The 114,023-nt window shown below is 60.7% G+C and carries 96 protein-coding genes, 6 tRNA genes, 3 rRNA genes and 1 pseudogene (2 of these 106 running past the window's edge); 52 read left to right on the forward strand and 54 right to left on the reverse strand.

The genetic code is table 11. The annotated features are described in order from the left end of the window. Positions 1-605, forward strand: the 3' end of a protein-coding gene (locus PSH94_RS09235) for an alkaline phosphatase (protein WP_305437193.1). 970 nt of this gene lie to the left of the window's left edge; the window shows 605 of its 1,575 coding nt (coding positions 971-1,575); its start codon lies beyond the left edge, outside the window; its stop codon occupies positions 603-605. 49 nt (positions 606-654) lie between these two features. On the opposite strand, the gene PSH94_RS09240 is transcribed toward PSH94_RS09235, so the two are convergent. Next, on the reverse strand, positions 655-1,281 hold the full coding sequence (locus PSH94_RS09240; RefSeq protein ID WP_285429006.1) for an alanyl-tRNA editing protein: 627 nt from the start codon (positions 1,279-1,281) through the stop codon (positions 655-657). An 89-nt stretch (positions 1,282-1,370) separates the two neighbouring features. On the opposite strand from PSH94_RS09240, the gene PSH94_RS09245 reads away from it, so the two are divergent. Beyond that, a complete protein-coding gene (locus PSH94_RS09245) occupies positions 1,371-2,303 on the forward strand; it encodes a LysR family transcriptional regulator (RefSeq protein ID WP_181079931.1) in 933 nt (310 codons plus the stop codon). A 27-nt stretch (positions 2,304-2,330) separates the two neighbouring features. Here PSH94_RS09245 and PSH94_RS09250 read toward each other — a convergent pair whose 3' ends face one another. Both PSH94_RS09250 and PSH94_RS09255 read right to left on the reverse strand, forming a co-directional pair. After that, the gene (locus PSH94_RS09250) at positions 2,331-2,738 is read right to left on the reverse strand and encodes a PA2817 family protein (RefSeq protein WP_266248683.1); all 408 of its coding nucleotides are present in this window, start codon (positions 2,736-2,738) and stop codon (positions 2,331-2,333) included. A gap of 74 nt (positions 2,739-2,812) precedes the next feature. After that, entirely contained in the window at positions 2,813-5,260 is a 2,448-nt protein-coding gene (locus PSH94_RS09255; protein WP_253511711.1) for an acyl-CoA dehydrogenase, read from the reverse strand. Positions 5,261-5,451: 191 nt separating this feature from the next. Between PSH94_RS09255 and PSH94_RS09260 the strand changes: the two genes are divergently transcribed. From PSH94_RS09260 to PSH94_RS09275, 4 genes are all read left to right on the forward strand, one after another. Beyond that, positions 5,452-6,111, forward strand: coding sequence for a transglutaminase family protein (locus PSH94_RS09260; RefSeq protein ID WP_305437196.1), 660 nt, complete (start codon positions 5,452-5,454; stop codon positions 6,109-6,111). A gap of 44 nt (positions 6,112-6,155) precedes the next feature. Beyond that, positions 6,156-6,773, forward strand: a complete 618-nt coding sequence (locus tag PSH94_RS09265) for a glutathione S-transferase family protein (RefSeq protein WP_305437197.1) — start codon at positions 6,156-6,158, stop codon at positions 6,771-6,773. 134 nt (positions 6,774-6,907) lie between these two features. Then, positions 6,908-7,840 carry an ABC transporter ATP-binding protein gene (locus tag PSH94_RS09270; RefSeq protein ID WP_181079926.1) on the forward strand — a complete coding sequence of 311 codons (933 nt, stop codon included), beginning with the start codon at positions 6,908-6,910 and terminating at the stop codon, positions 7,838-7,840. Further along, complete coding sequence (locus tag PSH94_RS09275; protein WP_181079925.1) at positions 7,837-8,616, forward strand: ABC transporter permease; 780 nt, start codon at positions 7,837-7,839, stop codon at positions 8,614-8,616. Before PSH94_RS09270 ends, PSH94_RS09275 begins: the two co-directional genes overlap by 4 nt. Before the next feature lie 45 nt (positions 8,617-8,661). Here PSH94_RS09275 and PSH94_RS09280 read toward each other — a convergent pair whose 3' ends face one another. Beyond that, positions 8,662-9,201 carry a TetR/AcrR family transcriptional regulator gene (locus PSH94_RS09280; protein ID WP_181079924.1) on the reverse strand — a complete coding sequence of 180 codons (540 nt, stop codon included), beginning with the start codon at positions 9,199-9,201 and terminating at the stop codon, positions 8,662-8,664. 91 nt (positions 9,202-9,292) lie between these two features. On the opposite strand from PSH94_RS09280, the gene PSH94_RS09285 reads away from it, so the two are divergent. The 3 genes from PSH94_RS09285 to PSH94_RS09295 all read left to right on the forward strand — a co-directional run bounded on the left by PSH94_RS09285 (position 9,293) and on the right by PSH94_RS09295 (position 13,716). Then, positions 9,293-10,501, forward strand: coding sequence for an MFS transporter (locus PSH94_RS09285; RefSeq protein ID WP_305437200.1), 1,209 nt, complete (start codon positions 9,293-9,295; stop codon positions 10,499-10,501). A gap of 123 nt (positions 10,502-10,624) precedes the next feature. Then, positions 10,625-11,773 (forward strand): TDT family transporter, encoded by a 1,149-nt coding sequence (locus PSH94_RS09290; protein ID WP_305437201.1) that lies wholly within the window; start codon positions 10,625-10,627, stop codon positions 11,771-11,773. Between the two features lie 68 nt (positions 11,774-11,841). Next, the gene (locus PSH94_RS09295) at positions 11,842-13,716 is read left to right on the forward strand and encodes an MFS transporter (RefSeq protein WP_305437203.1); all 1,875 of its coding nucleotides are present in this window, start codon (positions 11,842-11,844) and stop codon (positions 13,714-13,716) included. A gap of 59 nt (positions 13,717-13,775) precedes the next feature. On the opposite strand, the gene sugE is transcribed toward PSH94_RS09295, so the two are convergent. The 3 genes from sugE to rdgC all read right to left on the reverse strand — a co-directional run bounded on the left by sugE (position 13,776) and on the right by rdgC (position 16,237). After that, the gene (gene sugE / locus PSH94_RS09300) at positions 13,776-14,090 is read right to left on the reverse strand and encodes a quaternary ammonium compound efflux SMR transporter SugE (RefSeq protein ID WP_253511729.1); all 315 of its coding nucleotides are present in this window, start codon (positions 14,088-14,090) and stop codon (positions 13,776-13,778) included. A gap of 104 nt (positions 14,091-14,194) precedes the next feature. After that, positions 14,195-15,160 (reverse strand): bile acid:sodium symporter family protein, encoded by a 966-nt coding sequence (locus PSH94_RS09305; RefSeq protein ID WP_266248697.1) that lies wholly within the window; start codon positions 15,158-15,160, stop codon positions 14,195-14,197. 156 nt (positions 15,161-15,316) lie between these two features. Further along, complete coding sequence (gene rdgC, locus PSH94_RS09310; protein ID WP_181079918.1) at positions 15,317-16,237, reverse strand: recombination-associated protein RdgC; 921 nt, start codon at positions 16,235-16,237, stop codon at positions 15,317-15,319. Between the two features lie 158 nt (positions 16,238-16,395). Here rdgC and PSH94_RS09315 point away from each other — a divergent pair. From PSH94_RS09315 to PSH94_RS09330, 4 genes are all read left to right on the forward strand, one after another. Further along, positions 16,396-16,471: transfer RNA gene (locus PSH94_RS09315), tRNA-Val, on the forward strand. Positions 16,472-16,490: 19 nt separating this feature from the next. After that, positions 16,491-16,567, forward strand: a tRNA-Asp gene (locus PSH94_RS09320). Positions 16,568-16,743: 176 nt separating this feature from the next. Beyond that, positions 16,744-16,819, forward strand: a tRNA-Val gene (locus tag PSH94_RS09325). A gap of 19 nt (positions 16,820-16,838) precedes the next feature. Then, a tRNA-Asp gene (locus tag PSH94_RS09330) sits at positions 16,839-16,915 on the forward strand. A gap of 308 nt (positions 16,916-17,223) precedes the next feature. On the opposite strand, the gene PSH94_RS09335 is transcribed toward PSH94_RS09330, so the two are convergent. Beyond that, positions 17,224-18,390 carry a catalase family protein gene (locus tag PSH94_RS09335; RefSeq protein ID WP_305437206.1) on the reverse strand — a complete coding sequence of 389 codons (1,167 nt, stop codon included), beginning with the start codon at positions 18,388-18,390 and terminating at the stop codon, positions 17,224-17,226. Further along, positions 18,387-20,195: a di-heme-cytochrome C peroxidase gene (locus PSH94_RS09340; protein ID WP_305437208.1), complete on the reverse strand. Its 1,809-nt coding sequence runs from the start codon at positions 20,193-20,195 to the stop codon at positions 18,387-18,389. Before PSH94_RS09340 ends, PSH94_RS09335 begins: the two co-directional genes overlap by 4 nt. A gap of 247 nt (positions 20,196-20,442) precedes the next feature. Between PSH94_RS09340 and PSH94_RS09345 the strand changes: the two genes are divergently transcribed. From PSH94_RS09345 to PSH94_RS09360, 4 genes are all read left to right on the forward strand, one after another. Beyond that, complete coding sequence (locus tag PSH94_RS09345) at positions 20,443-21,174, forward strand: FKBP-type peptidyl-prolyl cis-trans isomerase (RefSeq protein ID WP_181079915.1); 732 nt, start codon at positions 20,443-20,445, stop codon at positions 21,172-21,174. Positions 21,175-21,472: 298 nt separating this feature from the next. Beyond that, positions 21,473-21,928 carry a YkvA family protein gene (locus tag PSH94_RS09350; RefSeq protein ID WP_181079914.1) on the forward strand — a complete coding sequence of 152 codons (456 nt, stop codon included), beginning with the start codon at positions 21,473-21,475 and terminating at the stop codon, positions 21,926-21,928. A gap of 96 nt (positions 21,929-22,024) precedes the next feature. Beyond that, positions 22,025-22,363 carry a helix-turn-helix domain-containing protein gene (locus PSH94_RS09355; RefSeq protein WP_305437211.1) on the forward strand — a complete coding sequence of 113 codons (339 nt, stop codon included), beginning with the start codon at positions 22,025-22,027 and terminating at the stop codon, positions 22,361-22,363. Continuing rightward, entirely contained in the window at positions 22,360-22,731 is a 372-nt protein-coding gene (locus PSH94_RS09360) for a hypothetical protein (protein WP_071484740.1), read from the forward strand. The genes PSH94_RS09355 and PSH94_RS09360 overlap by 4 nt, the downstream gene beginning before the upstream one ends. On the opposite strand, the gene PSH94_RS09365 is transcribed toward PSH94_RS09360, so the two are convergent. The 8 genes from PSH94_RS09365 to PSH94_RS09400 form a co-directional block, all read right to left on the reverse strand. Continuing rightward, on the reverse strand, positions 22,728-24,497 hold the full coding sequence (locus PSH94_RS09365) for a bifunctional diguanylate cyclase/phosphodiesterase (protein ID WP_305437214.1): 1,770 nt from the start codon (positions 24,495-24,497) through the stop codon (positions 22,728-22,730). The genes PSH94_RS09360 and PSH94_RS09365 overlap by 4 nt on opposite strands. Before the next feature lie 117 nt (positions 24,498-24,614). Next, a complete protein-coding gene (locus PSH94_RS09370) occupies positions 24,615-26,696 on the reverse strand; it encodes a carboxy terminal-processing peptidase (RefSeq protein ID WP_253511749.1) in 2,082 nt (693 codons plus the stop codon). 324 nt (positions 26,697-27,020) lie between these two features. Beyond that, complete coding sequence (locus PSH94_RS09375) at positions 27,021-27,674, reverse strand: HAD family phosphatase (RefSeq protein WP_305437217.1); 654 nt, start codon at positions 27,672-27,674, stop codon at positions 27,021-27,023. 28 nt (positions 27,675-27,702) lie between these two features. Beyond that, positions 27,703-28,692 (reverse strand): ABC transporter ATP-binding protein, encoded by a 990-nt coding sequence (locus PSH94_RS09380; protein ID WP_181079909.1) that lies wholly within the window; start codon positions 28,690-28,692, stop codon positions 27,703-27,705. Then, entirely contained in the window at positions 28,689-29,489 is an 801-nt protein-coding gene (locus PSH94_RS09385) for an ABC transporter permease (protein ID WP_181079908.1), read from the reverse strand. Before PSH94_RS09385 ends, PSH94_RS09380 begins: the two co-directional genes overlap by 4 nt. Continuing rightward, positions 29,476-30,312, reverse strand: a complete 837-nt coding sequence (locus PSH94_RS09390; protein WP_219855326.1) for an ABC transporter permease subunit — start codon at positions 30,310-30,312, stop codon at positions 29,476-29,478. Before PSH94_RS09390 ends, PSH94_RS09385 begins: the two co-directional genes overlap by 14 nt. A gap of 5 nt (positions 30,313-30,317) precedes the next feature. Beyond that, entirely contained in the window at positions 30,318-31,124 is an 807-nt protein-coding gene (locus tag PSH94_RS09395) for an alkaline phosphatase family protein (protein ID WP_181079906.1), read from the reverse strand. A gap of 164 nt (positions 31,125-31,288) precedes the next feature. Then, positions 31,289-32,365, reverse strand: a complete 1,077-nt coding sequence (locus tag PSH94_RS09400) for an ABC transporter substrate-binding protein (protein ID WP_034096737.1) — start codon at positions 32,363-32,365, stop codon at positions 31,289-31,291. A 349-nt stretch (positions 32,366-32,714) separates the two neighbouring features. On the opposite strand from PSH94_RS09400, the gene PSH94_RS09405 reads away from it, so the two are divergent. After that, a complete protein-coding gene (locus tag PSH94_RS09405) occupies positions 32,715-33,428 on the forward strand; it encodes a UTRA domain-containing protein (protein ID WP_181079904.1) in 714 nt (237 codons plus the stop codon). 41 nt (positions 33,429-33,469) lie between these two features. Here the strand turns inward: PSH94_RS09405 and PSH94_RS09410 are convergent, their stop codons facing one another. The 8 genes from PSH94_RS09410 to PSH94_RS09445 are packed head-to-tail and all read right to left on the reverse strand — an operon-like array spanning position 33,470 to position 39,575. Continuing rightward, on the reverse strand, positions 33,470-34,390 hold the full coding sequence (locus PSH94_RS09410; protein WP_305437219.1) for a metal ABC transporter solute-binding protein, Zn/Mn family: 921 nt from the start codon (positions 34,388-34,390) through the stop codon (positions 33,470-33,472). Then, a complete protein-coding gene (locus PSH94_RS09415) occupies positions 34,390-35,289 on the reverse strand; it encodes a metal ABC transporter permease (protein ID WP_181079902.1) in 900 nt (299 codons plus the stop codon). The genes PSH94_RS09410 and PSH94_RS09415 overlap by 1 nt, the downstream gene beginning before the upstream one ends. Beyond that, on the reverse strand, positions 35,286-36,032 hold the full coding sequence (locus PSH94_RS09420) for a metal ABC transporter ATP-binding protein (protein ID WP_305437221.1): 747 nt from the start codon (positions 36,030-36,032) through the stop codon (positions 35,286-35,288). The genes PSH94_RS09415 and PSH94_RS09420 overlap by 4 nt, the downstream gene beginning before the upstream one ends. After that, positions 36,029-36,949, reverse strand: a complete 921-nt coding sequence (locus PSH94_RS09425; protein ID WP_266248715.1) for a metal ABC transporter substrate-binding protein — start codon at positions 36,947-36,949, stop codon at positions 36,029-36,031. Before PSH94_RS09425 ends, PSH94_RS09420 begins: the two co-directional genes overlap by 4 nt. Positions 36,950-36,968: 19 nt before the next feature. Continuing rightward, positions 36,969-37,529, reverse strand: coding sequence for a DUF6162 family protein (locus tag PSH94_RS09430; protein WP_253511772.1), 561 nt, complete (start codon positions 37,527-37,529; stop codon positions 36,969-36,971). Beyond that, positions 37,526-37,846 carry a hypothetical protein gene (locus tag PSH94_RS09435; RefSeq protein WP_181079898.1) on the reverse strand — a complete coding sequence of 107 codons (321 nt, stop codon included), beginning with the start codon at positions 37,844-37,846 and terminating at the stop codon, positions 37,526-37,528. The genes PSH94_RS09430 and PSH94_RS09435 overlap by 4 nt, the downstream gene beginning before the upstream one ends. Beyond that, positions 37,843-38,376, reverse strand: coding sequence for a thiamine pyrophosphate-binding protein (locus PSH94_RS09440; RefSeq protein ID WP_181079897.1), 534 nt, complete (start codon positions 38,374-38,376; stop codon positions 37,843-37,845). The genes PSH94_RS09435 and PSH94_RS09440 overlap by 4 nt, the downstream gene beginning before the upstream one ends. Next, on the reverse strand, positions 38,373-39,575 hold the full coding sequence (locus PSH94_RS09445) for a PepSY domain-containing protein (RefSeq protein WP_305437225.1): 1,203 nt from the start codon (positions 39,573-39,575) through the stop codon (positions 38,373-38,375). The genes PSH94_RS09440 and PSH94_RS09445 overlap by 4 nt, the downstream gene beginning before the upstream one ends. Before the next feature lie 510 nt (positions 39,576-40,085). Here PSH94_RS09445 and PSH94_RS09450 point away from each other — a divergent pair. The 4 genes from PSH94_RS09450 to PSH94_RS09465 are packed head-to-tail and all read left to right on the forward strand — an operon-like array spanning position 40,086 to position 44,596. Next, positions 40,086-41,240, forward strand: coding sequence for a KamA family radical SAM protein (locus PSH94_RS09450; protein ID WP_253511778.1), 1,155 nt, complete (start codon positions 40,086-40,088; stop codon positions 41,238-41,240). A 29-nt stretch (positions 41,241-41,269) separates the two neighbouring features. Next, a complete protein-coding gene (locus tag PSH94_RS09455; RefSeq protein WP_305437226.1) occupies positions 41,270-42,637 on the forward strand; it encodes an acetyl-CoA carboxylase biotin carboxylase subunit family protein in 1,368 nt (455 codons plus the stop codon). 4 nt (positions 42,638-42,641) lie between these two features. Further along, the gene (locus PSH94_RS09460) at positions 42,642-43,367 is read left to right on the forward strand and encodes a 2OG-Fe dioxygenase family protein (RefSeq protein ID WP_253511781.1); all 726 of its coding nucleotides are present in this window, start codon (positions 42,642-42,644) and stop codon (positions 43,365-43,367) included. Further along, positions 43,364-44,596 (forward strand): MFS transporter, encoded by a 1,233-nt coding sequence (locus tag PSH94_RS09465; RefSeq protein ID WP_305437227.1) that lies wholly within the window; start codon positions 43,364-43,366, stop codon positions 44,594-44,596. The genes PSH94_RS09460 and PSH94_RS09465 overlap by 4 nt, the downstream gene beginning before the upstream one ends. A gap of 31 nt (positions 44,597-44,627) precedes the next feature. On the opposite strand, the gene PSH94_RS09470 is transcribed toward PSH94_RS09465, so the two are convergent. The 5 genes from PSH94_RS09470 to msuE all read right to left on the reverse strand — a co-directional run bounded on the left by PSH94_RS09470 (position 44,628) and on the right by msuE (position 49,297). Continuing rightward, a complete protein-coding gene (locus PSH94_RS09470; protein WP_305437228.1) occupies positions 44,628-45,086 on the reverse strand; it encodes a VOC family protein in 459 nt (152 codons plus the stop codon). A 136-nt stretch (positions 45,087-45,222) separates the two neighbouring features. Continuing rightward, positions 45,223-46,326: a sigma-54-dependent Fis family transcriptional regulator gene (locus PSH94_RS09475; RefSeq protein WP_181079890.1), complete on the reverse strand. Its 1,104-nt coding sequence runs from the start codon at positions 46,324-46,326 to the stop codon at positions 45,223-45,225. A 10-nt stretch (positions 46,327-46,336) separates the two neighbouring features. Further along, positions 46,337-47,524: an acyl-CoA dehydrogenase family protein gene (locus PSH94_RS09480; protein ID WP_181079889.1), complete on the reverse strand. Its 1,188-nt coding sequence runs from the start codon at positions 47,522-47,524 to the stop codon at positions 46,337-46,339. Positions 47,525-47,581: 57 nt separating this feature from the next. Beyond that, the gene (gene ssuD / locus PSH94_RS09485; protein WP_181079888.1) at positions 47,582-48,721 is read right to left on the reverse strand and encodes an FMNH2-dependent alkanesulfonate monooxygenase; all 1,140 of its coding nucleotides are present in this window, start codon (positions 48,719-48,721) and stop codon (positions 47,582-47,584) included. Positions 48,722-48,733: 12 nt separating this feature from the next. Next, positions 48,734-49,297 (reverse strand): FMN reductase, encoded by a 564-nt coding sequence (gene msuE / locus PSH94_RS09490; RefSeq protein ID WP_181079887.1) that lies wholly within the window; start codon positions 49,295-49,297, stop codon positions 48,734-48,736. A gap of 391 nt (positions 49,298-49,688) precedes the next feature. Between msuE and PSH94_RS09495 the strand changes: the two genes are divergently transcribed. The 3 genes from PSH94_RS09495 (at position 49,689) to PSH94_RS09505 (ending at position 53,212) form a co-directional block, all read left to right on the forward strand. Then, the gene (locus PSH94_RS09495; protein WP_253511798.1) at positions 49,689-49,958 is read left to right on the forward strand and encodes a hypothetical protein; all 270 of its coding nucleotides are present in this window, start codon (positions 49,689-49,691) and stop codon (positions 49,956-49,958) included. A 235-nt stretch (positions 49,959-50,193) separates the two neighbouring features. Beyond that, complete coding sequence (locus PSH94_RS09500) at positions 50,194-51,354, forward strand: cysteine desulfurase family protein (RefSeq protein WP_253511801.1); 1,161 nt, start codon at positions 50,194-50,196, stop codon at positions 51,352-51,354. 49 nt (positions 51,355-51,403) lie between these two features. Beyond that, complete coding sequence (locus tag PSH94_RS09505) at positions 51,404-53,212, forward strand: aminopeptidase P family protein (RefSeq protein WP_305437234.1); 1,809 nt, start codon at positions 51,404-51,406, stop codon at positions 53,210-53,212. 56 nt (positions 53,213-53,268) lie between these two features. Here PSH94_RS09505 and PSH94_RS09510 read toward each other — a convergent pair whose 3' ends face one another. Together PSH94_RS09510 and rhtA are read right to left on the reverse strand one after the other, a co-directional pair. Beyond that, complete coding sequence (locus tag PSH94_RS09510) at positions 53,269-53,550, reverse strand: hypothetical protein (protein WP_181079883.1); 282 nt, start codon at positions 53,548-53,550, stop codon at positions 53,269-53,271. Positions 53,551-53,715: 165 nt separating this feature from the next. After that, complete coding sequence (gene rhtA / locus PSH94_RS09515) at positions 53,716-54,603, reverse strand: threonine/homoserine exporter RhtA (RefSeq protein WP_305437236.1); 888 nt, start codon at positions 54,601-54,603, stop codon at positions 53,716-53,718. A gap of 695 nt (positions 54,604-55,298) precedes the next feature. Here rhtA and PSH94_RS09520 point away from each other — a divergent pair. The 10 genes from PSH94_RS09520 (at position 55,299) to PSH94_RS09565 (ending at position 67,489) form a co-directional block, all read left to right on the forward strand. After that, a 16S ribosomal RNA gene (locus PSH94_RS09520) occupies positions 55,299-56,835 on the forward strand. Positions 56,836-56,917: 82 nt separating this feature from the next. Next, positions 56,918-56,994 (forward strand) — tRNA-Ile (locus PSH94_RS09525). A 30-nt stretch (positions 56,995-57,024) separates the two neighbouring features. Next, positions 57,025-57,100: transfer RNA gene (locus PSH94_RS09530), tRNA-Ala, on the forward strand. Between the two features lie 246 nt (positions 57,101-57,346). Further along, positions 57,347-60,238: ribosomal RNA gene (locus PSH94_RS09535) — 23S ribosomal RNA — on the forward strand. A 151-nt stretch (positions 60,239-60,389) separates the two neighbouring features. Further along, positions 60,390-60,505, forward strand: a 5S ribosomal RNA gene (rrf, locus tag PSH94_RS09540). The 16S, 23S and 5S rRNA genes sit together here with 2 tRNA genes alongside, the layout of an rRNA operon. A gap of 332 nt (positions 60,506-60,837) precedes the next feature. Continuing rightward, positions 60,838-62,730 carry a penicillin-binding protein 2 gene (gene mrdA, locus PSH94_RS09545; protein WP_266249707.1) on the forward strand — a complete coding sequence of 631 codons (1,893 nt, stop codon included), beginning with the start codon at positions 60,838-60,840 and terminating at the stop codon, positions 62,728-62,730. A gap of 270 nt (positions 62,731-63,000) precedes the next feature. Next, entirely contained in the window at positions 63,001-63,456 is a 456-nt protein-coding gene (locus tag PSH94_RS09550) for an SRPBCC family protein (protein WP_305437239.1), read from the forward strand. Between the two features lie 225 nt (positions 63,457-63,681). Further along, positions 63,682-66,039 carry a DNA polymerase II gene (locus PSH94_RS09555; RefSeq protein WP_305437241.1) on the forward strand — a complete coding sequence of 786 codons (2,358 nt, stop codon included), beginning with the start codon at positions 63,682-63,684 and terminating at the stop codon, positions 66,037-66,039. 71 nt (positions 66,040-66,110) lie between these two features. Next, on the forward strand, positions 66,111-66,743 hold the full coding sequence (locus tag PSH94_RS09560) for a glutathione S-transferase (RefSeq protein WP_285429088.1): 633 nt from the start codon (positions 66,111-66,113) through the stop codon (positions 66,741-66,743). Between the two features lie 164 nt (positions 66,744-66,907). Then, positions 66,908-67,489, forward strand: coding sequence for a DUF4174 domain-containing protein (locus PSH94_RS09565; RefSeq protein WP_181081351.1), 582 nt, complete (start codon positions 66,908-66,910; stop codon positions 67,487-67,489). 40 nt (positions 67,490-67,529) lie between these two features. Here the strand turns inward: PSH94_RS09565 and PSH94_RS09570 are convergent, their stop codons facing one another. From PSH94_RS09570 to inhA, 13 genes are all read right to left on the reverse strand, one after another. Further along, positions 67,530-68,558 carry an acyltransferase family protein gene (locus PSH94_RS09570; RefSeq protein ID WP_305437243.1) on the reverse strand — a complete coding sequence of 343 codons (1,029 nt, stop codon included), beginning with the start codon at positions 68,556-68,558 and terminating at the stop codon, positions 67,530-67,532. A 28-nt stretch (positions 68,559-68,586) separates the two neighbouring features. Beyond that, on the reverse strand, positions 68,587-69,996 hold the full coding sequence (locus PSH94_RS09575) for a lipid II flippase MurJ (protein WP_305437245.1): 1,410 nt from the start codon (positions 69,994-69,996) through the stop codon (positions 68,587-68,589). Next, a complete protein-coding gene (locus PSH94_RS09580; RefSeq protein ID WP_305437726.1) occupies positions 69,996-71,423 on the reverse strand; it encodes an O-antigen ligase in 1,428 nt (475 codons plus the stop codon). The genes PSH94_RS09575 and PSH94_RS09580 overlap by 1 nt, the downstream gene beginning before the upstream one ends. A gap of 2 nt (positions 71,424-71,425) precedes the next feature. Then, complete coding sequence (locus PSH94_RS09585) at positions 71,426-72,529, reverse strand: glycosyltransferase family 1 protein (RefSeq protein WP_305437246.1); 1,104 nt, start codon at positions 72,527-72,529, stop codon at positions 71,426-71,428. Next, the gene (locus PSH94_RS09590) at positions 72,520-73,737 is read right to left on the reverse strand and encodes a glycosyltransferase family 4 protein (protein WP_305437248.1); all 1,218 of its coding nucleotides are present in this window, start codon (positions 73,735-73,737) and stop codon (positions 72,520-72,522) included. The genes PSH94_RS09585 and PSH94_RS09590 overlap by 10 nt, the downstream gene beginning before the upstream one ends. 8 nt (positions 73,738-73,745) lie before the next feature. Beyond that, positions 73,746-75,074 carry a beta-galactosidase gene (locus tag PSH94_RS09595; RefSeq protein ID WP_181081355.1) on the reverse strand — a complete coding sequence of 443 codons (1,329 nt, stop codon included), beginning with the start codon at positions 75,072-75,074 and terminating at the stop codon, positions 73,746-73,748. Continuing rightward, the gene (locus PSH94_RS09600; protein ID WP_305437250.1) at positions 75,064-76,254 is read right to left on the reverse strand and encodes a glycosyltransferase; all 1,191 of its coding nucleotides are present in this window, start codon (positions 76,252-76,254) and stop codon (positions 75,064-75,066) included. Before PSH94_RS09600 ends, PSH94_RS09595 begins: the two co-directional genes overlap by 11 nt. Continuing rightward, a complete protein-coding gene (locus PSH94_RS09605; RefSeq protein WP_253506331.1) occupies positions 76,254-78,245 on the reverse strand; it encodes an exopolysaccharide transport family protein in 1,992 nt (663 codons plus the stop codon). Before PSH94_RS09605 ends, PSH94_RS09600 begins: the two co-directional genes overlap by 1 nt. A gap of 15 nt (positions 78,246-78,260) precedes the next feature. Beyond that, complete coding sequence (locus tag PSH94_RS09610; protein ID WP_181081410.1) at positions 78,261-79,037, reverse strand: polysaccharide biosynthesis/export family protein; 777 nt, start codon at positions 79,035-79,037, stop codon at positions 78,261-78,263. A gap of 29 nt (positions 79,038-79,066) precedes the next feature. Further along, the gene (locus PSH94_RS09615) at positions 79,067-79,978 is read right to left on the reverse strand and encodes a glycosyltransferase family 2 protein (protein ID WP_305437254.1); all 912 of its coding nucleotides are present in this window, start codon (positions 79,976-79,978) and stop codon (positions 79,067-79,069) included. 1 nt (position 79,979) lies between these two features. Next, positions 79,980-81,440: a mannose-1-phosphate guanylyltransferase/mannose-6-phosphate isomerase gene (locus PSH94_RS09620; RefSeq protein WP_305437256.1), complete on the reverse strand. Its 1,461-nt coding sequence runs from the start codon at positions 81,438-81,440 to the stop codon at positions 79,980-79,982. Beyond that, on the reverse strand, positions 81,440-82,879 hold the full coding sequence (locus PSH94_RS09625) for an undecaprenyl-phosphate glucose phosphotransferase (RefSeq protein WP_181081360.1): 1,440 nt from the start codon (positions 82,877-82,879) through the stop codon (positions 81,440-81,442). The genes PSH94_RS09620 and PSH94_RS09625 overlap by 1 nt, the downstream gene beginning before the upstream one ends. Positions 82,880-83,427: 548 nt before the next feature. Further along, positions 83,428-84,108 (reverse strand): isonitrile hydratase, encoded by a 681-nt coding sequence (gene inhA, locus PSH94_RS09630; RefSeq protein WP_181081361.1) that lies wholly within the window; start codon positions 84,106-84,108, stop codon positions 83,428-83,430. A 90-nt stretch (positions 84,109-84,198) separates the two neighbouring features. Here inhA and PSH94_RS09635 point away from each other — a divergent pair, with 90 nt between their 5' ends. Further along, positions 84,199-85,185: a GlxA family transcriptional regulator gene (locus PSH94_RS09635; protein ID WP_305437259.1), complete on the forward strand. Its 987-nt coding sequence runs from the start codon at positions 84,199-84,201 to the stop codon at positions 85,183-85,185. A 224-nt stretch (positions 85,186-85,409) separates the two neighbouring features. Here the strand turns inward: PSH94_RS09635 and PSH94_RS09640 are convergent, their stop codons facing one another. Beyond that, entirely contained in the window at positions 85,410-87,236 is a 1,827-nt protein-coding gene (locus PSH94_RS09640; RefSeq protein ID WP_286800449.1) for a glycoside hydrolase family 15 protein, read from the reverse strand. Beyond that, positions 87,229-88,029 carry a glucose 1-dehydrogenase gene (locus PSH94_RS09645; RefSeq protein WP_181081364.1) on the reverse strand — a complete coding sequence of 267 codons (801 nt, stop codon included), beginning with the start codon at positions 88,027-88,029 and terminating at the stop codon, positions 87,229-87,231. Before PSH94_RS09645 ends, PSH94_RS09640 begins: the two co-directional genes overlap by 8 nt. A gap of 167 nt (positions 88,030-88,196) precedes the next feature. Between PSH94_RS09645 and PSH94_RS09650 the strand changes: the two genes are divergently transcribed. The 6 genes from PSH94_RS09650 to PSH94_RS09675 all read left to right on the forward strand — a co-directional run bounded on the left by PSH94_RS09650 (position 88,197) and on the right by PSH94_RS09675 (position 94,911). Further along, complete coding sequence (locus PSH94_RS09650) at positions 88,197-88,697, forward strand: sigma-70 family RNA polymerase sigma factor (RefSeq protein WP_181081365.1); 501 nt, start codon at positions 88,197-88,199, stop codon at positions 88,695-88,697. A gap of 26 nt (positions 88,698-88,723) precedes the next feature. Further along, positions 88,724-89,674, forward strand: coding sequence for a FecR family protein (locus tag PSH94_RS09655; protein WP_305437264.1), 951 nt, complete (start codon positions 88,724-88,726; stop codon positions 89,672-89,674). 97 nt (positions 89,675-89,771) lie between these two features. Next, on the forward strand, positions 89,772-92,168 hold the full coding sequence (locus PSH94_RS09660; protein WP_305437266.1) for a TonB-dependent receptor: 2,397 nt from the start codon (positions 89,772-89,774) through the stop codon (positions 92,166-92,168). A gap of 201 nt (positions 92,169-92,369) precedes the next feature. Continuing rightward, positions 92,370-93,359: a type III secretion effector protein gene (locus PSH94_RS09665; RefSeq protein WP_305437268.1), complete on the forward strand. Its 990-nt coding sequence runs from the start codon at positions 92,370-92,372 to the stop codon at positions 93,357-93,359. Between the two features lie 138 nt (positions 93,360-93,497). Then, complete coding sequence (locus PSH94_RS09670; RefSeq protein ID WP_253506358.1) at positions 93,498-93,812, forward strand: type III secretion protein; 315 nt, start codon at positions 93,498-93,500, stop codon at positions 93,810-93,812. 190 nt (positions 93,813-94,002) lie between these two features. Continuing rightward, positions 94,003-94,911 carry a hypothetical protein gene (locus PSH94_RS09675; RefSeq protein WP_253506363.1) on the forward strand — a complete coding sequence of 303 codons (909 nt, stop codon included), beginning with the start codon at positions 94,003-94,005 and terminating at the stop codon, positions 94,909-94,911. 58 nt (positions 94,912-94,969) lie between these two features. Here PSH94_RS09675 and PSH94_RS09680 read toward each other — a convergent pair whose 3' ends face one another. After that, positions 94,970-96,121 carry an MFS transporter gene (locus PSH94_RS09680; RefSeq protein WP_181081369.1) on the reverse strand — a complete coding sequence of 384 codons (1,152 nt, stop codon included), beginning with the start codon at positions 96,119-96,121 and terminating at the stop codon, positions 94,970-94,972. Between the two features lie 351 nt (positions 96,122-96,472). Between PSH94_RS09680 and PSH94_RS09685 the strand changes: the two genes are divergently transcribed. From PSH94_RS09685 to PSH94_RS09705, 5 genes are all read left to right on the forward strand, one after another. Next, positions 96,473-97,459, forward strand: a complete 987-nt coding sequence (locus PSH94_RS09685; protein WP_305437271.1) for a diaminopimelate epimerase — start codon at positions 96,473-96,475, stop codon at positions 97,457-97,459. A gap of 317 nt (positions 97,460-97,776) precedes the next feature. Continuing rightward, a complete protein-coding gene (gene tssI, locus PSH94_RS09690; protein ID WP_305437273.1) occupies positions 97,777-99,825 on the forward strand; it encodes a type VI secretion system tip protein TssI/VgrG in 2,049 nt (682 codons plus the stop codon). Beyond that, complete coding sequence (locus tag PSH94_RS09695) at positions 99,825-100,658, forward strand: DUF4123 domain-containing protein (protein WP_305437275.1); 834 nt, start codon at positions 99,825-99,827, stop codon at positions 100,656-100,658. The genes tssI and PSH94_RS09695 overlap by 1 nt, the downstream gene beginning before the upstream one ends. Continuing rightward, positions 100,651-101,430: a hypothetical protein gene (locus PSH94_RS09700; RefSeq protein WP_305437276.1), complete on the forward strand. Its 780-nt coding sequence runs from the start codon at positions 100,651-100,653 to the stop codon at positions 101,428-101,430. The genes PSH94_RS09695 and PSH94_RS09700 overlap by 8 nt, the downstream gene beginning before the upstream one ends. 15 nt (positions 101,431-101,445) lie before the next feature. Beyond that, a complete protein-coding gene (locus tag PSH94_RS09705; protein WP_305437278.1) occupies positions 101,446-103,605 on the forward strand; it encodes a lipase family protein in 2,160 nt (719 codons plus the stop codon). A 9-nt stretch (positions 103,606-103,614) separates the two neighbouring features. On the opposite strand, the gene codA is transcribed toward PSH94_RS09705, so the two are convergent. From codA to PSH94_RS09725, 4 genes are all read right to left on the reverse strand, one after another. Next, positions 103,615-104,850: a cytosine deaminase gene (gene codA / locus PSH94_RS09710; protein WP_253506388.1), complete on the reverse strand. Its 1,236-nt coding sequence runs from the start codon at positions 104,848-104,850 to the stop codon at positions 103,615-103,617. Positions 104,851-105,011: 161 nt separating this feature from the next. After that, positions 105,012-106,280 (reverse strand): cytosine permease, encoded by a 1,269-nt coding sequence (gene codB, locus PSH94_RS09715; RefSeq protein ID WP_181081376.1) that lies wholly within the window; start codon positions 106,278-106,280, stop codon positions 105,012-105,014. A gap of 214 nt (positions 106,281-106,494) precedes the next feature. Continuing rightward, positions 106,495-106,851, reverse strand: a complete 357-nt coding sequence (gene queD, locus PSH94_RS09720; protein ID WP_017736453.1) for a 6-carboxytetrahydropterin synthase QueD — start codon at positions 106,849-106,851, stop codon at positions 106,495-106,497. Between the two features lie 76 nt (positions 106,852-106,927). Continuing rightward, complete coding sequence (locus PSH94_RS09725) at positions 106,928-108,007, reverse strand: patatin-like phospholipase family protein (RefSeq protein WP_266248759.1); 1,080 nt, start codon at positions 108,005-108,007, stop codon at positions 106,928-106,930. Positions 108,008-108,200: 193 nt separating this feature from the next. Between PSH94_RS09725 and PSH94_RS09730 the strand changes: the two genes are divergently transcribed. The 4 genes from PSH94_RS09730 to PSH94_RS09745 are packed head-to-tail and all read left to right on the forward strand — an operon-like array spanning position 108,201 to position 110,798. Beyond that, positions 108,201-108,503 (forward strand): PepSY domain-containing protein, encoded by a 303-nt coding sequence (locus PSH94_RS09730; protein WP_181081379.1) that lies wholly within the window; start codon positions 108,201-108,203, stop codon positions 108,501-108,503. After that, positions 108,503-108,814, forward strand: coding sequence for a PepSY domain-containing protein (locus PSH94_RS09735; RefSeq protein ID WP_181081380.1), 312 nt, complete (start codon positions 108,503-108,505; stop codon positions 108,812-108,814). The genes PSH94_RS09730 and PSH94_RS09735 overlap by 1 nt, the downstream gene beginning before the upstream one ends. Then, positions 108,814-109,482: a response regulator transcription factor gene (locus PSH94_RS09740; protein WP_181081381.1), complete on the forward strand. Its 669-nt coding sequence runs from the start codon at positions 108,814-108,816 to the stop codon at positions 109,480-109,482. The genes PSH94_RS09735 and PSH94_RS09740 overlap by 1 nt, the downstream gene beginning before the upstream one ends. Beyond that, on the forward strand, positions 109,479-110,798 hold the full coding sequence (locus PSH94_RS09745) for a sensor histidine kinase (RefSeq protein ID WP_305437283.1): 1,320 nt from the start codon (positions 109,479-109,481) through the stop codon (positions 110,796-110,798). Before PSH94_RS09740 ends, PSH94_RS09745 begins: the two co-directional genes overlap by 4 nt. 44 nt (positions 110,799-110,842) lie before the next feature. Here PSH94_RS09745 and PSH94_RS26050 read toward each other — a convergent pair whose 3' ends face one another. Together PSH94_RS26050 and PSH94_RS26055 are read right to left on the reverse strand one after the other, a co-directional pair. Beyond that, complete coding sequence (locus PSH94_RS26050; RefSeq protein ID WP_370694768.1) at positions 110,843-111,598, reverse strand: methyl-accepting chemotaxis protein; 756 nt, start codon at positions 111,596-111,598, stop codon at positions 110,843-110,845. A gap of 150 nt (positions 111,599-111,748) precedes the next feature. Next, positions 111,749-112,990 (reverse strand): annotated as a pseudogene (locus PSH94_RS26055) (chemotaxis protein); the annotation flags it as partial. Positions 112,991-113,242: 252 nt separating this feature from the next. On the opposite strand from PSH94_RS26055, the gene PSH94_RS09755 reads away from it, so the two are divergent. Further along, positions 113,243-114,023, forward strand: partial view of a Na+/H+ antiporter family protein gene (locus tag PSH94_RS09755; RefSeq protein ID WP_305437727.1) — the 5' portion only. Its footprint extends 539 nt past the window's final position; 781 of the gene's 1,320 nt are visible here — the first part of the coding sequence; the start codon lies at positions 113,243-113,245; its stop codon lies beyond the right edge, outside the window.

Consider the following 114,023-nt stretch of genomic DNA (forward strand, 5'->3'; position numbering starts at 1 on the left):
AGGGCCGGGTAGTGACCAATCCGTGCAGCGACTTGCGCGATCCCGGTCGCACAATGCTGGGTTGGCAGCAAGAGGCGTGGCTGGATCAGGGCTTTGCCCAATCCCGGGCGCAGTGGAACGTGATTGCCCAGGATCTGCTGGTGGCCCCCTTGATCCAGCGCGACCTGACTAACCACAAGCCGGGGCGCTGGACCGATGGTTGGGACGGTTACATGGCCAACCGCTCAAGGATGCTGGCGTCTATCCAGCGCCACCGCGTGAACAATCCGGTGTTTTGGGGTGGTGATATCCATTCGTTCTGGGCCAACGACCTGCACGTCGATGGCAACGACCCGGATTCGCCGGTGGTTGCCACCGAATTCGTCGGCACCTCGGTGACGTCCGATGGCCCGCCGTACGAGGCGTTCAGCAAGATCCTGCCTATGAACCCTCATGTGAAATTTTTCGACAGTCGCCAGCGCGGCTACGTTTCGGTGGAGGTCCAGGAGCGGCAGATGCTCACGCACCTGCGCGTGATCAGCGACCCGCGCGATCCGGCGGCAACGGTGTCGACCCTCAAATCGTTCGCGGTGGAACCGGGGCGGGCAGGGGCGATCGCGGTTTGAAGGGTGTCACGCAAGAGCGCCGCTTGAGGCGGCATGTGCAGCACGCGCGTTAATCCAGGGTGTAACGTACTGACAGCGCGCCCTTTTTCTCGGACAGGGCGAGGATCTTCACTTGGCCCAATTCGCTCAATGTCTGCACATGCGTGCCGCCGCAGGCGTAGGCGGGCAGTTCGCCGAAGCCGACTTCGCGGGTGCCGTTGTCCACGACCATATGACGGGGATAGTCGGCGGCGATCCACTCGCTGAGTTGCTGTTGAATCGCTTCGGCCTGCATGGCTTGCGCCGCTTCGCCCCGGATAAACGTCACTTTGCCTTCGCCCGGCCAGTGGTGGGCTTTGATCGGCATCCAACCCAGGGTTTCGCCGACGTTGCCGATCAGGTGACCGGCCGAATGCAGACGCGTGTGCAGGGCGCGGCGCTGTTCATCGACCTTTGCGGTGATTGGACCCGTCTCCACAGGGCGGTCGACATAATGCACCACGCGCCCGGCCTCCTGGGTGACACGCAGCACGTGGCTTTCGCCGAGCCAGCCGGTGTCGAACGGCTGTCCGCCGCCTTGGGGATGGAAGAGGGTCGATTGCAGGATCACCGCGAAGTGATTTTCGTGGGGCGTGCAGCTCAACACTTCAAGCTCGGCGCTCAGGTGGTCGTGGGTAAAAAACAGGCGTTCGGTCATCATCTGCATCCGCATCAAGGTTCTGCTGACAGTATAAATACCGCAGGAATGGGTGATAATCCGTTCAATTATCAATGGACCTGTGCGTCATGAGCATTAATCTTCCGTTGCCCCTGTTGGGTGAAATGGCGATGTTCGTCAAAGTGGTAGAGGCCGGCAGCTTTTCCGAAGCGGCACGCCAACTGAGCGTTTCGCCCTCGGCGGTGAGCCGAAGTATTTCGCGCCTTGAACAGGCACTGGCGACCCGCCTGCTGCAACGCACTACGCGCAAGCTGCGCCTGAGCGAAGGCGGTGAAGAAGTATTCAAGCGCTGCCAGGAGATGGTCAACGCGGCGCGCTCGGTGATGGAGATCAGTGGCCAGTTCACCCATGAGGCCGAAGGGCTGGTGCGGGTCAGCGTACCCAAGGCGGTGGGTCGGTTTGTCGTGCATCCGCACATGCCGGAATTTTTGCGACGCTATCCCCAGGTAGATGTGCAACTGATCCTTGAGGATCGGCATGTGGACCTGATCGATGACAACGTCGACCTGAGTATCCGCATTACCGACAGCCCGCCGCCGGGGCTGGTGGGCCGGCAGTTGTTGCCGATAGAACATTTGCTCTGTGCGACACCGCAGTATCTGGCCGAGCACGGTACGCCGGGCCACCCCCATGATCTGGCGGCGCATAGCTGCATTTATCTGGGGGAAACCCCTGCTGACTCACGCTGGAAATTTCGCCGGGGCACCAAGGCCGTGACCGTTGCGGTGCGCGGGCGCTATGCGGCGAACCACACCGGCGTGCGTCTGGATGCGGTGTTGCAGCATGTGGGTATTGGCAGCCTGCCGTATTTCACGGCGCGCCATGCCTTGGAGGAGGGGCATCTGGTGCAGGTGTTGCCAGGGTGGGATTTTATTGCGTCGTACCACGGCGAGGCGTGGCTGCTGCATTCGCCGACGCGCTATTTGCCACCCAAACTGCGTGTATTTATTGATTATCTGGTGGCGTGCATGGCCAAGGAGCCGACCCTGAAAAAACGTTAGGAGCGAGCGGGCTCGCTCCTGGAAAGGTCAGTGCTTGCTTTGGTCTTCCGGCATGGCCAGCAGTTGTTTTTCCTGGTTCCAATCGAACGGCTCATCGTTCTGCTCGGCTTCGTAGCGACGTTCTTCCAGCGCTTGGTAGAGGTCCAGTTCTTCGTCGGGCATGAAGTGCAGGCAATCGCCGCCGAAGAACCACAGCAGGTCGCGCGGTACGAGGTGGGCAATTTGCGGGTAACGCAGGATGACCTGACTCATCAGGTCCTGGCCCAGGTACTGGCTTTCGATCGGGTCGATGGGCAGCAGGGCGCGCAATTCGTCGAAGCGCTCCAGGAACAGGGCGTGACTTTCCTCGGGCACTTGTTCGGCTTCGCCGACAGCAACCAGGATGCTGCGCAGGTGGTCGAGCAAGACAAGATGATCGGCAACGACGTTGGACACGAGATAAGTCCTCAAAGCAAAAACGGGCGCGAGAGTATATAGCTCATGCGCCCGTAATTATATGACCGCTCGTATCAGCGGACTTTGCCCTCGGCCTGGGCCAGTTCTTCCTTGCTGAAATCATCCACATCGATCACCTTGCGGCGTGCCGCTTCGGCGTCGCGCAGTGTTTGCGCTTCAGCCGCTTGCAACACGCCGGCATTGAGTGCCGCGTCGATGGCGTGCTCGCCGGCAGCCGGCTTGAGCTGGCCGCTTTTGAGCGCGGTGTGCAGTTTCTTTTGCAACGGGTGGCTGGCGCTCAGCAGGTCGTAGGCGTGTTGCAGGGCGCCCACCGGATCTTCCGCCGATTGCGGGCGATAGCAGCCGGCCAGCAATTCTTCCAGGGTCGGGTCGCCTTTGGCGCGGCCGATCACTGCGGCCACCTCGGCATCCAGTGCATCCGATGGGCCGGTATGGCGGCGCCCGAACGGGAATACAATCACCCGCAGCAGGCCGCCCAGTACCTTGTTCGGGAAATTGCTGAGCAATTCATCCAGGGCGCGCTCCGACTCACCGAGGCTTTCTTCCATGGCCCACGCGAACAGCGGTTGCAGGTGGTCCGGCGAGTCCAGGTCGTGGTAACGCTTGAGCGCAGCCGATGCCAGGTACATGTGACTCAGCACATCCCCCAGACGCGCCGACAAGCGTTCGCGACGTTTCAATTCACCCCCCAGCAGCATCATGCTCAGGTCGGCGAGCAGGGCGAAGGCGGCAGCCTGGCGGTTCAAGGCACGGAAGTAGCCCTGGCTCAGACGGTTACCCGGCGCTTTTTCGAAATGGCCGATACCCAGGTTCAGCACCAGCGTACTGGCGGCGTTGCTGACGGCGAAGCCGATGTGCTGCATCAGCAGGCTGTCGAACTCCTTGAGTGCCTGGTCTTTGTCTTCACGTCCGGCCAGCGCCATTTCCTTGAGCACGAACGGGTGGCAGCGGATGGCGCCCTGACCGAAGATCATCAGGTTGCGCGACAGGATGTTTGCGCCCTCAACGGTGATGAAGATCGGCGCGCCTTGCCAACTGCGGCCCAGGTAGTTGTTCGGGCCCATGATGATGCCCTTGCCGCCGTGCACATCCATGGCGTGGCCGATGCATTCACGACCACGTTCGGTGAGGTGATACTTGAGGATGGCTGACAGCACCGAGGGTTTCTCGCCCAGGTCGACCGCGTTGGCGGTCAGCATCCGCGCGCTGTCCATCAGCCAGGCATTGCCGCCGATGCGGGCCAGGGCTTCCTGGATGCCCTCGAAGGCCGACAGCGGCACGTTGAACTGTTCGCGCACCTGAGCATACTGGCCGGTCACCAGGCTGGTGAACTTCGCCGCGCCTGTACCCACCGCCGGCAGCGAAATCGAACGGCCTACCGACAGGCAGTTCATCAGCATCATCCAACCCTTGCCGAGCATTTCCTGACCGCCGATGAGGTAGCTCAGGGGGATAAACACGTCCTTGCCGGAGTTGGGGCCGTTCATGAACGCTGCACCCAAAGGCAAATGGCGACGACCGATTTCAACACCGGGAGTGTCGGTGGGAATCAGGGCCAGGCTGATGCCCAGGTCTTCTTCCGCGCCCAACAGGTGGTCGGGGTCGTACGCCTTGAACGCCAGCCCCAGCAGGGTCGCGACCGGGCCAAGGGTGATGTAGCGTTTTTCCCAGTTCAGACGCAGACCGATGGTTTCCTGGCCTTCCCATTCACCTTTGCAGATCACGCCGGTATCGGGCATGGCGCCGGCGTCGGAACCGGCCAGCGGTCCGGTCAGGGCGAAGCACGGGATATCGTCGCCTCGCGCCAGGCGCGGCAGGTAGTGGTTGCGTTGTTCATCGGTGCCGTAATGCAGCAGCAATTCGGCGGGGCCGAGGGAGTTGGGCACCATCACGGTGGACGCCAGATCGCCACTGCGGGTGGCGAGCTTCATCGCGACCTGGGAATGGGCGTAGGCCGAAAAACCCTTGCCGCCGTATTCCTTGGGAATGATCAGGGCAAAGAAACCGTGAGTCTTGATGTGCTCCCAGGCGGCGGGCGGCAGGTCCATGGCCTGGCCGATTTCCCAGTCGCTGACCATTGCACAGAGTTCTTCGGTGGGACCGTCGATAAAGGCCTGCTCTTCTTCGGTCAACTGCACCTTGGGGTAGGCCAGCAATTTGTCCCAGTCGGGACGCCCGCTGAACAGCTCGCCGTCCCACCATACGGTGCCTGCGTCGATCGCGTCGCGCTCGGTTTCGGACATCGGCGGCAGCACTTTCTGGAACCAGCTGAACAGCGGCTTGGTGAAATATTGGCGACGCAGGTCGGGTAGCAGCAGCGGCGCCGCGACCACGGCCAGCAGCACCCAAAGGATCACCAGCAACCAGCCTGGTGCGTGGCTCCAGGCGCCCATCGCCAGCAGGTAAACGGCGACCACGCCCAGAGCGGGCAGGGGCGCGGTGCGGCGGTGTGCCAGGTAGGCGATGCCGACCACCAGAACCAGTATCCACAACAACAGCATATTCAATCCTCCGTGAAACCAGGGCGAAACCACCAGGGAGCTTAGTCGGCATCCGAGAAAGCGCGGTGGTCAGGGTGTAACGAGTTGTGCTGAAAGCACCCTGCGGCGGGCGCCGACATTTGGCCGAATCGTCGTTATCCGTGGGCTGGGCCTGTGGTTAAACTCCAGGCTTGCCTCGGAGATCAAACATCATGAATGCGTACTTGAGTCCCAGCCGCTTCATCGATAGTGACCACCCTGCCGTGGTGGAGTTCGCGGTAAAACATCGCGGAACCAGCGCGGATTTAAATGACCAGGCGGTCAGCCTTTACTACGCGGTGCGTGAGCAGATTCGCTACAACCCTTATACCTTCAGCCGCGATCCGCGCACCCTCAGTGCCAGCTTCGCCCTGGCCAGCCGTGAGAGTTACTGCGTGCCCAAGGCCACTTTGCTCGCCGCCTGCGCCCGGCATTGCGGCATCCCCGCACGCATCGGCCTGGCGGACGTGCGCAATCACCTGTCGACCCCACGTCTGATCGCGTTGCTCAAGAGTGACGTGTTCGCCATGCACGGGTACACCGAGTTGTACCTGCACGGTCGCTGGGTCAAGGCGACGCCGGCGTTCAACGCCCAGTTGTGCGAACTGTTCGATGTGCCGCCGCTGGCGTTCGACGGCATCAATGACAGCGTTTTCCAGGCCTACAATCGCCAGGGCCAGCGGTCGATGGAGTATCTGGTCGACCATGGGCAGTTTGTGGATGTGCCCGAGGAATTTTTCTTCGCCCACCTGCAGAAATGTTACCCGCACCTGTTTGACGATGCGCCGCCTCCCTTGCTGGGCGACCTGCGGACGGATTTAAGCCGCCTGTGAACCGGCGTATGCTGCTGCGTCCACCCATCCACGAAGGCGCGGTCATGCTGAAAATCTGGGGTCGTAAAAATTCATCGAATGTCAGGAAGGCACTGTGGTGCGCCGAGGAGCTCGGCCTGGAGTATGAAGCCATTGATGCAGGCGGGGCTTTCGGCGTGGTCGACACGCCGCAGTATCGGGCGCTGAACCCCAACGGCCGAGTGCCGATGATCGAAGACGGTGACTTCGTGCTGTGGGAGTCCAACACCATCGTGCGCTACCTGTGCGCCAAGCACGGGGCGAGCTGGTATCCGACCGATCTTCAGGCCCGCGCCAACGCGGAAAAGTGGATGGACTGGACCACCTCAACCCTCGCCGAGCCATTCAAAGCAGTGTTCTGGGGCATCGTGCGCACGCCGGCGGAGCAACGGAACTGGGACGCCATCAATGCCGGGCGCAACGCCTGCATCGACGCGCTCGGTATGGTGGACAAGGCCGTGGCCGAACAACCCTACCTGTCCGGCAACGCCATCGGCATGGGCGACATTCCCTTGGGCAGCTTTATCTACGCGTGGTTTGAAATGCCCATCGAACGGCCTGCCATGCCCCATCTGGAGGCGTGGTACCAGCGTTTGCAGCAACGCCCGGCCTACCGAAAAGCGGTTATGACCGCGTTGACTTAATACCCACTATTAATACGGGTGACTGTACTTGTACGGCGCGGCCAAGCACCATGCCTGTCCTGCGCCGTCGTTGAACTAAGGGCGGCGTGCCCTCATCTACTCTTTCTATTCCCTTCTCTGGTGCGTAATCCGATATGAGTTCCGCTCTGTCCATCCGGCAGCTAACCAAAACCTACGGCAACGGTTTCCAGGCCCTGAGTGGTATCGATCTGGACGTTGCCGAAGGTGATTTCTTCGCCTTGCTCGGCCCCAACGGTGCCGGCAAATCCACCACCATCGGTATCCTGTCCACCCTGGTTAACAAGACCAGCGGCACGGTAAATATCTTCGGCCATGACCTGGACAAATCCCCGGCGGCGCTCAAGCGTTCCATCGGCGTGGTGCCCCAGGAATTCAACTTCAACCAGTTCGAAAAGACCTTCGATATTGTCGTGACCCAGGCGGGCTACTACGGTATTCCAGCGAAAATCGCCAAGGAACGCGCCGAGCAGTACCTCACGCAATTGGGCCTGTGGGACAAGCGCGACGTGCCTTCGCGCTCGTTGTCAGGCGGCATGAAGCGGCGCCTGATGATCGCCCGCGCACTGGTGCACGAGCCGCGCCTGCTCATTCTCGACGAGCCTACCGCCGGCGTGGACATCGAGCTGCGACGTTCGATGTGGACCTTTCTCACCGAGCTGAACGAGAAGGGCATCACCATCATTCTCACCACGCATTACCTGGAAGAGGCCGAGCAGTTGTGCCGCAACATCGGCATCATCGACCACGGCACCATTGTTGAGAACACCAGCATGCGCAACCTGCTTGGCCAGTTGCATGTGGAAACGTTTCTGCTGGACCTGAAGAACACACTGACGACCGCGCCGCAGTTGCTAGGCTACCCCAGCCGCCTGGTAGACAGCCGCACCCTGGAAGTCCAGGTGGATAAAGCCATGGGTATCACCGCGCTGTTCGGCCAATTGGCCACCCAGAACATCGAGGTGCTGAGCCTGCGTAATAAAACCAATCGCCTCGAGGAGTTGTTCGTGTCCCTGGTGGAGAAAAATCTGGCGAAGGTGGCGGTATGAGTTCCGAACTGCAACCCAACCTCGTCGCGCTGCAGACCATCGTCTATCGCGAAGTGAAGCGCTTTACCCGGATCTGGCCGCAGACGTTGCTGCCGCCGGCGATCACCATGGTCTTGTACTTTGTGATCTTCGGGAACCTGATCGGCCGCCAGATTGGCGACATGGGTGGCTTTACCTACATGGAGTACATCGTGCCTGGCCTGATCATGATGTCGGTGATCACCAACTCCTACGGCAACGTGGTCTCGAGTTTCTTCGGCAGCAAATTCCAGCGCTCCATCGAGGAGCTGATGGTGTCGCCAGTGTCGCCGCACACCATCCTGATCGGCTACACCCTCGGTGGTGTGCTGCGCGGCTTGATGGTCGGGGTGATCGTAACGCTACTGTCGCTGTTCTTCACTCACTTGCAGGTCCATCACCTCGGGGTGACGATTCTGGTGGTGGTGCTGACGGCGACTATCTTCTCGCTGCTAGGCTTTATCAACGCCGTGTTTGCACGCAACTTCGATGACATCTCGATCATCCCGACCTTCGTGCTGACGCCACTGACCTACTTGGGCGGAGTGTTCTACTCCATCAGCCTGCTGCCGCCGTTCTGGCAGACCGTGTCGCTGGCCAACCCGGTGCTGCATATGGTCAATGCCTTCCGCTACGGCATCCTCGGCGTGTCGGATATCAAGATCAGCGTGGCGATTACCTTCATGGTCGTGGCCACCGTGGTCCTGTATATCGGTTGTGCGCGGCTGCTGGTGAGTGGGCGCGGGATGCGCACCTGAGCCCCTGTGGGGGGGGGTAAGCTCCCTCCCACCTTTAGTTTTGCGTCACGCCTTCAGTGCCAGCTCGATCAACGCGTGCAGCTCTGCAACTGTCAAAGGCGTGTTCGAAAACAGAATGCGAAACACCGTGGGCGCGGCCAGAAGGTTGATCAAGCGGTCCACGCTTGGCGCCGTGTCGGCAGGGTAGCGGTCAACAATCGCCTGCAGCTGCGCGCTCAGAATGCTCACGCAATAGCCTGGGGTCTGGCTGCACTGCACATCGCGCATCATCATGCGCCCCGGCTCCGAATTCATTTCATCCAGATATTGCTCGGCCCAGGCCCGCAGGTCACCGCGCAGGCTGCCGGTGTCGGCCGGCTCGCTGTCCGGTCGCATGCGCGCCAGGGCCACGTCGGCGAGCAGGGCGCCGAGGTCTCCCCAGCGTCGGTAGATGGTCGACGGGGTTACCCCGGCGCGCGCAGCAATCATCGGCACTGTCACGCTGGAACGCGCATGCTCTTCCAGCAGTTCACGCACCGCGCTATGTACCGACGCTTGTACCCGGGCACTGCGGCCTCCCGGGCGTAGGCCTTCTTTAATCACCATGGGCGTGACCTTAACACAAAGAATTTGCTTTAAGCGCCAACGGATAGCACACTCCACAAAAGCAAAATATTAGCTTTAACGGAGCGTGCGCATGTCCAGCCTTACTTCCCATCGTCCCAGCCTGGTGTTTCTGGCGATCACCTTGCTGACGTTTCTTGCCGCGTCCAGCGCGCCGACGCCGTTGTACCACCTGTATCAGCAACAATTGGATTTCTCCCCGGGCATGCTCACGCTGATCTTCGGCGTGTACGCCCTGAGCTTGTTGGCGGCGCTGCTGACGGTGGGCTCACTGTCGGACTACCTGGGGCGCAAGCCGATTATTTTCGCTGCGCTGATTCTGGAAATGCTGGCGATGCTGCTGTTTATCAATGAAAGCAGCGTGGCCTGGCTGATCGCTGCGCGCACGTTGCAAGGCTTTGCCACCGGCATGGCCACCGCCGTGCTCGGTGCGGCGCTGCTGGATACCGATCGCGAGCACGGCCCACTGATCAACAGCCTTGCGCCTTTGCTGGGTATGGCCTGTGGTGCGATGGGCTGCAGCCTGCTGGTGGAGTACGCGCCGTCCCCGACCCGGTTGATTTACTGGGTGCTGTTCGGCGGCCTGCTGTTGCAGGCCTTGGCGGTATGGCGCCTGCCGGAAACGGTCAGTCGTATTCCAGGAGCACTGGCGTCGTTGTGGCCAACCTTGCATGTGCCTGCCCAGGCCCGCCGCGCGCTGTGGATCGCGTTGCCGGTGGATATCGCGGTATGGGCCATGGGCGGTTTTTATTTGTCCCTGGCGCCGTCATTAGTGCGCGCGACGACCGGCTCGACATCGAACCTGATCGGGGGAGCGCTGGTGGCGGTGCTGACCGTCAGCGGAGCGTTGATGATTTATGGTCTGCGCTATCGCGCCGCGCATAAGGTTCTGCGCCTGGGCGCAATGCTGTTGGCCATGGGCGTGGCGCTGATCCTCGGGGCCGTGCACACCGCCAGCCTGGCGCTGTTCTTCATCGCCACCCTGATCGCCGGCAGCGGGTTCGGCGCCGGGTTCCTGGGCGCTGTGCGCAGCGTGGTGCCACTGGCGTTGCCCCATGAACGGGCCGGCCTGATGTCGGCATTTTACGTGCTCAGTTATTTGGCTTTCTGCATACCCGCGCTGTTGGCCGGCACACTGACGCGCACGTTCGGTCTGATTGCCACCACGGATGGGTATGGCGCCTTATTGATCGTGCTGGCCCTGAGCGCCTTGCTGGCGCTGCTGCTGCAAGGTCGCGCCATGACCAGAGCAATGTCCAGCCCCACCAAGTGCGTGCGATGAATTGAACACAGTCTGCCGTCGTTATCTGCAAAACAGATAACAGTTAGAGATATTACCCGTTATATAGATATTCGATCAGGTTCTACCATGGTCTCACCCTCATACGAGGAAGAGGATTTCACCATGACCTGTTCCGCTGTTCCCAGTTACAAACCCTTCAGTCACCTGACCCGGCCTCGGGAAGTGATTCGCCAGTTCACGCCCAACTGGTTCGCCGCAACCATGGGCACCGGCGTGCTCGCCCTGGCCCTGGCCCAATTGCCGGTGGCACTGCCGGGCATGCATGCCCTGGCCGAAACGCTGTGGTTGTTCACCATCGTCTTGTTCATAGTGTTCAGCGGCTTGTACGCCGCGCGCTGGGTGATGTTTTTTCACGAGGCGCGGCGGATCTTCGGGCACTCCACGGTTTCGATGTTCTTCGGCACCATTCCGATGGGCCTGGCCACGATCATCAACGGTCTGCTGCTGTTCGGTCTGCCGCGTTGGGGCAATGCCGTGGTGCCGTGGGCCGAGGTGCTGTGGTGGTTGGATGTGGCCATGGCCCTGGCCTGCGGCGTGCTGATCCCGTTCATGATGTTCACGCGCCAAGAGCACAGCATCGACCAGATGACCGCCGTGTGGCTGCTGCCCGTTGTCGCCGCCGAGGTCGCCGCCGCCAGTGGTGGGCTGTTGGCGCCGCACCTGGTCGACGCCCATGGGCAACTGGTGATGCTGGTGACCAGCTATGTGTTATGGGCATTTTCCCTGCCGGTGGCGTTCAGCATTCTGACCATCCTGATGCTGCGCATGGCCTTGCACAAACTGCCCCACGCCAATATGGCCGCGTCAAGTTGGCTGGCCCTTGGCCCCATCGGCACCGGTGCTCTCGGCATGTTGCTGCTGGGAGGCGATGCACCGGCTATCTTCGCCGCCAACGGCGTGCCTGGCATCGGCGACATTGCCAACGGCCTGGGCCTGGTGGGCGGTGTCACGCTGTGGGGTTTCGGCTTGTGGTGGATGCTGATTGCGGTGTTGATCACACTGCGCTACCTGCGCGCAGGAATCCCCTTCAACCTGGGCTGGTGGGGCTTTACCTTTCCCCTGGGCGTGTACGCGTTGACCACGCTCAAACTGGCAAGCGTGTTGCACCTGGCGTTCTTCAACGTGGTGGGCAGCGTGTTGGTGGCGGCGCTGGCGTTGATGTGGTTGATCGTGGCCAGACGCACCGTTGCCGGCGCCTATAGAGGTGAGCTTTTTGTTTCACCGTGCATTGCAGGATTAGGGAATAAGTAAGCAGGATTAGGTAAAGTCGTAGCCTGATAATCGATAAGCCTTCAGGCCACGCAGGAACACGGACGACGATGAGCCATCCTTCTCAATTCACCTTGCTGCGCACGCGGCGCTTTCTGCCGTTTTTCATCACCCAGTTGCTGGGTGCCTTCAACGACAACATCTTCAAGCAATCGCTGATCCTGGCGATTCTCTACAAACTCACCATCGACGGTGATCGCGCCATTTGGGTCAACCTGTGCGCGCTGCTGTTCATTCTGCCGTTCTTTCTGTTTTCGGCGCTGGCCGGGCAGTTCGGCGAGAAATTCAACAAGGACGCCCTGATACGCGCGATCAAGATCGGCGAAATCGTGATCATGGCCGTGGGTGCCACCGGGTTTCTGTTCAATCATTTGGAATTGATGCTGCTGGCGCTGTTCGCCATGGGCACGCACTCGGCGCTGTTCGGCCCGGTCAAATATTCGATCATGCCCCAGGCGTTGCGCGACGACGAATTGGTCGGCGGTAATGGCCTGGTGGAAATGGGCACATTCCTGGCGATCCTGGCCGGCACTATCGGCGCCGGGATCATGATGTCGTCCACTCATTACGCACCGGTGGTGTCGGTGGCGATCGTCGGCGTGGCGGTCCTGGGTTATCTGGCCAGCCGCAGCATTCCGCGTGCGGCGGCCTCCACGCCGCAACTGCGTTTGAACTGGAATATCTTCAGTCAATCCTGGGCCACCCTGCGCATGGGCCTGGGGCAGACGCCGGCAGTGTCGCGCTCGATTGTCGGCAACTCGTGGTTCTGGTTTGTCGGCGCGATCTACCTGACGCAGATCCCGGCCTACGCCAAGGAGTGGCTGTACGGCGATGAAACCGTGGTCACTCTGATTCTCACGGTGTTCTCGGTGGGCATCGCGCTGGGTTCGATGCTGTGCGAAAAGCTGTCCGGGCGTAAGGTTGAAATCGGCCTGGTGCCGTTCGGTTCATTCGGCCTGACGGTATTCGGCCTGCTGCTGTGGTGGCACTCGGGTGGCTTCGCGCAGAACGTCCAGGCCAACGATTGGCTGGCGGTGCTCAGCTACGGCCAAGCGTGGTGGGTACTGGGCGATATCCTCGGCCTGGGTGTGTTCGGCGGTTTCTATATCGTGCCGTTGTACGCGTTGATCCAGTCACGCACGGCTGAACACGAGCGCACGCGGGTAATCGCCGCCAACAACATCCTCAACGCGTTGTTCATGGTGGTGTCGGCGATGGTGTCGATCCTGCTGCTGAGCGTGGCCAAGCTGTCGATTCCGCAGCTGTTCCTGGTGGTGTCGCTGCTCAATATCGCGGTCAACGCCTACATCTTCCGGATCGTCCCGGAGTTCACCATGCGCTTCATGATCTGGCTGCTCAGCCATTCCATGTACCGCGTGGAGCACCGCAACCTGCAGGCCATCCCCGATGAAGGCGCCGCGTTGCTGGTGTGCAATCACGTGTCGTTTGTCGATGCGCTGCTGATTGGCGGCGCGGTGCGTCGGCCGATTCGCTTTGTCATGTACTACAAGATCTACCGTTTGCCGGTGCTCAACTTTATCTTTCGCACCGCCGGGGCGATTCCAATTGCCGGGCGCAACGAAGATATTCAGATTTATGAGCAAGCCTTCAAGCGCATAGCTCAATACCTTAAGGACGGGGAGCTGGTCTGTATCTTCCCGGAGGGCAAGCTGACGGCCGATGGTGAGATGAATGAGTTTCGGGGTGGCGTGACGCGCATCCTGGAAGAGACGGCGGTGCCGGTGATCCCCATGGCGTTGCAGGGGCTGTGGGGCAGTTTCTTCAGCCGGGACCCGAACAAAGGCTTCCTGCGCCGGATCTGGTCGCGGGTGGTGCTGGTGGCCGGCGCGCCGGTTGCAGTGGAGGCGGCTACGCCTGCCCGGTTGCAGGAAGCGGTGGCGGGGTTGCGTGGGACGGTTCGCTAGATTGGTACGAGTAGTCAGCCCTTATCGCGCTCAAGCCGCCCGCGATAAGGGCTGGCGGCCTAGGTGCTGAGCTTGAGGCCAATGAGCCCGCATATGATCAGCGCGACACTGGCCAGCCTGAACAACGCCATGGATTCGCCGAACAGGATTATCCCGGCAATGACTGTTCCGACGGCGCCCACGCCCGTCCATACGGCATAGGCAGTGCCCAGCGGCAGCTCTTTGACGGCCAGGCCCAGCAGGCCGAGGCTGACGGCCATGGCGGCAAGCGTCAGGACGGTGGGCAGCGGCTTACTGAAACCGTCGGTGTACTTCAAGCCGACGGCCCAGCCGACCTCGAACAACCCGGCAAAAAACAGAATGATCCAGGACATGGGTAACCCTTCTGCAGATGGGGTCGTCCCCGGAATTGGCGCTTGAAAGCGTCGCGGGGTCGTCCCCGCGAAGTCCGTCAGAGTGCCGAACATCGAGCCGGCGATCAAGTTGGTGGGGTGTGTTCCACTGCGCGGCGGTCTTGCTCTTCGCTCATGCGGCGGAAGTAAGTCGACAGCAACGCCCCCGAAATATTGTGCCAGACGCTGAATAGCGCGCTCGGCACCGCCGCCAATGGCGAGAAGTGCGCGCTGGCCAGCGCGGCGCCCAACCCGGAGTTTTGCATGCCCACCTCCAGCGCCAGGGATTTGCGTTGCGCCAGAGGCAGCTTGAACAGGCGACCGGTGAAGTAGCCCAGCAAGTAGCCGAAGCTGTTATGCAGCATCACCACCGCCATGATCAACAGGCCCGACTCGGCAATCTTTGCCTGGCTCGCCGCAACTACCGCGGCGACGATCATCACGATGCTGATCACCGATACCAGCGGCAATACCTCCACCGCATGGCGCACGCGCTCACCGAGCACGCGTTGCGCCACCACGCCGAGGACGATCGGCAGCAGCACCACTTGCAGGATCGACCAGAACAGCTCCATGAACGACACCGGCAACCAGGCTGACGCGAGCAGCCAGATCAGTGCCGGCGTCAGCAGCGGGGCGAGGAGGGTGGTGACAGCGGCGATGGCCACCGACAACGCCAGATCGCCACGGGCCAGCCAGGTCATGACGTTGGACGAGGTGCCGCTTGGGCAGCAGCCCACCAGTATCACACCGACGGCAATTTCCGGCGGTAGATGAAACGCCTGGCACAACAACCAGGCCACGCCGGGCATGATCACGAAGTGCGCCACCACGCCCAGTGCCACGCGCCATGGATGGCGCGCGACTTCGGCGAAGTCATCCAGTTTCAGGGTCAGCCCCATACCGAACATCACCAGGCCCAGCAACGGCACGATGGCGCTTTTGAGGCCGATGAACCAGGTCGGTTCGAAGAACGCCACAACGGCGAAAATCAACACCCAGTAGGCGAAGGTATTGCCGACGAAGCGGCTCAAGCTGGCGAGGGCGCGCATGGGGATGTCCTTTTTTGTTGGTCTTTTTTGAAAGGTTGATGCGGTCAAATGTGGGAGGGGGCTTGCCCCTATCGCACTGTGCCGGCCAATGAATAAGTTGACCGACACCGCGCAATCCAGAGCTCGCCCCCTGCCACATCCCGATCCTCACACGGCTTAGATGCCCTGCGGGGTCTCTTCGCCGCCCAGTGCTTCGATCAACGCCGGCAGGAAGTCGCCGAATGTCAGCATCATCAGGGTAAAGCTGGCATCCAACTGGCCCAGGGCTTCGTCGCCGCCGTCCTGTTCGGCCTGGTCCTGCAGCAGGTCTTCGAACTTCAGGCGCTTGACGGTCATTTTGTCGTCGAGCATGAAGGACAGCTTGTCCTGCCAGGCCAGGGCCAACTGCGTTACCACTTTGCCGGTGGTCAGGTGCAGTTGGATTTCTTCGCTGGTCAGGTCCTGACGCTTGCAACGGACGATGCCGCCGTCTTCGTGAGTGTCGCGCAGTTCGCATTCGTCGAGAACGAAGAAATCATCGGCCGGTTTCTGGGTGGTGACCCAGTCGGTCATGATGGCGGTCGGTGCGGTTTTAACCGTCAATGGGCGTACCGGCAGGGTGCCGATGACTTCACGCAGGGTCGAGAGCAAGTCTTCGGCGCGCTTGGGGCTGGCTGAGTTCACCAGGATCAGGCCTTGTTTCGGCGCGATGGCGGCGAAGGTCGACGAGCGACGAATGAACGCGCGGGGCAGGAAGGCCTGAATGATCTCATCCTTGATCTGGTCGCGCTCCTTCTTATAGACCTTGCGCATCTGCTCGGCTTCGATTTCTTCGACCTTCTCTTTGACTGCGTCGCGCACCACGCTGCCCGGCAGGATACGTTCTTCCTTGCGCGCTGCGATCAGCAGGAAGTCACCGCTGACGTGAACCAGGGGGGCATCTTCGCCTTTGCCGAACGGTGCGACGAAACCGTAAGTGGTCAACTCCTGGCTCGCACACGGGCGTGCCAGTTTGGTGGCCATGGCCGCTTCCAACGCCTCGGCATCAACAGGCAGATCTTGGGTCAGGCGATAGATAAGCAGGTTCTTGAACCACATGGGGTGAGTCTCTCCTTTATACAAAGGGGGCATTATTCTCTTCATATTGGCGCAGGCCAACCCTGCCTAAGCCATTGGAAGGCATGAAAAAAAAGATTTAAGAAAGTGCTTGCCAGACCTGAGGGCGCTCCGTAGAATGCGCGCCACACCGAAACGAAGGGTGATTAGCTCAGCTGGGAGAGCATCTGCCTTACAAGCAGAGGGTCGGCGGTTCGATCCCGTCATCACCCACCATTCGCTTCACGTGTTACGCGCAGCGGTAGTTCAGTCGGTTAGAATACCGGCCTGTCACGCCGGGGGTCGCGGGTTCGAGTCCCGTCCGCTGCGCCATATTCGGTTACCTGGAACACTGAATGCCAGGTCGCCACAGAAAGCCCGCTTAATCGCGGGCTTTTTGCTGTTCGACATACGGCAAAAAATCGCGCACTGAATTTTTTTAAAATAAAGTGCATTTAAATCAAGACATTACGATTTTTTGGTGTATGATGCGCCCACACCGAAACGAAGGGTGATTAGCTCAGCTGGGAGAGCATCTGCCTTACAAGCAGAGGGTCGGCGGTTCGATCCCGTCATCACCCACCATTCGCTTTACGTGTTACGCGCAGCGGTAGTTCAGTCGGTTAGAATACCGGCCTGTCACGCCGGGGGTCGCGGGTTCGAGTCCCGTCCGCTGCGCCATATTCGGTTATCTGGAACGCTGAACGCCAGGTCGCCACAAGAAGCCCGCTCATTGAGCGGGTTTTTTTTCGCCCGGGATTTGCCTACTCGACTTTTTTCTTGTGTGTCTGACGCGTAGCCAGGTGTTCAAAGCAAAACGAGGCAGTGCCGAACACCGCGATCAAGGTGAGTACGATCATGCCGAGGGTTGAGCTTTCCACGTTGATTTCCTACGTGATGGGGTAGGCGCTCAAGGTAGATTCGCGGCAAACATGTCTCAATAGACCCGACGCAATCCTTACGGCACCGGGCCCGTTGTTATGCACTCTTTACGGTGCGTTGCGGCTATGACGGTAATCGCTGACCGCTTCGTACACCGCCTTGCGCAGACGGTTGATACCGCCGATGGGGCGGTGCTCCGCGACGCCGAACCAGGGATTGAACGACTGGTTGTCACAGGCCAGGTTCTGCGCCGGCGTATCGAAGTCCTGAGCAGGAATCCGTACGGTGGCCACGGTTTCATAGGGCGCATCGCTCTCCTTCCACTCGATGCTGGTGTCTTCGATAGGCATGAATTTCTGCGGGTTCTGCCGCTGGATCTGCAATTCGAAGCACGCCGGCACCCGGTCCGTGGACAACTGCTGGCTCAAGGCGCTGCGCAAGAAATTCGGCAAGTCCTGGTTCTGTTTGGGCAGCACGTACTCCGGGCAACTCTGAGGGGCGGGCGCCACGCGGAACTTGGCATTGGCCGTACCGAACTTGTAGGGCGATACCGAAAAGTAGGTGGTCTGCGTCGGGCTGGCGGGCGCCGGCGCCAGGGTTGCGAGGGCGATAAACAGGTGACGCACTTGCCAACTGCGTGGGTCGATACCGGGAAAGAATGCCAGGACTTTCTTACCGTCCGCCTGGGCGCGGATGTTCTGTGCGTACTCCGCTACGTCGCTGACGAAAAAGTTGGGATGACTGAACATCACAAAGTCTTGCTCGGTACGGGCTTGTTGGTCCGCCAGCAGCTGTTTGCCGGGCACGTCGAGCAGCTTGAGGGCCATGCCCCGCGCGTCGCGGATACTGTCGAACTGGGGGTAAGCGTTGCCATTGGACAGTCGCATCAGCGCCTGCCAGGTCTTGCCCGGTTCGGCGAATACACCCTGGCGCAGCGCAGGATCCAGATCGGACAGCACGCTGACTTCGGCCTTCACGCAGCCGTGCGCCTTGGCGTGGGCGTCGCGCAGGTAGCGTGTACCTTCGCGATGCTGATCGACGATGCGCACCGCCGTTTGAATGATGCCTTGGGTCATCGCCGCTTCGCCCGGCGGCACCTGCTCATCCGCCGGCACCGGGCCGCTGTGTTGCCAGGCGTACCAGACGCTACTCGCCAGCCAGCCAATCAGGCCCAGCGCCACCAGCCAGAGCAGGGTCTTGCCGACAAAGCGGCCAAGGCGCAGCCAGAGGCGTGCGAGCAGGGAGGGGCGATCGTATTGAGATCGAATCATCATGGCAGTTGTTGCTCCAGAGGGCCGCCCAGTACTTTGAGGTATTCCAGCAGTGCCCAGCGCTCCTGCGGCAGCAAGCTGCGGCCAATCACGCCATTGCCTCGCTGACCGGCTCGGAATTCGTGGCCACTGTTATGGTTGCCGGTCACTCGGGTATCGAACAGGAAGGCATTGTTGAATGCCGCGGTTTCAAAGCCCAAGTGGCGCGGGTCGTAGTTGAAGGTGCCTTTATAGAAAGTGGTGCTGCGCTCATCCTGAGGCGAGAGCAACTGGTAAATGGTCGGCACCGAGCCGTTATGCAGGAATGGCGGCGTAGCCCATACGCCGGCCAGCGGGCGCGCCTTGTAAGCGCGCAATTCGCGCACGCCGATCGGCAGGCCGTATCCATCCAGGCGCGGGCGCTCGGCCGGGGTCACGCCGGCGGCGCGGTAGGCGTGGTCTTCGACGAGGGCGGTGACGTAGGCCAGGCCTTTGGCCACGGACATATTCTTCAGATCCAGCGGCTCGGTAGGGCTGGGGTGCAGTTCGACATTCAGTCTGGCCAGCTCGGTCGGGTCCCATTGCAGGGCGCTGAGATCGTAACGTCGATCGGCAATGTTGGCGGCGGTGCCGGGGTCGGTGCCGATGTACTCAACCGGCAGCATTTTCAAGTGCTGCACCGGACGGCCGTTTTCCTCGGTGACATTCGGTACGTGGCAGCCTGCGCAATTTTCCGCGAACAGTGCGCGACCCTGCGCCGCCAGCGGCTTGTCGATGGCACCGAACAGGTCTTCGGGCCAGGTGGGTGGCTTGAGGCGCTGCAGGGTTTCTTCAATCAGGTTGAGGTCGCGCACCCTTACGCTGGAAGGGTAGCGCGCATCGCCTTGCAGGGGCTGACCGGCGCTGTCGAAAAAGGCCAGGGTCGCGCCCACGCCCAATGCTTCGCCGATATTGCGTGCCATGGGCTGTTGGGCCGAGCCGTTCCATTGCACCCAATCGAAGGTCCAGATATCCCACAGTTGTGGGTAGTCCACCGGCGCGTTGGCCACGCGGTAGTTGTCCGGCGAAATGGCATCGCCAAAACTGGCGTTGGCGATACGGCCAAAGGCGTCTGTACGGCCGGGGCCTTCTTCGGTGGGGTAGAGGCCCCGGTGGGTGTCGTTCCAGGCGACTTTGAAAAACTGATTCAGCGACTGCTTGAAGTCCTCGCGCAGTTGGCTGTGTTCGGCGTCATAGCGATCTTTGAGCACCTGGCGGGCGAACCGTTCGAATTTCCAGGGGTTGTAATAAGTGGTGGCCAGGCTGGCGACCAGGGCCTGGCCGAAGCTGCCACCGCGCAATGTCGGTACGCTGGAGGGCAATACGTGCTGGGCCGAGCCGCCATCGATACGCAGCGCCTGGCCTTTGAAGTGCAATTCGCCGGTGTGGCACGCCGCGCAGGTGATATCCAGGTATTCGACGTTGCTGTCGGCATTCTTGTGGCGGGCGAACCCTACGGGCAGGTTGCCGGGATTTTGCGCGGAGGGTACTTGCCTGGGGTCGACCAGGAAACCGAAGCGCGCCAGGTACTCAGGCGTGGCAAAGCGTTGCTCGGAGAACGGCAGTTCAAGGGCGGTGAACCACTCATAATGCAGCCCCTTTACCTGGGTACCTTGGGGCGTGAAATAGTAGATCTGGCGGTCGGCGGCGCTCCATTGGTCCTGGTAGTGCACGTGCTTGACGGGCACGTAGGCCGGCAACCTGGGGTTGATGGTGTAATAGATCACCACGGCCACCGCCAAGCCCAGCAGCAGCCCGAGCAGCAGCAAAATACGGGAAAATAGGCGCAAGATAACTATCCTTGTCTAGGGGTTGCGTTGTTATGCCACTACGCCAGGAGTGCGGCAAGTGGCCATGAGCCTGGATGAAGGCGGTCCCGCGGTCCGTCGCGGGCCCTCATGATGAATGAAAATGCTTTTAAACACGTGAACTTATCGGAAGTTTCCTGCTCACATGCCGGTAGCCATTGGTCGTGGCCGCCTGATAAGCTCGCGACTTTATTCAAATGCCCTATTGGCGCATGAACAAGGAAATAGCATGAAACAGCATCGGTTGGCGGCGGCGGTGGCCCTGGTTAGCCTGGTACTTGCGGGTTGTGATTCGCAGACCAGCGTAGAGCTGAAAACCCCGGCGCAAAAAGCTTCCTATGGCATCGGCCTGAACATGGGCAAGAGCCTTGCCCAGGAAGGCATGGATGACCTGGATTCCAAAGCGGTAGCCCAAGGCATTGAAGATGCCGTCGGCAAGAAAGAGCAGAAGCTCAAAGACGACGAACTGGTTGAAGCGTTCGCCGCACTGCAAAAGCGTGCTGAAGAACGCATGACCAAGATGAGCGAAGAGTCGGCAGCCGCCGGCAAGAAATTCCTCGAAGAAAATGCCAAGAAAGACGGCGTCGTGACCACGGCTTCCGGTCTGCAGTACAAGATCACCAAGAAAGCCGATGGCCCGCAGCCTAAGCCTACCGACGTGGTGACTGTTCACTACACCGGCAAGCTCACCAACGGCACTACCTTTGACAGCTCCGTGGATCGCGGTAGCCCGATTGACCTGCCGGTCAGCGGCGTGATTCCGGGTTGGGTCGAAGGCCTGCAATTGATGCACGTTGGCGAGAAGGTCGAGCTGTACATCCCATCCGACCTGGCCTACGGCGCGCAAAGCCCGAGCCCGGCGATCCCAGCCAACTCCGTGCTGGTATTCGACCTGGAGCTGCTGGCCATCAAGGATCCGGCCAAGGCTGACGCACCTGCCGCACCTGCCGCCAAGAAGTAATCGGCGCCTGAACACACAACGCCCCGTCTCGACGGGGCGTTGTTGTTTCTGCGGCCTGCACACATTCAACCGAACGTCCAAAGCCTGTAACAGTCTGATATAACACTCGAGCACGGGTAACCGCACGGCAACGCCAAGTCAATGAATTCTTGGGTTTTTTTGATGTGCGCAAAAAACGCCCGATCTGACTGCAAGCCTTGTAGTTCGTGGCTTTCAGCCCGCAAAACAGGCTCTGTTCACAAGGTTATCCACAATTTGTGTGGATAACCTTGTGTGTCGACTGGAACTGGAGTGACCCATGAAACCACCTTTCAATTTCACCCGATTCCTGCCCATGGCGGCTCGCTTGCTGGGACGTGGACGCTTGCCGACGTTGCTGTTCGCGGTGGCGGCCAAGGGCTCCAGCCAGGGCAACCGCCTGGGCAAACTCAAGGATGATCTCAAGTTGCTTCAGGCCCTGTGCCTGGCCTACTGGCGTGGTGAGTACCGCGCCATCAGCCCCAAGGCGCTGATTTCGATAGTGGCCGGTCTGATGTATTTCCTGAGCCCGATTGATGCGATCCCGGACTTCATCCCGATGTTCGGCATGTTCGATGATATCGCCGTACTGGCGTGGGTGATGAAGACGTTGGAAGGCGAATTGAGCGCCTTTCGCGCCTGGCGTAATGCCCAGCGCCCGGAGAAGCTGGCGGTGGTGGAGCGTCTGCCTGCAACGCCGGCGCTGCTGGCTGAGGAAAACCCGCAAAAAAACTGAACCCATGGCTATCCCCCTGCGACCTTTGTGGCTGTTAGGATTACACTCCTAAGGAAAGTGCTTACGCTGTAAGTGTTGTTATCCTACGGGGCGGTCATGGATATTCAGATAATTTCACGCAATGGCGAACCCGAATATGCGGTGTTGCCATGGGATCAATACCAGGCGCTGCTCATCGCGGTCGGTCAGCAACAGCCTCCGTCACCTTCTTCCCCTGTTGCCCGAGCGGTTGCCGAGCAGGACCTTCGGCCGCTCGCCGACTTGCGTGGGCTGCGTGAAGCCAAGGGCCTGGCTATTGAAGGACTGGCCCGCACCGTGGGCATCAGCCCCTCGTATCTTGAATTGATCGAAAAGGGTGAGCGCCAGCCGGATGCCGCGATCCGCCGCAGCCTGGCCTGGGAATTGGGCGTTGCAGGGTGGAGGGATGAATCTTGAGTTTACGTATCAGCCGCCAACACTGGGATGGGTTGCTCAACGAGCTGGACCAGGCGCGCCGCCAGCGCCATTTGCTGACCTACCGCGCGCTGCTTGAGCGCCTGCAATTCCCCTCGCCAGCCATGCAGACCCTGGCCGCGGCCCTCGAGCACTTGGCGGCGCTGGATGCCAAAGCCGAGCAGCCATTGCGCAGTTCCCTGGTGATCAGCCAGGGCGCCAGCCGCCTGCCGCGTACCGGTTTCTTCGAATGCGTGGAGCGCCTGGGGCGTTTCAGCGGGCCGTCCGATGGCGTGGCCGCGGCTTCCTGGCATGCGTCCGAGGTGGTGCGGGTGTTCGAGTACGAGTACCCGGAATCCGCCGAGGCCTAAAGTGGCTGGGGCAGCATGTCCATGCTGTCGATGACATGGATGCTGTAGCCGGACACATCTTTTGCGTGGTGCTTGGCCTGCGACGCCAGCTCTGCCAACTGACTGGCATCCAGGTGCCCGCAGGCCTGTGGGTATAAATGGACCACGCCGATCGACAACGACAGCAATGCGAATTCCTGACGTATGCCCTGGCGGTTCAACGCCACGAAGCAGCCGGCATCCAAGTGTTCGGCGCGGTAGAAGCGTCGGCACTGGGTGTGGAAATCATCCAGCAACTGATTTAGCCGCCTGCGCCAGTCCTGCGGCCCCAGCACCAGTAGAAAATCATCCCCACCGATATGCCCGACGAAGTCGCGGCTGGGGTCGACCCGGTCGTTCAGGCACTGCGCCAGGCACAGCAACACCTCGTCCCCACGTCCATAGCCGTAGATATCGTTGAAGGGCTTGAAACTGTCGATGTCCACGTAGCAGATCACCGATTCACGCTGTTGCTGCAACAGCCGTGCGAGGCACTGCTGAATCGGCACGTTGCCCGGCAGCAGGGTCAGTGGGTTGGCGTAGCGCGCCTGTTGGATTTTCAGTTCGGTAATCAATTTCAGCACATCGATCACCCGCCCCAGGCCCAAGTAATCACCATTGAGCGTGATGATGAAGTCTTCCTCGATTCGTTGCCGTGCGCGGCTGGTCAGCAAGCGGCTGACCTGTTGCAGCGACTGGCTCAGTTCCACCGCCAGGAAGTCGTTGCTCATCAGGCGGCTGATGGGCTTGCGCGCGAACAGGTCGGTGGCGAACGGCTTGAGCAGCGCGTCGGACAGCGAATGCCGATGCACGATACCCACCGGGTGGCCGCGCCCATCGAGTACCGCCAGGGAATTGAGATTGGCCTGGCGGCGAAACGCCTCCAGCACCTGGGCGGTGGCAGTATCCTGGTCCACGGCCGGTTGTTCGTTGAGCAGGGCGCTGAGGTCACTGCCTTCATCGTTGAGGGTCACGCTGGCGCTGTCAGGCTTGGGCAGCATCAGGCGTGCTTCCTGCGGCGGCTGTTCCTGCGGGCGGCAGAGCAGGTACCCCTGGACCAGGTCGACGCCCATCTCGGTCAACACCGCCAGCTCCTCCGGCAATTCGATCCCTTCGGCGATGACCTGCGCGCGCGACGCCCGAGCGATCTGCAGGATCGAGCCGACAAACTCGCGCTTGAGCGCATCCTGATGGATGCCATCGATAAAATGACGATCGATCTTCACATAGTCCGGGCGCAGCTCCGACCATAGCCGCAGGCTCGAATAGCCGGCCCCCAAATCGTCCAGAGCAATCGAAAAACCCATGTTGCGATAGTGATGCAACGCGGTCTGCAAGAGGTTGAAATCGTCGGTGGGCGTCTGCTCGGTGAGCTCGATCACCACCTGGCTCGGCGGGATGCCAAAGTCGTGCAGCAGTTGCAGGGTGCGCCCGGGTTGGTGTGCGGTTTCCATCAGCGATTCGGGTGAGATGTTCAGAAACAGCTTACCCGGCAGCTTTTGCTCGCTGAACCGGCGGCAGGCGCTCTCGCGGCAGGCAATTTCCAATTCGCTGAGGCGGCCGGTTTGGCCCGCGATGGCGAACAAGGCGACGGGCGAGTGCAGGGGGCTGTTGGATGGCCCGCGACTGAGGGCTTCATAACCAAGAATCCGCCGCTCGGACAAGCAGATGATCGGCTGGAACAGACTGTGCAAACTGCCTTGAGCCAGGATTGAGCTCAGTGCATTCAGCTGTTCGGTCGTGGTCATGGCGGTCTCGGTCAAAAAAAAGGACCCCAGGCCTGAAGCCTGGGGTCCCTCATTTCACGACAGAATGATGTCTATTTGATGACACTCCGGGGAGCGTTTACATTAAATTGCCATCAGTTACTGCTTGGCTACCTGCTTGCTGATCTTCAGGTAATCCAGCAGGATCCGCCCGGTTTCAGCCAGGTAGGCATCGTCTTCCGGCTTGGTTTTATCCGCCTCGGTCGGCAATGCATCTTCGTCTTCTTTCTTCAACTCTTTGAGCGGATCCTCGCCCTTGGCCTTGCGACGGATGTTTTCCAGGGCCAGTTGCTTGTTTTCGATATCGCTGTGCTGTGCGCGACGGTCCACTTCATTAAGGCTGACGGTTTTTTCTTCCATCAGTTTTTTGGCCAGGGCCAGTTTGTCGCGGATGAAGACGAACTCGGCATCTTTGGCAGAGCGAGCGTCATGGTCAGCTTTCAACTGTACGAGGAATGGTTTGAACGGGTCGGAGGCCGGCTTGATCGCGGGACGAATGGTGTCCCACGGCATGGCTTCCGGCAGGGCGCTTTCGCCGATTTCCTTGGTGTCGATGACCGACGGGAAATCAATGTCAGGCAATACGCCCTGATGCTGTGTGCTTTGCCCGGACACTCGGTAGAACTTCGCCAGTGTCAGCTTGAGCTCGCCATGGTTGAGCGGCTGGATGGTCTGCACCGTGCCTTTGCCGAAGGTCTGGCCGCCGATAATCAATGCACGGTGATAATCCTGCATGGCACCGGCGAAAATCTCCGACGCCGACGCCGAGAGACGATTGACCAGCAGTGCCATCGGCCCTTTGTAGAATGCGCCTGGATTCTCGTCTTCCAGCACGTCGACACGGCCGTCGGCGTTGCGTACCAACACGGTCGGGCCCTTGTCGATAAACAGGCTGGTCAGTTCGGTGGCTTCCTGCAGCGAGCCGCCGCCGTTATTGCGCAGGTCGATGACCACGCCGTCGACTTTTTCCTTCTGCAGTTCTGTCAGGATTTTCTTAACGTCGCGGGTGGTGCTCTTGTAGTCCGGATCACCGGCACGGAACGCCTTGAAGTCAAGGTAGAACGCTGGGATCTCAATCACCCCCAGTTTGTAGTCCTTGCCATCCTGCTTGAGGTTCAGGACTTTCTTCTGCACCGCCTGGTCTTCGAGTTTCACCGCTTCGCGGGTGATGGACACGATCTTGCTGGTCTGGTCGTTGGGCGCGTTGGTGTGCGGGATTACTTCCAGGCGCACCACGCTGCCTTTCGGCCCACGGATCAACTTGACCACTTCGTCCAAGCGCCAGCCGACCACATCGACCATCTCTTTGTCGGCCTGGGCCACGCCGATGATCTTGTCGGCCGGGGCGACCTGCTTGGTCTTGTCCGCCGGACCGGCCGGCACCAGACGCACGATCTTGACCTGGTCATTATCGCTTTGCAGGACGGCACCGATGCCTTCCAGCGACAGACTCATATTGATATCGAAATTTTCCGCATTATCTGGCGACAGATAATTGGTGTGCGGGTCGTAGGACATCGCGAAGGTGTTGATGTACGCCTGGAAGATATCTTCCGCGCGGGTCTGGTCCAGACGCGCCAGCTGATTCTTGTAGCGCTTGGTCAACAGCTCCTGGATGGCCTTGGGTTCCTTGCCGGCGATCTTCAGGCGCAGCACTTCGTCCTTGACGCGTTTGCGCCACAGGTCGTCGAGGGCGGCGGTGCTGGTCAGCCAAGGGGCGTCCTTGCGGTCCACCAGAAGGGTTTCCTTCTGGGTGAAGTCAAGTTTGTCGACGCCTTTGTCCAGTTCAGCCAATGCGAAGTCCAGACGCGCTTTGACGCGGTCCAGGTAGCGCTTGTAGATGGTGAAGCCGGGTTGCAGGTCGCCGCTCTTGAGGAAGTCGTCGAACTGGGTCTTCCACTTGTCGAACTCAGCGATATCGCTGGCCAGAAAGTAGCTGCGCGACGGGTCCAGCAGCTTGAGGTAGCTGTCGTAGATGATCACCGAGCGCGCGTCGTCCAGCGGCGGCTTGCTGTAGTGATGACGCTTGAGCAACTCGACGACGTTAAGGCTGGCAATCACCTCATCGCGATCCGGCTGAAGGTTGTCCCAGCTGTTGGCTGCGAACGTATTGGTCGACATCGACGCAAAGCCGAGACCAATGAAAAGAGCGAGGGCGGTGCTGGGGAACAGATGCTTCATGCTGGTTCGACGCGGGGGCAATTGATAACGCATATTAGGCCGTCTTTGAAGTCGCCGGTTCCGTGTGGGCCGGTCGCATAATGCAAAAAGCCCGGCGCTACTGCTACGGGCTCAGTCCAGAGTCACTATGGAGGCACTGTGAAAGCATTGCAAGGCGTTGAAGGTCATGTGATGTGCTTGGCGCTCGGAGTCCTACACACGATGTAGGCTCGTTTCGCATTCCAATGACGACTTCCGGCCTTGATCGCGCCGATTTATGGCATCCCGCAGGGCTCTATTCACCATCCGCTGACAGCGTGCGCCCTGGCGCGGAGTTCACGCGCATCAAACCCAGTGATGAATCGGCCAGTTCGCCTGCTCGGCATGTGCCCGCAACACCGGGTCCGGGTTTACCACCTGCGGATGATCGACCTTCAACAGCAATGGCAAATCATTGCGCGAATCCGAATAGAAGTACGCGCCGTCCAAGGTTTCATTTTCCTGCGCCAACCAGTCCTGCAAACGCGTAATCTTGCCTTCACGGTAGGTGAGTACGCCCACGATCTTGCCGCTGTAAACGCCATGGCTGACCTCCAGCTCAATCCCCAGTACCTCATCGATACCGATGCGCGCCGCAATCGGCTTGACCAGATGCGTGCCCGAGGCCGAGATCACCAGAATCCGGTCGCCCTGAGCGCGGTGGCGGGCAATGGTTTTGGTGGCGTCGCTGTAGATCAGCGGTTCGATCACGTCTTCGACCCACGGCTCCACCAAGTGCTCGATTTCTTCCGGCGTGCGGCCGATCATCGGCTCAAGGCTGAAGTCCATAAAGTCTTCCATGGCCAGTTTGCCCTGGCTGTAGGCGTCCATCAGTTCGTTGTTTCTGCGCATGAACGACTCGGGGTCGACCCAGCCCAGACGGCCCATCTGCTCGCTCCATAAGGTGGCGCAGTCGCCGTGGATCAGGGTGTCGTCCAAATCAAAAATTACCAGTGCCATCCGTTACGCTCTCTCAATAAATCGCTGCTCAGGCTACTTCACATAGCGCGCTGGGGTCGATGGAAAGTGCCAGGCGCTGGCCATCGGGGTGCAGATCGTCCGCCGAGCGGTTGAGTACATCCACCACCAGTTCCACGCCCCGGGCCTCGATGCGGTAGCGGATCACGTTGCCCAGCAGGCTGTGGCTGCGTACCTGCGCGTCGAGTTCGCCGTTGCGGCTCAGTTCGATGGCTTCCGGGCGGATCGCAATGCGCCCGCTGATCGGGCGTTGCAGCAAGCGGCTGGCCTTGTCGGCGTCCAGCAGGTTGTAGTTACCGATAAAACCGGCGGCGAAAACATCCACCGGCGCTGTATAGAGCGTCTCCGCATCGCCGCTCTGTACGATCTTGCCCTGGTTCATCAGGAAGATGCGGTCGGACATGGTCAGCGCTTCTTCCTGGTCATGGGTCACGAAAATCGTGGTGAGCCCCAATTCGCGCTGGATTTCGCGGATCTGTTCGCGCAGATGCTTGCGAATCCGCGCGTCGAGCGCCGACAGCGGTTCGTCAAGCAGCAGCAGGCGCGGCCGGGTGACCAGGGAGCGGGCCAGGGCCACGCGCTGGCACTGGCCGCCGGACATCTGGTGCGGGTAACGGCCGGCCAGCTCAGTGAGTTCGACCAGTTGCAGCACTTCCTGCACGCGCCTGCGGCTGTCATCGGCGTTGACCTTTTGCATGCGCAGGCCGAAGGCGACGTTCTGTTCCACGGTCATGTTGGGGAACAGCGCGTAACTCTGGAACACCATGCCGATGTTGCGTCTTTGTGGGCTCAGCGGAACGATGTCCTGGCCGTCCAGCAGGATCTTGCCGCTGTCCACCGCGGTCAGCCCGGCGATGCAGCGCAGCAGGGTTGATTTGCCGCAACCGGACGGTCCGAGCAGGGTGACGAATTCGCCCTGGGCGATGTCGCAGTTGATATCGCTGAACACCGGCGTGCCGGCGTAGCTTTTCTGCAAGTGTTGCACGCTGACGAAGCTCATTGGCTTTTGTCCTTGTTCAAGAAGGTGGCGGCCCAGGTCAGTACCAGCACAAAGAAGAAGTAGGAAATGACCACGGCGCTGGTGAAATGGCCGCTGCTGTTGCGCATGTTGTTGAGGTAAACCTGCAGGGTTTCGTAGCGGGTGCCCACCAGGATGTTGGCGAACACGAACTCGCCGAACAGGAACGAGAACGACAGCAGCAGCGCCACCATCAGGCCTTTGCGCAGGTTGGGCAGTACGACCAGGATCGCGGCCTGCCAGGTGCTGGCACCGAGCAGTTGGGCGGCGTCCATCAGGTCACGCAGGTTGATGGCCTGCAGGTTGTTGGTAATGGCCCGGTACATGAATGGCAGCGCCACGGTGAAGTAGCAGCCGATCAGGATCCACGGCGTGCCCACCATCGCCATCGGCCCGGAGCCGTAGAGCTGCAGCAAGCCGACCGACGACACCACCGGCGGCACCGCAAAGGGCAGCAGGATCAAGATATTCATCAGCGCGTCGAGCTTGGGGAAGTGGTAATGCACCACAAACAGCAGCGGCAGGATCAGCACCACCGACAGGATCAACGCGCCCACACACACCAGCAGCGACTGACCGAAGGCCATCAGGAAGCGCGGGTCGCTCCACAGCTGCACATACCATTTCACGGTAAAACCGGCCGGCAGAATGGTCGCCGACCAACTGCTCGCAATCGAATAGATAAACGTGCCGACCAACGGCAGTACCAGAATGGCAAATAGCAGGTACACCACCACGCGATGGTAGAGCGAGGCCGGGCCGGCTTCAGCGCGAGACATGGTAGCTCCTCTTGAGCAGCAATTGATGGGCCACGGTGATCACGGTCATCAGCGCCACCAGTACCACAGCGAGTGCGCTGGCCATGTTCGGGTCCAGGGAGATATCCCCTGACACCATCGCCGCGATACGGATCGGCAAGACATTGAAATTGCCGGTGGTCAGCGCGTACACCGTGGCATAGGCGCCCAGGGCATTGGCCAGCAGGATCACGAACGTGCCGAGCAGCGCCGGTGTCAGTACCGGCAGGCCGATGTGCCGCCAGAATTGCCAGCTGCTGGCGCCCAGCAGCGACGCCGACTCGCGCCAGTCTTCGCGCAGGGCGTCGAAGGCGGGGTAGAGCAGCAGCACGCCGAGGGGAATCTGGAAATAGGTGTAGAGGATGATCAACCCGGTTTTCGAGTAAAGGTTGAAGTCTTCGATGATGCCTGCCTGCTTGAGCATGATCGTGATACTGCCGTTGAACCCCAGCAGGATGATGAAGGCGAAGGCCAGGGGTACGCCGGCGAAGTTGCTGGTCATGTTGGCGAAGGCGGTGACGAAGTTGCGCAGGGGCGAATCCACCCGGCGCAGCGAGTAGCTGCCCAGCACGGAAATGATGATCCCGAACACGCTGGAGTAAAAGCTGATTTCCAGGCTGTATTGGATGGCCTGCAGGTAGAACTTGGAGCTGAAGATCCGCGTGAAGTTGTCCACGCCCCAGCCGGAGTCTTCGGTCTGCAGGCTGTTGATCAGCACCCACACCAGCGGTGCGATTTCGAACACGATAAAGAACAGCGTGAAAGGCACCAGGCATAGCAGCGCCAGCCATTTGCCGCGAGTCATGGCATTCACTTCAATAGCTCCCGGCACACAGGTTTGTCGTGGGGCACGCCCAACAGTTCGCAGACGGTACCGCACAGGTCGGTTTGTTTCGGTGCGGCCTTGGCATCCAGGCTGAAGGCATCGCCGAGGACAAACAGCGGCACTTCGCGCTCCTCCGGCAACAGGCCGTTGTGGGAGCGGTCGTTGTTCATGCCGTGGTCGGCGGTCACCAGCACTTGGTAGCCGGCGTCGAGCCAGCCTTGCAGGTAGTCGGCCAGGATGATGTCGGCCGAGCGTGCGCTGTTGCGGTATTGCGCGGTGTCGAGGCCGTGCTTGTGACCGGCATCGTCGATGTTCATCGGGTGCACCACCAGGAAGTCCGGCGCGTGCTTGAGGCGCAGGCTTTCGGCGTCGGCAAACAGGTGGGAGTCCGGGTAGTGGTCATTCCAGTAGAAATGCCCGTGCTGGATCGCCAGCGTCTTGTCGTCGGTATGACGATCGCGGGCGGCGAGAAAGGGTGTGCGGTTGTATAGCTCGCTGACCCAATGGTAAGCCGCTGCCGCCGTGGTAAGACCGGCGTCGCGGGCGTAGTGGAAAATGCTGCGCTGGTTGGACAGGCGCGAGACGTTGTTGTGCACGATGCCGCTCTGGATCGGTGGCACGCCGGTGAGGATGCATTCATACAGCGGGCGGGACAGTGAGGGCAGTTCACATTCCAGTGTGTAGAGGGCTGCGCTTCCTGCGCCGACATAGGCCTGCAAATGCCCCATGGCGTGCCTTGCAACCTCGAAGTTAAGGCCGTCGAGCACGACAAGGATGACGGGGTGCTTCATGGGGGCTGGCGCTCCGCAACAGGTTATTTCCGGTAAAAACGCGGTTCAGGTGTGGGAGCGGGCTTGCTCGCGAAAGCGGCGTATCAGAACAAGTGTATTGGCTGACATACCGCATTCGCGAGCAAGCCCGCTTCCACATTGGATCTCCAATGCGGAATAAACCCTTATTTCATCTCTACGATGACCTGCTCATTCCACAGCTGAGGCAGTTTCTTGGAGGTTTTTTCCCAGGCATCGGCATCCTTGATCGGCTGTGGATTGGCCTTGGTGTACTGCTCGCCCGGGATCAGGTTCTTGGCGATATCGGCCGGCAGTTTCAGGTCGGTTTCGGCACGGATGGGGCGCGCATTGCCACGGGCCAGGTTGAGTTGGCCGGCATCGCTGAAGATGTATTCGCGGGTCAGCTTGGCCGCGTTCGGGTGCTTGGCGTATTTGTTGATGATGGTGGTGTAGCCGGATTTCACCGAGCCGTCCGATGGGATCAACACCACGTAGTCATCCGGATTGGCCATCTTGGCTTTGTAGCTCAGGCCGTTGAAGTCCCAGACGATGCCCACTTCGACTTCGCCTTTTTCCATGGTGGCGATGGTCGGGTTGGACAGCGAGAGGCGACCTTGCTGGGCAATTTTGGTAAAAAACTGCAGCCCGGGGGCAATGTTCTTCTCGTCGCCTTTATTGGCGATGGCCGCTGCCAGTACGCCGTTGGCCGCCTGTGCCGCCGTGCTGACGTCGCCCACGGAGACCTTGTACTTGCCGGTTTGCAGGTCGGCCCAGCTGTGGGGCACTTCAGATCCATGCAGCAACTTCTTGTTGACGATAAACGCAATCGTCCCGGTGTATGCCAGGGCCCAGTGGCCGTCCTTGTCTTTTGCCCAATCCGGCACCTGGGCCCAGGTGGACGGTTTGTAAGGCTGGGTCACTTCCTGTTTCACCGCAATCGGGCCGAAGGCTGCGCCGACGTCGCCGATATCGGCGCTGGCGTTGTCTTTTTCGGCCTTGAACTTGGCGATTTCCTGCGCCGAACTCATGTCGGTGTCGATGTGCTTGAGGCCATAGGTCTTGGCCAGATCGTCCCAGGTGCCTTTCCAGTTGGCCCAGTCATCGGGCATGCCGACGCTGTTGACGGCGCCTTCGGCCTTCGCGGCGGCTTCCAGCGTTTTTAGATCGGTATCGGCAGCCATGGCGGCGGTGCACATGGCAATGGTCGAGCCTAACAGTGATGCCAGGAAAAGCTGTTTCATCCGAAGCTCCTATGGGCGTTAACAACGCTGCGTTTTTATGAACGATTGCGGTGGTGTGGTCTAGGTCAGCAATACCTGAGCCAATCTAGGCCCGATGGATGACAGTTTCATGTCGATGTCGTTTTCAACGCGTCGATGTCGCTCCGCGCAGACTCAGCGTAGACCACGCCAAAGGGCCCGCATTGGCGGGACTTGGCCGATGTATTGCAGGGTGTGGTAGGCCGCATCCAGGGGGCTGTCATCTCTCGGTCATTTGTCCTGCCTACGCTTGCACGCAATAGCAAGGGCCCGTTTACCCAGCGCTTTGTGCACCTGAACGGTGCTGGTCTAGTCCAGAAAGGTAACGTTGATGCGTGATGAAGCAATCAAGGCGGTGACCTCCATCGGCCTGGCGCTGCAGGAGCAGATCGACCACGGTCTGTTGCCGCCCGGTCGCAAGTTGCCTGCCGAACGTAAGCTCAGCGAGTTGTTTGGTACCACTCGCATTACCGTGCGGGAAGCCTTGTTACAACTGGAGGCGCAAGGGCAGATCTATCGTGAAGAGCGCCGTGGCTGGTTTGTGTCGCCGCCGCGCCTGGCCTACAACCTGATGCAACGCAGCCACTTTCACGCGATGGTCAGTGACCAGGGCCGGGTGGCGTCCACCGAAGTGCTCAGCGCGCGCTTGCAACCGGCCTCGGCGGCGGTATGCGCCTGGTTGCAGTTACCGGCGTTGTCCAGCGTGATCCAGATCTGCCGGGGGCGGCGCATTGATGGGCGGTTGGTGCTGTATGTGGAGCACTACCTGAACCCGCAGTATTTTCCGGGGATCCTGGCGTGTGATTTGACCCAGTCGATGACCGAGCTGTACGCGCGCAAGTACGACGTGCACTACGGACGGGTGCGTTTCGAGATCGTCCCGACCTCATTGCCGGTGGAGGCTGCCGCCGCGTTGCGCGTCTCGGTGGGCAGCCCCGGCCTGCGCATTGCCCGGGTCAACTATGACCAGCACCAGCGCCTGATCGATTGCGATCTGGAATTCTGGCGGCATGATGCGATTCATGTGGGAGTAGATGTCGTCTGAGTGACAGGGGCCAATTCGGGTCTCACTAAGGCCGTTGGCATTCAGCCACTTGGCGTCAGGCTTTTGATCACCTGATCCACGTTGCTTTCCAGCTCCGCCACCGGGTCTGCGCCGTCGACGTTGAGTACCAGAAGCTGTGCACCACCTGCCGCCACCGCGGCTTTTACCGCCTCACTTGGCTGACGATGATGCAGCACCACGGCGACGTCATTGTCCTTCAGCTCGGCGGTGAGTTTGCCCAGTGCATCGGGCGTCCACTCGGCATCGGGGCGGGCGTCGGTGCTGAGCGCTTCGAGGTTCAGGCTGCTGATCAGATACGCGAAATGATCACTCAAGCTCACCACGCTCAGGTTATCGGCCTTGGCCAGGCGTGCCTCGCTGTCGGCGTTGAGTTTGAGCAGGCGTTGTTTGAGGGCTGCGAGGTTGCCGTCGATCCTGGTTTTGGCATCCGGTGCCAGGCGGCTCAAGTCGGCGGCCATGACATCGGCCATGCGCCCCAGGTTGTTGCTCGATTGCCAGGGCTGGCTATTCAAACCGTCGATCGCGCCGGGTTGCACGGCGATCCCCGGCAAACCGCCGTCGACCGGGCGTGCGGCGTCCACTTCGACGATGCGGATATTACTGCGGCGCGCCACCGGATAGAGCGGGTCATCCGGCCACAGCGAGCGCAGGCCGATGGCTGCGTCGGCGCCCTGGGCCAAGGCGCTGAGCGCCGGCGCGCCACGCCCCGTGAAATACGCCACCTGCCGCGAGCCGGGCAGGTTGGCCGGCGCGGCGCGTTCCAGTTGCACGTCGGTGCCTTTGAGCAACACGTCCGCCAAGCCATAGGTGATGGGCAGCGAGGCCAGCACTTTCACGGGTTTGGCGGCATGCACCGCAGGTTTTACCAATTCGACCGCCATCAGCGGTGCGGCGATCAGGCAGGCAAAGGCCAGGGTCAGAGGGCGTAGAGCGAAGCGCATTATCCAAGATTCCCTTTCAGACTGGGGACGACGCCACGTGCAATGGCGGCGCAGGCGAAGGCGATACCGGCGACGAGGATGATCGCGGCACCGGAGGGGATGGGCAGGTCGAATAGAATCGGCAGCAGAATCCCGCAGAGTGTGCTGACCGTGGCGATCACCACCGAGACCCAGAAGAACCCTTTGAGCGACTGGCTCAGCAGGCGCGCCGCCGCCGCCGGAATCACCAGCAGCGCCCCCACGAGGATCGCGCCGATGACCTTGACCGCGGCCACTGTGATCAATGTCACCAGGATCACGAACAGATAATCCAGGGTCTTTACCGCTACGCCGCGCACCGCCGCCAGCTGCGGGTTGAAACTGGCGAGCATGATGCGGTTGTACAGCGGCAGCGCCAGGGCCATCACCAGCGTGCCGACAATCGCCAGCACCAGCAGGTCGTTGCCGTTGACCGTCAGCACCGAGCCGAACAGTACGTTTTCCAGAATGTGCACGTTGATCTTGCCCGCCAGGATCAATAACAGGCTCGCGCCCAGCGCCAGGGACACCGAGAGAAACACGCCGATCAAGGTGTCGGGTGCCAGCCCGGTGCGGTTGCGCAGGTAGTTGAGCAGGATGCCGAACAGCAGGCAGTAGCCGAACAGGCTGCCGTACGGTCCGGTATAGGGCTCGCCGAGCAGGATGCCCACCGCTACGCCGGTCAGCGCGGCGTGGCCGACCGCTTCAGAAAAAAACGCAAAGCGCTTGACCACCACTAGCGTACCCAGCCCACCCAGTACCGGACCGATCAACAGACCCGCGAGCAGCGCATTGACCACAAACCCGTAGGCCAAGGCTTCCGGCAGGTACCCGGAAGAGGCCCAGCCCTGGACCATCAGGCGAAAGGCTTCATAACTCATGGTGCCGTGCTCCGAGGATGAGTAGAAAACAGGGTCAGCAGGCGGTCCGGAGTCAGTGCTTCCTTGGGCGTGGCATCGAACAGTACGCGGCGGTTAAGGCCGGTCACTCGATCGGCCAGGCGGCCGACCGCTTCCAGATCGTGTTCGATCCACAGTACGGTAATGCCGGCCAGGCGCCAGTCATTGAGAAGGCGCTCGAAGACCTGGATGCCGGCTTCATCAAGGGCCGACATCGGTTCGTCCAGCACCAGCAGGTGCGGGGCCGGAATCAGGCCTTGGGCCAGCAGCACGCGCTGGCGCTCGCCGCCGGACAGCGCGCCCATGCGGCGCTTGCGCTTGTCCTGCATGCCGACCCGCTCCAGCGCTTCGCCGATGGCGGCCGTGTAGTGCCGGGACAGGCCCAGAAACGCCGGACGCCGCTGACACATCGCAGCCATGAAATCATCCACGGTCATCGGCAAGCCTCGGTCGAACTCCAGCGCCTGCGGTACATAGCCGACGGCGCCGGGCGAAGCCGGCCACGCCAGGCTCAAGCGCCCCTGATGTGGGGTCTGCCCCAGGAGGGTCTTGATCAGCGAGCTTTTACCGCCGCCGTTGGGGCCGACCAGGGCGTGGATGCTGCCCGGCTGTACCTGGAAACTCACGTCGACCAGGATTGCGGTGCGGCCCAGGGTCAGCGACACCTTGTCGAAGTCCAGGGTCGGCCCGATGCTGGCGACTTTCAGCTGTTCTGCGGCGGTCATGCCCCCGACTCCTGGATGGCCCGGACGACAGTGTTGAGGTTGCCGGTCATTTCCACTTCGTACTTCTCAGCGCTGTATTCGCCGTAGGAAATATGCGACAGCGGGTACAGCTTGACCCCTGATTCGCGCTGGATGGTATCGACATAAGTGGACGGGAAATCCATCTCCGAAAAAATCACCTTCACATCCAGGGCGCGCAGTTCATCGATGGTTTTCTTCAACTGGCTGGGGCTGGGTTCGATGCCGTGGGCCGGCTCGACCACTGCGGTGACCTCCAGGCCGAATTCACGCAGCAGGTAGTCGTAGGCCGCGTGCACGGTGGCGACGCGCAGGTCGGGGTTGGGCGCGCGGGTGAGCTTGGCCAGGGCGTCGGCGCGCATCTGGCGCAGGCGCTTGCCGTAGGCGCGGGCGTTCTGGGTGTAGGTCCTGGCGTTGTCGGGGTCGAGCTTGCCCAGCTCGCGGGCAATGTTGTTGACCTGGGCAATCGACGCGCTGATCGACAAGAACGTATGCGGGTTGACCACTTTGCCCGCACCGCGCGCGGCATTGCCGGTGGCGGCCAGCAGCGGCACGTTGGCGTTGGCCTCGATCACCGGGATGTCCGGGCGTTCGCTGGTGGCGATCATGCGGTCGGCGAAATCGTCATGGCCGACGCCATTGAGCACGATCACATCAAGGGTGCCGATGCGCTTGATGTCTTCGGCGCGGGGCTCGTAGGCGTGCGGGTTGAAGCCGGCCGGAATCAGCGGCACTACTTCGGCCTTGTCGCCGACAATATTGGCTACGTAGCTGTAGTAAGGATGCAGCGTGATGCCGATGCGCAGACGCTTTGCCGCATCGGCGTGGGCGAAGGGGGCGAGTACCAGGCTGAGCAGTCCAACCAGCAACAAACGCAACAGGGGAGGTGAAATAGGCATGGGCAATCGGTCTTCTCGTTCAGTGACGGTGCTGGCGGGTCACGCCGGCATCGAATTGCGCGACCACCTGCTGCCAGCCGGCTGCGATCAGCGCCTGGTCAGTGAGGTCGGAAGGGGCGCCAAGGTCTTGGGTGCGGTTGAGCCAGATATCCGGCTCGCTGCCTTGCACGCGCATCAGCAATGAGCCGCTCACGCTTGGCACTTGGCTCAACCCCAGGTAAGCGGCTGGTGCCAGCAACTGCCAGCGGTGATCGCCGCGGCTGACCGAGCTGGCATCCTGAGCGAACGGCGCGAAGCCTTCCTCGGCCAGTTGCTCGGGCGTCGGCAGGGCGCTCTGCTCCTGTTGCAGCAGGTGGATTTCATCCAGGGTCACGCGCAGGTCGGCGTAGATGCCTTGCTCGGCGGCGCTCAGGTCGCGTCGCGCATCCAATTGATGGCTGGGCAGGACCGCAACCTGCTGGGGTTCGCCGTGCAGTGCCACCACTGTCCCGGCGACCGCCAGGATGATCAGGCACAACAGCAGCACATACAGAGTTTCGTGTCCGGCACCGGCGGGGCGTACAACCTGTGTCGTACTCATTGGGGCTGGATATCCGCTTGGTCGATTTCCACCACATGGCCGGGGCCGGCATCGAACAACACGTAGAACTCGGCCGAAGGCTTCTTGAAGGTCAGGGTCGAATCGGCGCCGAGCTTGCCGGGCATCAGGACAGTCTCGTCGTAGCCGATCACGTCCAGGGTCACGCCGGGAGCGCCGCTGCCATCGGAGAAGCCGCCTTTGCACTGAATTTGCTCGCCGGGTATTTCCTTGCATTCGCACATCGGGTTATGGGCCAGCGCGGTGGCACTGAAGCCCACGCATAGCAGCGCGGTAAAGGCGCGCAGGATCGAGGTCATGGTTTGACTCCTTGCTTGTTCAGCCAGGCAATGGTGGCGGGCGACGCCTGGCTGAGCGGGATGGAACCCTGGTGCATCGTGCCGTCCCAGCCTTCCATGGTGATCCACAGTTCGGCGTCGGGCGGCGTGCGCGCAGGCACCGGCAGGCCGGCACCCATGCGATAGGGGGTACCAAAGAAGATCACCCCGGCGGCGCGCAGGCTGCGGGGTTTGCCGATGCGCAGGTAAGTGGCCTTGACCTGGTCGGCACAGGCGGCGCACAGGGCGGCGTTGAAGAATTTCATCGGCCCGGCGGGATCGGGGCTCGGGCCCTCGTTGCGGAATTCGGCGAGGGTCAGGCTCCAGGGGCCGACCTGTACGTCGCCGGCCACCCGTTCGCCGATGCCGGTGTCTCCACGAAACAGTGCGGCGTCGGCGAAATACCTGGGCATGAAGCCCAGAGGCACCAGGACCAGCAGGAGGTTGAGGTGAAAACGCCATTTCAGCCAGAACGTCCGCAGCGGCGACGGTGCGGCAGCGACCTTGCTCATGGATTGGCCTCCTGGGTTTCAGTCTGCATAACGGGAATCGATGCAGCCTGACGCTGTACTTTGTGGCTGCGCTTGAGGGCATTGGCGGTGGCCAGGGCGGTGCGTTTGGTCCAGATCAGCAGGCCGCTCAGCACCATCATGCTCAGTACGAGGCCGAAAAACGCCCAGATCAACTTGATCCATAGGCCACCGAAGTCACCGGTGTGCAGCGGGCGCATGGATTCGGTGAAGAACTCCAGGGGCGTGCGGTCGGAGAGCAGGTGCGAGACCGCGATATCTCCGTCATAGGGGTTCAGTTGCGCGGTCTGGAACATCAGCGGGTACCAGCCCCGGCCACCGATCTGCAGGTGGCTGTAGGCGTTGAGCGGCAGGAACACGAAGCTGGCCTCCAGCCCCGGAATGCGCTGGGTGGCGATCTTGATGGCGTCGTCCAGGGGGATCATCGGTGCCGGAACGCCGGCGGCCGAGGTCGGCACTTTATCGCGGGCAATCACCGGCACGATGGGCTCGCTGGAGATGGAGATCTGGTTGTCCCCCAGGAATGCCTGAATCAGGAACCAGGTGCCGGTGATGGAGATGACCGCGATGAACCAGATCGACCAGATACCGCTCAGCCTGTGGAAGTCGCCCCAGAAGATTCGCGCCCCATGGCGAATACGCAGGGTAGGGCGCAGGAAGCCTTTCCAGAAGCGCTTGTACACCACCAGGCCGGTGACCAGCGATGCCAGCAGCGGCAAGCCGAGGAATGAAACCAGATACCAGCCCCAGCTGTAGCCATTGGTAAACGGCACCAGCCACCAACCGTGCAACGCACGGGTAAATTGCTGGAAATCGAATGCCGGGCTGATGCCCTGGATTGCGCCGGTATAAGGGTTGGCATAGGCCTCTACCGAGCGACCGTCGGGGTAGCTGAGGCCGACGCTCAAGGCGAAGTGCGATTCATCGGGGCGGATGATGGAGCGCACGATCACTTGGGGATCGTCGCGCTTGATGGCGGCAATTACCTGGTCGAAGCTCAGCGGTTCAGCGTCATCGGACGGTTTGCTCGCGCGGATCTCGGGGTTGGCCAGCCAGACGATTTCCTGGCTGACCACCGCCAGGGTGCCGGTGACGCAGACGATCAGTACGAAGAACCAGATGGGCAAGGCCAGCCAGCTGTGTACGAGAAACCAGAGTTTGGAGCGTGACTTCTTCGACATGTGAATGAGGGTCTTGATCGGAAGGGCGATGGGCGCCCGGAAAAGGCCGGTCGTAGCTTTTGCTGACGCGACAGGCTGTATCTAAATTAAGACGGATGAGAATGAGAAATCCCTAAGGCGCAAATGAAAGAAAATGTTTCAGGGCTGCGCTTTGCCTTGGATCAACCGTACGTTGGGGGTCGGCAGGCTGGCCTGAGCGATGGAGGCCTTACGGCCGCCAGGGGTTAATCCCTGAAAAAAAGATGGGTATTTTTTTGACATCGGCCAAACCATCGTCTTAAGTGTAGGCGGACTTGGAAGTCAAACGCTTATTAAAAGGATGTAATGAGATGGTTAAGTCCCCAACCTATCTGCTGGAAAGCAGCCCGCGCGCATCACTTCTTTGTTATTGATAAACACGTTAATAAGTTGATCTCATGTCGCCGTTGCCTGGCGCCGGTATTGTCATGAGTCAACGAATTACTATTCAAGAACGGCGCGCACTCAAGTTAAAACAGAGAGACAGCACGGATGTCTATTTTCGATCGCTCAATCAATAGTTCGGTGCAGTGGCAAGACTGGCGCTGGCAGCAAAAGAACGCCATTCGCGATGAATATTCGCTTCGTGTTGCGTGCGGTGGCTGGAGTGAAGAAACCTCTGCGCACATCGAGCATAACTTGCAAGATCGCAAGATGCAGATCACGCCTTATTACGTTGATCTGATCAATCGTTCACTGACCGGCGGCGAGGTCATGGACCATCCCTTGTGGCGGCAAGTCGTGCCGTATTGGAGTGAGCAGGTCAGCGGCGATTATGACGGTACTTCCGAGAACTGGGAGTTGAGTCACGAGATGAAGACGCCTATTTGCCAGCACAAGTACGATAATCGCGTCATCCTGCGCATGACGAACACCTGCAATGCCTATTGCCAGTTTTGCTTCGAAGCGCTGCGCACGCTGCAGGTGGATACCGCCAAAGCCAACGCCAGCACGGACTCCTTCAAGGAATCCCTGGCCTATATCCGCGCGAACCCGGCGATTGAAGAAGTGATCCTCAGCGGTGGCGACCCCCTGATGCTGGCTGATCGAAAGCTTGAAGAGAATTTGGCGGCGCTGCGTGGCATCAGCGACGAACTGCTGATACGCATACACTCGCGCGCCTTGAGTTTTAATCCGTTCCGGGTCACTGATGCCTTGGTGGCGATGCTGGAAAAGTACAACGTCAATGCATTCGGCGTGCATGTTTGCCATCCCTTGGAACTCAGTACTGAATTTGCCGCCGCGGTCAAGCGTATTCAAAGTGCAGTGCCGATTGTCTTTTCCAATATGCCGCTATTACGCGGTGTAAATGATGACGAGGCGACGCTGCATAAACTGTTTATCGATCTTTATCGCCTGGGTGTGAAACCTTATTACCTATATCATTTCATGCCGTTTTCGCCGGGGGCTTCGCAATATAAAGCTTCAATCCCTCACGCTATCGATATTATGAATCGACTCAAGCGCCGCGTATCCAATATTGCCCTGCCCGAATATGTGCTGCCGCACGCTCAAGGCAAGTTCACGGTGCCTTTGTTGGACCTGGAAAAACCTGAAGACCTGCCATACTTCGACGTGGTTGGCGGGCAGCGTTATTACTGTTTTCGCAACTGGGAGGGCCATTGGTGCCGTTGGCAGGATGCCTGATTAACTTACGGAACAAGGTCGCACCCATCATGAACCAAGACGCTATTTTATTTATTGATGTCGATGACAGCGCTTCTGTTCGCTATCACTACCGTGAGCCGCACTTCGCCGTTGCTCGCGCCCGAGGGCTGCGGTGTCTGACCGCCGGCGTGGCGGGGCGCAGACACCTGCAGCGGCTGCTGGATGACAGCGACGAAGTGTTCCTGCTGGACGCACTGAGCGAGCTGAGCATTCTGGAACTGGTCGGCGAACTGGATGGGCGTTATCGCATTCTGGCGATTTTCTGCCAGGCCGGTCATCCGTCCGCCCAAGGCGAAGTAGGTCGTATCGTCGCGCAGGCGTGTCGGCGGCTCGGGCTGGTGCATAGCCAGCCGGATGCCATCAGCGCGTGTAATAACAAGTTCCTGATGCGCCGAATGCTGAAAAAGCAAGGGCTTCGCTCCGTGCCGTTCGCCCTGTGCCAGGACGAGCGAGAACTTCGCGAAGGTGCCGAGCGGGTCGGGTATCCGCTCATTGCCAAACCGCCCTTCGGCGGTGCGTCGGCGTTTATCAGGAAATGTTCGAATTGGACTGAGCTGCAGGACCATTACCGGCATTTCGTCGAGCAACACGGCGCGGCTGCCTACGCGGATTTCTATGGTTGTGCCCACGCGTTGCCGGAAGAGGACGGTCAGAGGCATGAGTATCATCCGGGTCGCAGTGTTCTTTTAGAAGGCTATATACCCGGCATCGAAGGCAGTGTGGAATGTGTGATGCTCGGCGAGCGCGCCCACGCGGTGCTGATCAACGAGAAACTGCTGCTCACCGAGCGCAGTGGCACTGTGCTTGAGAACCTGTTGATTTCGCCGCCGACGTCGTTCACCCAAGCCCAATGCGAGCAGATCCGTGCTTATGCGGTGGATTGCCTGAAGGTGGTCGGCCTGACCAACGCCGTGGTGCATTTCGAATTCCGAATGACCGCCGAGGGCCCGGTGGTGATAGAGATCAACCCCCGCGTGGGAGGCCTGTATGTGAGCGCGGCGTTCCGTGACCTGGCTGCGATCAACCCCTTTGAACTGTATCTTTCGTTGCTGCTGGGCGACCAAACGCTTGACGCAAAACTGGAGGCAGGCGCGCGCGAGGTCCTCGAGGCCCGGCAACACTACGCAATGCTGGCGATTTATCCGCAGCACAGCGGCCAATTCAGGGGCATCGAAGGTTCGGCGTATCTGGATCGACACCCCTCGGTGCTGGAGTACGCGCAGCAGGACCCCGGCAATACCATTGACGCGGATATCGAAGAGCACTATCTGCTCAAGTGCTGGGCCCAGGTCGACGATGCCGCCCATGCCTATGCCCTGCACGAAGCCCTCGTGCACAACCTGCGCGTGATCATTGATCGCCCTGCTGAAGGATAGAAGCGTGAATACCCAGCAGATTTCAGCGCGCTTGCTTGAGCAGCGGTATTGTCATTACCGCGACTTTGCCGCGTTGGTTGCGGCTGGGCCAGGCGAAGTGCAGAGCTTTTGTGCTTACTGGGCAAACCTGGTCCGGGACGAGGCGTTCAAGGAATACACGCATCGCGAACGTCGCATCCTGCGCTATCGTTTATCGCCTGGGCGTCAATTGCAGATCGACCGGAACGCCGCGTACACGTCCACCGTCACTTACGCCGTCAACTACCGCCAGGGCGTGAACCATTTGAGCTATTGCGAGGATGGCTTTATCGAGCATCCGCTGATGCGTAAAGTGTTGGCCACCGACCTTGCGATCATTGGCCCGTGCCTGGATGAGCAGGCGTACACCATCGATATCCACCAGTTCCGGATCAGGGCGGAGGCGTACTCAAGCAGCCCCACGACGTCAGGCATTCATCAGGACGGCCTGGACTGGGTGTTCATGCACTTCATCGGCGAATGCAACACGGTGCCTGTGGTCTCGGAGATTTTTACCCATGAGACAGAACAGAGCCGGGTGTTCAGCCTGCCAATGGCGCATTTCCTGGAAACTATCGTGATCAATGACCGTGGTCTCTACCACCGCGCTGCTGAGGTTCGACCGCAGACGCAATCCGCGCCAGCCTGGCGCGATGTGTTATTGGTCAGCCTGCGTCGCCAGAGCGTTGATGATGAGGCCGCGTCTTCATGAGCCAGGATGTTCAGCAGGGCCTGTCGACCCGAAACGCGCGGCTGATTGTCTTTGCCCGCGGCGTTTCGGACTTCGGTGCGTTTCTCAACATGGTGGCGTTATCCACCTATGTTTATTGGCTTAGCCAAAGCGTGGTGTTTGTCAGTGTTTTTCTGGCGTGCCGGGTGACCGGCGGGATTGTCGCCAGTCTGTTCGGTATCCCGTTTTTTCGGCGCTTTGCCGGGCGCGGCACGCTGGCCGGGCTGGACCTGGCGCGGGCACTGCTGTTGGTGCCGCTGCTGGTGCTGATACCCGCGCATCAGTTGAGCGTCCTGCCCTTCATCGCGTTTGGCATCGGCTTGTGCAATTCGCTGTTTGCCATCGGCCTCAACAGTCAACTGCCCACGTGGGTGGCGCTTGAGCAGCGGGTGGACACCAACGCGTGGATCACGTCTGCGGCCGCCACGGGGGCGGTCTTCGGCAGTTTGCTTTCAGGGTTGCTGATCGCCACCGGCGGTTTCGAAGCGGTGTTCGCGGTCAACATCGGCACCTACGGGGTGGCCGCGTGCCTGATCCTGCCATTACGCGCCTTGTATTCGGTTGCCATGGCCGAGCATCGCAGCTTCGCTGCCGAGTGGCACGCATTGACCAAAGGGCTGCGAGGCGCGCCTGTGCTGGCGGCCATGTTGCTGATCAGCATGCTCGACACCCTGGGCAGCGCCGCGCATAACGTGGGCTGGCCGGTACTGTCTCAATACATTTCGCCGGATACTGCGAAAACCGTCATGGGTTATCTGCTGGCGGTCTGGGCCTGCGGTAAGTTCGTCGGCGCACGGCTGGCCAGCGCGGTGTTGAAAGGTCGCGGTCTGCACGCCATGGAGCGCCTGTTCATGCTGGGTGTGGCGCTGATGTCCAGCGGCTTTATCCTGACGTTTCAGCAGACCCAGTTGTGGCTGGCGCTGCTGCTGGTGGTGTGGGCCGGGCTCGGGGACGGGATATCGGAGGTGGCCCTGGTGTCCCGTGCACAAAGTGAACCCGATCGGCTGCGCCTGCCGCTCTTCAGTTTATTGACGCTGATTCAAATGGCCGGTTTCGGCGTGGGGATGCTGGTGGTGGGGCCGTTCTACCTGACGTGGACACCCGCCCAAGTGATTATTCTGTTCCATGGGCTGCCGCTGAGCGCGCTGCTGATCATGACTGTGTGGATAGGCGCCCGCGCAGCACGGCAGGTCGAGTCGACCCCCCGATGAACTGCGCGGGTATAAAACCGATAGCCGACCTTCATCCCTGCCTGAACAGCTCTTCGGCGCGCTGGTGGATTTGTTCAGGAGTCAGGTCTTCCTTGCGGGTCGCCAGGAACCAGAGGTGGCCATACGGATCTTTCACGGTTGCGCTGCGATCGCCATAGAACTGGTCCTGCGGCTCGGACACGACCTTCGCGCCGGCGGTAACGGCTTGCTTGAATTGCTCGTCCACGTTTTGGACATAGAGATGCAGGCCGACACTGGCGTGTTCGCCTGGATTGCGCAGGGCCGCTTCATCGCAGGGCGAGCCCAGCATGATCGCTGAACCACCCATGCGCAGTTCCGCATGGCCGACCCGGCCGTCGGGCATATCCAGGCGCATGATCTGTGTGGCGTTGAACGCTTTCTTGTAGAACTCGATGGCTTCGGCGGCCTTGTCGATGCCCAGATAGGGCGTGATGCTCTGGTAGCCCTCGGGTATTGGGTTGACGCTCATAGCGTTCTCCTTGATTGGCGAGTGGATAAAACCGGAATGACCGGTTTTTTCACTATAGGCGACGTCAATCAAGGCTATGGCGCTTCCGACGAGGGGGATTGGGTGTCGAGCCAGTCACTGCGCGTGGCGCTGTCGACTAAATGGATAGATGCAGCATTCGCTCGCCTTGAAGGGTTTCCCCAGGCCGGCGTTTGTTAACCGCCAGTTCGCCGATCTTGATCAGGCGGGTGCGTGTCACATTACGGCTCAGCCCCAACAGATTGGCGGTGTGCACCTGGTTGTAATGACTGAACCGGTACGCGGCGCGCAGCAGGGTGTCTTCGACTTTTTCATGCAGGGCGCCGGCCTGTTCTTCGAACAGCTTCTGGAAGGCTCGCTCCAGCAGGGCTTCGGCACTGTTATCGGCAACGTGCCCCGGGTCGTCCTGGCGCTCGATACGCAGGTTTGAGAGGCGCAGGTCATCGCGCTCGATCACGCCGTCGCGGCAGATCAGCAGGGTGTGGTGGATCACGTTTTCCAGCTCGCGAATATTGCCCGGCCAGCTGTAGCTTTTGAGCTTGAGTTCCGCTTCACGGCTGATGGCGATCGGGCCGTAGCCCAGGCGTTGGCTGTAGGCTTCGATAAAGTGGCGAACCAGCGGGAGGATATCGCCTGGGCGTTCGCGCAGCGGGCTGAGTTCGAGGCTGACCACGTCGAGGCGATAGTAGAGATCTTCGCGAAAATGCCCGGCGTTGATGGCCTTTTCCAATTGCACATTGGTCGCCGCCAGCACGCGCACATCAATCGCAATACTTTTGCGAGAGCCCAGGCGCACCACTTCACGCTCCTGCAGCACCCTTAGCAATTTGACCTGGATCGCCATGGGCAGATCACCGATTTCGTCCAGGAACAGGGTGCCGCCGTCGGCTTCTTCAAACCAGCCTGCCTTGGCGCTGAGTGCGCCGGTGAATGCGCCTTTCTCATGGCCGAACAATTCCGCTTCCACCAGGGATTCGGAGAAGGCCCCGCAGTTCACCGCCACGAACGGACGATTACGCCGCGCGCTGAGGTTATGAATGTGGCGGGCCACCAGCTCTTTGCCGGTGCCGGTCTCGCCGATGATCAACACACTGGCTTCGCTGGGCGCCACTTGCTGGATATGGTCGAGCAGGGCCTGGGACTTGGGGTCTTCAAAGACCTGCGCGGTGGCCCGGATGGAGGTCGCCAGGGCCGGTGAGGGCGGTAGTGTCAGAAGCTGCATGAGGCACCTCTCAGGAGTAGAACGTTGGAGTCGGCAGGGACTGGTTCAACGCCCAGTCCCCCAGTTCGTGGAGCTTGTAGTCCACCGGGTCGTGCAGGGTTTGCGTGCGCAGGTTGCGCCAGTGTCGGTCCAGGCGCAGCGATGCGTGGGTGGACCGCGCGCCGGTGACTTCGAACAGACGACTGCACAAATCCAGGCCTTGGCGAGTGGCGGCGACTTTGGCGGTGGCAATGGCAATCGCTAATTGACCCCGTTGCTTTTCACCCAAGGCCGGTCCTTTGGCCCAGGCCTCATCCAGTAAATCGGCGGCGCGTTCGACCAGCAGGCGTACGCTTTCGAGCGCCACCCAGAACTCGCCGTAGTGATGCAGCACGTAAGGGTCCTGGTCTACGCCTTGGGCGCCGGACTTGTGCCACGGGCGGCTCTCGGTGAGGGTGTAGTGGCGTGCCTCTGCAAAGGCGCCTTCTGCAATGCCGAGAAACATATGGGTAAAGGTCAACTGCGCAATCAGCGGCCGCAGGCAGGCAAAAGGGGTACTCAGTGGGCCCGGGTCGAGCAGCAATTCCGATTCCTCCACACGTACCCGTTCGAAGCTCGCGCTGCCGCTGTCGGTCTGGCGCTGGCCGATGTTGTTCCAATCATTGTGCAAAGTAATGCCGCTGCGGCCGCTGGGGATGGCGGCAATCAGCAATTTGCCGCCAGCGTTCTCGTCCACTGCGGAGGCGATCAGCATTTGGGAATCGCTGGCTCCGGAGCAGAAACTTTTCTTACCGGAAAACTCTCGCCAGCCGCCGAAATCCTTTACCACGGTGCGGGTGTCCAGCGGGTTGAGGGCGTTGCCCCAGAACCAGTTCTTGCGTGCGGTCTGTTCGAACCACGGCTGCCATTGGTCCGGCCGTGAAAACAGGCGCACGGTGGCGAGCATCAGGTGGTGGAAGCCGAAGACGTGGGCGATGGAACTGTCGACCTTGGCGAATTCGCGCACGACCGCCATTGTGGTGCTCCACGTTGCTCCCAGCCCACCGTATTGCGCAGGGATGCTGAGTGCCAGCAGGCCGCTCTGGCGCAGGGCATCACGTTCGGTTTTGGGCGTGCCACCGTGTTCGTCGCGCTTAACCGCAGTGAGAGCGAATTCGGCGGCCAGCAGTTTGGCGGTCTGCAACGGTGATGGCGGGACGCTGTGAGGTTTAGCTGTCACGGGTATTCCTCTTTATCGAGGTGGGAATGGCCGGCGCCGCTCCCACCGCTGCGTCGATCAGTGCTTCGCGGGCAATACATCGTTGGCAATCATTTCGCCGAACGGGCCGGTGAGGTTGGTGATGCCACGCCCCGCCAGGCTGGCGTAGGGCTCGGGCAGCAATGGAAATACCTGTTCGGCAAAGCGATACGCCTCTTCCAAATGGGGGTAGCCGGAAAAGATGAAACTCTCGATGCCCAGGTCCGCGTACTCCTTGATGCGCTCGGCCACTTGCTGTGGGTTGCCCACCAGGGCAGTTCCGGCGCCGCCGCGCACCAGGCCGACGCCGGCCCACAGGTTGGGAGCGATTTCCAGGTTGTCGCGGCGGCCGGCATGCAGGGCGGCCATGCGTCGCTGGCCTTCGGAGTCAAAGCGCGAAAAGGATTTTTGCGCGGCGGCGATGGTCTCGTCGCTGATGTGCTCGATCAATTTGTCGGCGGCTTTCCAGGCGTCTTCTTCGGTCTCGCGCACGATTACATGCAGGCGGATGCCGAACTTCACGGTGCGCCCGTGGCGAGCAGCGCGTTCACGCACATCGGCGAGTTTTTCCGCGACGGCGGCAGGTGGTTCGCCCCAGGTCAGGTACACGTCGACCTGCTCGGCGGCCAAGTCATGGGCCGCGTCCGAGGAGCCGCCGAAGTACAGCGGCGGATAGGGCTTCTGCACCGGTGGGTAAAGGGCCTTGGCGTTCTGTACGTGCAGGTGCTTGCCTTTGAAGTCCACGGATTCGCCCTGAAGGACGCGACGCCAGATTCTGAGGAATTCGTCAGAGACTTCGTAGCGTTCGGCATGGTCGAGAAAGCTGCCGTCGCCGCGGTTTTCATCCGGATCGCCACCGGTGACCACGTTGATCAGCAAGCGCCCGTTGGACAGGCGATCCAAGGTCGCCGCCATCCGTGCAGATACCGTGGGCGAGATGATGCCTGGGCGAATCGCTACCAGGTAGCGCAGGCGCTCGGTCAATGGCACCAGCGCCGAGGCGATTACCCAGGAATCTTCGCACGAGCGACCGGTGGGAATCAGCACGCCGTGGTAACCCAGGCTGTCAGCGGCCTGGGCGACCTGCTTGAGGTAATTGAGGGTCACCGGCCGTGCACCTTGAGTGGTGCCCAGGTAATGACCGTCGCCGTGGGTGGGCAAGAACCAGAAAACATCCATGACTCATTATCCTCAGGCAATTTTCAACAGTGAGGGCGCATGCACGGCCAGCAGCGGCGCAGCGCGCTCGGCAGCCAGTTGGATACGGCCTTTCAGTAGCTCGCTGGTGATCTGGTAGTCAGTAAAGTCGGCTTCAGTGGCGTACACACCGATGGGCAGGGTCAGTGCCTGGAAGAAGCTGAACAGCGGACGCAGCTGATGATCCAGCACAAGCGCGTGCCGTTCGCTGCCGCCGGTGGCCGCCAGCAGAACCGGCGTGTTGACCAGCGCGTTGAGACCTATCAGGTCGAACAGGTGCTTGAGCAGGCCTGGGTAAGAGCCGCGATACACCGGCGCGGCAACGATCAGCAGATCGGCCTGTTCGATACTCAGCAGTTGAGCTTCGATCTCGGCGGGTAACTCGTCGCGCGACAGGGCCGCGCCTAATGGCCGGGCGATGTCGCCCAGTTCGATCAGCGTGGACTGGATTGGCAATCGCGTGGCCAGTTCATTCAGCAGCGCTTGGGCCAGTACACGTGTTCGAGACGGGCGCCAGGCTCCCCCGGAGAGGGCGACAACGTTTAGAGGGCGGGTCATGCACAGTTCCTTTTTCAACAGGGTTCGTAACAGGGTGTGCACCGGGTTGAGCAAGAGCTGTACCAATAGCCGCAGGCCTCGGCTGGCGGGGCTTGCGGGCTTAGCGTTGCGAAGCGGCTGTTGCCTGCCTGCTGTTTTGTTGAAGAGCTGTTGCCTGGACAACAGTTGTGCAGCAAACAGTTTCGGCGTGTTGAGCGCATTTATAGAAGGTCATTGTTATTCCGTCAATGACTGTATTTTTATATTTATAGATCAATAAGGAATATTCGTGATGGCTATCGAAGGTGCCGGAAAGGTTGATAGCAACTATCACGGACGATGATTTTTCACTCTGCAGGGGCGGGAGTAGCCTGTGTTCATTGACTTGAACCTCTCTCTCAGGACCGCCGCCATGCACCGTTTTCTTGCTGTTTCCTTATTACTTGTCGTCTCTGTACTCGCCGGTTGTGCGAACCATCCTGCCCCTGAGTTGCGTCCTTACTCAGCGGAAGAAACCAAGCAACTGGCGCTGGAATCGTTGAGTCGTCGTGGACTGTCTTTTGACGAGTATCAACGCCAGCGCGCAGCGTTGACCGGCCAGCCGGCCAAACCCTTCGGCTTTGATAGGCAGGGCGAAATGAATGCCGAGCGCAGCATCACGTTGCACGGGCGCCCCAGTTGACCCCCGTTCGGCGGCAAAAAAGCCCGAGGTTTCCTTCAAGAATCCTCGGGCTTTTTGTTTTCCTTGGGGCCGCTTCAGCCTGTTAAGCTGAATTTCAGGAGCGTTCCTACGCACAATTAAATAAAGTGGTCCTTCTTTAATGGCATCCGATCGGGTAAACCTGATGACCTCTTGTTCCGGTCAATGCCCCTGAGACACTGCTCTCGGGAACCTGCTCTGCGAGTGTTTGAACGTCATGACTAAACGTCCGTTGTATTTCGACTACGCCGCCACCACACCGGTGGATGAGCGGGTCATCCAGGTGATGGTCGAATGCCTGGGCTTCAATGCCAATTTCGGTAACCCGGCGTCCAGCTCCCATGCCTTCGGCCAGGCGGCCAGGCACACGGTCGAGCAGGCGCGACGTCAGGTCGCCGAGTTGGTGGGAGCGCAGCCTGAGCAGATCGTCTGGACTTCCGGGGCGACTGAATCCAACAACCTCGCGATCAAGGGCGTGGCCCAGGCGCGTGGCATCGCGGGTGGGCACATCATCACCAGCCAGATCGAACACAAGGCCACCCTGGATACCGCGCGGCAGCTGCAGGAGGCCGGCGTGGCCGTGACCTACCTGGTGCCGGACGCCGATGGTTTGATCAGCGTCGAGGCGGTCAGCGAGGCATTGCGCGATGACACGTTCCTGGTGTCGCTGATGCTGGTGAATAACGAACTGGGCACCCTTAACGACATCCCCGCCATCGGCGCGCGCGTGCGTGAACAAGGGGCCTTGCTGCATGTGGATGCGGCGCAGGGGGCGGGTAAGGTCGCGATTGACCTGGCGCAGTGGCCGGTGGACCTGATGTCGTTTTCCGCGCACAAGCTGTATGGCCCCAAGGGCATCGGCGCGCTGTACGTAGGGGCGCGTGCGCAGCAGAAGGTATCGGCACAGATTCACGGCGGTGGGCATGAGGGCGGCTTGCGCTCCGGCACTCTGGCGACCCATCAGATTGCCGGCATGGGAGCGGCGTTTGCCTTGGCGTCCGAGTCATTTGTCGAGGAGAACGCCAAGGTGATGACGTTGCGTCAGCGTTTGCTCCAGCAGTTGGACGGCGTAGCCGGCGTGCGCCTCAACGGCAGCCCCACCGAACGTATCCCCCACACCCTGAGCCTTACGTTTGGCGAAGGTGAATTCAACTCGGCTGCGTTGAGTGCGGGCATCGCGTTCTCTGCGACGTCGGCCTGCAACTCGGCCAACAATGCGCCGTCCCATGTACTTCTGGCATTGGGCCATGACGCCCGTAGCGCCGGTCGTACCATTCGCTTGAGCCTGGGGCGGTTTACCACCGAGCAGGACATCGACCAGGCGGTTCAGTTGATCAAGGCGGCACTCGCCACTGCACCGGCGTTCTGGGCGGTCTGAGTTTTCAGTCGCAACACATAACAATTATTCGTGGTTAGCAGGAGACACAATGAGCACGCAGCCTTTGATCCATGGAACGGTTCCGCAGCGCCTGGCGCATACCCGTGAGCTGATGAGCCGCGAAGGCATTCATGCCCTGCTGGTGCCGTCGGCCGATCCGCATTTGTCGGAGTACCTGCCGGGTTACTGGCAAGGGCGACAATGGCTGTCCGGATTCCATGGCTCGGTGGGCACGCTGGTTGTTACCGCCGACTTCGCCGGTGTTTGGGCCGACAGCCGTTACTGGGAGCAGGCAACCAAGGAACTGAAGGGCAGTGGTATCGAGCTTGTGAAGTTGCAGCCGGGCCAGCCCGGCCCCTTGGACTGGCTTGCCGAACAGACACCTGAAGGCGGCGTGGTTGCGGTGGACGGCGCGGTGATGGCGGTCGCGTCGGCGCGAACCCTGAGTGCCAGGCTGGCAGAGCGTGGCGCGCGCCTGCGCACCGACATCGACCTGCTCAATGAGGTCTGGAAAGATCGCCCGAGCCTGCCCGAGCAGCCGATCTATCAGCACCTTCCGCCACAGGCGACTGTCAGCAGAGGCGAGAAGCTCGCTGCGCTGCGCGCCAGTTTGAAAGAGAACGGCGCCGATTGGCATTTCATCGCCACGCTGGATGACATCGCCTGGTTGTTCAACCTGCGTGGCGGTGACGTGTCGTTCAACCCGGTGTTTGTGTCTTTTGCATTGATCAATCAGCAAAAGGCCACGTTGTTCGTGGCATTGGGTAAAGTCGACGCCGAGTTGCGCGCTGCGCTTGAGCAGGACGGCGTGACGCTACGTGACTACAACGAGGTAGCGAACGCGCTACGTGGCGTTCCGCCGGGCGCCAGTGTGCAGGTTGACCCGGCTCGCGTGACAGCCGGTCTGCTGGAAAACCTGGATGCCGGCGTCAATCTGATCGAAGGGCTTAACCCGACCACACTGGCTAAATCGCGCAAGAGCCTGGCCGATGCAGAGCATATCCGCCGGGCCATGGAGCAGGATGGCGCTGCGTTGTGCGAATTCTTCGCCTGGCTGGACAGTGCGCTGGGACATGAGCGCATTACCGAGCTGACGATCGATGAGCGCCTGACGGCTGCGCGTGCGCGTCGTCCCGATTATGTATCGCTGAGTTTCAACACCATTGCGGCATTCAATGCCAATGGCGCTATGCCCCATTACCACGCCACCGAAGAAGAGCACGCGGTTATCGAAGGTGATGGCCTGTTGCTGATCGATTCGGGTGGCCAGTATCTGGGCGGCACTACGGACATTACACGGATGGTGCCTGTCGGTACGCCGAGCGATGAGCAAAAGCGTGACTGCACTCGTGTGCTCAAGGGGGTGATTGCGTTGTCCCGTGCGCATTTCCCCAAGGGTATCTTGTCGCCGTTGCTGGACGCGATCGCTCGTGCGCCGATCTGGGCCGATGGCGTGGATTACGGACATGGCACGGGCCACGGCGTAGGTTATTTCCTCAACGTGCACGAAGGCCCGCAGGTGATTGCCTATCAGGCCGCGCCTGCGCCGCAGACTGCGATGCAACCCGGAATGATCACGTCTATCGAACCCGGCACCTACCGCCCTGGACGTTGGGGTGTGCGAATCGAAAACCTGGCGTTGAATCGCGAGGCGGGCAGGACTGAGTTTGGTGAGTTCCTCAAGTTCGAAACCTTGACCTTATGCCCAATCGACACCCGTTGCCTGGAGTCTTCCATGTTGACGGCGGATGAGCGCGCGTGGCTCAACGCTTACCATGAACAGGTGCGTGAGCGCTTGAGCCCTTTGCTCAGCGGTGCGGGGCTTGAATGGTTGCAGGTGCGTACGACGCCGATTTGATGATTGCCATTTCAAGTGGGCGTCGGCCAGGCAGTCGACGCACGCTTTGAGCCCGACTACTTGCAAATCACGATCATGCTGCGACTGGTATAGCCGGCAGGGTTCAGGCCGAAAGGGTAGTCACCTGGCTCTTCGGAATTGTCACCGGACTTCGCGATGACCCGGTAGCCCTTGGTGCCGCAGGAATGGGTTGCGCTGGTGTAGCACTGATCCCAGGAGGAGGACAGGCCGGAGCAGTTGATGTGCAGTCCTTTTTTGCCTCTTTTCACTTCTGTTTTTGTGGTCGCCGCACAGCCAGCAATCGCTACGACCATCAACAGTATCAAAATTCGTTTCATTCCCATCCTTAAATAGCCGCTTCGCAATGTTTGAAGTCGGCTCTATTCGCTCTCGAGCGTAGCGTTCGTGCTGTCCTTGTCGAAAAACTCCATGAATGCGATTGGTTTGCTGGCTAAACATGGCCTAAATGCGCTGCAAATACCAGATCTACATGCGTTGATGACTTAATCCGCCGGGACCAGCGGTTTGGACTCCTTACGCATGGTCAATGTGGCTCCGATGGATGCCAGAATGATGCAGGTGATGGCCATCCACTGCGCTATGGATAAGTGCTCCTGAAGGAAAAACAGCCCGGACAGCGCGCCGAAAGCCGGCTCGATACTCATGAGCGTGCCGAAGGTGCGGGCGGGCAGACGCGTGAGCGCAATCATCTCAAGTGTGTAGGGCAGGGCGGTGGAGAGAATGGCCACTCCAATGCCAATCGGGATCAGCGCTGGCGTCAGAAGGGCGGTGCCTGCGTGGACAATGCCGATAGGTGCCACGAACAGTGCGGCGATCAACACCCCCAGAGCAGCGGTTTGGACGCCATTATCGTTCCCCGCCTTCTGCCCGAACAGGATATAGAGTGCCCAGCAGATCCCCGCGCCCAGGGCATAGCCGGCGCCGAGCAAATCAATTCCGTGGCTGGCTTCACCCAAAGGAATCAAGAGCAGCAGGCCGACGATCGCGAGGGCTATCCACAGGAAATCGACCGCTCGGCGCGAGGTATAGATGGCGACGGCAAGCGGGCCGGTGAATTCAAGCGCTACGGCGACACCCAGTGGGACGCTGCGCAGTGACATATAAAAGAGGAAGTTCATTCCGCCCAGGGCCATCCCGTAGATGATTACAGTACGCAGCGATTTGGCTGTCAGCCTTGCGCGCCATGGGCGCAGTAGAAGCAGCATGATCACGCTGGCGAAAATCAAACGTACGGTCGTTGTTCCTTGCGCACCGACGATAGGAAACATACTTTTGGCCAATGAGGCGCCGGTTTGAATGGACGCCATGGCGATCAACAGCAGGCCGACGGGAAAGAATGTCGATACCAGGCTGCGAGAAGAGGAGGTCATTAGTAATGGGTCCGGGTCATGTTCGGGAGGCAGGCCCTATATGATGCTCAAATGAACATGGCTGAGCAATATATTGCTCAGTTTAGAGTGTGTGGGCCTGCTTTTAGATAACGTAAGGTACTTTTTCAGACAGTTGATAGAAAAATCAAATTAACGCTTGACGGCAGATTCCAGAAGTCTATAATTCGCCCCACTTCCGGCGCAGTCGAAACGGAAAACTCCTTGGTAAACAAAGAGTTACGCAGAATTCGATAGCGGATCGCTTCAGTTCATCGAAGCTCAGAAGGAGTTGATGGGGCAAGGTTGTTTGGCTCTATTAACGTTTCGATCTTCTCGGTCGAAAGCGGAGAAAAAGAGGTGTTGACAGCAGCGTGTAACGCTGTAGAATTCGCCTCCCGCTAACGAGAGATCGGAAGCGCAAGTGGTTGAAGTTGTTGAAGAAATCTTCGAAAACTTCTGAAAATAATCACTTGACAGCAAATGAGGCTGCTGTAGAATGCGCGCCTCGGTTGAGACGAAAGATCTTAACCAACCGCTCTTTAACAACTGAATCAAGCAATTCGTGTGGGTGCTTGTGGAGTCAGACTGATAGTCAACAAGATTATCAGCATCGCAAGTTGCTCCGCGAGAAATCAAAGATGTAACCAACGATTGCTGAGCCAAGTTTAGGGTTTCTTAAAAACCCAAAGATGTTTGAACTGAAGAGTTTGATCATGGCTCAGATTGAACGCTGGCGGCAGGCCTAACACATGCAAGTCGAGCGGTAGAGAGAAGCTTGCTTCTCTTGAGAGCGGCGGACGGGTGAGTAATGCCTAGGAATCTGCCTGGTAGTGGGGGATAACGTTCGGAAACGGACGCTAATACCGCATACGTCCTACGGGAGAAAGCAGGGGACCTTCGGGCCTTGCGCTATCAGATGAGCCTAGGTCGGATTAGCTAGTTGGTGGGGTAATGGCTCACCAAGGCGACGATCCGTAACTGGTCTGAGAGGATGATCAGTCACACTGGAACTGAGACACGGTCCAGACTCCTACGGGAGGCAGCAGTGGGGAATATTGGACAATGGGCGAAAGCCTGATCCAGCCATGCCGCGTGTGTGAAGAAGGTCTTCGGATTGTAAAGCACTTTAAGTTGGGAGGAAGGGCCATTACCTAATACGTGATGGTTTTGACGTTACCGACAGAATAAGCACCGGCTAACTCTGTGCCAGCAGCCGCGGTAATACAGAGGGTGCAAGCGTTAATCGGAATTACTGGGCGTAAAGCGCGCGTAGGTGGTTTGTTAAGTTGGATGTGAAATCCCCGGGCTCAACCTGGGAACTGCATTCAAAACTGACTGACTAGAGTATGGTAGAGGGTGGTGGAATTTCCTGTGTAGCGGTGAAATGCGTAGATATAGGAAGGAACACCAGTGGCGAAGGCGACCACCTGGACTGATACTGACACTGAGGTGCGAAAGCGTGGGGAGCAAACAGGATTAGATACCCTGGTAGTCCACGCCGTAAACGATGTCAACTAGCCGTTGGGAGCCTTGAGCTCTTAGTGGCGCAGCTAACGCATTAAGTTGACCGCCTGGGGAGTACGGCCGCAAGGTTAAAACTCAAATGAATTGACGGGGGCCCGCACAAGCGGTGGAGCATGTGGTTTAATTCGAAGCAACGCGAAGAACCTTACCAGGCCTTGACATCCAATGAACTTTCTAGAGATAGATTGGTGCCTTCGGGAACATTGAGACAGGTGCTGCATGGCTGTCGTCAGCTCGTGTCGTGAGATGTTGGGTTAAGTCCCGTAACGAGCGCAACCCTTGTCCTTAGTTACCAGCACGTTATGGTGGGCACTCTAAGGAGACTGCCGGTGACAAACCGGAGGAAGGTGGGGATGACGTCAAGTCATCATGGCCCTTACGGCCTGGGCTACACACGTGCTACAATGGTCGGTACAAAGGGTTGCCAAGCCGCGAGGTGGAGCTAATCCCATAAAACCGATCGTAGTCCGGATCGCAGTCTACAACTCGACTGCGTGAAGTCGGAATCGCTAGTAATCGCGAATCAGAATGTCGCGGTGAATACGTTCCCGGGCCTTGTACACACCGCCCGTCACACCATGGGAGTGGGTTGCACCAGAAGTAGCTAGTCTAACCTTCGGGGGGACGGTTACCACGGTGTGATTCATGACTGGGGTGAAGTCGTAACAAGGTAGCCGTAGGGGAACCTGCGGCTGGATCACCTCCTTAATCGACGACATCAGCTGCTCCATAAGTTCCCACACGAATTGCTTGATTCATTGAAGAAGACGATAAGAAGCAGCCCGAAATTGGGTCTGTAGCTCAGTTGGTTAGAGCGCACCCCTGATAAGGGTGAGGTCGGCAGTTCGAATCTGCCCAGACCCACCAATTTTGTGTGGGAAACGCCTGTAGAAATACGGGGCCATAGCTCAGCTGGGAGAGCGCCTGCCTTGCACGCAGGAGGTCAACGGTTCGATCCCGTTTGGCTCCACCACTACTGCTTCTGTTGTATAAAGCTTAGAAATGAGCATTCCATCACTGCGATGGTGAATGTTGATTTCTAGTCTTTGACTAGTTCGTTCTTTAAAAATTTGGGTATGTGATAGAAAGATAGACTGAACGTTACTTTCACTGGTAACGGATCAGGCTAAGGTAAAATTTGTGAGTTCTCTTAATTGAGAAATTCGAATTTTCGGCGAATGTCGTCTTCACAGTATAACCAGATTGCTTGGGGTTATATGGTCAAGTGAAGAAGCGCATACGGTGGATGCCTTGGCAGTCAGAGGCGATGAAAGACGTGGTAGCCTGCGAAAAGCTTCGGGGAGTCGGCAAACAGACTTTGATCCGGAGATGTCTGAATGGGGGAACCCAGCCATCATAAGATGGTTATCTTGTACTGAATACATAGGTGCAAGAGGCGAACCAGGGGAACTGAAACATCTAAGTACCCTGAGGAAAAGAAATCAACCGAGATTCCCTTAGTAGTGGCGAGCGAACGGGGACTAGCCCTTAAGTGGCTTTGAGATTAGCGGAACGCTCTGGAAAGTGCGGCCATAGTGGGTGATAGCCCTGTACGCGAAAATCTCTTAGTCATGAAATCGAGTAGGACGGAGCACGAGAAACTTTGTCTGAATATGGGGGGACCATCCTCCAAGGCTAAATACTACTGACTGACCGATAGTGAACTAGTACCGTGAGGGAAAGGCGAAAAGAACCCCGGAGAGGGGAGTGAAATAGATCCTGAAACCGTATGCGTACAAGCAGTGGGAGCCCACTTTGTTGGGTGACTGCGTACCTTTTGTATAATGGGTCAGCGACTTATTTTCAGTGGCGAGCTTAACCGAATAGGGGAGGCGTAGCGAAAGCGAGTCTTAATAGGGCGTCTAGTCGCTGGGAATAGACCCGAAACCGGGCGATCTATCCATGGGCAGGTTGAAGGTTGGGTAACACTAACTGGAGGACCGAACCGACTACCGTTGAAAAGTTAGCGGATGACCTGTGGATCGGAGTGAAAGGCTAATCAAGCTCGGAGATAGCTGGTTCTCCTCGAAAGCTATTTAGGTAGCGCCTCATGTATCACTGTAGGGGGTAGAGCACTGTTTCGGCTAGGGGGTCATCCCGACTTACCAAACCGATGCAAACTCCGAATACCTACAAGTGCCGAGCATGGGAGACACACGGCGGGTGCTAACGTCCGTCGTGAAAAGGGAAACAACCCAGACCGTCAGCTAAGGTCCCAAAGTTATGGTTAAGTGGGAAACGATGTGGGAAGGCTTAGACAGCTAGGAGGTTGGCTTAGAAGCAGCCACCCTTTAAAGAAAGCGTAATAGCTCACTAGTCGAGTCGGCCTGCGCGGAAGATGTAACGGGGCTCAAACCATACACCGAAGCTACGGGTATCACGTAAGTGATGCGGTAGAGGAGCGTTCTGTAAGCCTGTGAAGGTGAGTTGAGAAGCTTGCTGGAGGTATCAGAAGTGCGAATGCTGACATGAGTAACGACAATGGGTGTGAAAAACACCCACGCCGAAAGACCAAGGTTTCCTGCGCAACGTTAATCGACGCAGGGTTAGTCGGTCCCTAAGGCGAGGCTGAAAAGCGTAGTCGATGGAAAACAGGTTAATATTCCTGTACTTCTGGTTATTGCGATGGAGGGACGGAGAAGGCTAGGCCAGCTTGGCGTTGGTTGTCCAAGTTTAAGGTGGTAGGCTGAGATCTTAGGTAAATCCGGGATCTTAAGGCCGAGAGCTGATGACGAGTCATCTTTTAGATGACGAAGTGGTTGATGCCATGCTTCCAAGAAAAGCTTCTAAGCTTCAGGTAACCAGGAACCGTACCCCAAACCGACACAGGTGGTTGGGTAGAGAATACCAAGGCGCTTGAGAGAACTCGGGTGAAGGAACTAGGCAAAATGGCACCGTAACTTCGGGAGAAGGTGCGCCGGTGAGGGTGAAGGACTTGCTCCGTAAGCTCATGCCGGTCGAAGATACCAGGCCGCTGCGACTGTTTATTAAAAACACAGCACTCTGCAAACACGAAAGTGGACGTATAGGGTGTGACGCCTGCCCGGTGCCGGAAGGTTAATTGATGGGGTTAGCTAACGCGAAGCTCTTGATCGAAGCCCCGGTAAACGGCGGCCGTAACTATAACGGTCCTAAGGTAGCGAAATTCCTTGTCGGGTAAGTTCCGACCTGCACGAATGGCGTAACGATGGCGGCGCTGTCTCCACCCGAGACTCAGTGAAATTGAAATCGCTGTGAAGATGCAGTGTATCCGCGGCTAGACGGAAAGACCCCGTGAACCTTTACTATAGCTTTGCACTGGACTTTGAATTTGCTTGTGTAGGATAGGTGGGAGGCTTTGAAGCGTGGACGCCAGTCTGCGTGGAGCCATCCTTGAAATACCACCCTGGCAACTTTGAGGTTCTAACTCAGGTCCGTTATCCGGATCGAGGACAGTGTATGGTGGGTAGTTTGACTGGGGCGGTCTCCTCCTAAAGAGTAACGGAGGAGTACGAAGGTGCGCTCAGACCGGTCGGAAATCGGTCGTAGAGTATAAAGGCAAAAGCGCGCTTGACTGCGAGACAGACACGTCGAGCAGGTACGAAAGTAGGTCTTAGTGATCCGGTGGTTCTGTATGGAAGGGCCATCGCTCAACGGATAAAAGGTACTCCGGGGATAACAGGCTGATACCGCCCAAGAGTTCATATCGACGGCGGTGTTTGGCACCTCGATGTCGGCTCATCACATCCTGGGGCTGAAGCCGGTCCCAAGGGTATGGCTGTTCGCCATTTAAAGTGGTACGCGAGCTGGGTTTAGAACGTCGTGAGACAGTTCGGTCCCTATCTGCCGTGGACGTTTGAGATTTGAGAGGGGCTGCTCCTAGTACGAGAGGACCGGAGTGGACGAACCTCTGGTGTTCCGGTTGTCACGCCAGTGGCATTGCCGGGTAGCTATGTTCGGAATAGATAACCGCTGAAAGCATCTAAGCGGGAAACTAGCCTCAAGATGAGATCTCACTGGAACCTTGAGTTCCCTGAAGGGCCGTCGAAGACTACGACGTTGATAGGTTGGGTGTGTAAGCGCTGTGAGGCGTTGAGCTAACCAATACTAATTGCCCGTGAGGCTTGACCATATAACACCCAAGCAATTTGAGTCGAAAGGCCAGATTGCGGTGTGTGAAGACGCAATGAACCGAAAGTTCGACGCTCACAAAACACCGACAGCTGTCACATACCCAATTTGCTGAAGCGAGGCCATCTGGTCACGACTCAGTACCCGAATTTCTTGACGACCATAGAGCATTGGAACCACCTGATCCCATCCCGAACTCAGCAGTGAAACGATGCATCGCCGATGGTAGTGTGGGGTTTCCCCATGTGAGAGTAGGTCATCGTCAAGATTAAATTCCGAAACCCCAATTGCGAGAGCAGTTGGGGTTTTGTTTTGCGCGCTCGAAAAGCGCCACGGGCGTCAGCGCGAGTACTGTTATCAGCCATTGCGCCTGCACACGCCTCGTCATTGCTGCGGCTTTACCGCTGTGGTCGACGTACGGTTCTCGGTCACGGCGATACACTGGTTTTCTCGTCTGATGAATAGGCACCGCCGAGTACCGTTGAAGAAATCGATGCAAAGTGTTTCTGCATTTTTGGTATGGTGCAGCACATTTTCACAGGGATTGATCTTTATCCGCAGGACGCGGCGTCGACCTTCTTCAAACGAGATGCTGTAGAAATGCCTGAACCCATACCTATCAAAGACCATGAAAAAGAGAATCGACTGGTCAACAAGCGCCTGCTCGCCTGCGCAGTGTTGGTCATGGGTATCACCTGCGCTCTGGTGGGGCGCATGTACTTCCTGCAAGTGGTGCAGTTCGACTACCACTCCACGATCTCTGAAAATAACCGTGTCCATGTGCTGCCCATCACTCCGACGCGTGGGTTGATTTACGACCGAAACGGCGTAGTGCTTGCCGATAATCGGCCCAGTTACAACCTGACCATTACTCGCGAGCGCACCACTGACCTCAAGAGTGAACTCGATGCCATCGTCAATTTGTTGCATCTACCCACTGAAGACCGTGCGTTGTTCGATAAGGCGCTCAAACAGGCGCGCCATCCTTTTGTCCCGGTGACACTGTTTTACGAGCTCACAGAAGAACAGATTGCCGTTCTGGCAGTGAATGAGTTCCGCTTGCCTGGGGTCGACGTCGAGCCACAGTTCGTCCGGCATTACCCCCTGGGGCCGCACTTTGCTCATTCCATTGGTTATGTAGGACGGATCAATGAGAAGGAGTCCAAAGCACTCGACTCGGTGGAATACCGCGGCACGCAGTCGATCGGCAAAACCGGGATCGAGCGCTTCTACGAGTCCGAACTCCATGGCCATGTAGGCTATGAAGAAGTCGAGACCAACGCTCAGGGCCGGGTGCTTCGCGTACTCAAACACACCGACCCGATCCCTGGAAAAAATATCGTCCTGAGCCTCGACGTCAAACTTCAGGAAGCAGCAGAGCAAGCTTTGGGTGATCGCCGAGGTTCGGTGGTTGCGCTGGACCCGCAAACGGGCGAAGTGCTGGCCATGGTCAGCAAGCCCAGTTTCGACCCGAACCTCTTCGTCACCGGCATCAGTTTCAAGGAATACGCTGCACTGCACGACTCCATTGACCGACCGCTGTTCAATCGTGTCCTGAGAGGCCTGTATGCGCCCGGCTCGACCATCAAACCCGAGGTGGCCATCGCCGGTCTGGACAGCGGGGTCGTCACCGCTCAAACGCGCGTGTTTGACCCTGGGTACTACCAACTGCCCGATTTTGACCATAAGTACCGCAACTGGAACCATAGTGGTGATGGCTGGGTTGATATGGATGCCGCCATCATGCGCTCCAACGACACCTACTTTTACGATCTGGCCCATAAGCTGGGCATCGACCGCTTGCATGACTATTTGGCCGAATTCGGCCTGGGGCAGAAAGTATCTCTGGATATGTTCGAAGAGTCAGCCGGTCTGATGCCGTCCCAGGCCTGGAAACGCGCCACTCGACGCCAACCATGGTTCCCGGGTGAAACCGTGATCCTCGGCATCGGCCAGGGCTATATGCAAGTCACTCCGCTGCAACTCGCCCAGGCAACTGCCTTGATCGCCAACAAAGGTGTGTGGAATCGCCCGCACCTGGCCAAAACCATCAACGGTGTACCGCCGGTAGACGAAAACCCCATGCCCAACATCGTTCTCAAGAATCCGCGCGACTGGGAACAGGTCAACCATGGGATGCAACTGGTCATGCACGACCCACGCGGCATTGCGCGCGCGGCTGCGCAAGGCGCGCAGTATCGTATTGCTGGCAAGAGTGGTACTGCGCAAGTGGTGGCGATCAAGCAGGGCGAGCGCTACAACCGCGAGAAGACGCTTGAACGCCACCGTGATAACGCCTTGTTTGTAGGTTTTGCCCCGGCCGAACATCCGAAAATCGTCATTTCGGTCATGATCGAAAACGGTGAGGCCGGTGGTCGCGTTGCAGGCCCTGTGGTGCGGCAGATCATGGACGCCTGGTTGCTCGATCAGGAAGGGCACCTCAAGCCGCAATATGCGACACCGACAAAGGCCCCTGGAGATCCACGCGTCTGACTCATGCTTGCCATGTTTCCAATCTCTACGTCCTCATAGGCGAGCCATGGCCAGATGTGCGAAGTGGGCCTTACGCCTGGATCGTCGCTCCACCTTCAGATGTGACTTTTCAGGCTCCGCACTCGATAACGAATCCCCTTACAAAAGCAACTTCCATTCAGTGCGTCAGTCATATCGTAGAGTCAGGTAATGGACGGGTCATCATCATTGCTTACAACTTGAGGTTGCGCATTGTTTGATGTCACCTAGGGTCAATGGAGGAGGTGACTTATGCACGTATTAGATCGCATAGAGCGAAAAATCCTGCTCAACGCTTCACGTAAAAAAGTATGGGACGCGCTGACGAACGCCGAGCAATTCGGCAAATGGTTCGGTGTCGCCCTCGAAGGCAAAACCTTCGTCGAAGGTCAGAGCATCGAAGCACCTATCACCTATCCCGGTTATGAACACGTGGTCTGGAAGGCCAGCATCGAGAAAATCCTGCCACAAACGTTGTTCGCGTTCAGGTGGCATCCCTTCGCCGTGGATAAAAATGTCGACTACGACAAGGAAACTCCGACCCTGGTGGAATTCACCATCGAGGACCGTGCGCCGGCGATTCTGCTGCGGGTAGTCGAGTCCGGCTTCAATGCCGTACCTGAGGCGCGCCGGCAGAAGGCGTTCAAGATGAACTCCCGTGGCTGGGACGAGCAAATGGGCAATATCGAAAACTACCTCAAAAAATGACGCCGGCCATCGAGCCAACTACTCAAGCGTCTGACTAGGCAACCGTGAGCTATTGCCGGAATGATCACGACGGTCAACTGCGTTTAACAATGCGGGAACACCGAGTGGATGCGGCTTTAAGGCGAGGTCAGGTATAAAACCTGCTCGTCATGAGCATTACTTCACGCCCTGAGCCCTGTGCCGCGTAGAATCACCAGCTAAAAGCGATTCCTGAGGTGCGGCACGGTGGAGTTACAGCAGGGTTTTGTCCTGACCCGGCATTGGCGTGATACCCCGGCGGGCACGGAGGTCAGCTTCTGGCTGGCCACCGACCAGGGGCCACGGTTTATTCGCCTACCCGTGCAAACCTCGGTGATGTTTATCCCCGAGGCGCATCGCAAACCGCTGGATTGGCTGCTCAAGGGCGAGCGCGATATCGAATTGCGACCACTGCAACTGTGTGATTTCCATCATCGCCCCGTCCTCGGACTGTATACCCGCCAGCATCGCCAATTGATGGACCTGGAAAAACGCCTGCGGGCCGCAGGTGTCGATGTGTACGAAGGCGATGTACGCCCGCCGGAACGCTACATGATGGAACGTTTCATTACCGCGCCCGTCTGGTTCGACGGTACGCCGGACGGCACAGGCGCTCTGTCGGACGCGCAGATGAAACCCGCGCCGGACTATCGTCCGCCACTCAAGCTGGTGTCCCTGGACATCGAGACCACCGCCCAGGGCGACCTGTATTCCATCGCACTCCAGGGGTGTGGAGAGCGCCAGGTATACATGCTCGGGCCGCCCAACAAAAACGATGCGGTGGACTTCAAGCTCGACTATTGCGACAGCCGCGCCCAATTGCTCGAGCGTCTTAATGAATGGCTGGCAACCTTCGACCCCGACGCCATCATCGGTTGGAACGTGGTGCAGTTCGATTTGCGGGTGCTCCATGAGCACGCCCAGCGCCTCAATGTGCCATTGCTGCTCGGGCGCGGTGACGAGGCCATGAGTTGGCGCGAGCACGGCAGCCGCAACCATTACTTCGCGGCGGCGGCGGGACGCTTGATCATCGACGGGATCGAGGCGTTGCGGTCGGCGACCTGGAGTTTCGAGTCCTTCAGCCTGGAAAACGTTGCGCAAACCCTGCTCGGCGAAGGCAAGGACATCTCCACCCCGTACCAACGCATGGACGAAATCAACCGCATGTTCGCCGAGGACAAGCCTGCCCTGGCACGCTACAACCTCAAGGACTGCGAACTGGTCACACGGATTTTCGAGAAGACCGAGCTGCTCAAGTTCCTGCTGGAGCGCGCCAGTGTCACCGGCTTGCCGGCTGACCGTAACGGCGGTTCCGTCGCCGCGTTCACTCACCTCTACATGCCGCTGATGCACCGCCAGGGCTTCGTTGCGCCGAATCTGGGCGACAAACCGCCCCAGGCCAGCCCCGGCGGATTCGTCATGGACTCTCGCCCCGGTCTTTACGAGTCGGTGCTGGTCCTGGATTACAAAAGTCTCTACCCGTCGATCATCCGCAGTTTCCTGATCGACCCCGTGGGCCTGATCGAAGGCCTCAAACACCCCGACGACAGTGATTCGGTCGAAGGCTTTCGCGGTGCACGGTTTTCCCGCACACGTCATTGCCTGCCGTCGATAGTCGCGCGCGTGTCGGAGGGGCGTGAAGTGGCCAAGCGCGAACACAATGCACCGCTGTCCCAGGCGCTCAAAATCATCATGAACGCCTTCTACGGGGTGCTCGGCTCCAGTGGCTGCCGGTTCTTCGACACCCGCCTGGCCTCATCGATCACCCTGCGTGGTCACCAAATCATGCGCCAGACCCGCCAGTTGGTTGAGGCCCAGGGTTATGAGGTGATCTACGGCGACACCGACTCCACCTTTGTCTGGCTCGGCCGCGCGCACTCACAGGAGGACGCCAGTCGCATCGGCCAGGCGCTGGTCAGGCACGTCAACGATTGGTGGCGCGCGCACTTGAGCGCCGAGTTCGGCCTGCAGAGCGCCCTGGAGCTGCAATATGAAACCCACTTCACGCGTTTCCTCATGCCGACCATTCGCGGCGCCGAGGAGGGCAGCAAGAAGCGTTACGCCGGCCTGGTCGTGCACGGCGACGGCCGCGAAGACATGGTTTACAAGGGGCTCGAAACCGTGCGCAGCGACTGGTCGCCGCTGGCCCGACAGTTCCAGCAGGAGCTTTACCGGCGCATCTTTCACCGTCAGCCGCACCAGGCGTATATCCGCGATTACGTGCAACGAACCTTGAGCGGCGAATTCGATGAGCTGCTCATCTATCGCAAACGCCTGCGACGCCGGCTGGACGATTACGAGCGCAATGTGCCGCCCCACGTGCGTGCCGCGCGCCTGGCGGACGAGTACAACGACCGCCTGGGCCGCCCGCGCCAGTACCAGCGCGGTGGCTGGATCAGTTACGTGATCAGCGTCAACGGGCCTGAACCGCTGGAGGTGCGTCGGGCGCCCATCGACTACGATCACTACGTCACCCGCCAATTACAGCCGGTGGCCGATGCGATTCTGCCCTTTGTGAATGACGACTTCAGCACGTTGGTCGGCGGGCAGATGGGACTGTTCTAAAGCGCTTGCACTGAGCGGTCGCATGTCTGCACGCTTGGCCTTCTTCGACGCGCAATCAAGGAGAATTCCCGATGTACACGCTCTACGGCACCGACGAGTCCGGCTCATGCATGATCGAAATTGCCCTGCAGCGTTGCGCAGTGCCGTGGCATCGGGTGGACGCCAGCTCCTGGCACGAAGGTGAGGGCAGCGATGCCTTGGCGCGCATCAACCCCCTCAAGCAGATCCCCACGCTGGTCACGCCGGACGGCCAGGTGTTAACGGAAAGCGCAGCCATTCTGATCCACCTGGGCCTGGCATTTCCCGATGCGCACCTGCTGAGTGGCGACCGCGCGCAGATCATCCGCGGCCTGGTGTACATCGCGGCCAATTGCTACTCGGCGATTGGCATCATCGACTACCCGCACCGTTGGTTGGGCGACGCGCCGGACGCAGTGCAGGCGCAACTGGTCAGCGGCACACGGCGTCACCTGCATCAGGCCTGGGTGATATTTGCCGAGCAGTTTGCCGAGCAGTTGTTTGCCGACAACGGTGAGCCGAATGCGCTGGGCCTCATGGCGGCGACGGTGTCGCGCTGGGACTCGGCGCGAGAGGCGTTGAGCGCCCTGGCGCCAGGCTTTGCACAAACGCTGGCGCGCGTGGATGCCGACCCCGTCGTGGCACCCGTGTTTGCCCGGCATTGGCCGCAGTGGAAGGTGTCGTAATGTTTCTGCAATCAAGCGAAACAATCGTCGTGACCCTCCTCAACCCCTTGCGTCGCGGACGTCCTGACCTACGCTTTCTCAAAGTGCTGTAGGAATCATCCTTGAATTTGACGGTCGCAGACATGAAACTCAAGAACCCTGCATGGAATTCAAAGGAGGTGCGCATGCTCATCCGGTCGCTGACCCTGGCTACCTTGATGGCGTTTACGGGGCCGCTGTTGGCGGCTGACGATATCAACCCGCTCAAACAGGACCTAGGCAAGGCCCGCCCGCTGGTGGTGGTAGAGCTTGATTCCGGCAACGATACGTTGGCCAAGCTCAAGAAGGCGCTGGACGAGCCGGCCACCAAGCAGTCCTTTGAAGAACGCAGCATGGTGTTCTACACCGTCAAGTTCGGCAGCATCGGCGCCGAAGGCGAAAAGTTCGCCAAAGACCCTAAAGACAACAAAAAACTCACCCCGCCGGAAACCAACGCCTTGATCCGCGCCCTCAAACTTGGCGCCGGCAGCGGTACCAAAGTGATCCTGGTCGGCAAGGACGGCGACAAGAAGCTCGAGAAGACCGTGCCACCGGATACCCTCGACCTCAAGGAATTCTTCAGCGCCATCGACCAGATGCCCATGGCCGAAAAGGAAGCCGCGGCGGCACCTGAGCCGCAACCAGCGGCACCTGCCCCGACGCCGGCCAAGGGCGCCAAGCCTGCCAAGCACGGTAGCAAGCCAACTGCGCAGCCATTGGACGATTAACCTCGCCAGGAGCGAGCACGCTCGCTCCCCACACCTATTCCTAGCGCCTGCGCACCGGAAACGGAAAATAGAAAAACCGCAGGGCCGCCACCCGCTTGATCACTTCCCCGATCAGCAATGGCACCACCACGGCCACCACAAATCCGATGCACGCCGCGGCAAAGTCATGCAGCCCGAGGCGCACCAGCAGGTCCACTGTCTTGTGCTGGATCTCGCCATGGAAGATCAACAGGATCAAGGTGGACTGGCCAATGTAGGTCATCACCCGCGTCAACAGTAGCGACGCCATGATCACCTTCGCAAGTGCCCAGCACAGATACACGCCGATCACCGCCAGCAGGCTGGTCCACAGCCAGTGATCGTAGCGACGCTGCGCCAGGTCCATGGTGGCATGGCTGTAGAGGAACACCGCGGCGAACAGCACCACCGACACCAGCAGTGTCAGCCAGGAACCGCCGTGGGTCCGCAGCCAATCGCGAAGTAGGTAACCATAAACAAAACACGCACTGCTGATCAGCGTGATGTCCAGGCTGAACGGCAGGCCGGGCAGCACCCAGGTGTGCTCGCCGATCGTGACCGGCAGTTGCCAGAACCAGGGCAGCATCCAGATGCCCAGCAGCAGCGGGACGATCATTACGGTGCAGCTCAGCGCCAGCGACAGGCGCTGGATCAGCCGCAGCAGCACCCAGCTGAACACAATCGCTACCCAGAAGTGCGGCAGGAACCATAGCGCCTGCCACGGTATGGTGCCCACCGTGGCATACAACACGCCACCGATGTCCGGCAGCAAAGGTTGGCCGCGCAGCACATCGCGCACGATCACATACACCAGCATGGTGAAAAAAAATGGTTTGAGCAGGCCGTCCGCCTTGCGCACCGCCATTTCCATAAACGGCTGTTCCGGTTTGAAAAACACCCCGGACAGGAAGAAAAACAACGGCAGCACAAACGATGCCAGGATCGGATACAACACGTCCGGCGATGTGGCGACGAACCAGCTGTGGGCATACACGATCACCAGGATGCCGATGCCTTTGGCGATGTCCATTTGAATCCAGCGATGTTTCACCTCAGTGCTCCCGTTCGATGACAGCAACTCATGCTTTACGCCACGGCTTGAGCCACAGCCCCATACCCAGCATCACTCCCGCGCCGGCCAGCGTGCTCAGCCCCAGTTGCAGCCATACCCCAGGCACCGGGAACAGCAGCAGCGCCGCCAGGCCCAGCAGCAGCGCACTGAGCAGCCAGTGACGAGCCCAGGGCAGAGCGTCGAGCAACGCCTGGCGCTGCATCAACAACAACGCCGTGCAGATCACGCCCGCCAGCGCGGCCAATGGGATGCCCGCCAGGCCAACCATAAACGGCAGGGCGCCCAGCAGCAGTACATTGACCAGGCTGCCCAGCAGCTCGCAGCGCAGCGGCTGGCGAGTGTCGCCGGCGGCGTAGGCGTAACGCGCGAGCAGGGCATTCCATGCGCCGAACACCAGCGGTACGGCAAACCAGGCCAGCAGCAGCGGCAGCGGCGAATCCAGCGATTGGCTGGGCAGCAGCAGCGCCACCAGGCTCGGCGCGGCGGCGACCAGGCCGACGCCCGCCGGCAGGGTCAGCACGCTGGCGGTCTGCAGGCCGCGCTTGAGCAGGGCCAGGCGCTCATCGCCCTGGCGTCGGCTCATCATGCCCAGCAGCACCTGATTGAGGCTCATCAGCGCAATCAGCGGCAGGTTCATCAGCTTGCGCGCCAGGTTGACCCACGTCACCGCGCCTTCTCCCAGCAGCGACGCCACCAGGCGCTCGATCAAGGCCAGGCCCTGGCTGGCGCCGTTGCTCAGCAGCAGCGGGCCGATGCGCTGGCCCAGTTCCCGCAGCGGCGCAGCGCTCAGTTGCCAACGCCACGGGCGCCAACCCTGGCGCCAGATCGACGGCAGTAGTGCCAGCGGCATCAGCAGGCTGCCGGCCAGGCACGCCAGCGCCAGTGAGTGCGGCTGTGTGGCGCTGCCCGCGACGGCGAGGTAAGTCACCGGCGGCAGGTTGAACAACAACGAGCCCAGCCCCGCCAGCACAAAGCGTTCGCTGGCCTGCAAGGGAATGCTGAACAGGGCGTGCAGCAGTAATCCCGGCACGCACCACGCGACGATCTGCAGGTTATTGGCGGCCAGAGCCGTGGCGCTGTTCGCCAATCCAGGCCCCAGCACCTGCACCAGCCAGGGTGCCAGCCACATCAACAGCAGGCTGGTCAGCAGCGCAATCAACAGCAGGGCCGGAAACAATACCGCCAGCCAGTCCAGTCGCTCGCGCTCCTTACGCGCCAGGTACAGCGGCAGTGCGGCGGCGCTCAGCACGCCGCCGGCCAACGACATGCGCAGCGCTTCGGGCAGGAACAACGCGATCAGGAACGCATCGCTGCGCTCGCCGGCGCCCCACGCCGCCACCAGCAGCCACTCGCGGGCAAATCCCAGGCACAGGCCCAGCAAGGTTGCCAGGGTCAGCCACGCGGCGGAGCCGAGCATCAGAAGGGCGCACCATCAATCAGCGGTTTACCGTGCGCCACCCGCTTGACCTGCGGCACGCGCGCCGGGAACAGCCGCCGGGCCTCCAGCACATTGATCCCCACCATCAGCCAGAACAGCGCCACCATCACCACCGCGAAACTGAAGTAGTGGTCGAACAGGCCGCTGACCAGCGCCGACAGGATGCCGGCGGTGGTGCCGAGCCACAACGCATTGTCCTTGGTCAGGCGGATCGGGCCTTTATCCGGGCGTGCCTCGCGCCACCAGCGTACCGTCACCGCAACAAACAACAGCATGCCGGCCAGGCCGATCTTGTAGATGTAGTTCAGCCACAGGTTGGAGATCCCCAGCAGGTGCGAACCGGGCACCGGTGGGTCTGCCTTGAACCCGATGCCCAGGGGATAGGAGGCCACCGCCTGCGGGAACATGCGGTACTCGTCGAAGCGCACCTCGGTACTCGCATTGCTCGAGGAAAAGATGGTTGCCAGTCGGTCCTGCAGCGGTGGATAGGCGAGCACCAACGCCACGGTCAGCGCCGCGCCGATCATCAGCAGGCGCCCGGTGTACGGCACCCGTCGAATGGCCATCCACATCAACACCAATGCCAGGCTCACCATCGCCCCACGGCTGCTCGCCAGCAGCAACGCCGCCGCACCCAGACATGCCACGCCCAGGCCGAGCGCGCGTCTCCAACCTTGCTCGGTCATGCCGAAGCAGAACGCCAGCGGCAGCAGCAAGGCCATGATCCCGCCGATGGCGTTCGGGTGGGTCCAGGGCGAACCCATGCGCGAGGACATGGCTTCCAGGCCGAACTTGAGCATGTCGAAGTTGGCGTAGTTGAACATTGCCAGAATCGGCGCAATGCCGGCGCCGGAGCGGGTGCGCACGAACACTGCGATCGACAGCAGCAGCATCGCCAGGGTGCCCAGCAGCAGGGCGATCACCAGCGCCTCGCGGTGTTTACGTTCCACCAGCAGCCTGGCGGCGAGAAACACCCCTGACAGGTTCAACAACCAGCGCAGCCAGTTGGCCACGCCGCTGGTGTCGGCCTGGACGGTGACCTGCCCCACAATGAAGGGAAACACGCTGAACAGCATCAGCCACAGCAGCATCTGGTCGGTGGGCCGCGTCGCCAGGCTCGGCGTGGCCGGCAGGCGTGACAGAAAGCTGTGCCACACAATCGCGCCCCAGGTCAGGGCCAGGATCGCTTCGCTGACCGTGCTGCGAATGCCGAGATTGACCGTGGAGTACGGCATGAACGTCGCCATCCCCGCAAACAGCAGCAAGCCCCACAGCGGGAACCGCAGGATGGTCACCACGCCCGCCAGGCCGATCACCGCCAGGAATGCCTTGGCCGGGGACAGCAGCAGGGCCAGGGCACCAAACAGCAGGCCGAAGAGAATCGCGACGAGACTGGCCAGGTTCACTTTCACTTCAGTTCCTCGATCAGTTCGCCCAGGCGCTGGCGATAGGCGTGGTGATTGAAGTGCTCGGCCCACAGGCGGCGTTGTTCGGGCGAGTCCTCGGCGGGCCGCTCGCTCAGGGTGAGCATCAACTGCATCAGCGCCGGACCGTCGGTGGGAGAAAAGCGCGGCGCAGTGGGTGGCGTGATTTCATCCAACGAGGTGCCGCTGGCCACCGCCACCGGGGTGCCCACGCTCAGCGCCTCGATCACCGGCAGGCCGAAGCCCTCGGCGTACGAGGGTTGCCACAGGCGTTCGGCGTGGCGATACAGCGCATGCAACTCGGCATCCGACACGCCGCTCAACGCCCGAATCCCCGGCAGTGCGCGCTGGGCTGGCGGCAAATGCTCAAGGCTGCCCACCAGCACCAGTTCCGGTACCGCAGGTGACTGGCGTCGCGCCTGCTGCCATGCCTCCACCAGAAACGGCACGTTCTTGCGCAACTCGCGGGTGCCTACCAACAGCCAGTAGCGCGCGGGCAGTTGGCGCGCCGTGAGGTCGGCGGCCAGCGCGCTAAACCCGTCGACCTGATTGGGCAGCACGCGAATCTTGCCGGTGGCCTTGGGGAACAGCCGCGCGGTCTCGTCCGCGCTGTACCGCGACGGCGTCCACACGCGGTCGGCACTGTGCACCGCGTAGGCAATCGACAGGCGATCGCTGGTCTTGTAGATCAGCGCCTTGAGACGATTGGCGTGATAGTTCTGCAAGGTGATCTGGAACAGGTCGTGCAGCAGCACCACGGTGCGCAGGCCTTGTGGCTTGGGCGGCAACGGCAGGCCCATGTTGAACGTGCTGATATACAGGTCGATATGCTGCTCGCGCAGCGCACGCGGCAGAAAGCCGGCCTCGAAGCGCAGGCGATTGTGCGGCTGGTGCATCGCGGTCTTCGCGCAGCCCCAGACCGGGCAGTGGGCCTGCAAGCGGGTTTCATCGCCCAGGGGCGCGACGGTGAAGCGCTCCAGTTCGATCTCCGGCAGCGTGTACAAGGCGCTTTCCAGCGCATACACCTGGCGACTGATGCCCGATTGCGGCGAGGTGCCAACGGTGCGGTAATCCAGGCCTACACGCATGCGGGCTCCTCGTGGGGGTGCGGCGCCAGGGCGGCATACACCTGCTCCAGCTGGCTGGCGGCAACGTTCCAATCATGGGCGCGGCGCACATAGGCGCGGCCCGCTTCGCCCATCGGCACGGCGGCTTCGGGGTGCTGCAGCAGACGCACCACGGCATTCGCCAGGCCGCCGGCGCTTTGCCCGCCGAGATAGTCCAGACCTTCCACCAGATCCAGCCCCGACACACCTTGCTCGGTGCTCGCCAGCGGCAGGCCGGCGGCCAGGGCTTCCAGCACCTTGAGCTTGGAGCCGCCACCGTGGCGCAGCGGCGCCAGGAACACCGAACAGCGAGATTGCAATTGCAGCAGGTCGGGCACAAAGCCTTGCCATTCGATACGCGGGTCCGGCCAGCGCTCGCGCCAGCTGCCGGGCATGCCGAAGCCGCACACGCTCATGCGCGCCTCGGGGCAGTGCTCCCAGACCTTCGGCAGAATCTCTTCCAGCGCCCACTCGATAGCATCCACATTGGGTGCATATTCATAGTTGCCCAGGAACAGCACACGCTGGGTCGCAGGGTCCGAACGCGCGCCGGCGAAGTGCGCGCAGTCCACGCCGTTGACCACCACCGACAGCGGTTTGCCGGCGATGGTTTCCAGCACTTGGGCGTCGCTGGTGGTAACGGCCACCACCTGGGCGGCCTGGCGCATCACCCGTTGTTCCCAACGCTGGTAGCGCCATTGGTCATAGCGGATAAACGGCAGCGACCAGCGCGGCAGCCGGTCATAGGTGGCGGCACCGAGGGCCGACTCTACGTTGTGCTCGGTCAGCACGAAGGGTTGGCGCTGACGCGCCAGCGCCTGTTCGTAAGGCTGGAAGGTGTAGGAATGTTCGATCTGCACCACGTCCCAGTGCTCGCTCAGTAACTGCTCGAAGCGCGCCTGCAGCGCTGCCGACAGCCCGTTGACACTGGCCAGCAGCGGGTAGGGTGCGAACAACCCTGCCAACAGGGTCGTGAAGCTGCGCAACGGGCGGCGGGGCAGGATGATCACCTGTTCAAGAAACGCCTCCAGCACCTGGCGGTCGGCGGGCGCCACCGGGTGTTTGTCGTGCAGCAGCAGGGTGATCCGGTGTCCGCGCGCGGCCAGGCTGCGCAGCAGGTGGAACTGGCGCGTCTTGCCGCCGCTGGTGGCGGGCCAGGGCGAGTAGGGCAGGATCCATAAAATGCGCATGGCCGTTTCTAATCCCATAACAGAATTTGCAGGTTCGGCTTGACCGGTACGGTCAGCCCTTGAGCGCCGGTGACCGGGGTTTGGGTGCCGCGCAGCGGGTCGTATAACGTGGCGCGGGCCAAGCCGGGCAAGTGCGCGTTGCCGCCCTGGGCCGACCAGAAAAACCACAGCCTGCGCCCGTCGGCGCGCGTCCAGGCGATGCTGAACAGGCCGTCGGGCAAGCGGTCGGCGCCGGGCGGGTCGGCGGGAGTGAGCCTGGGCCCGCTGACGTCGAGGAAATTTTTCAGTGCGGTGTAGACCGGCTTGGGATTGGCGTCGATGTCCAGCAAGCCGTAGGACTGGTCCCGCACGCTGGCGCGTTGGTCGAGGTCGCTCAGGGTAAACAGGAAGATTCTGTCGTAGTCCAGCGCGCTCATCAGTGCCAGGCGCCGTACCACGTAGTCGGCCTGGGCCTGCGGGCTGATGATGTCCTGGGCGTCCTTGGGCCCCTTATAGGTCGACCAGCCCCACTCGGTGCTCCATAAAGTCTGGACCCCGCTGCTCCGCAGGGCCTGGTTGAGCTGGGTAGTCTTGGCGATAAAGTCGAGGTTGGCGGGGTCGTTGCCTTCGGGCAATTGGGTGTAGGGGTGGTAGGACATCACCGTGTTCAGGCTTGCCACCCCCAGCGCACCGAGCGCCTCGAGCATGGACTGGCCGTTGGGCATTTCACTGAAGAACGCCATGCCGGCGGCCACCACCGGTTTGCTCGGGTTGACCGTGCGCAGCGCCGTGGCGGTGACCGTCAGCAGCCTGGCATAACCGGCAGGGTCCGCCACCGGGCGCCAGAAGCCCAACAGGTTCGGTTCGTTCCACACCTGCCAGGCGTTCACGCTGGGGTAGCGCTGGGACAACAGCAGCATGCGGTTGGCGAATACGTTCGGGTCTTTGGGCGGGTATTGGTCCTGGTAGGGCGCGCCGGCCGGTGCAGTGGTCGCGAACGGCGCGGACCCGACGAGGTAGAACACCGACTTGAGCTGATTGGCCTGCAGCTTCTGCACCAACTGATCCAGGGTAGCTACCTGATATTGGCCCTCGACGGGCTCCAGCTGGTCCCAGTGCAGATCCAGGCGCACCCACTCCAACCCCAGCGCCTTGAGGCGATCGATCTGCTTCTGATAGCGCTCGGGGCTGAACCACAGGAACTGCGCGTTCACCCCCAGGAAATCCTTCCATACCACCACCTTGCCGGCCTTGAGCACATGGCTTTCGGCGTCCGCCTGGCGGCCCCAGAAAAACCCCGTCAGGCCAAGGGCGACGATCACGGTCAGCGTGGCGAAGTAGGTGCGTTTACGCGCCATGGCGAACTCCTGCGATGGCTTGGTCAAACAGTTCGATGAATGTGCCGGCGGTCTTGGGCCACAGGCGCTCGCGCCCGATTTCGCCGGCGCGCTCGGCCCAGTCCCTGGCCAGCAGCGGTTGGCGCGCCAGTCTCAGGAGCTGCTCGCCCAGCGCGGCTACATCGCCTTCGGGGTAGATGGCGCCGTTGCCGCTGGCGACTTCCTCGGCAAACGCACGGGCATCGGAGGTGATTGCGCCGCGCCCACAGGCCGTGGCCCAGGACAGCGCGCCACTGGTGCCGCGCTGGCGCCCCAGCAGGCCGAGTTTTTTCGATTCGCGATAAGGCAGCACCATGACGTGGTGAGCCTGGATCGTCTGGGCGATCTGATCAGCCGGCAGGTTCAGTTGCCAGTCGACGGCATCGGCCAGGCCCAGTTCGGCGATCTGTCCCTTGAGCTGTTCCAGGTAGTTGCCGCCCGCGCCGAAGGCCATTTCCGGCGCCGTGCCACCGGCCAGGGTCAGGCGCACCCGCTTGCGCAGCTGCGGGTCTTGATTGAATACGTCCGCCAGCGCCTGAACCAGGTCTTCAATGCCCTTGCCTCGGTAGATAAACCCGAAGTACAGCAGGCGCAGAGGCTCCAGAGGCGGCAGCGCAACCGGGTCGATGGCCAGATTGGCATGGTTGATCACCGCCACTTTGCCGGCGGGCAGTTGCATGCGCTGGCTCAGGCATTCGGCCCCCAGGCGCGTAAGGGTGATCAGCCGCGTCAGGTCCTGGGCGACCTGGCGTTCTTCGCGCAGGGTCAACGGATCGGCCAGCACCACCGCTGCCTGGGGCATCGGGCTGGGCAGGCGTTCGAGCAGGTTCAACGGAAACGGCAGCTGTTCGCGTCGCCACACCATCCGCTCGGGGTCGTGCACGGTGGCGGTCAGCGGCAATAGCGGACAGGCCTTGCGCAGTTCACGCAAGGCCAGGAATTCCCCCAGCCGGCCGCCGCCCAGCTCGGCATGGACCAGGTTCACGCTGTGCCAGTCAAAGGCGGCGATGGCCGACCTGATGGCCTCGCTGTTGCCCGCCACGCCCGCCAACGGTGTCAGCACCGTCACGCCGAGTGCTTGGAGTGCCGTGCGAAAATGGTTCGCGTAGTCGGCGATCCCGTTTTTCTCCGGCGGCAACGGCGCGAGCAGGGCGATACGCATCAGAACGCTCCCCGGTATTTGGCGATGGTCTTGAGCACCTTGGACGGCACCTCGAACTTGCGCCGGTTGATAATGATGCCGTCGACTTTGCCAAACGCAGTGTTGAGGATCGACAGCGCATGCTCGACCACCGGCACCGTGCTTTTCTGGGCTTCCACCACCAGTGCAATCAGGTCGGCGCGGCGCAGGGCGACAAACGCATCACGGTTGTCCAGCAGGGCCGAGGCGTCCAGCAGCACCACTTCACCGGGCGCCGCCGGTTCAGCACCGCCGACCCGCGCGTTGATGCCGTTCTCGTCCAGCAACTGACGCAGTTGTTCAACCACGAACGTCACCCCTTCGCCATGCCGTGCCGAGGTGAGCCCCAGGGTCAGGCCCTGTTCGGCGATGCGGTCTGGGCGCAACAGGCTGTACAGGCGGTAGATGCTCGCATTGAAGGCGTTGGTGCTTTGCGCGGTGCTGGTGTCCAGCTCCGGCAGGGTCGTCCACAGCGGCAGGCCGAACTTGCGCTCCACCAATCCGCCGTCGTGGATGCGTTGGTCCAACAAGTAGCACAGGTAGACCACCAGCAGTCCTACAACGATGGCGAATGGAATCGCCAGCATGAGCATTACCAGGGTTTTGGGAAAAATGCGCCCGGGGTTGAGGGTGGCTTCTTCGATTACGGCGATATTGCTGATCTGGCTGTTGTCCAGCTCACGGTCGATACGTGATTTTTCCAGATTGTCGACGTACAGCGCGTAGTTACGCTCGGTGGCGCTCAGTTCGCGGGCCAGACGGGTCAGTTCCGGTTCGATTTCCAAGGCTTGCTTGCGCTGGCCTTCGAGGTTGGCCAGTTGTTTCTGTTGCTGAGTCAACTGAGTGCGCAGGGCGCGGTTGTTGCTCGACTCATCCAGCAGCACCCGCTGCAAGTGAATTTCCAGCGTGTTCGGCGCGCGGTTCTCGGAGCTTTGCACCGTGTTGCTTTCGCTGGCGACCTGGGCCTGCATCGCCTTGATCGACGCATCCAGAGCTTTGACCGGCGGCGCGTTGTCGGTGTAGGTGCGCATCATGTCGGCTTTTTCCAGCAGCTTCTGATTGAGCAGGCGGCGCAGGTCCTGCTGCTGCGGGTTCAGTGCGATCTGGCGTACCGTGGTGACTTCCTTGGGCTGGCTCTTGAGCTGGTTGCGGGTGCTCTCGATGGCGCTGTCGGACGAGGCGATCAGGCGCGTGGTATTGAACACTTCGCCACGCAGCACGTTGATGCGCTCGGACAAATCCTCCAGGCGATCGGTGATGCTCGCCGCGCCAATCTCATTCAAGTGCGTGAGAATCTGCTGTTTGTAGCTCTTGATTTCGGTGGCGCTGTTGGACACCTGCCCCTCGTAGAAGGCATACAGGCTCTTGCGTCCCAGGGCCTGGGTGCGTTCGTTGATGTAGGTTTCGACCCAGTGCTTGACCACCTCCTGTGCGACCTGGGGGTCGCCCCAGGTGAAGGTAATGTCCATCACCGTGGAGCCGGCGGCATGGCTTACGTCAAAATTTTTCTCCAGGCTGGCGGCGAGGCGCTCGACCGGCGTGGTTTTCTCGACGACACCGACGGTTTCCAGCACCACGCGCAAACCGTCGAACACCGCGCCGATGGCGCTCTTGACGTAGTACTTGATGCGCTTCCAGGCACCTTCCGGCGGCGGCGCGTTGTCGAGCACTTCCAGGTAGTGCTCGGCCACGGCGCGCACGATCGGGCGGCCGGTCAGCAAGCGCTCTTCGTCGACGATCGGGTCGCGCTGGGTGCTGGGCATCACCAGGGCCTGGCGATTGCTGATCTCGATCGGCAACGTCGAATCACGCCCGGGCTTGACCAACAGGCGCGCGGTGGATTCGTACTTGGCCGGCAGCAGGAACGCCCCCAGCAGAATGATCACCAGCGCGGCGATGGCCGCCAGCTTGAACTCGTGGCGGAAAATGAAGAACAGGCGCAGAAGATCGCGAAAAGAACGGATCTCGATCATGGGATGTCGCTCCTTTTAATTGCTGCCGCCGCTGGTGCGCGTGTAGTTGTAGCCGACGCCAATGGACTTGGTGAACGGAATCAACTGGTTCAGGTAGGTATCCACGCCCTGGATGCGCTCGCCCACATTGGACTTGGGCACGAACACCACGTCGCCGCGTTGCAGGTGCACCGGTTTGCGTCCATTGGGGCCGGTCTTGAGCAACTGGCTGAAGTCCAGGAAGTACGCGCGGTAGGCGCCCTGGGCGTCTTCGCGCAGCAGGGCGACCATGCTGGCGTCGCCCGCCGGGTTGATCCCGCCGGCACCGACGATGGCCTGCTCCAGGGTGTTGGCCGTGGCGATCTGCACCGCGGTCGGGTTGTTCACCGCACCGCCGACGATCACCGAGTTGCCCGGCGCCTGGTTGATATTCACCGTCACGCGCGGCTCGCGATAGGTCGGCGCGAGCTTGTTGGTCAGCTCGGTGGCCAGCTCCGACGGTTGGCGCCCGGCGACCTGGATCGGCCCCAGGAACGGGTAGTTGATCTTGCCGTCGGTTTGCACGGTGTACAGCGTCAACTCGTAGATAGTGCTGACATTGAACGCCGACAGCGTGGGCATCTCGCCCGCGTCGCGCACGATGCGCAACTGGTCGCCGATGCGGATGCGTTCCACCGCCGGCGGCAACTGCGCCAGTTGATCGAGGGCGCGCTTGCCGTCCTCGACGGTCTTGTCATCCGGGGGCTCGATGCGTGCCGGTGTATTGCAGGCGGCCAGGGCCATCACGGCCAGGGCGAGCACGGTGCTTTTCATCAAGGGGGACGTCCTGTGGGTCATGCTGCTCACCTCCAATACCCGGGAAACATGCTGATGCGTCGCTTGAGGGACACAGGCAGGTGCCGCTCAAGATGGCCCAGCCGGTAACCCAGCAATTTGAATGCACTGCGCACCAATACCTCGGGCGCTCTGTGAAGCGCACCGGCCTTGCGCAAGGCGGTCAGTTCCGCCATTACATAGCGCTTGCCTTCGCCGCCGGCGTCGCCAAAAGCTTGCCGGATCCATGGCTCGCGGCCATAGAACACGCCGATGTCGAAGTAGCGGTGAAACTCGTCCATGAGCGAGTAGTCGTGGGAGTGATATACCAACGACGTGGCCGCATAGCGCACCTTGTAGCCGTCGAGCAGCAGGCGCGCCGCGACGTAGGCATCTTCACTGCCGATGACGTCGACGGGGAAACCGCCCACGGCGTGCAGCGCACTGCGTCGGTACACGGAAAACGAGTCGGAGCTGAAGCAGGTCTTGATCCCCAGCTCCGGCGCGTCGGCCAGGCTCTTGCTGCGACTCAGGGGCGGATAGTTGAAGTGCCGCGACTGCGCCCCCAGCACACCGGCGGCGGGGTGCGGCAACTGGCGACCGTAGGCAACACCGTTGAGCGGATCCTGGTGCAGCTCATCGAGCAGGTTGGCAAAGGTTTCGGCAGACGCGGGGATGGCGTCCTGGGTCATCACGATCAATGCATCGCCGCCTACCTGTTCGCTGGCCCAGCGCCGAGTGCCGCCGTGATTGAAGGTGCGCGCATCGATCACTTCGACCCGCGCGCCGAATGCGCGAAAGCGCGCCACGGTGTCATCGCTGGAGGCGCTGTCCACCACCAGCATCTCGTCCGGTTGCAGCGTCTGCATCTGGAGCGCCGGCAGCAACCGCGCCAAGTGACCGGATGCGTTACGGGTCGGAATGATCAGTGCGGTGCGCATGTCATTTTTTCACGTCGGCCGGGGCGCGGCCGTAAATATCATCGAAGCGCACGATGTCGTCCTCGCCCAGGTATTCGCCGCTCTGTACCTCGATCATCACCAGGTCGATGATGCCGGGGTTGGTCAGCCGATGTTTGTGCCCGGCGGGGATGTAGGTGGATTCGTTGGCGTTGATCAGGAATTCGCGTTCGCCATTGGTAATCTGCGCAGCGCCGCTGACCACCACCCAGTGTTCGCTGCGGTGGTGATGCATTTGCAGCGACAGCGAGGCCAGGGGCTTGACCACGATGCGCTTGATTTTGAAGCGGCTGCTTTCCTCCAGCACCGTATAGGTGCCCCACGGCCGCGTGACGGTACGGTGCAGGCTGTACGCCGGATGATTCTGGCGCTTGAGTTCGGCGACGATGTAACGCACATCCTGGCTGCGGTGGGCGTCGGCGATCAGCAGCGCGTCGGGGGTGTCGACAATGATCAGGTCGCGCACGCCGACTGCCCCGAGCACACGCTTGGGCGAGTCGATGTAACAGTTGTGTACGTCATGCAAAATCGCTTCGCCATTGACTTGGTTGCCATGGGCATCGTTGGGCGTGAGCTGACGCAACGCCTCCCAGGAACCGATATCGCTCCAGCCGATATCACAGGGGATCACGGCCACCTTGGTGGACTTTTCCATCAGCGCCACGTCGATGGAAATATCCGGTGCATTGCCGAACGCGTCCGCGTCCAACTCACGCTGGCGCGAGGTGGTGTTCTGCAAGCTCTGGCTGTGTTCCAGCGCGGCGCGACCGGCGTGCAGCACATCGGGCGCGTGGGTGGCCAGTTCTTCCACCAGCGTGCTGGCGTTGAAGCAGAACATGCCGGCGTTCCACAGGTGTTGGCCGCCGTCGAGGTAGGCCTGGGCGGTAGCCTGGTCGGGTTTTTCGACGAAGCGTTTGACGCGGTTGCCATAGGTGAGCGCTTCGCCTTGCTCGATATAGCCAAAGCCGGTTTCCGCATGGTCGGGCTGGATGCCGAAGGTCACCAGGTAACCGGCGGTGGCCAGCTCGCGGGCCTGGACCACCGCCTCGGCGAACGCGACTTCATTGAGAATCAGATGGTCCGCCGGCATCACCAGCAGTTGCGCCGCATCGCCGAAATGCTCTTGCACATGCAACGCCGCCACCGCAATGGCCGCCGCCGTGTTGCGCCCGAAGGGCTCCAGCAGCAGGTCCAGGGGCAGGCGGGCTTTGTTCACCCCGCGATAGTCATCAAGGGTGCGAAACAGCAGGTCGCGGTTGGTCACCGTGAGCACGCTTTGCACGTCGGGCAGCCTGGCGGCGCGCTGGAAAGTTTTCTGCAGCAGGCTCTGGCCGTCACGCATGCGCATGAAGGGCTTGGGCATGTTCTGCCGCGACACCGGCCACAGCCGTGTGCCCGAACCACCGGAAATGATGCAGGGGATTAATCCGTTGAGGGTATTCATCAATAGACTTCCTTGGTGGAAAGGACGGCCGGGACCGTCATGAAAACGATGTACAGGTCAAACCACACCGACCACTTGGAGATGTATTCCAAGTCGTACTCGACACGTTTCTGGATCTTGAACAGGGTGTCGGTTTCCCCCCGATACCCATTGATCTGTGCCCAGCCAGTGATGCCCGGCTTAACGCGATGACGCGAGCTGTATTCGCTGACCGCCACTTCGAAAGGAATGCCCGCCGCCTTGGTCGCCGTGGCATGCGGGCGCGGGCCGACCATGGACATGTTGCCCAGCAGCACATTGAACAGCTGCGGCAGCTCGTCGATGCTGGTCTTGCGGATGATGCGCCCCACGCGGGTGATGCGCGGGTCGGCGCGGGTGGTCTGGCGCTCGGCGGTGAAGTCGCTCTGGTCGGTATACATCGAGCGGAACTTGAATACCCGAATCTCGTTGTCGTTGTAGCCGAAACGGTTCTGCCGGAACAGCACCGGGCCCTTGGAGTCGAGCTTGATCGCAATCGCGGTTACCAGCATCACCGGCGACAGCGCCACCAGCGCCAGGCTGGCCAACAGCACATCCTCGCAGCGCTTGATCACCGGCGACCAGCCGCGCAGGGGCAATTGCGAAGTGTTGAACATCAGGATACCGCCCACGTCGGTGATGCGGCTGTGGCCGTAGCGCAAGGCCGCCATGTCGGGCACCAGCATCACATTCACCGACATTTGCCGCAGACGGTTGACCAGGCCGTGGATACGTTGCTCGGCGGCCCACGGCAGGCAGATCATCACTTGGTTGACCTGCTCGGCGCGGATCAGTTTTTCCAGGTCGCGGGTATTGCCCAGCAGGGGCAGGTTGCTCAGTTCCTTGGGGATGCGCTCGGTGCGGTCATCGATAAAACCCACCAGGCCGGAGCGAATATCGCCGTTGCGCTGCAGGTGCTCGGCCACATGCACAGCGGTGTCGGTAAAGCCCAGGATCACTGTGCGTTGCAGGTATTTGCCCTTGCGCATCAGGTTGCGGTACAGGCGCAGCATCAACAGGCGTTCCAGGCAGAACAGCCCCAGGCTGGCGATGTACCACGTCACCAGGTTGCGCGGCGTCAATTGCGGAAACATCTGCAGGATCTGGTACATGAACAGCAGGATGCAAAAGGCCGCCGACCAGGCCTTGATCTTGGTTTTCAGGCGCATGCGGTTGCTGAACAATTCTTCGGAGTAGATACCCAGCGCCTGGAACAAAATGATGGTCAATGCCGCGAAGAACACCAGCAGGCCCAGAAAGTGCGTGCGCAGTTCAGGCGCCATCGGCTCCAGGAACAGCACCAGCACCAACGGCGGCAAGATGGCCGACAGACCATGGATCAATTTGACGAAAACAACAAAAAACTCAACGAAACCGGCACGCGTTAAAAACAGGCTGTCGACGGACGACTTCTCTCGCATAAAACATCCCTCATTGCACACCAGACGCAAGTATTCGGTGTTGAAGCAATGAGCTGCTTCAATGCAAAAACCGAACAACTGAACGCTGGTTAATACGCAACTATCAATTCAAACGAGGCTATCCATTTGAAGGGAATTTGCGGGCGTAACGACTAAAGGATTAATTCCAAAATATGCTGGTCAATGAATTGACGGTGGTGCGGAGCGGCATGCTAGACGTGTTAAGCAGTCTGATTTTCGACATTTTATTGACTTTCCTTGTCCGAAACACTTCGTCTACTGGGTGTGTTTTTGAGTGTAGAAACAAATGTGGGATTTTTCCTGCTTAACGGTAAAAGCTTTTTTAAGAGGAGGGGGGAAGGGGGACAGAGGAAGGTTATCTACACCGTTCTAAAACACTGAGACATAACTCTGTGGTGAGCCCGCTCACCACAAAAACGTCATTTTTCCTGGTCATGTTTTCACGGGTGGGTATATAGCGAAGGTGTCATTAAGAGGCTCGCTCGCCATCTTCGCGACAAGCGAGCCTGAGACACGCTGAGACACCCTCAGCCCAGACGCGCAGCCGCGCGCGCGGTGATTTCGGCGCGGGTCTTGCGCGATTCGACGGTGCGTTTGTTGGCTTCGTCCAGCACCGCCTGCGGGGCGGTGTCCGGGCGGCCGGCGTTGAAGGGCGGGGCCGGGGCGTATTCAAGCTGCAACTGCACCAGTTGTGCAGCCGCCGGGCTGTACAGTTCTGCCGCCAGGGTCAGGGCGAAGTCGATGCCGGCGGTGATGCCGCCACCGGTCAACAGGTTGCCGTCGCGTACCACGCGACCCTGCACCGCAATGGCGCCGAGCGGGGTGAGCAGGTCGTGATAGGCCCAGTGCGTGGTGGCCTTGCGACCGCGCAGCAACCCAGCCGCGCCGAGCACGAGCGCGCCGGTGCACACCGAGGTCACGTAACGTGCGGTATCGGCCTGGGCCTTGAGGAAGTCCAGGGTCACCGGGTCTTCCATCAGCGCACCAACACCCGAACCGCCGGGCACGCAGATCACATCCAGGGCAGGGCACTCGGCATAGGTCATGGTCGGAGTGAACACCAGGCCGGTGCTGGAGGTGACCGGTGCCAGGTCTTTCCACACCAGGTGCAGCTTCACGTCCGGCAGCGAGCCGAGTACGTCATACGGCCCGGTGAGGTCCAATTGCTGGATGCCGGGGAACAAAACAAAACCGATGTGCAGGGTCATCAAAAGCGCTCCGAGATAGGGGTGGACGGCTTCACTGTAGAGGCCTAGGCTTTGGCGAATACGCCATTGAACCCACTAATCACGCCAATCATGTCCAGAACCGTTCATGTTCTCGCTTTCCCCAATGCCCAAGTGCTCGATGTCACCGGGCCGTTGCAGGTGTTCGCCTCCACCAATGACCTGGCGCGCCAGCGCGGTTTGCCGTTGCCTTATGCCGTGTCGGTCGTCGCAGCTCAAGCGCAACCGGTGGTGACGTCCGCGGGCCTGGCGCTGGTGGCCGAGCCGTTGCCCGCCGCCGATGCACCGTGCGACACCTTGGTCATTGCCGGCGGCTGGGGGGTATACAACGCCGCCGATGACCCCGCGCTGGTGGCGTGGGTGCGCGACAAGGCGCGGCATACCCGGCGCATGACCTCGGTGTGCACCGGCGCGTTTCTGTTGGCTGCCAGTGGACTGCTCGACGGTTGCCGCGTGGCGACGCACTGGACGCGTTGCGAGGAGTTGGCGAAGCGCTTCCCGTCGCTGACGGTGGAGGCCAATCCGATTTTTATCCAGCAAGGTTCGGTATGGACCTCCGCCGGCGTCACCGCTGGCATCGACCTGTGCCTGGCGTTGGTGGAAGAGGACCTGGGGCGCGCCGTGGCGTTGGAAGTCGCGCGCCACCTGGTGGTGTTTCTCAAACGCCCGGGCGGGCAGTCGCAATTCAGCGCGACCCTGGCCCTGCAAGAGGGCGGCAGCCGTTTTGCCGAGCTGCATGCCTGGATCGCGGAAAACCTCACCCTCGATTTAAACATCGCGACCCTGGCCAGCCAGGCGGGCATGAGCGAGCGCAGTTTTGTCCGTCACTACCGCGCCGAAACCGGCCAGACTCCCGCACGCGCCGTAGAACTGATCCGCGTCGAAACCGCGCGCCGACAGCTGGCCGACAGCAACGCCTCGATCAAACGCATCGCCGTGCAGTGCGGTTTCGGCTGCGAAGAGACGCTGCGCCGCAGCTTCCTGCGTGCCCTCGACGTGACGCCCCAGGCTTATCGCGAACGGTTTTGTGCTGCCATCGACACAAGTCTCAAAGGCTGAATTAAGTCTGTGGGAAACAGGCTTGCCGTGGTGAGCAGGCTTGCCCTGCGCCGGGCTGCGAAGCGGCCCCAAACACAGACACCTCGGAGTATCAGCTGAAACCGCATCGCCTGGAATGGGGCTGCTTCGCAGCCCAGCGCGGGGCGAGCCCGCTCACCACAAGATTCAACGGCTTGCCTTCCAGAGGGCCATCGGCAGGCAGGGCTGCCCACCCTCGCCGGGTCTTAGGGTTGCCACACGGTCTTTGCCCCACTCAACTTGCGGTCCAGGAATGTCGCCGCGCTGATCAAGGCCAAGTGGCTCAACGCCTGGGGCGTATTGCCCAGATGCCGCGCCTGGCTGTCGAACTCTTCGGCGTACAGACCCAAGGGATTGGCGTAGCGCAGCAGTTGCTCGAACTCCAGATGGGCCTTTTCCACCTGGCCGGCACGGGCCAGGCATTCGACGTACCAGAACGAACAGGCGGCAAAGGCGCCTTCGGTGCCCTGCAGGCCATCGATCTGGCTGTCGTCGTTGCGGTAGCGGTACACCATTCCGTCACGCACCAGACTTTTCTTGATGGCTTCCAGGGTACTCAACCAGCGCGGATCGGTGGCCGCGACGAAGCGCACCAGCGGCATCAGCAGCATCGAACCGTCCAGCGCGGTGCTGCCGATGTACTGCACAAAATGCCCGCGCTCTTCGTTCCAGAAGTTGCTCCAGATATCGGCGTAGATCGCCTGGCGGGTCTGGTCCCAACGCGCGAACGGCGCCGGCAGCGAGCGCTTGGAGGCCAGGCGTATCGCGCGGTCCAGCGCCACCCAGCACATCAGCCGCGAATGCAGGAAGTGATGTTGTTCACCACGCATTTCCCAGATGCCGACGTCTTTGCGATTCCAGATTTCGCAGACCTGATCGGCGACCTCCACCGTGTGTTTCCAGCCCTCATGGGAAATGGCTTCGCCGTACTTGTTGACCAGGTACACCGCATCCATCAGCTCGCCGTAGATGTCCAACTGAATCTGGTCGAATGCCTCGTTTCCGATACGCACCGGGGTGGCGCCGCCATGACCGCTGAAGTGCTCCAGTTCGCTCTCGGGCAATTGCTGGCGACCGTCGATGCCGTAGAGGATATTGATCTTGGTCGGCTGCCCGCAGCAATCGCTGACCCGCCCCTTGAGCCAGCGCATGTAGGCATTGGCCTCGTCGACAAAACCCAGACGCATGAACGCATAGACCGTAAACGAAGCGTCGCGGATCCAGGTGTAGCGGTAATCCCAGTTGCGTTCGCCGCCGGGGGTTTCCGGCAGGCCGAAGGTCGCGGCGGCGATGATTGCACCGTGTTTGCGCGACGTCAGCAGCTTGAGCGCCAGGGCGGAGCGGTTGACCATTTCGCGCCAACGCCCACGGTAAGTCGATTGCGCGATCCAGCCGCGCCAGAACTTGAGCGTGTGGGCCAGCGCCAGGTCGGTGCAACCGCCGTCCACCCGTGGATCGTCCCGGCCACCGAGCACGAACTCGGCGCTTTCTTCCTGGTTCAGCGTAAAGCTGGCCACGGCGATGTTGTCCTCCAGTTGCAGCGCATGGCTGCCGGCCAAGCGCAGGCCCGGTTGGCCGTCAGCGGTAAAACACACCGTGCGGTTGTCGAAGGAGGCGTGGGTCGGGGCGCGTGCGTAGTCATGGCGCACCGCGCAACGCAGATGCAGGGTCGCGGTGCCGCTGACCACGCGCACGCGGCGTATCAGCAGGGGCAGCTCGTCGACTTCCTCGCTGATCGCCAGCAGATCGGTGATCTCCACCACGGCTTTGTCGCTGAGCCAGCGGGTTTGCAGCACGTTGGTGTCGGGCAGGTAGATCTGCTCGCGCCGGGCGTCGGGCAGGTCCGGAGTGAGCTGGAAGGTTCCGGCTTCGGGCGTGTCCAGCAGCGCGCAGAAAATCGACGGACTGTCGAATTCCGGCCAGCAGAAAAAGTCGATGCTGCCTTTGTCGTTCACCAGGGCTGCGCTGCGCATGTCGCCAATGATGCCGTGGGCATCGATGGCGCTTTGGGGTTCGTTCTTAAGATCAACCATTGCCGCGAAACTCCGGGTAAAGGCTCATGCCGCCATCGATAAACAGGGTGCTGCCGACCACGTAGTCGGAGGCATCGCTGGCCAGCCACACCACGGCATTGGCCACATCCTCCACGTCACCTACGCGACCGTAGGGAATCAGTTTGAGCAGCTCTTTTTCGGCCGCGCCTTCGGTGGCGGCGCGGTTGATCGCCGTACGAATCGCCCCCGGCGCGATGCCGTTGATGCGAATGCGCTGTTCGCTGACTTCCTGGGCGAGGGTGCGCATCAGCATCTCCACGCCGCCTTTGGAAGCGGCATAGTTCACATGCCCGGCCCAGGGGATCAGTTGGTGCACCGAGCTCATATGGATGATTTTTCCGGCGGCCCGCGACACGCCTTCACGCACGCCCTGACGATTGAAAATCCGCACCGCCGCGCGGGCACAGAGGAATTGGCCGGTGAGGTTCACGCCGATCACGGTGTTCCAGTCGTCAAGGCTCATGTCGACCACGGCGGCGTCCTTTTGCATGCCGGAGTTGGCGACCAGGATGTCCAGGTGCCCGAAGGCATCGAGGGTCTGGGCGAACAGGCGCTCGACGTCAGCCTCCTTGGACACGTCTGCGCCGACGGCAATCGCACGTCCGCCCTCAGCATTGATCTGCGCCGCCAAGGCTTCAGCGGGGGCTGCCTGGGCGTTGTAGTTGAGCACGACCGCAGCGCCGGCCTGCGCCAGGGCCTTGGCGGCACCGGCACCGATTCCGGAACTGGCGCCGGTCACCAGCGCCACTTGTTGTTCCAACGAGATATGCATGGACAGCCAGCCTCTGATTCGTGAGTTCAAGTAGCTGACTGGCGGCGCATTGGGGAAGTTCAGATGCCTGACGGCGAGTGCACGCGGCCGCGACGGCCGACGGGAAGCAATTGCCGCGCTTAATGGGAAACATTACTATTCACGCCCCGCCTAACAGTGCTCCCGCGATGATCCCTCCGCCGCCCCGCAGAACAGGCTTTTTCGAGCACTACGAAGAGTTGATCGGGACGTGGACACGTCGTCTGAAAAATCGTCAGCAGGCCGAAGACCTGGCCCATGACACATTTGTGCGCGTGCTCGAATCTGAACCCGCTCAGGTTCAGCAACCCCGTGCATATCTGCATCAAACCGCGCGCAATATCGCAGTGGACGCCTACCGTCGCGACGATCGACGCGACGCTATGCTCCAGGACGCCGGCGATCAGCGCGCCTCCCACACCGGCGACCCTGAGCACCTCATGCACGCGATACAGTTGGCGGAGGCTATTGAACGGGCGCTGGCCGAATTGCCGCTCAACTGCCGGCGGATTTTCATCTGGCAGAAGATCGAAGGGCTCACCCAGCAGGAGATCGCCGATCGCCTGGGTTTGTCTAAAAACATGGTGGAAAAGTATATGATCCGCACGCTGCGGCATCTGCGTGATCGCCTGGACGCGCCGGCACCATGACTCGTATCGAAACAGGATCTGCCACGATGGATAACCGTGTCCGTGATGAGGCTGCCCAGTGGTTCGCGCGCCTGCAGGACGGCGAACTGAGCCCCGAGCAAACCCGGCGCTTCGAGGCCTGGCGCGCGGAACACCCGTCCCATCAATACGAGTTCGATGTGCTGCAAGGTCTGTGGCGCGCCGCCGACCTGCTGCCGCGGACGCGCTGCCAGGTGTTGCGCCAAGCGCCCGCCGAGCGGCCGCGCCGGTCTGCCGCCTGGCGTTATGCGGTGGCGGCGAGCGTGGTGGCAGGCGCGCTGGGGTTGGGATTGTTCAGCAGGCTCGATCATCCCAAGACCTTCCATGCCCAATTCAGCACCCGCCTGGGCGAGCATCGTCAGGTGACCCTGCCCGACGGTTCCTTGATGGATCTCAACAGTCGCAGCGTCGTCACGGTGACGTACGAGGGCGGTCGGCGCGGCGTGGCGCTGCAGCAGGGCGAGGCGATGTTCAGCGTCGAGCATGACGGCAGCCGTCCTTTCGTGGTCGATGCCGGCGTCGGGCGGGTCACGGTCACCGGCACACGTTTCGATGTGCGCCGCGATATCGATCAGACCCGTGTTGCCGTCGAGGCAGGCACGGTCAACGTCCAGGGGCGAGGGCCGGGCCAGCACGTCGTGCTGACCGCCGGGCGGGGCACCCATATCGACAGCCAAGGCGCGGTGGCGGCGGCCTACGCGGTGAATGCCGAGGAACTGACGGCCTGGCGCAGCGGCAAACTGGTGTTCAACAATGCCACCCTCGGCGAGGTCGCCCGGGAAGTGTCGCGCTACCGCGAGCAGCCGCTGCGGGTCAATCTGCCCGCTGTGGCAAACCTGCGCTTGACCAGTGTGTTCAAGGCCAACGACACCGATGCCTTGCTCAAAGCGTTGCCGCGCATTTTGCCGGTGGCCCTGCGCACCTTGCCGGACGGTAGCCAGGAAATTATTTCGCGCTGAAATTCAGGTTTTTATCGAGTTCTTCGTCTTCTCCTGCAACTGCAACTGGTTTGCATTAACGGCCGCCTACTTTTGGGCTCACAGGACAAGGTTCGACGTGAACAATTTCTCCCGCCACAACAATAAGAACCGCCGCTGGGTACCGCTGGCCCTGGCCTACGCTGTCAGTGCCTCTGCCTATGCCGACGACGCGATTCATATCCAGGCCCAGCCCCTCGGCACTGCGTTGAGCCAGCTCGGACAGCAGACGTCCCTGCAACTGTTCTTCAGCCCCGAACTGGTTGCCGGCAAACACGCGCCCGCGGTGGACGGCAACCTCAGCGCCGAGCAGGCCCTGCGCCAAGTGTTGCAAGGCAGCGGCCTGGACTACCAGATCGAGGCGGGGTCAGTGACCCTGCGCCCGCACCACAGCGGCAGCGGTGAAGCCGGCTCGCCGATTGAATTGGGCGCCACCGATATCAAGGTGGTCGGCGACTGGCTCGGCGATGCCAACGCCGAAGTCGTGCAGAACCATCCCGGCGCACGCACGGTTATCCGTCGCGAAGCCATGGTGGAGCAGGGCGCGCTGAACGTCGGCGAGGTATTGCGCCGCGTGCCAGGCGTGCAGGTGCAGGAAGCCAACGGCACCGGCGGCAGCGATATTTCCCTCAACGTGGGTGTACGCGGGCTCACGTCACGCCTGTCGCCACGCTCTACCGTGCTGATCGATGGCGTGCCGGCGGCCTTCGCGCCGTATGGCCAGCCGCAACTGTCGATGGCGCCGATTTCCGCCGGAAACCTGGACAGCATCGACGTGGTGCGTGGCGCCGGTTCGGTGCGCTACGGGCCACAAAACGTCGGTGGCGTGATCAACTTCGTGACCCGCGCAATCCCCGAAACGTTCTCCGGCGAGGTCGGCACCACCCTGCAGACGTCCGCCCATGGAGGCTGGAAACATATCGAAAACGCCTTTATCGGCGGTACCGCCGACAACGGCATCGGCGCCGCCTTGTTGTATTCCGGGGTCAACGGCAACGGATACCGCAACAGCAACAACGGCAATGACATCGACGACGTGATCTTCAAGACCCACTGGGCGCCGACCGACCAGGACGACTTCTCGCTGAATGTTCATTACTACGATGCCAGCGCTGACATGCCGGGCGGCTTGACCCAGAAACAGTTCGACGCCAACCCATACCAGTCGGTGCGCGATTGGGACAACTTCAGCGGCCGCCGCAAGGACGTGTCGTTCAAGTACATCCGGCAGATCGATGACCGTACCCAGGCCGAAGTGTTGACCTATTATTCCGACAGTTTCCGTGGCAGCAACATCGCCAACCGCGACCTGAAAACCATCAGTTCCTACCCGCGCACCTACTACACCTTCGGCATTGAACCGCGGGTGTCTCACGTCTTCGATCTGGGGCCCAGCACGCAGGAAGTCAGCGTGGGGTTTCGCTACCTCAAAGAAGGCATGCACGAGCAGGCCACCAGCCTCAACCTGGTCAACAACGTGCCCACGCCCGGTGGGCAGAACGACGGCCATGTGTACCAGGACCGCACCGGCGGTACCGAGGCCAACGCGTTCTATATCGATAACAAAATCGATATCGGCAAATGGACCATCACCCCAGGTATTCGCTTCGAAAACATCCGCACCGAATGGCACGACCGCCCGGTGATCGCCCTCAATGGCACACGCACTCCGGAAAAGCGTCGTGAGGTGCACAACAACGAGCCGCTGCCGGCCCTGAGCGTGATGTACCACGTTTCCGACGCCTGGAAAGTGTTCGCCAACTACGAGACCTCATTCGGTAGCCTGCAGTATTTCCAGCTGGGGCAGGGGGGGACCGGCAACCAGACCGCCAACGGCCTGAACCCGGAAAAGGCCAAGACCTACGAAATCGGCACGCGTTACAACGACGCCGTCTGGGGCGGCGAAGTGACGCTGTTCTACATCGACTTTGCCGATGAGCTGCAATACGTCAGCAACGACGTGGGCTGGACTAACCTCGGCGCCACCAAGCACGCCGGTGTCGAAGCGTCGGCGCATTACGACCTGGCCAATCTGGACCCGCGCCTCGAAGGCCTGACCGCCAATGCCGGGTTCACTTACACCAAGGCCACCTCCGAGGGCGATGTGCCCTTCAAGGGTCGCGACCTGCCGCTGTACTCGCGCGAAGTGGCGACCCTGGGCCTGCGTTACGACATCAACCGCTGGACCCACAATCTGGATGTGTATACCCAGTCCGGCCAGCGTGCCCCCGGTACCACCAGCACCTACGTCACCCAGGGCACCGCCGATGGCCAGTTCGGCGATATTCCCGGTTATGTGTCGGTCAACGTACGCAGCGGTTATGACTTCGGCGCGTCCTTGTCGAACCTGAAGTTGGGCGTGGGGGTAAAAAACGTCTTCGACCAGCAGCACTACACGCGCTCCAGCGACAACAACGCCGGGTTGTACCTGGGCGAACCGCGTACGTTCTTCGTACAGGCCAGCGTCGGATTCTGATCCTTGATCCCTTGGGAAAATGTCGCAGCTCTGTCCGGGGCTGCGATTTTTTTTGCCCGTTTCCTACAGGCTCGGCGTGCATCTTATTGCCCGAGCAGGAACCGATTCCGACATCCCCGCCACAGATGAGCCAGCTGTCGCGCTTCGACGCGATGTCGCAGCGGCAGGCTGACTATCACGCCCATTGTGTTGGAGAACACTATGTCGTTATCGACACCCGATACATCCTCAGCGGCTTCGTCTGCGCTTGACCGTTTCCAGGACAGTGCCAAAGCCGAATTCAAGGCTCGTCGCCCGGCGCCTGGTGCCTTGTCTTTCAACGACGCTAATACGGCAAACGTCAGTTTCTCTGTGCGAGAAGACAAGGCCGGTCCCGTGTTCGGCGATCTGCACGCACCGACAGAGCGCCATCATCCTGCTTATCCCGGCATGCCTGCCAGGCATCCAGGTTTTATGGACACGTTCAGGCAGTGGATGAACGCGCACTTCGGTTGGCACCGGCCGCCTCGGCCTCATCCGTGCTGCAGCAACCCTCCGCCAAGGCCGCAGCCTGGGTACGGTAACCCGCCGCCTCGTCCCGATCCCACTATCGGCAAACCCTATCCCACGCTGCCAGGCAGGCCCGATCCGCAGTACTCGCTGAAGAACAATGAACAATTGGCGAGCCAGTTGAGCAAAAACTTCGACGCCTTCATGGACCCCAAAAAACCCGGTTACGTCAGCATCGACAGTATTTATGCAATGGCAAATAAAGGGTGGTCGTCGGATCCGCGCGTTAACGAAAACATTCGCCTGGCCAAAGAAATGCTGCGCCGTCCGGACCTGCTCGGCGCCCTCGACCGGCACAGCTCCACCGGTGCGCTGGATGGCCTGATCGATCGGCAGAATGTGAACCGGGTCATCCATGGCGACAATTACTTCAAATACAACACCGATAAAGAACTGGTCGGGGAGCTGTATGAGCATTTCAGCGTCTTGAAAGACGGACCAGGGTCAGCGGACATCAGCATTTCCGATTTGAGGAACCTGGCGCGTGAACCTCTGACAGGCGATTCGCCCAAAGACCACCTGGTGCAGTTGGCGCAGGAACTTCTCAAACGCAGCGACCTGGTCACGAAGCTGGATAACCTGGCAAGCCAAAACGGTGACGGGCGGATCAACCTGCGCGCGCTTTTACTATTGCTTCGCTGACAGAACGGCACCGCAACCCGGTTGCGGTGCCTTCCACAACCTTGTAAGGAACTGATTACGTTGATTTGCCACATAGGAAATACCTGCCGGTGTTGATCGAACCGGCTGCATTTGGGGCTCCGAGCCAGGGCAAATACAATGACTTCGACCTCGTTTCAATCTCCTCGTCACGGTTGTCCTGAACCGTTTCACAGCGTCCGCGATGCTGATCCGGCGCTCTCACCGGGCATCTCGGCATCGCAGGATGTGCAGCCGCCCCCGGATTTGCATGTCGCCGAAGCTCGGCGCATGAAAGCCTTCGCCGGTCAGCGGCAGTTTCAGGCGCCGGTCGCCGATGATTTTTCCCGTGGCATGCACGCAGCCGGGCAGCCTGCCAATGATGCCTCCAAGCTAATCAAACCTGCGGGGCTGTTCGATGGCTTGGCCACGTGGTGGCGCCGCAGGCTCGGTTGAGCCGGTCGGGTGGTAGGTTCCTCAACTCCAGTGGTTACAAACGCTCAAATTTTACTGCGCTCGACGCGGCGTCCTTGCTGGAACCAGGGTTTTCCAAGCGCCACTCACTCTGCGCCTGTTGATTCAGGTGCGTGACTGATCGACCCGGCAAGGCTCGATCCACGCAATCTAACGCTGCTGGAGAGAAACAATGGCTGACTGGCTGAATAATTTGAGGCACATGCCGCCTGGACTGAACCTGAACACAGGCGATGGCCATGCCCGTCTCGGCGTTGCTGAACGCGCGGTGGGCAAGGCGCTTCCCCCGCAAGGGCGTCAGCTTTTCGATAGCCGATTTCCGAACAATGGGCAGGTGCATTTTGACGCCCAAGGCTTTTATTCAGGTGGTTCGCAGGTAGGCAACCCGTTTATCAGCTCGGATGACCACCTGCTGGCGACCCAACTGAACAACGTTTTTTCAATGCTGGGGGATTTCAAGAAGGATGGCCGCCTGACGCTCGCCTCCTTGGAAACGATAGCCAAAGAGGACCCCAAGGAGAGCAAGGTACTTGAGCGCACAATCATGCTTGCCCGAGAAGTACTCAATCGGCCGCGGCTGGCCGATGCGATTGTTGCAAAGGGCGGTGAGATAACACCGACCAGTCTCGAAAAAGTCGCCAGTTATACCATTGGCAATACCAACCCCAACACGCAGAGTGCCGACCCTTTTCATTCCAAAACCGACGCCCAGGTGGTGCAGGCGTTCAAGGGCATGTTTGATGACTTGCGCGACAAGTCGGAAGACTCCACTTTCTTTTTTGAAAAGCACCGCTATGTCAAAAAAGACACGATTATCGAGATGAGCAAGGACCCCGACGAAACAGATAAACACGGTCAGGTAGTACGCGACGCATCCAACGGTTTTCCCAAGAAAAAATACAGCGAGCTGCAGGTCTACATGGCCAAGAACCTGGTCGAGCGGCCAGGCCTGCTGGCGTCGCTGGACAGCACCAAGGCAAACGGGACTAACATCTTCGGCAGCCACAACGATGACGGTTGGTTGAAGAACTACAGCATCGACCGCTGGTTGAAAAACGATAAGGAAGAAAAGGGCAGGTAACGTTACCTGCCTTCTATTGGGCTTCTTGATGCACGCTGGAAGCCCATGATGCAGTCATTCACACCCGCAATATTTTTCCGCCGGCGGCCACCGCCACCAGCAATATGCCAATCAGCAAGAAGGCCGTGGCCAGGCTGCTGCCATGGGCAATAAAACCGATTGCGGCAGGCCCGGTCAGGATACCGGCGTACCCCAGCGTGGTAATGGCCGGCACCGCAATGTGCTCCGGCATGACGGTCTGCTGGCCGACGGCGGTGTAGAGCACCGGTACGATATTCGAACATCCCGCTCCTACCAGCGCGTAACCGAGCAATGCAATCTCCCAGGCCGGCGACAGCGTAGCCAGGAAAATACCGCTCGCGGCCAGCGCGCCGCCCACGATGATCACCTTGGTCGCGCCGAGGCGCCGCACGATGGCATCGCCGGTCAGGCGTCCGGCCGTCATCGTCAGGGCGAAGGCGGCGTAGCCCAGGCCGGCGTATGCTTCGTCCAGGCCGCGCTCGTCACTCAGGAACACCGCGCTCCAGTCCAGCACCGCGCCCTCGGCCAGAAACACCACGAAGCACAGGCAGCCGATAAACAGCACCACGCCATGAGGTATCGCAAACGCGGGTCCCGAACTTTCGCTGCCGTAAGGCAGTAGATGCGGGCCGGCTTTGAGCAGCGCCGCGAGTGTGATCACGATCACCACCAGTGTCGCCTGAAGAGGCGACAGGCCCATCCCCAGCAAACCGGCAACGCCTGCCGCGCCGACGATCCCGCCCAGGCTGAACAACCCGTGGAAGCCCGACATCATGGTTTTGCCGCTGGCCCGTTCGACGATAACCGCCTGCAAGTTAACCGTGGAGTCCACCGTGCCCAGCCCGGCACCAAACAGGAACAGCCCGACGATCAGCAACGGGATCGAGCTGACCGTAGCCAGCAGCGGCAAGGCCAGGCAGATCATCAGAGTGCCGGCCGTGAGCACGCGTCGGCAACCAAACCGCGATGCCAGCGCACCTGCCGCCGGCATCGCGATAATCGAGCCCACCCCCAGGCACAACAGCAGCAGGCCCAGCGTCCCTTCACTCAGCCCTGCGCGAGCCTTGGCATACGGCACCAGCGGCGCCCAGGCGGCGATCCCGAAGCCGGCGATGAAAAAAGCGATGCGGGTCGACATTTGCTCCAGTCGCCCGGGAACCACGGGGGCTGAGGTAGGGATGGCAGTCATGAACAAATCCTTGGTTTTGCGTTCAACGAACGATGTCCGGCGCGACATCCTTGCACATCAGGCCTTGGTGAGCGAGCCGGGTTCCCTTGGTGTGATCGGACGTGAAGTTTATTTTTACAATCCTGGAACCCATTCGGCGCAGGCAACCACAGAGGTGCAATCGCCTGTGTGTAGGAGGCGGTCTGGAAGGTGCGTAATCCCTGTGGCAAGCGTTGAACCCCAGGGTTTCTGCGGCGGATTACCACCTTCCAGGGCGCTTTCCCCAAACAGGGCGTTCTGTAATACGCTGCTCACCCAATGTGTAGGCGCGCGGGCGGGCAAACCGATGAAAATGTACAGGCAGGCGACGCAATGACCCTGTTCTATGACGCGCGGGGCAATATTTACGGGGTGGTCAGCCCGGCATTTCTGCGAGACCAAGGCATCCCCGTGCCAGAGAGCGCTGCCCAGGCCGCGCTGACGCGTAAAGCCTGGGCCGTCGACGCTGTCGCATCCGAATGCGCCTGGGAGCCGACGCAACGCCCGGTCAATGCCAAGGCCCATCGCTGCGATGGTTTGTTGGTCGGCCCGTTTCAGTTCGAGGCACCGTTCGACCTGCTGATCGTCAACACCGACGGCTCATTGGCCGAGCGCAGTGGCAATGGTTTGACGATTTTTGCCCAGGCCCTCACGGACCAGGGCTTGCTGAGCGCGGCTTGTGAATTACGCGTGCACCATGACCAGCCCCAGGGGCCATCGCCGGTGGCGACAGGGGTCGAGCCTGCCGTGTACGAGCACCTCGCAGGGTTCTGGCTGGACCTCGGGTTGCCGGAGTTCGGGCCATCGGCCGTCGGCGCGCAGGGGGTGGAACACGCCTCGCTGGGCCGCGCCGAACTGAGCCATGTGCGCGAGCTGGCGGCGATCAATCCGCACTGGGCGCACAGTCAGTTCGTGCGGGTCGGCAACCCCCATTGTGTGACGTTGGTCGAGCAGGTCGCAGCCCTGCCGGATAACCGGCACATGCAGCACTTGGCACTGTTCGACTCGCTGCGGGCGATCGCCTTTGCGCCGCCGGTGGGGGGCGGTAAACCCTGCACGGCCGGGGTCAATTTGCAATGGGCCACAATGCTCGGCCACAACCGCATCGCGGCGCGGGTGTTCGAGCGCGGAGAGGGGCCCACTGCGTCTTCCGGCACCAGCGCGAGCGCCGTGGCCTGCGCCGCTTGGCGTGTGGGCTGGGTCGAAGGTGGCGAGGTGGCGGTGGTGATGCCGGGTGGCACGGCGCCGGTGCGTCTGCATGTCCAGGACGATGCGCTGCTGAGCGTCAGCCTGTTCGGGGCCGCACACCTTCAGGGTTGAGTCTCTTGGATGCTGGCGTCCCCATATAGGCGTCAGTTGTTTCTTTATCAAGTAACTATGTATTCGCAAGTTTTCGTAGGGCATTTCATATGTTTATGAAATAGCGCTGTGCCTCGATTTTTATTTTTTAAAAGACGCTTCCATTATCTTCGTACGAAACTTCTTTTTTATTTTTCAAACATCGATTTTCTCCCGTAATCGCTAAGCTTCAGGGCGCGAGTTTGCACTTTGCCTGCCTGGATTTTGCCGATGTTGCGGCGGCGGGATAAAAGTTCGATCACTATTTCAGCTGGGTAATAAAGGGCGGGTAACAACGGATGGTTAACGCGTTTGCGTCGTCAAGTTTCAAGTTAATACTTCCAGGCATCCATAACGACTTCAAAGTGCTGGCATTCAAAGGTCAGGAGGCTCTGGATCAACCGTTTTTCATTCAGGTACAAGTGATCAGCGAAAACCCGGACCTTGACCTGGAGGCTTTTCTTCACCAGGCGGCTTATCTGGATCTAGGCGACGCCGAAGCGGGAGTGCATGGCCAGGTCTATGCCATTGGGCGCGATGACCCCGGTCGACGTTATACCCGCTACCATCTGACATTGGCGCCGCGCCTGGCCTGCCTGGCCCATCGCCGCGACCAGCGGATTTTTCAGCAACGCAGCGTTCCGCAGATTGTTGCCGCCGTGCTCGAACACCACGGCATCCTCGCCGATGCCTACGTCTTTGAGTTGGGGCCGGTGATCTACCCGCCGCGCGCGTTCTGCGTGCAGTACGCGGAAACCGATCTGGACTTCATCCAGCGGTTGTGTGAAGAGGAGGGCATTCATTACCACTTTCGCCACAGCGAAACCGCCCACGTGCTGGTGTTCGGCGATGACCAGACGGTGTTCAATCGTCTGCCGGCGCAAGCTTATTGCGCTGCCGGTGGGCCGCAGGCGCCGATGCGCAGTGTGCAGCGGTTCGATGTGCGTTTTTCCATTCGCAGCCAGCGAACGGTGCGCCGTGACCATGATTTCGAACATCCCTCCCTGCGGCTGCAGGACAGCGCAGACGCAACCCGCGCCCAACCGCTTGAGGATTATCGCTACCCCGCCGGTTTCAGCACTCGTCTGCGCGGCCAACAGCTCGCGCGACGGGGGCTGGAGCGTCATCAACGGGATCGGCATCGAGCATTGGGCAGGAGCGATCAACCGCTCCTGCGCAGCGGATATTTTCTTGAACTGCACGATCATCCCGACCCTGTCTGCAATGACCTGTGGTTGATCACCTCGGTACGTCACGAGGGCTATCAGCCCCAGGTGCTGGAAGAAGCGGTGGTCGAGTCCGATCGACTCCAGGGCTACCGCAACCGGTTTACGGCGACCCCCTGGCGAGCGACGTATCGACCGCCGCTCAAGCATCCCAAACCGACCATCAACGGAAGCCAGACCGCTACCGTCACCGGCCCCGCTGGCGAAGAGGTGCATTGCGATGCGTACGGCCGCGTCAAGGTGCGGTTCCATTGGGATCGCCGGGATCAAGCCGACGACAAAAGCAGTGGTTGGGTGCGAGTGGCGTCAAGTTGGGCGGGGGATGGGTTCGGCGCCACGCTCATTCCTCGGGTGGGCATGGAAGTGCTGGTGACCTTTCTGGAGGGCGACCCGGACCAGCCATTGATCAACGGCTGCTTGCCCAACGCGCTGCACATGCCCAGCTATCCATTGCCGCAGCACAAGACGCGCAGTGTGCTGCGCAGCCGCAGTTCCCCGGACGGCGGGGGCTTCAATGAACTGCTGGTGGAGGATCGTCGCGGCGATGAACTCATTTACCTGCGCGCTCAACGCGACTTCGAGCAGCATGTCGGCCATGACAGCCGCCTGGAGGTGGCGGGCGAGCGGCACGAAACCATTCGCGGCTTGAGTTCAAGCCGCTTGGGTGACCAGGCGCACCAGCACATTGCCGGCGAACGCAAGGTGGTGCTCGAGGCCGATGACCACCTGCGCGTGCACGGCGGCAGCCAGGTCCATATCGGCCAGAGCCTGGTGATCGAAGCGGGGCAAGAGGTGCACGTCAAGGCGGGAGCCAGCCTGGTCATCGATGCCGGGGCACAGTTGAGTTTCAAGGCCGGGGGGGAACATCTGTTGATCCAGGCGGGCGGCATATTCAGCAGTCGCCCCATTACCGTCGGCGGCAGCCCTGCCGCCGTTCGTCCCGCCTTGCCCCTGGCGCCGGGTGATAACGTCGCGGCAGTTGCAGAGCGCGTGAATAACGTGCAGCTATCGACCGTCCAGAGCCAGATCATGGATGGGGCCAGGCAATGGGGGGCGGACTTCTGCCCGCTGTGTGAATGCTGTCGAGACAACGCGTGCGCTATCGATGGGAGGGCGGCGTGATGGACGACCTTGCTCATCACTGGATGGCCAGGCAACAGCAGGCCGGTCAGCGGTTGTGCTTGATACTCGACGGCGGCCATCAAGCGTGCGAGCGGCTATTGGCGGTGCGCGGCGTACCGCAATATCGCAGCCTTTATGCCCAGACACCGTTGGCGCAATTGGTGGCGGGGCCTTTGATTCTGCTGCTCGAGCACGCCGGCGAGCCCGCGCTACTCAGCCTTCTGCAGCATCCGCAGACGAACTGGGGGTGGCTGGGCAGCCTGGCAACCCCCGACCTGACGGGCGTGACGCAGCACTGGCGCGATCGGCTGCTTGTGGGGCCGCAGGGGGATCAGGCGCTCTATCGCTTTCACGACAACCGTACCTTTGCACGCGCCCTCGAGCATTTGGCGCCGCAGCATTGGCCGTCGTTTCTCGGGCCGCTGGTCAGCGTGTGTTATTGGCACGCGCAACGCTGGCACAACGTGGACAACCCGGCACCCGGCGAGTACCCGGCCCCCGATCCCGCTCCCTGGCTCAATACACCCAACCCCCAGGCCAACGCGATCCTGCATGCCAATATCCTGCGTTACCTGCTCGCCAGGCACAGCGAGGACCTCGCGGCATTGGTCGAATTCCAGGATGCGAGCGCCTGGCTTGCCCATGTGCTGGAGCAGGCACGTGCCTGGCAATGGAACCGGACGCAACAGCTGGAATTCCTGGTGGTCCGCAGGCTGGAAGAAGCCACTCGCACCAGCGTGATTCGCTGGCCGCCCATGACCGGCGAGGCACCTGAAGAACACTTTCAACGCGTGGTCGAACAATGGCGCTCAGTGGAGAAGATCGATGAATAAACGAGGGTGGCACGCAGGGTTCTTACTGGGCATGGCGGGGTTGACGGGGTGCACGTTGAAACCAGTGGACAGCTTTACGCTGGAAGTGGATTTGCCCGCCCAATTCGAACTCAAAACCGCGGCCAACTACGGACCCGCGACGGGCGAAACCTGCACCTTGCCCAGGCGTCGAGGTAAACGGCCTGAGCGAAAGGTATTTTTTACGGAATACAAGGCTGTGGCCAGCCGGGTCAGTTATGAGCTGCCGTTGAGTGAAAGGGTGCAGGGGTGCCCGTTGGTATTGCGCAGTGTGGAGTTTGGTTTTACTGCGAAATGGGGGGCGAGGAGTACGGATGTCGGGTTGGATAGTGGAGTCATTGGTATTCGAGACCGGTTGGAAGGAAACATGCCGGGTATGCCTGACTCGGGTGTTCAGGAACTGCGAGGGGAATGTCACTGGCTGTTTCGAACGGCAGGTTCGCAGCACGCAATTATAAAAATTCTCAAATGCAACGAGTTGGACGCCAATCATCAACTGTTGCAGACGCAACCTGGAGGCATTGCGCAACGAGATCATTTAAGGGGAAGAACACTGAGATTTGGGATGACGCTGAGTGAGAAGGAACTGCCGGCGATTAGTGACAACTGGGTCGCTGTACCCGGCGGTTGGAAACGGTGCAGAGGGGTTAACTTCGAAGATCGTTACGCTTTCTGCAATGGTGATTTCACTCATTTCAAACCTATAAAGATGCCGGATGGCCGCACATGTGATGTGTATCCATCTTGCAATTAACCAAGGAGCCGGCTCATGAGTCTGGATGCACGGAAGCAACCATTTTTTAATAACAGCAGACCTGCTTGCCCGTTGCGAGGCGACTGGGTGAGCTTTCGCCTGGTCGATGAATTCGGAGTAGGAAGTGGCTATGGCGGGTTGCCCTTCACATTGCATGACAGCGCAGGGCAAAGATACGAAGGCAGACTTGACGCCGACGGATTCGTCAGACTGGAAGATATTTATTGCGGCCCCGTGGTTGTTGTTTTCGACGCTCTCTATACAGGCGTTGATCAGCTGTATCGGCGGTTAATGGCGCGAAGCAGCTATCCGTTGCCTATTACCGAACTTCAGTTTCGGGCGGAACACACTCGATTCGCCACACCTGGCGGTAGTCGCACTGACAATAATCCTGCTCGACAGCAGGCGAACAAGTTTTATCAAGTTGAGGTGCGCGATTTAGTTCGACATGTTGCTCATTTACCACCGCCGGCCCTTCGGGCGCATCATCCCCAACGGCATGCTCTGAAAATGTTGTCTGATCTGGGGTTTGGTGCGCCCCAGCCTGTTTTGTCCGGGATCGTATTATTTCCCAACAACTACACGGTGTTGGAAGTGCGCCCGCTGCGCGCTTTACGTCCAGTCCTCTCCAGCGACGACAGCTTTAGTGCTTTGAATCTGTATCAGTTGTCATTGATGGCCGCTCTGAGTTATTGCGATTTTGGTCAGGAACCGCCAGTAAAACCCGTAGATCAGGTCCACTTCCCTCTGAGTCCAAGTGTCGGCAATCTGTTTGCGGAACAGCTATCCAACTACGCAGAAGCATGGAAAATCGATCCAAACCAGACACAACGTTTTTACCCGCTGTATGAAGACGTTCCTTATTCGCGACGATTTGAGATTCTTCCTTTTGACCCGCAGTTGTATCCACAAAATCGTCCCGAGCTCGGCAAAGAGCAGCAGCACCCCGCAAGTTTGCACTTCTTTGATGACGAAAAATTTGGGACTGACACACAGGCTTTCATCACTCACCATGACGAGGTGATCTTGATTTCCGTGCGAGGGACGTTCAGTAATGCTGATGCGTTACGGGACGCAAATGCCCACCAGGTGCCTTTCGGGGATGGTATCGGTAAGGCGCACGAAGGTTTTTATCAGGCCTACCGGGCGATGCGCGACTTTGCGCTGAGCTACCTCAGCCAGTTTCATATGGAGCAGCGAATAGTTATTTGCGGACACAGCCTGGGCGGTGCAATTGCATTGCTGCTGGCGGAGGGCTTACGCCGTACTGCTGATCGTGACTACAACATCCTCCTCTACACCTACGGCGCCCCCCGCGCCGCCGATTCCGAATTCGTCGCCGGTGCTTCCGCCCTGGTCCATCACCGTATCGTCAACCACAACGACCCGGTCCCCAGTGTTCCGGCACCGTGGATGAACACCACCGCCAAGCTGTGGGTTCCCGGTGCGGTTACCGTGTTCAGCGCGCCTATCCCCGGTGGGCTGTTGTTCGCCACGGGGTTGGTGCGCGTGGGTGGCAATCCTTACCAGCACCACGGCGAGCAGCAACACTACATGCCGATCACGTTGGCCGATGGCACCCAGTCTTCGGTGCTATGGAAACCTGGTTGCGAGTCCATCCAGGAGGCTGGAGCCAACCGTGCACTGCAACTGCAGGGCGATACGCCCTTGCGTGAGAACTTCCTGAGGCAGTTGTTCCAGGCGAGTCAGCACTTTATGACTGCCAGTTACATCCCGGCCGCCTGGGCCACGCTGCGGCGCTGGCAGCAGACCCTGGAGCACCAGAGCTCGCTGGTGACACACAGCGAATACGAACAACTGGATCGCGCGTTGGAAAGCATGCGCCAGCAATTGCGCGACAAGCGACGTGAGCTGGACCGTCGTCCCGCGCCGAATGAGCGCAGCCATGTGCCTGAGCACTATCATCAGGCGTTGAATGCTGAGATCGATCGTTTGCATACCAGCCGCCGGCGCCTGGAAAGTCTGCGCTGGCGCCGCCTGGATGCGCGGGATGTGTACGGCAGCCACGCCCAGGCCGCGCACCTGCAACCCAGCCTCAAGCGCTGGTTCAGTCATCGCGAAAACCGCGAGACGCCACCGGCGGCGAGCATTCCACCCGCCACGTCCAGTGAGCGTGGGAAGGCGCAGCCACTGGATATCGACTCGATTGTCTGAACCGCCCGCTTACATGAACGCCACCTGCGCGGGCTGGCGTTTCATCAACACCTTGCCGTTGCGGATCGAATAGAGCGGCAGGCCCTGGCTGCGGATCACCTCGTAGTCGCTGTCTGCCGAGAGGATCAACAGGTTGGCCGGGCGCCCCGGCTCCAAGCCATAGCGCTCGCCCAAGCCCATCGCCTTGGCGCTATTGTCGGTGACCAGGTCGAGGGCGCTTTGCAGGTTGCGATAACCGAGCATATGGCAGATATGCAGACCGGCTTCCAGCACGCGCAGGATGTTGCCGTTGCCCAGGGGGTACCACGGGTCGACGATGGAGTCCTGGCCGAAGCACACGTTCATGCCGGCTTCCAGCAACTCGTTGACTCGCGTCACGCCACGACGCTTCGGGAAGCTGTCGAAGCGTCCTTGCAGGTGGATGCTCTCGGTAGGGCATGAGACAAAACTGATACCGGAATGCCCTAGCAGGCGGAACAGTTTGGCGCAGTAGGCATTGTCATAGGAACCCATCGCGGTGGTATGGCTGGCGGTGACGCGTGCGCCCATGTCGCGGCTGCGGGCTTCTTCGGCGAGCACTTCAAGGAAGCGCGAGTGGGGGTCATCGGTTTCGTCGCAATGCACATCCACCAGGCAGCCGCTGCGTTCGGCCAGGTCCATCAGGAATTTCACCGAACTCACGCCCTGATCGCGGGTGTATTCAAAATGCGGAATGCCGCCGACGACATCGGCGCCCATGCGGATGGCTTCCTCCATCAGTTCGCGGCCATTGCGGTAAGACTCGATGCCTTCCTGGGGAAAAGCCACGATCTGCAGATCGATCAGGTGCGCGCTTTCTTCGCGCACCTGCAGCATGGCCTTGAGCGCGGTGAGCTGCGGGTCGGTAACGTCGACGTGGGTGCGTACGTGCTGAATGCCGTGGGCGGCCAGGGCCTGGATGGTCTTTTGCGCGCGTGTGCGGGTGTCTTCCTGGGTGATCGTGGCTTTGCGTTCGCCCCAGCACTCAATGCCCTCGAACAGCGTGCCGCTCATGTTCCAGCGTGGCTCGCCGGCGGTCAGGGTGGCATCGAGGTGGATGTGCGGTTCGACGAAGGGTGGGATCACCAGGTTGCCGGCGGCGTCCAGGTCGTCGGGCCCCAGGGCCGGCACGCTGGTTTGTGCGGTGATGCTGGCGATCCGGCCGTTTTCCAGGTGCAGATCATGCAGGCCTTCACGGTGGCGCAGGCGAGCGTTGATGATGTGCATGGGCTAGTTCCTCTTGGCAAAAAATATCGGGCAGATTGCCGCCGGACTCTCGGGTCGGCGTTCAGGCGGTCATGGCGATTGGTCCGCGTCAGGCCGCGAGGCTCTGGCGCGGTGTCGCAGCGGGTTCTGCCGGTGAGGTTAGCATTCCTGTGAAAGCAGGTTCATGCCTGGGCGTCAGCCAGCGGCGCACGCACACGCAGGAGGGCGATCAATAGGATGTAGGTCAGCGATGCCGCACCAATTCCCACCAGCGGCGCGACCCACGGCGAATTGAACGCCAGCACGGTGCCCACCCCATAGGCCAGCAGCCCCGGCCAGTTGAACGCGGGCAGGCGTGCATCCGCCAGGCGCGGGTAATGACCGCGGTAGCGGTAGAAGAAGTCCGCCATGATCACGCCGCCTATCGGTGGGATTACCGTGCCCAGCAGAATCAGGTACGGCACCAGCATGTCGTACATGCCCAGCAATGCCAGCAGGGTGCCGATCACCGCGCCGGCCAGGGTCACGGTCTTGCGGCGTCTGGTGCGCAGGAGGTTGCAGCCGGCCACGGCGAAGTTGTAGATGGTATTGTCCTGAGTGCTCCAGATATTGAGCAGCAGCATAGCCATTGCGGCCATGGCAAAGCCCTGCAGCAGCAACACTTCCACAACATCGGGCTGTTGATAGACGATCGCGCCATACGCCCCGATCAGCACCATCAGCCCATTGCCGATAAAGAAGCCGATCAGGCTGGCCAGCACCGCGACCTTGGCCGAGCGGGAAAACCGCGTCCAATTGGTGGCCTGGGTCGCGCCGCTGACAAAGGTGCCGAACACCAGGGTAATCGCCGTGGAAAGGTCCAGTTGGCCGGTCGGCTTCACGGCCAGCAGGCCATCCAACCCACCGATTTTCACCGTAGCCACCCACATCGACAGCACCAGCAGGATGCCCATGGCCGGCACCGCGATGTAGGACAGAATCTCCAGCCCGCGATAGCCCACGTAGGCCGTGGCGCAGAACACCAGCCCGAACAGCACCATCAACCCCAGCACGCTGCCCTGGCTCAGTTCGAAATATTTACCGAGCACCACGGCGGCGGTGGCGGTGCCCCAGGCGTACCAGCCGATCTGGGTAAACCCGAGGATCAGGTCGCTGAGCTTGCTGCCCACCTCGCCAAAGCAGAAGCGTCCCATCAACACCGAGTTCAAGCCGCTTTTAAAGGCGATATAGCCCAGGCCTGCGGCGTAAATACCCAACAGCAGGTTACCCAAGGCCACGACGCCGAGCATCCCGGTGAAGCTGAACGCCACCCCCAGTTTGCCGCCGGCAAACATGGTCGCGGTAAAAAAGGTAAAGCCCAGCAGCACCATGGCGGTGGACGCCAAGCCTTTACGTGCATGCATCGGGACTTCGCTCAAGGGGTAATCGTTGCCCGGTTCGTGCTGCGTCATGTGCCTTGCTCCCTGAATGAGTGACGCAGGCCTGCTGCACCACGCGTGCCAAACGGGCAGCAGTGCGTAAATCGAGGCAGGAACGGAGCAAAACAGGCGGTTCGCGATGCCCTTGAGGGACGAAAGCGGTGCAGCAGTGACACAAAATAGATCAGCCGGACGGCCCTGTGACGAGGGAGCGGGTGTCCTCGCCACAGTGTGTGTTTACTGGCGGTTATTCACCGCGATAGATGCAGCCGCTGGTGCAGGTTTCGTGGATACGAATCGCGCTCAGCTCCGGCAGCAGCGGTTTGAGTTCAGTCCAGATCCATTTGGCCAGCACTTCGCTGGTGGGGTTTTCCAGGCCGGGAATGTCGTTGAGGTAATTGTGGTCGAGGCGTTCGTAGAGCGGCTTGAAAATCGCCTTGATCTCCGAGAAATCGCGAATCCAGCCGGTGTGGGGATCCAGGTCGCCGCTCAGGTGGATCGCCACCTTGAATGAATGCCCATGCAGGCGCCCGCATTTATGGCCGTCCGGTACGTGCGGCAGGCGGTGGGCGGATTCGAATGTAAATTCCTTGAAGATTTCCACAGTATTTTCAGCTCGGTCAGGTATCTGGCAGCCGGCGAGTTTAACAGCTTGCTCCCTCGCCGCGCATACCGCTCGGTCAAAGCGCCTGCAGGCGCTCGCCTAGCCCACCGTTATCGGCCAATTGCAGAAACTCATCCCCCAGCCGCCGGCTCTCGCTCATTGCGGCCTGCCAGTACTTGTTGCGACTCGGATCGTCGCCCATGAAACGCTTGAAGTCGCTGCGATCCGGCAGTTTGCCGTGGGGCAGGCGCGCCAGATACTCCCTGGAGGGCGCGAGCAGCAACACATCCTGCAAGCCTTGCGGATTGCTGCGCCGCCAGGGCAGACCTTTGTCGAACCAGCCGGGGATGACCCGATCGGTGAAGTGCGGGTACAGCACGATGTCGTCGCCGTGGTAGGGCAGGTCGAGGTGGTAGTCCAGCAGGCCGCCGTCGCGGTAGGTACCCTGGCCGGCGCCGGGCAGGTCGCGCACGCCTTGCATCACCATCGGGATCGAGCCGGATGCCAGCAATGCCTGGCGCAGGTTGCCCACGTCCAGATCGAGAAAGCGCGACGTAAAGTCCTTGAGCGGATGCACCGGCGGCGGCTGGCGCGGGTCGTGGACGATCAGGCGTTCGAAGTGCCGCGCCAGCCGCGCGCGGCCGCGCAGGTTGTCGGCAATCACCGACGAAAGGCCCAATCCCAGGCGCCCGCGATGGTCATCGGCGAGCAGCCCATGGGTCTTGACCACCATGATGTTGAGCCGGTAATCGGGGTTGTCCAGCACCCGTGCATCGCGCCCGGCCAGTAGATCGTCGAGCATGCGCACGCAGCTCTGGCTCACCTGGGCCATGGTCACGCCCTTGGCGAAACGTTGCTCGTTGTACAGGCGGCCGAGGTCCAGCAGACCTTGCACCGGGTCCGGCAGGCAGGCGCTGGCGAAGCGCCAGGAACCAATCGACGCACCGATCAGCGCGCGTTGCCGTGGTGCGCGGGGCAGCCAGTCGCCGAACAGCGCCAGGTCAAGGCCCTGGATGCCCAAGGCCTTGGGCCCGCCGGCCGCGCCTGGGAGTATGCCGACATCCGCAGGTGCAAGGCCCCGCTCACGAATGCGCGACAGGGCGCGTTTGCCGGCTTTGAGGGTCAGCGCGGGGAATTTGATATGGATGGCTGTCATACCGATCTCTGGTCAAGCGAGGTGTAGGCGCACATGCGCTCGCGAAAAGTGTTAACCATACCGCGTGAATCCTGAATAAACACCGTTGTTTGTGGCGCCGGCTCGGAATTGCCATGGTGGCAATTCAGTTTCAATTAAGTTGCGACGGCTACCGTGACCGACGTAGGAAAACATCGTGTTACGGAGACTCATCATGAAGAGCCTCACAGCTCTATTCGCCGTCGGTATGATCGCCTGCATGGCGAACCAGGCCGGCGCCGTGGATCCCGACAAACCACTGACTGTGCCCGCCACTGTTACAATCGTCGCTTTTGATCAACTGGAAGCTGCGGCGCTGGCCCTGCATCCCGGTTCGACGTTGCTGGACACCGACCTGGACGAGGAATACGGCAAATACCTGTATCAAGTCGAACTGGAAGATGCCCACGGCGTTGAATGGGACATTGAATTGGACGCGCTCACCGGGCTGGTTCTCAAGAATCATCAGGATACGTAATGAAGGTAAATTTACGCGCCGGCGGCCGATGGGCGCTGGTGCTCATGGTGTTCTGCTCAGGCCTGGCGGCGCGCGATCTCAACCAGGATGAAGCCCTGGCGCTGCGCCAGCAGGGGGTGATCCTGCCGCTGGAGCAATTGCTGCAGCAGGCCATGGCGCGGCATCCCGGCTCGCGTCTACTGGAAGCCGAGCTTGAAAAGAAACACGGGCAATATGCTTATGAAGTGGAGCTGGTAACCACCGACGGCGTGGTGCGCGAAATCAAGCTGGACGCCACCAGCGGCGTGCTGATCAAAGACGAGGAAGACTGATGCGCCTGCTCCTGGTGGAAGACAACGTACCCCTGGCCGACGAACTGCTGGCCGGCCTGCAGCGGCAGGGCTATGCCGTCGATTGGCTGGCCGACGGGCGCGACGCCGTGTATCAGGGCCGCAGCGAACCTTACGACCTGATCATTCTCGACCTTGGCCTGCCCGGCCTGCCGGGGCTCGAGGTGCTGGCGCAATGGCGCGCGGCGGCACTGGCCACCCCGGTGCTGGTGCTGACCGCCCGTGACTCCTGGGCCGAGCGTATCGAAGGGCTCAAGGCCGGTGCCGACGATTACCTGAGCAAACCCTTTCACCCCGAAGAGTTGCACCTGCGCATTCAGGCGTTGCTGCGCCGCTCCCACGGCCAGGCCAACCAACCCACCCTGCACGCCGCCGGCCTGCACCTGGACGAAGGGCGCCAGTGCGTACTGCGCGACGGCGACGAAATCCAGCTGACTGCCGCCGAGTTCCGCCTGCTGCGTTATTTCATGTTGCACCCTGAGCAAATCCTGTCCAAAAGCCATCTGGCCGAGCATCTGTATGACGGCGAAACCGAGCGCGACTCCAACGTACTGGAAGTGCACGTCAATCACCTGCGTCGCAAGTTGGGCCGCAGCGTGATCGAAACCCGACGGGGCCAGGGCTATCGGTTTGGCGCCGGCGCGGCATGAAGTCGATTCAACGACGCCTGAGCCTGGGGCTGGTCAGCGTGATGGTGATCGTCGGGGTAGTGCTGGCGCAAACCAGCCTGTGGTTGTTCGAAGCCGGGCTGCAACGTTACCTGGAGGCGGGCTTGCGCAATGACGCTGAGAACCTGCTGGTGGCGTTGGTGCGTGGGCCCAATGGCGTACAACTGGACGAACACCGTCTGTCGCCGGCCTATCAGCGGCCATTTTCCGGGCATTATTTCCGTATCGATTTCGCCGACACCCATTGGCGCTCCCGCTCCTTGTGGGATCAGGAACTGCCGCGCCTGTCCGAGGCCGGTCTGAAAGGCAATCTGCAACTGGGGCCTGAAGGCCAGCAATTGCTGGTCCTGCGCTCGGACTACAAGCGCTTCGGTCATTCGATCTCTATCAGTGTGGCGCAGGACTACACACCCGTGCGCGAAAGCTTTCGCATGATGCGTCGGATCGGTCTGGTGCTGGGGCTGGCGGCGTTACTGCTGGTGCTGGCGCTGCAGCGCATCACCGTGCGCCGCGCCCTGCGCCCGCTGGAAACCGCGCGCAACCAGATCGCCCAATTGCAGCAGGGCCAACGCTCGCAGCTCGACACCCAGGTGCCGCTCGAACTGGAACCGCTGGTGGCGCAGATCAACCACCTGCTGGCCCACACCGAAGACAGCCTCAAACGCTCGCGCAATGCCCTGGGCAATCTCGGCCACGCCTTGAAAACCCCGTTGGCGGTGTTGCTGAGCGCGGCGTCCAGCGAGGCGCTCAAGGACCGCCCCGAGCTGAGCCAACTGCTGCGCGACCAGTTGGAGCACGTGCAACAACGCCTCAACCGTGAACTCAACCGCGCGCGCCTGGCCGGTGAAACCCTGCCGGGCGCCTTGTTCGATTGTGAACAGGAACTGCCGGGTCTGCTCGCCACCCTCAATATGATCCATGGCGAGCACCTGGACCTCAGCTACCGCACACCTCCCGGTCTGCATTTGCCATGGGATCGCGAAGACCTGCTGGAATTGCTCGGCAACCTGCTGGACAACGCCTGCAAATGGGCGGATGCCGAGGTGCGCCTGACCATCAGCGAAACGCATACACATTACCTGCTGGCGGTGGAAGACGACGGCCCCGGCATTCCCGAAGCCCAGCGCGACCAGGTATTGAGCCGTGGCGCGCGTCTGGATGAACAGGTCGACGGTCACGGCCTGGGATTGGGTATCGTGCGCGATATCGTCGAGGTGTGGGACGGCGTGTTGCAGCTGCAGCAGAGCGAGTGGGGCGGTTTGAAGGCGCTGATCGAATTACCCAAACGCCATGCGTGACGCATGGCGATCGGGAGTACGCCTCGTTGAAAGGTCTTCAACCTTCACACCCGGAACTGATCCATCAACCCCTGCTGCTGGTTGGCCAGACTGTTCAACGCCTGGCTCACCCGCGCCGATTCATTGGCCTGCTCCGACAGCGACTCGGTCACATCGCGAATGGTCGCCACGTTGTTGTTGATCTCCTCGGCCACCGCGCTTTGCTCTTCGGCGGCACTGGCGATCTGCAGGTTCATGTCGCTGATCACGGTGACCGCGTCGCCGATCTGGCGCAGCGCGGTAACGGCCTGGCCGACCTGTTCGACACTGCCCTGAGCCTGGCGATAGCTGTTGCCCATGGCGCCCACTACGTCGGTGGTGCCGCTCTGCAGGTGTTCGATCACCAGGCGGGTTTCTTCCACCGATTCCTGGGTGCGTTGCGCCAGGTTGCGCACTTCGTCGGCTACCACGGCAAAGCCACGGCCGGCCTCACCGGCACGGGCGGCTTCAATCGCAGCGTTAAGCGCCAGCAGGTTGGTCTGCTCGGCGATGCCGCGGATCACCTCCAGCACCGAACCGATTTTTTCGCTGTTGGCTGAAAGGCCTTCGACCCGCGTCATGGCCGTGCTCATGTCTGCCGCCAATTGGTCGATATTGGCGGTGGTGCGGTCGATCACGGTGAGGCCGGCGCGGGTGGCCCGGTCGGCATCGCGCGCGGCCTGGGCCGCCTGTGCCGCGCTGCGGGCCACGTCCTGGGCGGTGGCGCTCATTTCATGGGAGGCGGTGGCCACCTGGTCGACCTGGCGATACTGCTGCTCCATGCCGGCGCTGGTCTGGGTGGCGATCGCGGCGGATTGGTCGGCGGTGCCACGGGCGTCCTGCACCGAGCGTTTGACCTCGGCGATGATCGGCTGCAGTTTGTCGAGGAAGCGGTTGAACCAGCCGGCCAGTTGGCCCAGTTCATCGCGTTTGTCATAGGCCAGGCGCCGCGTCAGGTCGCCTTCGCCGCTGGCGATGTCTTCAAGCATGCGCGCAACGTCCAGGATCGGCCGGGTCACGCTGCGGGCCATCAACCACACCAGGATCAGGCCGATCACCGCCGCGAGCAGGCCCAGGCTCAGTTCCAGCAGGGTGCCACGGCTGTTGTGCGCGTCCATCTGCGCCTTGAGGATTTCGGCGGGGCCTACCAGGACTTTTTCCGGTACTTCAAGCAACACCCCCCACGGTTTGCCGCCGGGGATCGGCGCAAACGGCGCCAGTACCTTCAGCTGATGCTCGGTGCGCAGGCTGCTGATGCCCGTGCTGCCGGCCAGCGCACCGATCAGCTGCGCGCCGCTGTTGCGGTCGACCTGGTCCAGGCGCTGGCTGAGTTTGCCGGCGTCCGCGCTGTGGCCGGCGAGCAAGCCGGTGGGGCTGAGGATGCTGACCTGGGTCTGGCCGTCGTACAGCTTGTGGCTGGCCTGCTGGCTCACGGCCTGCAGACTGTTGAGGTTGATGTCCACCGACAGCGACGCGATGACCTTACCGTTGACCATCAGCGGGAACACGATGCTGGTCATCAGCACGTTCTGCCCGTTGATCACATAAAAATAGGGTTCGATCACGCACGGCTTGAGGGTGGTGCGCGGGCAGGTGAACCAGGCGTTGGCCTTTTCACCGCTGGGGCCGACGGCGGTGTCGGTCATGTCACTTTCCGGCAGCGCCATCGAGGTCAACTGGCCGGGCGTCGGCTGCGACCAGTACAGGGCAAAGCGGCCCTTGTCGTTGCTGCCCAGCTCGGCTTGGCTCGCGAACAGTTCGTCCTTGCCGTCCAGCGCATTGGCTTCGAATACCAGCGAAAGGCCCAGCAGGTCCGGGTTGGCCTGCAACGCGGCCTTGACCTGGCGGGTCAGGTCTTCGCGGGTGTCGAAGGCGTCCAGAAAGCGTTTTTCGGCCTGTTCGCGCAAGAACAGTACCTGGCGGGCAAAGCCATGACCATATTGGTAGGCGTCCATGAACTGCCGGCGAATCCCCAGCGCCTGCACCTCACCCTGGGCTTCGATACGCGCCTGGGCGGCTTCGTCGAGCATTTGCATGCTGGACGCTTTGACCTGCTCGGAATTCTGCGCCATGCGGTACAGCGACAACCCCACCAGCAGGCTCACGATTCCCAGCAGGCAGAGGCCGGCGAGCAGGGTGATTTTCCATTGAATGGAGAGTTGTCTAAGCGACATCGGACATCCTTACCTGAAAACACGAAGAGCCTGTTTATCGGCGGCTCTGACGGTTTCTTTATTCAAACGATCAATTTAAATCTGCCGGGAGCGCCCGTGCCTTCGCATCGGTTTTTGACATGCGGCCGCGCCTGCTGCAAAGTGCCCGCCCTCTAATAAGACCTCCTTGAAGCCTGCACGCCGGCCGCCCTCCCAATGGGCCGCCGGGGCGCGGGCATGCCTGTTTTTCTGTTTCTGCTTGAGGTAACCATGATTAACGCAGTCATCGCCGCGGTCGGCACCATGCTGGTGCTCAGCCTGTCCCGCGTGCATGTGGTCATCGCCATCATCGTCGGCGCGGTGGTGGGCGGTCTCACCGGCGGCCTGGGCATCGAGGCCACCCTCAGCGCTTTCAACGGCGGCTTGGGCGGCGGCGCGACGGTGGCGTTGTCCTACGCCTTGCTCGGTGCGTTCGCGGTGGCAATCGCCAAGTCCGGCCTGGCCCATGCTCTGGCGGACAAGGCGCTGCTGCTGGTGGACCGTCAGGAGGCCACTGGCGGCAGTCACGTCAAATGGTTGCTGATCGGCCTGCTGTGGGTGGTGGCGATTGCGTCGCAGAACATCCTGCCGATCCACATTGCGTTTATCCCGCTGCTGGTGCCGCCACTGTTGTACGTGTTGACCAAGCTGCAGCTGGACCGCCGCTTGATCGCCTGTGTGATGACCTTCGGTCTGATCACGCCGTACATGTTCCTGCCGGTGGGCTTCGGCAATATCTTTCTCAACCAGATCCTGCTGGGCAACGTAGCCAAGAGTGGGGTGGATATCAGCCAGGTCAACGTGACCCACGCCATGAGTCTGCCGGCGCTGGGCATGGTGGTCGGCCTGCTGGTCGCGGTATTTATCAGCTACCGCAAAAAACGCGTGTACGACCTGGAAAAAATCGAGCGGGTCGAGCAGGTGGCGGTGCAGTACAACCCGCTGACCCTGCTGGTGGCCGGTGTGGCGATTGCCTCGGCGTTTATCATTCAGTTGTGGCTGGACTCGATGATCA

This window comes from Pseudomonas sp. FP2254 (genome assembly GCF_030687695.1).
GTDB classification, from domain to species: Bacteria; Pseudomonadota; Gammaproteobacteria; order Pseudomonadales; family Pseudomonadaceae; genus Aquipseudomonas; species Aquipseudomonas quebecensis.

Excerpts from the sequence above, each read along its gene's own strand:
- PSH94_RS09240 (WP_285429006.1), bottom strand. The coding sequence starts at position 1,281 with ATGACCGAACGCCTGTTTTTTACCCACGACCACCTGAGCGCCGAGCTT.
- PSH94_RS09245 (WP_181079931.1), top strand. The coding sequence starts at position 1,371 with ATGAGCATTAATCTTCCGTTGCCCCTGTTGGGTGAAATGGCGATGTTC.
- PSH94_RS09255 (WP_253511711.1), bottom strand. The coding sequence starts at position 5,260 with ATGCTGTTGTTGTGGATACTGGTTCTGGTGGTCGGCATCGCCTACCTG.
- PSH94_RS09260 (WP_305437196.1), top strand. The coding sequence starts at position 5,452 with ATGAATGCGTACTTGAGTCCCAGCCGCTTCATCGATAGTGACCACCCT.
- PSH94_RS09265 (WP_305437197.1), top strand. The coding sequence starts at position 6,156 with ATGCTGAAAATCTGGGGTCGTAAAAATTCATCGAATGTCAGGAAGGCA.
- PSH94_RS09270 (WP_181079926.1), top strand. The coding sequence starts at position 6,908 with ATGAGTTCCGCTCTGTCCATCCGGCAGCTAACCAAAACCTACGGCAAC.
- PSH94_RS09275 (WP_181079925.1), top strand. The coding sequence starts at position 7,837 with ATGAGTTCCGAACTGCAACCCAACCTCGTCGCGCTGCAGACCATCGTC.
- PSH94_RS09280 (WP_181079924.1), bottom strand. The coding sequence starts at position 9,201 with ATGGTGATTAAAGAAGGCCTACGCCCGGGAGGCCGCAGTGCCCGGGTA.
- PSH94_RS09285 (WP_305437200.1), top strand. The coding sequence starts at position 9,293 with ATGTCCAGCCTTACTTCCCATCGTCCCAGCCTGGTGTTTCTGGCGATC.
- PSH94_RS09290 (WP_305437201.1), top strand. The coding sequence starts at position 10,625 with ATGACCTGTTCCGCTGTTCCCAGTTACAAACCCTTCAGTCACCTGACC.
- PSH94_RS09295 (WP_305437203.1), top strand. The coding sequence starts at position 11,842 with ATGAGCCATCCTTCTCAATTCACCTTGCTGCGCACGCGGCGCTTTCTG.
- sugE (WP_253511729.1), bottom strand. The coding sequence starts at position 14,090 with ATGTCCTGGATCATTCTGTTTTTTGCCGGGTTGTTCGAGGTCGGCTGG.
- PSH94_RS09305 (WP_266248697.1), bottom strand. The coding sequence starts at position 15,160 with ATGCGCGCCCTCGCCAGCTTGAGCCGCTTCGTCGGCAATACCTTCGCC.
- rdgC (WP_181079918.1), bottom strand. The coding sequence starts at position 16,237 with ATGTGGTTCAAGAACCTGCTTATCTATCGCCTGACCCAAGATCTGCCT.
- PSH94_RS09335 (WP_305437206.1), bottom strand. The coding sequence starts at position 18,390 with ATGATGATTCGATCTCAATACGATCGCCCCTCCCTGCTCGCACGCCTC.
- PSH94_RS09345 (WP_181079915.1), top strand. The coding sequence starts at position 20,443 with ATGAAACAGCATCGGTTGGCGGCGGCGGTGGCCCTGGTTAGCCTGGTA.
- PSH94_RS09350 (WP_181079914.1), top strand. The coding sequence starts at position 21,473 with ATGAAACCACCTTTCAATTTCACCCGATTCCTGCCCATGGCGGCTCGC.
- PSH94_RS09355 (WP_305437211.1), top strand. The coding sequence starts at position 22,025 with ATGGATATTCAGATAATTTCACGCAATGGCGAACCCGAATATGCGGTG.
- PSH94_RS09365 (WP_305437214.1), bottom strand. The coding sequence starts at position 24,497 with ATGACCACGACCGAACAGCTGAATGCACTGAGCTCAATCCTGGCTCAA.
- PSH94_RS09370 (WP_253511749.1), bottom strand. The coding sequence starts at position 26,696 with ATGAAGCATCTGTTCCCCAGCACCGCCCTCGCTCTTTTCATTGGTCTC.
- PSH94_RS09375 (WP_305437217.1), bottom strand. The coding sequence starts at position 27,674 with ATGGCACTGGTAATTTTTGATTTGGACGACACCCTGATCCACGGCGAC.
- PSH94_RS09380 (WP_181079909.1), bottom strand. The coding sequence starts at position 28,692 with ATGAGCTTCGTCAGCGTGCAACACTTGCAGAAAAGCTACGCCGGCACG.
- PSH94_RS09385 (WP_181079908.1), bottom strand. The coding sequence starts at position 29,489 with ATGTCTCGCGCTGAAGCCGGCCCGGCCTCGCTCTACCATCGCGTGGTG.
- PSH94_RS09390 (WP_219855326.1), bottom strand. The coding sequence starts at position 30,312 with ATGACTCGCGGCAAATGGCTGGCGCTGCTATGCCTGGTGCCTTTCACG.
- PSH94_RS09395 (WP_181079906.1), bottom strand. The coding sequence starts at position 31,124 with ATGAAGCACCCCGTCATCCTTGTCGTGCTCGACGGCCTTAACTTCGAG.
- PSH94_RS09400 (WP_034096737.1), bottom strand. The coding sequence starts at position 32,365 with ATGAAACAGCTTTTCCTGGCATCACTGTTAGGCTCGACCATTGCCATG.
- PSH94_RS09405 (WP_181079904.1), top strand. The coding sequence starts at position 32,715 with ATGCGTGATGAAGCAATCAAGGCGGTGACCTCCATCGGCCTGGCGCTG.
- PSH94_RS09410 (WP_305437219.1), bottom strand. The coding sequence starts at position 34,390 with ATGCGCTTCGCTCTACGCCCTCTGACCCTGGCCTTTGCCTGCCTGATC.
- PSH94_RS09415 (WP_181079902.1), bottom strand. The coding sequence starts at position 35,289 with ATGAGTTATGAAGCCTTTCGCCTGATGGTCCAGGGCTGGGCCTCTTCC.
- PSH94_RS09420 (WP_305437221.1), bottom strand. The coding sequence starts at position 36,032 with ATGACCGCCGCAGAACAGCTGAAAGTCGCCAGCATCGGGCCGACCCTG.
- PSH94_RS09425 (WP_266248715.1), bottom strand. The coding sequence starts at position 36,949 with ATGCCTATTTCACCTCCCCTGTTGCGTTTGTTGCTGGTTGGACTGCTC.
- PSH94_RS09430 (WP_253511772.1), bottom strand. The coding sequence starts at position 37,529 with ATGAGTACGACACAGGTTGTACGCCCCGCCGGTGCCGGACACGAAACT.
- PSH94_RS09435 (WP_181079898.1), bottom strand. The coding sequence starts at position 37,846 with ATGACCTCGATCCTGCGCGCCTTTACCGCGCTGCTATGCGTGGGCTTC.
- PSH94_RS09440 (WP_181079897.1), bottom strand. The coding sequence starts at position 38,376 with ATGAGCAAGGTCGCTGCCGCACCGTCGCCGCTGCGGACGTTCTGGCTG.
- PSH94_RS09445 (WP_305437225.1), bottom strand. The coding sequence starts at position 39,575 with ATGTCGAAGAAGTCACGCTCCAAACTCTGGTTTCTCGTACACAGCTGG.
- PSH94_RS09450 (WP_253511778.1), top strand. The coding sequence starts at position 40,086 with ATGTCTATTTTCGATCGCTCAATCAATAGTTCGGTGCAGTGGCAAGAC.
- PSH94_RS09455 (WP_305437226.1), top strand. The coding sequence starts at position 41,270 with ATGAACCAAGACGCTATTTTATTTATTGATGTCGATGACAGCGCTTCT.
- PSH94_RS09465 (WP_305437227.1), top strand. The coding sequence starts at position 43,364 with ATGAGCCAGGATGTTCAGCAGGGCCTGTCGACCCGAAACGCGCGGCTG.
- PSH94_RS09470 (WP_305437228.1), bottom strand. The coding sequence starts at position 45,086 with ATGAGCGTCAACCCAATACCCGAGGGCTACCAGAGCATCACGCCCTAT.
- PSH94_RS09475 (WP_181079890.1), bottom strand. The coding sequence starts at position 46,326 with ATGCAGCTTCTGACACTACCGCCCTCACCGGCCCTGGCGACCTCCATC.
- ssuD (WP_181079888.1), bottom strand. The coding sequence starts at position 48,721 with ATGGATGTTTTCTGGTTCTTGCCCACCCACGGCGACGGTCATTACCTG.
- msuE (WP_181079887.1), bottom strand. The coding sequence starts at position 49,297 with ATGACCCGCCCTCTAAACGTTGTCGCCCTCTCCGGGGGAGCCTGGCGC.
- PSH94_RS09495 (WP_253511798.1), top strand. The coding sequence starts at position 49,689 with ATGCACCGTTTTCTTGCTGTTTCCTTATTACTTGTCGTCTCTGTACTC.
- PSH94_RS09500 (WP_253511801.1), top strand. The coding sequence starts at position 50,194 with ATGACTAAACGTCCGTTGTATTTCGACTACGCCGCCACCACACCGGTG.
- PSH94_RS09505 (WP_305437234.1), top strand. The coding sequence starts at position 51,404 with ATGAGCACGCAGCCTTTGATCCATGGAACGGTTCCGCAGCGCCTGGCG.
- PSH94_RS09510 (WP_181079883.1), bottom strand. The coding sequence starts at position 53,550 with ATGAAACGAATTTTGATACTGTTGATGGTCGTAGCGATTGCTGGCTGT.
- rhtA (WP_305437236.1), bottom strand. The coding sequence starts at position 54,603 with ATGACCTCCTCTTCTCGCAGCCTGGTATCGACATTCTTTCCCGTCGGC.
- mrdA (WP_266249707.1), top strand. The coding sequence starts at position 60,838 with ATGCCTGAACCCATACCTATCAAAGACCATGAAAAAGAGAATCGACTG.
- PSH94_RS09550 (WP_305437239.1), top strand. The coding sequence starts at position 63,001 with ATGCACGTATTAGATCGCATAGAGCGAAAAATCCTGCTCAACGCTTCA.
- PSH94_RS09560 (WP_285429088.1), top strand. The coding sequence starts at position 66,111 with ATGTACACGCTCTACGGCACCGACGAGTCCGGCTCATGCATGATCGAA.
- PSH94_RS09565 (WP_181081351.1), top strand. The coding sequence starts at position 66,908 with ATGCTCATCCGGTCGCTGACCCTGGCTACCTTGATGGCGTTTACGGGG.
- PSH94_RS09575 (WP_305437245.1), bottom strand. The coding sequence starts at position 69,996 with ATGCTCGGCTCCGCCGCGTGGCTGACCCTGGCAACCTTGCTGGGCCTG.
- PSH94_RS09585 (WP_305437246.1), bottom strand. The coding sequence starts at position 72,529 with ATGCGTGTAGGCCTGGATTACCGCACCGTTGGCACCTCGCCGCAATCG.
- PSH94_RS09590 (WP_305437248.1), bottom strand. The coding sequence starts at position 73,737 with ATGCGCATTTTATGGATCCTGCCCTACTCGCCCTGGCCCGCCACCAGC.
- PSH94_RS09595 (WP_181081355.1), bottom strand. The coding sequence starts at position 75,074 with ATGGCGCGTAAACGCACCTACTTCGCCACGCTGACCGTGATCGTCGCC.
- PSH94_RS09600 (WP_305437250.1), bottom strand. The coding sequence starts at position 76,254 with ATGCGTATCGCCCTGCTCGCGCCGTTGCCGCCGGAGAAAAACGGGATC.
- PSH94_RS09605 (WP_253506331.1), bottom strand. The coding sequence starts at position 78,245 with ATGATCGAGATCCGTTCTTTTCGCGATCTTCTGCGCCTGTTCTTCATT.
- PSH94_RS09610 (WP_181081410.1), bottom strand. The coding sequence starts at position 79,037 with ATGAAAAGCACCGTGCTCGCCCTGGCCGTGATGGCCCTGGCCGCCTGC.
- PSH94_RS09615 (WP_305437254.1), bottom strand. The coding sequence starts at position 79,978 with ATGCGCACCGCACTGATCATTCCGACCCGTAACGCATCCGGTCACTTG.
- PSH94_RS09620 (WP_305437256.1), bottom strand. The coding sequence starts at position 81,440 with ATGAATACCCTCAACGGATTAATCCCCTGCATCATTTCCGGTGGTTCG.
- PSH94_RS09625 (WP_181081360.1), bottom strand. The coding sequence starts at position 82,879 with ATGCGAGAGAAGTCGTCCGTCGACAGCCTGTTTTTAACGCGTGCCGGT.
- inhA (WP_181081361.1), bottom strand. The coding sequence starts at position 84,108 with ATGACCCTGCACATCGGTTTTGTTTTGTTCCCCGGCATCCAGCAATTG.
- PSH94_RS09635 (WP_305437259.1), top strand. The coding sequence starts at position 84,199 with ATGTCCAGAACCGTTCATGTTCTCGCTTTCCCCAATGCCCAAGTGCTC.
- PSH94_RS09640 (WP_286800449.1), bottom strand. The coding sequence starts at position 87,236 with ATGGTTGATCTTAAGAACGAACCCCAAAGCGCCATCGATGCCCACGGC.
- PSH94_RS09645 (WP_181081364.1), bottom strand. The coding sequence starts at position 88,029 with ATGCATATCTCGTTGGAACAACAAGTGGCGCTGGTGACCGGCGCCAGT.
- PSH94_RS09650 (WP_181081365.1), top strand. The coding sequence starts at position 88,197 with ATGATCCCTCCGCCGCCCCGCAGAACAGGCTTTTTCGAGCACTACGAA.
- PSH94_RS09655 (WP_305437264.1), top strand. The coding sequence starts at position 88,724 with ATGGATAACCGTGTCCGTGATGAGGCTGCCCAGTGGTTCGCGCGCCTG.
- PSH94_RS09665 (WP_305437268.1), top strand. The coding sequence starts at position 92,370 with ATGTCGTTATCGACACCCGATACATCCTCAGCGGCTTCGTCTGCGCTT.
- PSH94_RS09670 (WP_253506358.1), top strand. The coding sequence starts at position 93,498 with ATGACTTCGACCTCGTTTCAATCTCCTCGTCACGGTTGTCCTGAACCG.
- PSH94_RS09675 (WP_253506363.1), top strand. The coding sequence starts at position 94,003 with ATGGCTGACTGGCTGAATAATTTGAGGCACATGCCGCCTGGACTGAAC.
- PSH94_RS09680 (WP_181081369.1), bottom strand. The coding sequence starts at position 96,121 with ATGACTGCCATCCCTACCTCAGCCCCCGTGGTTCCCGGGCGACTGGAG.
- PSH94_RS09685 (WP_305437271.1), top strand. The coding sequence starts at position 96,473 with ATGACCCTGTTCTATGACGCGCGGGGCAATATTTACGGGGTGGTCAGC.
- tssI (WP_305437273.1), top strand. The coding sequence starts at position 97,777 with ATGGTTAACGCGTTTGCGTCGTCAAGTTTCAAGTTAATACTTCCAGGC.
- PSH94_RS09695 (WP_305437275.1), top strand. The coding sequence starts at position 99,825 with ATGGACGACCTTGCTCATCACTGGATGGCCAGGCAACAGCAGGCCGGT.
- PSH94_RS09700 (WP_305437276.1), top strand. The coding sequence starts at position 100,651 with ATGAATAAACGAGGGTGGCACGCAGGGTTCTTACTGGGCATGGCGGGG.
- PSH94_RS09705 (WP_305437278.1), top strand. The coding sequence starts at position 101,446 with ATGAGTCTGGATGCACGGAAGCAACCATTTTTTAATAACAGCAGACCT.
- codA (WP_253506388.1), bottom strand. The coding sequence starts at position 104,850 with ATGCACATCATCAACGCTCGCCTGCGCCACCGTGAAGGCCTGCATGAT.
- codB (WP_181081376.1), bottom strand. The coding sequence starts at position 106,280 with ATGACGCAGCACGAACCGGGCAACGATTACCCCTTGAGCGAAGTCCCG.
- PSH94_RS09725 (WP_266248759.1), bottom strand. The coding sequence starts at position 108,007 with ATGACAGCCATCCATATCAAATTCCCCGCGCTGACCCTCAAAGCCGGC.
- PSH94_RS09730 (WP_181081379.1), top strand. The coding sequence starts at position 108,201 with ATGAAGAGCCTCACAGCTCTATTCGCCGTCGGTATGATCGCCTGCATG.
- PSH94_RS09735 (WP_181081380.1), top strand. The coding sequence starts at position 108,503 with ATGAAGGTAAATTTACGCGCCGGCGGCCGATGGGCGCTGGTGCTCATG.
- PSH94_RS09740 (WP_181081381.1), top strand. The coding sequence starts at position 108,814 with ATGCGCCTGCTCCTGGTGGAAGACAACGTACCCCTGGCCGACGAACTG.
- PSH94_RS09745 (WP_305437283.1), top strand. The coding sequence starts at position 109,479 with ATGAAGTCGATTCAACGACGCCTGAGCCTGGGGCTGGTCAGCGTGATG.
- PSH94_RS26050 (WP_370694768.1), bottom strand. The coding sequence starts at position 111,598 with ATGGAGCAGCAGTATCGCCAGGTCGACCAGGTGGCCACCGCCTCCCAT.